Origin of the sequence: Paraburkholderia sp. GAS448 (assembly GCF_050435685.1) — a bacterium.
Taxonomy (GTDB): domain Bacteria; phylum Pseudomonadota; class Gammaproteobacteria; order Burkholderiales; family Burkholderiaceae; genus Paraburkholderia.
In genome coordinates, this window is record NZ_JBNDKT010000007.1 from 114,995 (window position 1) to 227,554 (window position 112,560).

At 60.6% G+C, this 112,560-nt stretch carries 101 protein-coding genes and 12 pseudogenes (2 of these 113 only partly in view); 55 read left to right on the plus strand and 58 right to left on the minus strand.

Annotation, left to right across the window (positions count from 1 at the left end):
• A protein-coding gene (locus P3T23_RS15700; protein ID WP_429317086.1) for a CaiB/BaiF CoA transferase family protein crosses the window boundary here: on the plus strand, positions 1-1,060 show its 3' portion. The gene continues 194 nt to the left of window position 1, outside the view; the window shows 1,060 of its 1,254 coding nt (coding positions 195-1,254); its start codon lies off the left edge, out of view; the stop codon is at positions 1,058-1,060.
• A 197-nt stretch (positions 1,061-1,257) separates the two neighbouring features.
• Here P3T23_RS15700 and P3T23_RS15705 read toward each other — a convergent pair whose 3' ends face one another.
• Positions 1,258-2,016 (minus strand): SDR family NAD(P)-dependent oxidoreductase, encoded by a 759-nt coding sequence (locus tag P3T23_RS15705; RefSeq protein ID WP_429317087.1) that lies wholly within the window; start codon positions 2,014-2,016, stop codon positions 1,258-1,260.
• A 250-nt stretch (positions 2,017-2,266) separates the two neighbouring features.
• Between P3T23_RS15705 and P3T23_RS15710 the strand changes: the two genes are divergently transcribed.
• A complete protein-coding gene (locus P3T23_RS15710) occupies positions 2,267-3,064 on the plus strand; it encodes an IclR family transcriptional regulator (RefSeq protein ID WP_429317088.1) in 798 nt (265 codons plus the stop codon).
• A gap of 74 nt (positions 3,065-3,138) precedes the next feature.
• On the opposite strand, the gene P3T23_RS15715 is transcribed toward P3T23_RS15710, so the two are convergent.
• Positions 3,139-4,617 (minus strand): MFS transporter, encoded by a 1,479-nt coding sequence (locus P3T23_RS15715; RefSeq protein WP_429317089.1) that lies wholly within the window; start codon positions 4,615-4,617, stop codon positions 3,139-3,141.
• A 250-nt stretch (positions 4,618-4,867) separates the two neighbouring features.
• Here P3T23_RS15715 and P3T23_RS15720 point away from each other — a divergent pair, with 250 nt between their 5' ends.
• The 3 genes from P3T23_RS15720 to P3T23_RS15730 all read left to right on the plus strand — a co-directional run bounded on the left by P3T23_RS15720 (position 4,868) and on the right by P3T23_RS15730 (position 7,768).
• Positions 4,868-6,064, plus strand: coding sequence for an amidohydrolase family protein (locus P3T23_RS15720; protein ID WP_429317090.1), 1,197 nt, complete (start codon positions 4,868-4,870; stop codon positions 6,062-6,064).
• 147 nt (positions 6,065-6,211) lie between these two features.
• Positions 6,212-7,006 (plus strand): enoyl-CoA hydratase/isomerase family protein, encoded by a 795-nt coding sequence (locus P3T23_RS15725; protein ID WP_429317091.1) that lies wholly within the window; start codon positions 6,212-6,214, stop codon positions 7,004-7,006.
• Positions 7,007-7,072: 66 nt separating this feature from the next.
• Positions 7,073-7,768, plus strand: coding sequence for an SDR family NAD(P)-dependent oxidoreductase (locus P3T23_RS15730; RefSeq protein ID WP_429317092.1), 696 nt, complete (start codon positions 7,073-7,075; stop codon positions 7,766-7,768).
• Between the two features lie 134 nt (positions 7,769-7,902).
• On the opposite strand, the gene P3T23_RS15735 is transcribed toward P3T23_RS15730, so the two are convergent.
• Positions 7,903-9,072, minus strand: coding sequence for an NADH:flavin oxidoreductase (locus tag P3T23_RS15735; protein WP_429317093.1), 1,170 nt, complete (start codon positions 9,070-9,072; stop codon positions 7,903-7,905).
• 178 nt (positions 9,073-9,250) lie between these two features.
• On the opposite strand from P3T23_RS15735, the gene P3T23_RS15740 reads away from it, so the two are divergent.
• Positions 9,251-9,637 carry a PaaI family thioesterase gene (locus tag P3T23_RS15740; protein ID WP_429317239.1) on the plus strand — a complete coding sequence of 129 codons (387 nt, stop codon included), beginning with the start codon at positions 9,251-9,253 and terminating at the stop codon, positions 9,635-9,637.
• 9 nt (positions 9,638-9,646) lie between these two features.
• Here the strand turns inward: P3T23_RS15740 and P3T23_RS15745 are convergent, their stop codons facing one another.
• From P3T23_RS15745 to P3T23_RS15765, 5 genes are all read right to left on the minus strand, one after another.
• Positions 9,647-10,360, minus strand: a complete 714-nt coding sequence (locus P3T23_RS15745; protein ID WP_429317094.1) for a TetR/AcrR family transcriptional regulator — start codon at positions 10,358-10,360, stop codon at positions 9,647-9,649.
• A gap of 116 nt (positions 10,361-10,476) precedes the next feature.
• Complete coding sequence (locus tag P3T23_RS15750; protein WP_429317095.1) at positions 10,477-11,841, minus strand: hypothetical protein; 1,365 nt, start codon at positions 11,839-11,841, stop codon at positions 10,477-10,479.
• A gap of 38 nt (positions 11,842-11,879) precedes the next feature.
• Positions 11,880-12,734 (minus strand): oxidoreductase, encoded by an 855-nt coding sequence (locus tag P3T23_RS15755; RefSeq protein WP_429317096.1) that lies wholly within the window; start codon positions 12,732-12,734, stop codon positions 11,880-11,882.
• A gap of 34 nt (positions 12,735-12,768) precedes the next feature.
• Entirely contained in the window at positions 12,769-14,214 is a 1,446-nt protein-coding gene (locus P3T23_RS15760) for an acyl-CoA reductase (RefSeq protein ID WP_429317097.1), read from the minus strand.
• Between the two features lie 86 nt (positions 14,215-14,300).
• On the minus strand, positions 14,301-14,945 hold the full coding sequence (locus P3T23_RS15765; RefSeq protein ID WP_429317098.1) for a MarR family winged helix-turn-helix transcriptional regulator: 645 nt from the start codon (positions 14,943-14,945) through the stop codon (positions 14,301-14,303).
• 91 nt (positions 14,946-15,036) lie between these two features.
• On the opposite strand from P3T23_RS15765, the gene P3T23_RS15770 reads away from it, so the two are divergent.
• From P3T23_RS15770 to P3T23_RS15780, 3 genes are all read left to right on the plus strand, one after another.
• Positions 15,037-16,011 carry a phytanoyl-CoA dioxygenase family protein gene (locus P3T23_RS15770; protein WP_429317099.1) on the plus strand — a complete coding sequence of 325 codons (975 nt, stop codon included), beginning with the start codon at positions 15,037-15,039 and terminating at the stop codon, positions 16,009-16,011.
• A 34-nt stretch (positions 16,012-16,045) separates the two neighbouring features.
• A complete protein-coding gene (locus tag P3T23_RS15775; RefSeq protein ID WP_429317100.1) occupies positions 16,046-16,864 on the plus strand; it encodes an SDR family NAD(P)-dependent oxidoreductase in 819 nt (272 codons plus the stop codon).
• A gap of 306 nt (positions 16,865-17,170) precedes the next feature.
• Positions 17,171-18,841: an electron transfer flavoprotein-ubiquinone oxidoreductase gene (locus P3T23_RS15780; RefSeq protein ID WP_429317101.1), complete on the plus strand. Its 1,671-nt coding sequence runs from the start codon at positions 17,171-17,173 to the stop codon at positions 18,839-18,841.
• Positions 18,842-18,854: 13 nt separating this feature from the next.
• Here P3T23_RS15780 and P3T23_RS15785 read toward each other — a convergent pair whose 3' ends face one another.
• From P3T23_RS15785 to P3T23_RS15830, 10 genes are all read right to left on the minus strand, one after another.
• A complete protein-coding gene (locus tag P3T23_RS15785; RefSeq protein ID WP_429317102.1) occupies positions 18,855-20,336 on the minus strand; it encodes an AMP-binding protein in 1,482 nt (493 codons plus the stop codon).
• 98 nt (positions 20,337-20,434) lie between these two features.
• Complete coding sequence (locus P3T23_RS15790; protein ID WP_429317103.1) at positions 20,435-21,283, minus strand: alpha/beta fold hydrolase; 849 nt, start codon at positions 21,281-21,283, stop codon at positions 20,435-20,437.
• 272 nt (positions 21,284-21,555) lie between these two features.
• Entirely contained in the window at positions 21,556-22,083 is a 528-nt protein-coding gene (locus tag P3T23_RS15795; RefSeq protein WP_429317104.1) for a sensor histidine kinase, read from the minus strand.
• Positions 22,067-22,876, minus strand: coding sequence for a PAS domain-containing protein (locus P3T23_RS15800; RefSeq protein WP_429317105.1), 810 nt, complete (start codon positions 22,874-22,876; stop codon positions 22,067-22,069). The genes P3T23_RS15795 and P3T23_RS15800 overlap by 17 nt, the downstream gene beginning before the upstream one ends.
• A gap of 658 nt (positions 22,877-23,534) precedes the next feature.
• Complete coding sequence (locus tag P3T23_RS15805) at positions 23,535-23,783, minus strand: hypothetical protein (RefSeq protein ID WP_429317106.1); 249 nt, start codon at positions 23,781-23,783, stop codon at positions 23,535-23,537.
• A 341-nt stretch (positions 23,784-24,124) separates the two neighbouring features.
• Entirely contained in the window at positions 24,125-24,760 is a 636-nt protein-coding gene (locus P3T23_RS15810; RefSeq protein ID WP_429317107.1) for a malonic semialdehyde reductase, read from the minus strand.
• A gap of 10 nt (positions 24,761-24,770) precedes the next feature.
• On the minus strand, positions 24,771-25,748 hold the full coding sequence (locus tag P3T23_RS15815) for a zinc-binding alcohol dehydrogenase family protein (RefSeq protein ID WP_429317108.1): 978 nt from the start codon (positions 25,746-25,748) through the stop codon (positions 24,771-24,773).
• Between the two features lie 60 nt (positions 25,749-25,808).
• The gene (locus tag P3T23_RS15820) at positions 25,809-26,333 is read right to left on the minus strand and encodes a YybH family protein (protein ID WP_429317109.1); all 525 of its coding nucleotides are present in this window, start codon (positions 26,331-26,333) and stop codon (positions 25,809-25,811) included.
• Positions 26,334-26,352: 19 nt separating this feature from the next.
• The gene (locus P3T23_RS15825) at positions 26,353-26,829 is read right to left on the minus strand and encodes an SgcJ/EcaC family oxidoreductase (RefSeq protein ID WP_429317110.1); all 477 of its coding nucleotides are present in this window, start codon (positions 26,827-26,829) and stop codon (positions 26,353-26,355) included.
• Between the two features lie 70 nt (positions 26,830-26,899).
• A complete protein-coding gene (locus tag P3T23_RS15830) occupies positions 26,900-27,892 on the minus strand; it encodes an amidohydrolase family protein (RefSeq protein ID WP_429317111.1) in 993 nt (330 codons plus the stop codon).
• A 229-nt stretch (positions 27,893-28,121) separates the two neighbouring features.
• On the opposite strand from P3T23_RS15830, the gene P3T23_RS15835 reads away from it, so the two are divergent.
• On the plus strand, positions 28,122-29,033 hold the full coding sequence (locus P3T23_RS15835; protein ID WP_429317112.1) for a LysR family transcriptional regulator: 912 nt from the start codon (positions 28,122-28,124) through the stop codon (positions 29,031-29,033).
• A gap of 20 nt (positions 29,034-29,053) precedes the next feature.
• Here P3T23_RS15835 and P3T23_RS15840 read toward each other — a convergent pair whose 3' ends face one another.
• The 3 genes from P3T23_RS15840 to P3T23_RS15850 all read right to left on the minus strand — a co-directional run bounded on the left by P3T23_RS15840 (position 29,054) and on the right by P3T23_RS15850 (position 31,297).
• Positions 29,054-29,734 carry a queuosine precursor transporter gene (locus tag P3T23_RS15840; protein ID WP_429317113.1) on the minus strand — a complete coding sequence of 227 codons (681 nt, stop codon included), beginning with the start codon at positions 29,732-29,734 and terminating at the stop codon, positions 29,054-29,056.
• A 66-nt stretch (positions 29,735-29,800) separates the two neighbouring features.
• On the minus strand, positions 29,801-30,712 hold the full coding sequence (locus P3T23_RS15845) for a LysR family transcriptional regulator (RefSeq protein WP_429317114.1): 912 nt from the start codon (positions 30,710-30,712) through the stop codon (positions 29,801-29,803).
• Between the two features lie 126 nt (positions 30,713-30,838).
• Positions 30,839-31,297 carry a nuclear transport factor 2 family protein gene (locus tag P3T23_RS15850; RefSeq protein WP_429317115.1) on the minus strand — a complete coding sequence of 153 codons (459 nt, stop codon included), beginning with the start codon at positions 31,295-31,297 and terminating at the stop codon, positions 30,839-30,841.
• 210 nt (positions 31,298-31,507) lie between these two features.
• Between P3T23_RS15850 and P3T23_RS15855 the strand changes: the two genes are divergently transcribed.
• The 3 genes from P3T23_RS15855 to P3T23_RS15865 are packed head-to-tail and all read left to right on the plus strand — an operon-like array spanning position 31,508 to position 34,940.
• The gene (locus P3T23_RS15855; protein ID WP_429317116.1) at positions 31,508-32,965 is read left to right on the plus strand and encodes an aldehyde dehydrogenase family protein; all 1,458 of its coding nucleotides are present in this window, start codon (positions 31,508-31,510) and stop codon (positions 32,963-32,965) included.
• A gap of 34 nt (positions 32,966-32,999) precedes the next feature.
• Positions 33,000-33,638, plus strand: a complete 639-nt coding sequence (locus tag P3T23_RS15860) for an NADPH-dependent F420 reductase (protein WP_429317117.1) — start codon at positions 33,000-33,002, stop codon at positions 33,636-33,638.
• Positions 33,639-33,680: 42 nt separating this feature from the next.
• Positions 33,681-34,940: a hypothetical protein gene (locus P3T23_RS15865; protein WP_429317118.1), complete on the plus strand. Its 1,260-nt coding sequence runs from the start codon at positions 33,681-33,683 to the stop codon at positions 34,938-34,940.
• On the opposite strand, the gene P3T23_RS15870 is transcribed toward P3T23_RS15865, so the two are convergent.
• Both P3T23_RS15870 and P3T23_RS15875 read right to left on the minus strand, forming a co-directional pair.
• A complete protein-coding gene (locus P3T23_RS15870; RefSeq protein WP_429317119.1) occupies positions 34,937-35,149 on the minus strand; it encodes a hypothetical protein in 213 nt (70 codons plus the stop codon). The two genes, P3T23_RS15865 and P3T23_RS15870, sit on opposite strands and share 4 nt — an antisense overlap.
• A complete protein-coding gene (locus tag P3T23_RS15875) occupies positions 35,130-35,390 on the minus strand; it encodes a hypothetical protein (protein WP_429317120.1) in 261 nt (86 codons plus the stop codon). The genes P3T23_RS15870 and P3T23_RS15875 overlap by 20 nt, the downstream gene beginning before the upstream one ends.
• Positions 35,391-35,411: 21 nt before the next feature.
• Here P3T23_RS15875 and P3T23_RS15880 point away from each other — a divergent pair, with 21 nt between their 5' ends.
• The gene (locus P3T23_RS15880; protein ID WP_429317121.1) at positions 35,412-36,293 is read left to right on the plus strand and encodes a hypothetical protein; all 882 of its coding nucleotides are present in this window, start codon (positions 35,412-35,414) and stop codon (positions 36,291-36,293) included.
• A complete protein-coding gene (locus tag P3T23_RS15885; RefSeq protein ID WP_429317122.1) occupies positions 36,238-37,467 on the plus strand; it encodes a hypothetical protein in 1,230 nt (409 codons plus the stop codon). Before P3T23_RS15880 ends, P3T23_RS15885 begins: the two co-directional genes overlap by 56 nt.
• Positions 37,468-37,988: 521 nt before the next feature.
• Here the strand turns inward: P3T23_RS15885 and P3T23_RS15890 are convergent.
• From P3T23_RS15890 to P3T23_RS15900, 3 genes and pseudogenes are all read right to left on the minus strand, one after another.
• Positions 37,989-39,057: pseudogene (locus tag P3T23_RS15890) on the minus strand (alpha/beta fold hydrolase).
• A 17-nt stretch (positions 39,058-39,074) separates the two neighbouring features.
• Positions 39,075-39,818 (minus strand): SDR family oxidoreductase, encoded by a 744-nt coding sequence (locus P3T23_RS15895; protein ID WP_429317123.1) that lies wholly within the window; start codon positions 39,816-39,818, stop codon positions 39,075-39,077.
• 50 nt (positions 39,819-39,868) lie between these two features.
• Positions 39,869-41,176: an epoxide hydrolase family protein gene (locus P3T23_RS15900; protein ID WP_429317124.1), complete on the minus strand. Its 1,308-nt coding sequence runs from the start codon at positions 41,174-41,176 to the stop codon at positions 39,869-39,871.
• A 204-nt stretch (positions 41,177-41,380) separates the two neighbouring features.
• On the opposite strand from P3T23_RS15900, the gene P3T23_RS15905 reads away from it, so the two are divergent.
• Positions 41,381-42,331: a GlxA family transcriptional regulator gene (locus P3T23_RS15905; protein WP_429317125.1), complete on the plus strand. Its 951-nt coding sequence runs from the start codon at positions 41,381-41,383 to the stop codon at positions 42,329-42,331.
• Between the two features lie 261 nt (positions 42,332-42,592).
• Here P3T23_RS15905 and P3T23_RS15910 read toward each other — a convergent pair.
• Positions 42,593-43,824: pseudogene (locus P3T23_RS15910) on the minus strand (epoxide hydrolase family protein).
• Between the two features lie 892 nt (positions 43,825-44,716).
• Here P3T23_RS15910 and P3T23_RS15915 point away from each other — a divergent pair.
• From P3T23_RS15915 to P3T23_RS15925, 3 genes are all read left to right on the plus strand, one after another.
• A complete protein-coding gene (locus P3T23_RS15915) occupies positions 44,717-44,917 on the plus strand; it encodes a DUF6900 domain-containing protein (RefSeq protein WP_429317126.1) in 201 nt (66 codons plus the stop codon).
• Positions 44,918-45,035: 118 nt separating this feature from the next.
• Positions 45,036-45,242, plus strand: a complete 207-nt coding sequence (locus tag P3T23_RS15920) for a DUF6900 domain-containing protein (RefSeq protein ID WP_429317127.1) — start codon at positions 45,036-45,038, stop codon at positions 45,240-45,242.
• 156 nt (positions 45,243-45,398) lie between these two features.
• Entirely contained in the window at positions 45,399-45,797 is a 399-nt protein-coding gene (locus P3T23_RS15925; protein ID WP_429317128.1) for a hypothetical protein, read from the plus strand.
• Positions 45,798-46,604: 807 nt separating this feature from the next.
• Here the strand turns inward: P3T23_RS15925 and P3T23_RS15930 are convergent.
• On the minus strand, positions 46,605-46,874 hold the full coding sequence (locus P3T23_RS15930) for a hypothetical protein (protein ID WP_211701042.1): 270 nt from the start codon (positions 46,872-46,874) through the stop codon (positions 46,605-46,607).
• Positions 46,875-46,974: 100 nt separating this feature from the next.
• Positions 46,975-48,213 carry an MFS transporter gene (locus tag P3T23_RS15935; RefSeq protein WP_429317129.1) on the minus strand — a complete coding sequence of 413 codons (1,239 nt, stop codon included), beginning with the start codon at positions 48,211-48,213 and terminating at the stop codon, positions 46,975-46,977.
• A 194-nt stretch (positions 48,214-48,407) separates the two neighbouring features.
• On the opposite strand from P3T23_RS15935, the gene P3T23_RS15940 reads away from it, so the two are divergent.
• Entirely contained in the window at positions 48,408-51,065 is a 2,658-nt protein-coding gene (locus P3T23_RS15940) for an ATP-binding protein (protein ID WP_429317130.1), read from the plus strand.
• A 20-nt stretch (positions 51,066-51,085) separates the two neighbouring features.
• On the opposite strand, the gene P3T23_RS15945 is transcribed toward P3T23_RS15940, so the two are convergent.
• Positions 51,086-52,024, minus strand: coding sequence for a LysR family transcriptional regulator (locus P3T23_RS15945; RefSeq protein WP_429317131.1), 939 nt, complete (start codon positions 52,022-52,024; stop codon positions 51,086-51,088).
• Positions 52,025-52,190: 166 nt separating this feature from the next.
• Between P3T23_RS15945 and P3T23_RS15950 the strand changes: the two genes are divergently transcribed.
• Positions 52,191-53,399, plus strand: coding sequence for an MFS transporter (locus P3T23_RS15950; RefSeq protein ID WP_429317132.1), 1,209 nt, complete (start codon positions 52,191-52,193; stop codon positions 53,397-53,399).
• A 328-nt stretch (positions 53,400-53,727) separates the two neighbouring features.
• Positions 53,728-55,173 (plus strand): DEAD/DEAH box helicase, encoded by a 1,446-nt coding sequence (locus tag P3T23_RS15955; RefSeq protein ID WP_429317133.1) that lies wholly within the window; start codon positions 53,728-53,730, stop codon positions 55,171-55,173.
• A 211-nt stretch (positions 55,174-55,384) separates the two neighbouring features.
• Here P3T23_RS15955 and P3T23_RS15960 read toward each other — a convergent pair whose 3' ends face one another.
• The 4 genes from P3T23_RS15960 to P3T23_RS15975 all read right to left on the minus strand — a co-directional run bounded on the left by P3T23_RS15960 (position 55,385) and on the right by P3T23_RS15975 (position 58,612).
• Positions 55,385-56,344, minus strand: coding sequence for an alpha/beta fold hydrolase (locus P3T23_RS15960; protein WP_429317134.1), 960 nt, complete (start codon positions 56,342-56,344; stop codon positions 55,385-55,387).
• A 124-nt stretch (positions 56,345-56,468) separates the two neighbouring features.
• Positions 56,469-56,756: a DUF1330 domain-containing protein gene (locus P3T23_RS15965; RefSeq protein WP_429317135.1), complete on the minus strand. Its 288-nt coding sequence runs from the start codon at positions 56,754-56,756 to the stop codon at positions 56,469-56,471.
• Positions 56,757-57,004: 248 nt separating this feature from the next.
• Positions 57,005-57,406 (minus strand): nuclear transport factor 2 family protein, encoded by a 402-nt coding sequence (locus tag P3T23_RS15970; RefSeq protein WP_429317136.1) that lies wholly within the window; start codon positions 57,404-57,406, stop codon positions 57,005-57,007.
• Between the two features lie 318 nt (positions 57,407-57,724).
• Positions 57,725-58,612, minus strand: a complete 888-nt coding sequence (locus P3T23_RS15975; protein WP_429317137.1) for an alpha/beta hydrolase — start codon at positions 58,610-58,612, stop codon at positions 57,725-57,727.
• A 348-nt stretch (positions 58,613-58,960) separates the two neighbouring features.
• Between P3T23_RS15975 and P3T23_RS15980 the strand changes: the two genes are divergently transcribed.
• Together P3T23_RS15980 and P3T23_RS15985 are read left to right on the plus strand one after the other, a co-directional pair.
• On the plus strand, positions 58,961-59,611 hold the full coding sequence (locus tag P3T23_RS15980; protein ID WP_429317138.1) for a TetR/AcrR family transcriptional regulator: 651 nt from the start codon (positions 58,961-58,963) through the stop codon (positions 59,609-59,611).
• Positions 59,612-59,641: 30 nt separating this feature from the next.
• Positions 59,642-60,106: a nuclear transport factor 2 family protein gene (locus P3T23_RS15985; protein WP_429317139.1), complete on the plus strand. Its 465-nt coding sequence runs from the start codon at positions 59,642-59,644 to the stop codon at positions 60,104-60,106.
• Between the two features lie 433 nt (positions 60,107-60,539).
• Here P3T23_RS15985 and P3T23_RS15990 read toward each other — a convergent pair.
• Positions 60,540-61,181, minus strand: a pseudogene (locus P3T23_RS15990) (transposase); the annotation flags it as partial.
• Between the two features lie 29 nt (positions 61,182-61,210).
• Here P3T23_RS15990 and P3T23_RS15995 point away from each other — a divergent pair.
• Entirely contained in the window at positions 61,211-61,834 is a 624-nt protein-coding gene (locus P3T23_RS15995; RefSeq protein ID WP_429317140.1) for a glycine cleavage T C-terminal barrel domain-containing protein, read from the plus strand.
• A gap of 29 nt (positions 61,835-61,863) precedes the next feature.
• The gene (gene purU, locus P3T23_RS16000; RefSeq protein ID WP_429317141.1) at positions 61,864-62,724 is read left to right on the plus strand and encodes a formyltetrahydrofolate deformylase; all 861 of its coding nucleotides are present in this window, start codon (positions 61,864-61,866) and stop codon (positions 62,722-62,724) included.
• Positions 62,725-62,792: 68 nt separating this feature from the next.
• On the opposite strand, the pseudogene P3T23_RS16005 reads toward purU, so the two are convergent.
• Positions 62,793-63,009, minus strand: a pseudogene (locus tag P3T23_RS16005) (transposase); the annotation flags it as partial.
• A gap of 415 nt (positions 63,010-63,424) precedes the next feature.
• On the opposite strand from P3T23_RS16005, the gene P3T23_RS16010 reads away from it, so the two are divergent.
• Positions 63,425-63,925 carry a flavin reductase family protein gene (locus P3T23_RS16010; RefSeq protein WP_429317142.1) on the plus strand — a complete coding sequence of 167 codons (501 nt, stop codon included), beginning with the start codon at positions 63,425-63,427 and terminating at the stop codon, positions 63,923-63,925.
• A 453-nt stretch (positions 63,926-64,378) separates the two neighbouring features.
• Here the strand turns inward: P3T23_RS16010 and P3T23_RS16015 are convergent, their stop codons facing one another.
• Positions 64,379-65,179: a LysR family transcriptional regulator gene (locus P3T23_RS16015; protein WP_429317143.1), complete on the minus strand. Its 801-nt coding sequence runs from the start codon at positions 65,177-65,179 to the stop codon at positions 64,379-64,381.
• A 430-nt stretch (positions 65,180-65,609) separates the two neighbouring features.
• On the opposite strand from P3T23_RS16015, the gene P3T23_RS16020 reads away from it, so the two are divergent.
• The gene (locus P3T23_RS16020) at positions 65,610-65,867 is read left to right on the plus strand and encodes a hypothetical protein (protein WP_429317240.1); all 258 of its coding nucleotides are present in this window, start codon (positions 65,610-65,612) and stop codon (positions 65,865-65,867) included.
• Here P3T23_RS16020 and P3T23_RS16025 read toward each other — a convergent pair.
• Positions 65,781-66,908: a LacI family DNA-binding transcriptional regulator gene (locus tag P3T23_RS16025; protein ID WP_429317144.1), complete on the minus strand. Its 1,128-nt coding sequence runs from the start codon at positions 66,906-66,908 to the stop codon at positions 65,781-65,783. The two genes, P3T23_RS16020 and P3T23_RS16025, sit on opposite strands and share 87 nt — an antisense overlap.
• 75 nt (positions 66,909-66,983) lie before the next feature.
• On the opposite strand from P3T23_RS16025, the gene P3T23_RS16030 reads away from it, so the two are divergent.
• The 14 genes from P3T23_RS16030 (at position 66,984) to P3T23_RS16095 (ending at position 83,520) form a co-directional block, all read left to right on the plus strand.
• Complete coding sequence (locus P3T23_RS16030) at positions 66,984-68,003, plus strand: Gfo/Idh/MocA family protein (protein WP_429317145.1); 1,020 nt, start codon at positions 66,984-66,986, stop codon at positions 68,001-68,003.
• A gap of 45 nt (positions 68,004-68,048) precedes the next feature.
• Positions 68,049-69,620 carry an acyl CoA:acetate/3-ketoacid CoA transferase gene (locus tag P3T23_RS16035; protein WP_429317241.1) on the plus strand — a complete coding sequence of 524 codons (1,572 nt, stop codon included), beginning with the start codon at positions 68,049-68,051 and terminating at the stop codon, positions 69,618-69,620.
• The gene (locus P3T23_RS16040; protein WP_429317146.1) at positions 69,613-70,395 is read left to right on the plus strand and encodes an enoyl-CoA hydratase/isomerase family protein; all 783 of its coding nucleotides are present in this window, start codon (positions 69,613-69,615) and stop codon (positions 70,393-70,395) included. Before P3T23_RS16035 ends, P3T23_RS16040 begins: the two co-directional genes overlap by 8 nt.
• A 1-nt stretch (position 70,396) precedes the next feature.
• Positions 70,397-71,938: an aldehyde dehydrogenase family protein gene (locus tag P3T23_RS16045; protein WP_429317147.1), complete on the plus strand. Its 1,542-nt coding sequence runs from the start codon at positions 70,397-70,399 to the stop codon at positions 71,936-71,938.
• A 92-nt stretch (positions 71,939-72,030) separates the two neighbouring features.
• Positions 72,031-73,287, plus strand: coding sequence for an ABC transporter substrate-binding protein (locus P3T23_RS16050; RefSeq protein ID WP_429317148.1), 1,257 nt, complete (start codon positions 72,031-72,033; stop codon positions 73,285-73,287).
• A gap of 82 nt (positions 73,288-73,369) precedes the next feature.
• The gene (locus tag P3T23_RS16055) at positions 73,370-74,338 is read left to right on the plus strand and encodes a carbohydrate ABC transporter permease (protein WP_429317149.1); all 969 of its coding nucleotides are present in this window, start codon (positions 73,370-73,372) and stop codon (positions 74,336-74,338) included.
• A gap of 18 nt (positions 74,339-74,356) precedes the next feature.
• The gene (locus tag P3T23_RS16060) at positions 74,357-75,250 is read left to right on the plus strand and encodes a carbohydrate ABC transporter permease (protein ID WP_429317150.1); all 894 of its coding nucleotides are present in this window, start codon (positions 74,357-74,359) and stop codon (positions 75,248-75,250) included.
• Between the two features lie 4 nt (positions 75,251-75,254).
• Positions 75,255-76,361 (plus strand): ABC transporter ATP-binding protein, encoded by a 1,107-nt coding sequence (locus P3T23_RS16065; RefSeq protein ID WP_429317151.1) that lies wholly within the window; start codon positions 75,255-75,257, stop codon positions 76,359-76,361.
• Positions 76,361-77,914 (plus strand): FAD-dependent oxidoreductase, encoded by a 1,554-nt coding sequence (locus P3T23_RS16070; RefSeq protein ID WP_429317152.1) that lies wholly within the window; start codon positions 76,361-76,363, stop codon positions 77,912-77,914. The genes P3T23_RS16065 and P3T23_RS16070 overlap by 1 nt, the downstream gene beginning before the upstream one ends.
• Positions 77,907-78,686 (plus strand): 3-ketoacyl-ACP reductase, encoded by a 780-nt coding sequence (locus P3T23_RS16075; RefSeq protein WP_429317153.1) that lies wholly within the window; start codon positions 77,907-77,909, stop codon positions 78,684-78,686. Before P3T23_RS16070 ends, P3T23_RS16075 begins: the two co-directional genes overlap by 8 nt.
• Before the next feature lie 11 nt (positions 78,687-78,697).
• Complete coding sequence (locus P3T23_RS16080) at positions 78,698-80,380, plus strand: GMC family oxidoreductase (RefSeq protein WP_429317154.1); 1,683 nt, start codon at positions 78,698-78,700, stop codon at positions 80,378-80,380.
• Positions 80,381-80,391: 11 nt separating this feature from the next.
• The gene (locus P3T23_RS16085) at positions 80,392-81,564 is read left to right on the plus strand and encodes a dihydrodipicolinate synthase family protein (protein WP_429317155.1); all 1,173 of its coding nucleotides are present in this window, start codon (positions 80,392-80,394) and stop codon (positions 81,562-81,564) included.
• A gap of 47 nt (positions 81,565-81,611) precedes the next feature.
• Positions 81,612-82,160: a heme-degrading domain-containing protein gene (locus P3T23_RS16090; RefSeq protein ID WP_429317156.1), complete on the plus strand. Its 549-nt coding sequence runs from the start codon at positions 81,612-81,614 to the stop codon at positions 82,158-82,160.
• A 28-nt stretch (positions 82,161-82,188) separates the two neighbouring features.
• Positions 82,189-83,520, plus strand: coding sequence for an MFS transporter (locus tag P3T23_RS16095; protein ID WP_429317157.1), 1,332 nt, complete (start codon positions 82,189-82,191; stop codon positions 83,518-83,520).
• Between the two features lie 299 nt (positions 83,521-83,819).
• Here the strand turns inward: P3T23_RS16095 and P3T23_RS16100 are convergent, their stop codons facing one another.
• Positions 83,820-84,266, minus strand: coding sequence for a hypothetical protein (locus P3T23_RS16100; protein WP_429317158.1), 447 nt, complete (start codon positions 84,264-84,266; stop codon positions 83,820-83,822).
• A 157-nt stretch (positions 84,267-84,423) separates the two neighbouring features.
• Positions 84,424-84,906 carry an MFS transporter gene (locus tag P3T23_RS16105; RefSeq protein ID WP_429317242.1) on the minus strand — a complete coding sequence of 161 codons (483 nt, stop codon included), beginning with the start codon at positions 84,904-84,906 and terminating at the stop codon, positions 84,424-84,426.
• A gap of 666 nt (positions 84,907-85,572) precedes the next feature.
• Here P3T23_RS16105 and P3T23_RS16110 point away from each other — a divergent pair.
• The 5 genes and pseudogenes from P3T23_RS16110 (at position 85,573) to P3T23_RS16130 (ending at position 90,030) form a co-directional block, all read left to right on the plus strand.
• The gene (locus P3T23_RS16110; RefSeq protein WP_429317159.1) at positions 85,573-85,821 is read left to right on the plus strand and encodes a helix-turn-helix domain-containing protein; all 249 of its coding nucleotides are present in this window, start codon (positions 85,573-85,575) and stop codon (positions 85,819-85,821) included.
• Positions 85,822-85,823: 2 nt separating this feature from the next.
• Positions 85,824-87,164, plus strand: coding sequence for a type II toxin-antitoxin system HipA family toxin (locus P3T23_RS16115; RefSeq protein WP_429317160.1), 1,341 nt, complete (start codon positions 85,824-85,826; stop codon positions 87,162-87,164).
• Between the two features lie 871 nt (positions 87,165-88,035).
• Positions 88,036-89,016: pseudogene (locus tag P3T23_RS16120) on the plus strand (Na+/H+ antiporter NhaC family protein).
• 35 nt (positions 89,017-89,051) lie between these two features.
• Positions 89,052-89,223 (plus strand): annotated as a pseudogene (locus tag P3T23_RS16125) (haloacid dehalogenase type II); the annotation flags it as partial.
• 18 nt (positions 89,224-89,241) lie between these two features.
• Positions 89,242-90,030 (plus strand): aldolase, encoded by a 789-nt coding sequence (locus P3T23_RS16130; RefSeq protein WP_429317161.1) that lies wholly within the window; start codon positions 89,242-89,244, stop codon positions 90,028-90,030.
• 221 nt (positions 90,031-90,251) lie between these two features.
• On the opposite strand, the gene P3T23_RS16135 is transcribed toward P3T23_RS16130, so the two are convergent.
• The 6 genes from P3T23_RS16135 to P3T23_RS16160 all read right to left on the minus strand — a co-directional run bounded on the left by P3T23_RS16135 (position 90,252) and on the right by P3T23_RS16160 (position 96,620).
• Positions 90,252-90,977 (minus strand): amino acid ABC transporter ATP-binding protein, encoded by a 726-nt coding sequence (locus P3T23_RS16135; protein WP_429317162.1) that lies wholly within the window; start codon positions 90,975-90,977, stop codon positions 90,252-90,254.
• 91 nt (positions 90,978-91,068) lie between these two features.
• Positions 91,069-91,725, minus strand: a complete 657-nt coding sequence (locus P3T23_RS16140; protein WP_429317163.1) for an amino acid ABC transporter permease — start codon at positions 91,723-91,725, stop codon at positions 91,069-91,071.
• Positions 91,722-92,480 carry an amino acid ABC transporter permease gene (locus P3T23_RS16145; RefSeq protein ID WP_429317164.1) on the minus strand — a complete coding sequence of 253 codons (759 nt, stop codon included), beginning with the start codon at positions 92,478-92,480 and terminating at the stop codon, positions 91,722-91,724. The genes P3T23_RS16140 and P3T23_RS16145 overlap by 4 nt, the downstream gene beginning before the upstream one ends.
• Before the next feature lie 46 nt (positions 92,481-92,526).
• Positions 92,527-93,351 (minus strand): transporter substrate-binding domain-containing protein, encoded by an 825-nt coding sequence (locus P3T23_RS16150; RefSeq protein ID WP_429317165.1) that lies wholly within the window; start codon positions 93,349-93,351, stop codon positions 92,527-92,529.
• A gap of 96 nt (positions 93,352-93,447) precedes the next feature.
• On the minus strand, positions 93,448-94,923 hold the full coding sequence (locus tag P3T23_RS16155) for an aldehyde dehydrogenase family protein (protein ID WP_429317166.1): 1,476 nt from the start codon (positions 94,921-94,923) through the stop codon (positions 93,448-93,450).
• Positions 94,920-96,620: a 5-guanidino-2-oxopentanoate decarboxylase gene (locus P3T23_RS16160; protein WP_429317167.1), complete on the minus strand. Its 1,701-nt coding sequence runs from the start codon at positions 96,618-96,620 to the stop codon at positions 94,920-94,922. The genes P3T23_RS16155 and P3T23_RS16160 overlap by 4 nt, the downstream gene beginning before the upstream one ends.
• Before the next feature lie 256 nt (positions 96,621-96,876).
• Here P3T23_RS16160 and P3T23_RS16165 point away from each other — a divergent pair.
• The 4 genes and pseudogenes from P3T23_RS16165 to P3T23_RS16180 form a co-directional block, all read left to right on the plus strand.
• Positions 96,877-97,221: pseudogene (locus P3T23_RS16165) on the plus strand (LysR family transcriptional regulator); the annotation flags it as partial.
• Positions 97,212-97,546: pseudogene (locus tag P3T23_RS16170) on the plus strand (SDR family NAD(P)-dependent oxidoreductase); the annotation flags it as partial. The pseudogenes P3T23_RS16165 and P3T23_RS16170, both read left to right, overlap by 10 nt.
• A gap of 478 nt (positions 97,547-98,024) precedes the next feature.
• Positions 98,025-98,195, plus strand: a pseudogene (locus tag P3T23_RS16175) (replication initiation protein); the annotation flags it as partial.
• A gap of 60 nt (positions 98,196-98,255) precedes the next feature.
• Positions 98,256-98,837: a hypothetical protein gene (locus tag P3T23_RS16180; protein WP_429317168.1), complete on the plus strand. Its 582-nt coding sequence runs from the start codon at positions 98,256-98,258 to the stop codon at positions 98,835-98,837.
• Between the two features lie 204 nt (positions 98,838-99,041).
• Here P3T23_RS16180 and P3T23_RS16185 read toward each other — a convergent pair.
• The 5 genes and pseudogenes from P3T23_RS16185 to P3T23_RS16205 all read right to left on the minus strand — a co-directional run.
• Positions 99,042-99,245 (minus strand): annotated as a pseudogene (locus tag P3T23_RS16185) (phage integrase N-terminal SAM-like domain-containing protein); the annotation flags it as partial.
• A gap of 321 nt (positions 99,246-99,566) precedes the next feature.
• Complete coding sequence (locus tag P3T23_RS16190; protein WP_429317169.1) at positions 99,567-100,508, minus strand: 3-hydroxyacyl-CoA dehydrogenase NAD-binding domain-containing protein; 942 nt, start codon at positions 100,506-100,508, stop codon at positions 99,567-99,569.
• A gap of 3 nt (positions 100,509-100,511) precedes the next feature.
• Positions 100,512-101,432: a 3-keto-5-aminohexanoate cleavage protein gene (locus P3T23_RS16195; RefSeq protein WP_429317170.1), complete on the minus strand. Its 921-nt coding sequence runs from the start codon at positions 101,430-101,432 to the stop codon at positions 100,512-100,514.
• A gap of 75 nt (positions 101,433-101,507) precedes the next feature.
• Positions 101,508-102,851, minus strand: coding sequence for an MFS transporter (locus tag P3T23_RS16200; protein WP_429317171.1), 1,344 nt, complete (start codon positions 102,849-102,851; stop codon positions 101,508-101,510).
• Between the two features lie 199 nt (positions 102,852-103,050).
• Complete coding sequence (locus P3T23_RS16205) at positions 103,051-103,755, minus strand: Crp/Fnr family transcriptional regulator (RefSeq protein ID WP_429317172.1); 705 nt, start codon at positions 103,753-103,755, stop codon at positions 103,051-103,053.
• Positions 103,756-103,868: 113 nt separating this feature from the next.
• Between P3T23_RS16205 and P3T23_RS16210 the strand changes: the two genes are divergently transcribed.
• Positions 103,869-104,282 (plus strand): acyl-CoA thioesterase, encoded by a 414-nt coding sequence (locus P3T23_RS16210; RefSeq protein WP_429317173.1) that lies wholly within the window; start codon positions 103,869-103,871, stop codon positions 104,280-104,282.
• 34 nt (positions 104,283-104,316) lie between these two features.
• Positions 104,317-105,090, plus strand: coding sequence for an SDR family oxidoreductase (locus tag P3T23_RS16215; protein WP_429317174.1), 774 nt, complete (start codon positions 104,317-104,319; stop codon positions 105,088-105,090).
• A 614-nt stretch (positions 105,091-105,704) separates the two neighbouring features.
• On the opposite strand, the gene P3T23_RS16220 is transcribed toward P3T23_RS16215, so the two are convergent.
• The 4 genes from P3T23_RS16220 to P3T23_RS16235 form a co-directional block, all read right to left on the minus strand.
• Positions 105,705-106,013 carry a DUF4148 domain-containing protein gene (locus P3T23_RS16220; protein WP_429317175.1) on the minus strand — a complete coding sequence of 103 codons (309 nt, stop codon included), beginning with the start codon at positions 106,011-106,013 and terminating at the stop codon, positions 105,705-105,707.
• A 423-nt stretch (positions 106,014-106,436) separates the two neighbouring features.
• Positions 106,437-107,177: a DUF2182 domain-containing protein gene (locus tag P3T23_RS16225; RefSeq protein ID WP_429317176.1), complete on the minus strand. Its 741-nt coding sequence runs from the start codon at positions 107,175-107,177 to the stop codon at positions 106,437-106,439.
• Between the two features lie 52 nt (positions 107,178-107,229).
• Positions 107,230-107,892, minus strand: coding sequence for a DUF1326 domain-containing protein (locus P3T23_RS16230; RefSeq protein WP_429317177.1), 663 nt, complete (start codon positions 107,890-107,892; stop codon positions 107,230-107,232).
• 607 nt (positions 107,893-108,499) lie between these two features.
• Complete coding sequence (locus P3T23_RS16235; RefSeq protein ID WP_429317178.1) at positions 108,500-110,092, minus strand: PQQ-binding-like beta-propeller repeat protein; 1,593 nt, start codon at positions 110,090-110,092, stop codon at positions 108,500-108,502.
• 172 nt (positions 110,093-110,264) lie between these two features.
• On the opposite strand from P3T23_RS16235, the gene P3T23_RS16240 reads away from it, so the two are divergent.
• Together P3T23_RS16240 and P3T23_RS16245 are read left to right on the plus strand one after the other, a co-directional pair.
• Positions 110,265-110,504 carry a hypothetical protein gene (locus P3T23_RS16240; RefSeq protein ID WP_429317179.1) on the plus strand — a complete coding sequence of 80 codons (240 nt, stop codon included), beginning with the start codon at positions 110,265-110,267 and terminating at the stop codon, positions 110,502-110,504.
• Positions 110,443-110,574, plus strand: a pseudogene (locus P3T23_RS16245) (SDR family oxidoreductase); the annotation flags it as partial. The gene P3T23_RS16240 and the pseudogene P3T23_RS16245, both read left to right, overlap by 62 nt.
• 461 nt (positions 110,575-111,035) lie before the next feature.
• Here the strand turns inward: P3T23_RS16245 and P3T23_RS16250 are convergent.
• The 3 genes and pseudogenes from P3T23_RS16250 to P3T23_RS16260 form a co-directional block, all read right to left on the minus strand.
• Positions 111,036-111,845 (minus strand): DUF6675 family protein, encoded by an 810-nt coding sequence (locus tag P3T23_RS16250; protein WP_429317180.1) that lies wholly within the window; start codon positions 111,843-111,845, stop codon positions 111,036-111,038.
• Between the two features lie 413 nt (positions 111,846-112,258).
• Complete coding sequence (locus P3T23_RS16255) at positions 112,259-112,459, minus strand: hypothetical protein (RefSeq protein WP_429317243.1); 201 nt, start codon at positions 112,457-112,459, stop codon at positions 112,259-112,261.
• Positions 112,442-112,560: pseudogene (locus tag P3T23_RS16260) on the minus strand (polyhydroxyalkanoate depolymerase); its annotated part runs 43 nt beyond the window's last position; the annotation flags it as partial. The gene P3T23_RS16255 and the pseudogene P3T23_RS16260, both read right to left, overlap by 18 nt.

A 112,560-nucleotide genomic window follows, 5' to 3' on the forward strand; every position in this document is an offset into this window, starting at 1 on the left:
GACATTCTTCATCAGCGCGAATCGGGGCAAGAAGTCGATTACCTGTGATATCGCGACGCCTGACGGGCAGGCGTTGATCCGCTCGCTCGCAGCGAAATGCGACGTGCTGCTGGAAAACTACAAGGTCGGGGACCTGAAGCGATATGGTTTGGATTACGCAAGCCTCAAGCTCGTCAATCCGCGCCTCGTCTACTGCTCGATCACGGGTTTCGGGCAGACCGGACCGTACAGTCCGCGACCCGGCTACGACTCGATTTTCCAGGCCATGGGTGGCCTGATGAGTGTCACGGGAAACGGCGACGACATGCCGGGCGGCGGCCCGATGAAGACCGGCCCGAGCCTCGCGGATATCCTGTGCGGGCAATATGCGGCATCTGCGATTGTGGCGGCGCTCTATCATCGCGATGCCGGCGGCGAGCAGGGCGGCGAGCAGGGCGGCGAAGGGCAGTACATCGATCTCTCGCTGCTGGATTCGATGATCGCCGCCACCTCGCACTATGCCAGCCAGTACCTGGTGTCCGGCGAGGTGCCGGTGCGGCGCGGCACCGAGGGCAACGGCGGCATGCCGTCGCGGATGTTCCGTTGCGCGGATCGCGACATCATGATCGTCGCCGGTAACAATGAACAGTATGCGCGACTGTGCCAGGTGCTAAAGCATCCGGAACTCGCAACGGACCCGCGCTTTAGCGAGATCGCGCTACGGGTCAGGAATCGCCGGGCGCTCGGCGACGTGTTCGAGCCGCTGATCGCGCAGTGGCAGAGCGACGCGTTGCTGGTTGCGCTCGACGCAGCGGGCGTGCCGGCAGGTCCGATCAACAACCTGGAGCAGGTGTTCGCAGATCCACATGTTCAGGCGCGCGGCATGTGCGTGGAGGTTGCGCATCCGCTGTCGAATGATGCCGTGCGCATGGTCGCTAACCCGGTGAAGATGTCCGGTACGCCGATCGAGTCTTATACCCCGCCGCCGATGCTCGGCGAGCATACCGAAGGCGTGCTGCGCGATCTGCTGGACATGTCAGGCGCGGAAATCGACGCGTTGCGTGCGCGCAAGGTCATTTAAACCCAGTGGTGGAACAACGCAGCGCAAAAGAATGACCCTGACTTCGTGTGAAGTAGCCAGGGCCAAACTTCATCGCACCTTCGCGAGGTTCGATGGAGGAGAACGCTATTTCGCTGCGCACGAACGTGGGCTGCCTACAGTTTGAAAGCGAGCTGCCGATCGTTGAAAAACCGGTTTCAGCGGCTCGCGGCGCATCGCTAGAGCATAGACTGTCCACCATCGACATTGATGGTCTGTCCGGTTACGTAACCCGCGCTCTCACTGCATAAGAATGCAACTACGCGTCCAATATCATTCTGCGGATCGCCGAAACGGCCAAGCGGAATCTCGGACAGATAGCGCGTGCGTTCACTGGGATTCGCATCCAGATATGCGTCGGCGGCAGGCGTGAGGGCCGCGGGACACACTACGTTGACGGTGACGCCGTAAGCGCCCCATTCGCGCGCGGCGACTCGCGACAGGCCGCGAATGCCCTCCTTGGCGGCGGCGTATGGACCGAATCCCTGGGTGCCTTCGATGCCAGTGCGCGACGCGAAATTGATGATCCTGCCGCTGCGCTGCTGCTTCATATGGGGCCAGGCGGCCTGCATGAAATACAGCGTGCCGTAGAGGCCCGATTCGAGCGTCTCGCACCAGTTTTCATCGGTGACCGCTTCAAGCGGCACGCCCGGCGTGCTGGATTGTGCGTTGTTCACAAGGGCATCGATGCGCCCGAAATGTTCGATGGCGAGCGCGACGGTCTGGTCGGCATCAGCACGCCTGCGCGTGTTGCCCGGCACCACGAGCACTTGAACGCCATACTCCTTCAGTGCCGTCTCCGCCTTTCGCAGCTTCGCTTCGGTGCGCCCCGTCAGGACAAGGTTCGCGCCCTCGCTGGCCAACGCATTCGCAATACCGAGCCCTAATCCTTGCCCGCCGCCGGTCACGATGGCAACCCGGTCCTTTAGTGCGCTCATGAATGAACTCCTTCGTAAAACAACGATGGGTAACGCGCTCACGACGCACACCAAACTGGCTGACGACACCGAGCGGTATCGTGGTGAACATGTTCGTGAACGTCGTTCAATTATATTGCGGATGAGCCGCGTGATGGACTTGGCGTTATCCCGGATCCGCCAAGAATAAGTGTGCTAAACCGGCGACCAACGTGAGACTATGTGAATGGTTCATTTATAATGAGTCGAATCGAAATGGAAGGGGAGTGATATGTCGAAAGAAATCCTGGCTTCGGCCGACAAGGATGTCACCGGACCGCGTTCGCTGACTCGTCTGCTCGGGCTGTTCGATGTGTTGGCGAAAGCACCGGACGGGATGTCGCTTGCAGAGTTGAACGTCGCGCTGGAGTCGCCCAAGAGCAGCTTGCTGAACCTGTTGCGACCCCTTGTGGCGGAAGGCTTTCTGATGCACGACGCTGGCCGGTACCGGTTGGGACCGGCCATTTTCCGGCTATCGTCAAATGTAATGGCAGTATGGAATTTTTCGAAGATGCTGCGACCGTTTCTGCTCGAATTGTCGGAGCGTACCCACGAGACGGTCTATATCGGTGTGCTCGATGTGGAGCATAAGGTCATTACGTACGTTGACGTCATCGAAAGTGCACAAGCCGTTCGATATTCGATGATTGTCGGGATGCGTCGGCCGCTATATTGCACCGCTGCCGGGCGCGTTCTGCTCGCTTATGCGCCGGAAGCGTTTCTTGCCGAGTACCTGCGGACTGTCAAACTCGAGCGCCATACGGAGCAAACGACGGTCAACAAGAAAACCCTGCGCGAGGAGCTGCAAAACATCGTCGAGACCGGTTTGTCGGTCAGCCGCGGTGAACTGCTGCCCGACTCTGCGGGGCTATCGGCACCCATTTTTGGACCCAATGGCGAGGTGATCGCGGCCATGGCCGTCGGTGCGCCGCTGGAGCGGTTCGATCGCGAACGCAGGCACCTCGAGGAACACATGCTTGCCGTCGCCCAGCGGGCGTCGGCGTTGAGCAAAGTAAGCGAAGAGGAGTAAGCCTCGCGAAGCGCGCCACGGCGCGCAACATTTCGGCCAACCAACGGCGGCGCCGGTCAGCGCCGCTTATATTGTCATGGCGTGCTTGCCGGGCCGCTCAATCCTGCGCCTTCGAGAACGCCAGGCCGGTGACCCGGGCCGCGGTGCTTCGGCAGCGCGTACGCAATAACGAGCCCCGCCAGCGCACTGCCGGCGACATATCCGAACACCGCAACATAGCTTTGCGCCGCAGGAAATGACGCACCGCCCTCGCTCACAGAGGCGCCTTGCAGCACCGTGAACACAGCTTGTGCCCCAACCGCGAAGAAGCACGAAAAAAACACGTAAAGCAGACCCGTCGCCTCGCCTGTCTGTTCCGCGGGGGTCGCTTCGATAATCAGGTTGTAGACAGCAGTGTGCGCGAAGGCCAAGCCGAACGAGCAGAGCATTGCGCCTGGAACGAACAGCAGCATACTGCGATGAAGCGGAATCAGCGACGCCCAGGTGAGCACCAACATGCTCATGCCGATCAGCGCCGCCTGACGGGCCCCGTAGCGCGCTGCGAGCCGTCCGCTCCAGGGGCTGGCAAGCGTTGCACCGATGTTAATCGTGAACATCAGCAACCCTGCCTGGGTTGCAGTCAATCCGAAACCTGCGCGCGTCCATGCCGGCTGTTGCAAAAGGAGCGAGAACACTTGTCCGAGCTGCATTGCGCCGATCGCGATGCACATCATGCAGGCGTTCGCGAGGATCACCTGACGTTTCGCCAGTAAGCGTATATTGATAAGCGGGTCCGCCGCTTTGCGCTGGTGGCTCGACCAGAGCCATAGCGTTACCATACCGGCTGCCAGCAGACCCCCGGTGCGGGGATCACGCAGTCCCCACGCGTGGACCTGCTGCACCGCGAAGAGGATCGCGCACAACGCCGGCGCAAAGGCGAGGCCGCGCACGAAATCGATTCGTGTGCCGGACCTGCGTTGCGATTCCGGCACGCAAAAGCGCACCGCCGCGATTGTCATCACGCAGAGGACCACCTTCAGCCAGAAACCGCCTTGCCATGAGTAGCGATCTATCACGACACCGGCGCAGATGTAGATCAATCCAGCCGAGACCATCCCCGCTGCGGTGATGAGTCCGACTGCCGAAGGGATCTGCCGCGCGGGTAGATTTTCGCGGACAAGTCCCATCGAAAGGGGCGTGATGCCCGATGCGACCGATTGCATCACGCAACCCGCGATCAGGACGGCGAGGTTTGGCGCGCAGGCCGCCACTGCGCCTCCCACCGCAGCGATCACCAGCACGATCAGCAGCACTCTGCGGTAGCCGAGCAGGTCCCCCAGCCGTCCGCAGATGGCCGCAAAGACTGCCGCGCCAAGCCAGTAGGCGGTGACCGTCCAGCCCACCTCGACCGAGCCGGGGAAGACCCTGTAGAGCGTCACGAGCATCGTGTAGATCACGGTGATGCCGGACGACGCCGCCACCGCCGACATCAGTACCGCAAGCAGGAACCAGCGCCGTGGCCCCCCAATAAGCGGTTCACGCGAAGAGGATTGCGGCAGTGCATCAGCCTGCATGGGATGTCTCCTTTTGATCGGGTTTTGCCTATCGTCTCATAGTTGAACGATGTACGTATAGTTGTGACTTGCGTGTGTCGTGTCAGCGGGACGCCGGCGCGGTTGCTTTCGCCGATATCAATCTGGTATCGCGACTTCTGCTTTCGATATGGCGGTTTGAACGTCAACTGTGTGCGCCGATACTTCGATATCGAGAGGCGCCGCCCTTGTCGCTCGCTTCATGGTCGCTTCATAAACAGGAGACGTTTTCATGCAGACCTACCAAGGAAAGATCTACGACGCCGACACGCACTTCTACGAAGTTGAGGATGCGTTCAGCCGCTACCTGCCCGAGAAGTTCAAGAAAGACTGGGGGTTCACCAGCCGGGTCACCGAGGAAGGCAACCGCTGCATGTACGTCGGCGATCGCAAAGTGGAAATCAGCGAAGGCTACACATCGGCAGAGGGACTAGTGCCGCCGCCGGGGAAACTGCACGAATGGCTGCGGGCGATGAAGGACGGCAAAAACAACGTCGAAATGCGGGTTCCGCCCACCCCGGACATGTTCAACCGCGACGCGCGTCTGCAAAAGATGGATGAGTTCGGCGTTGAGGCGTGCACGATGTACATTGGTGAAATGGTCGCCTGCATTTCCTATCTGAACGAACCCGTTGCGGCGAACGCCGTGCTGCACGCGTACAACCGCTGGATGCTCGACGATTGGACCTTCAACTATAAGGATCGCATTTACAGCACGCCGGTGGTCACGCTCGACGATCTCGACTCCGCGGTCGCCGAAGCGAAATGGCTGGTGGCGAATGGCGTGCGCGTGATCCTGATGCCGATGGGTCCGTTCAATGGCCGCGCACCGGCCGACCCTTATTTCGATCCGTACTGGTCGATTCTCAACGAAGCGGGCGTGCGCGTCACCTTCCACGTTTCCGAAGCGATCTACATGAAGGACCACATGGCCGTGTGGGGTGAACCGGTGCAGCAGTCGCGCCAGCGCCAGACCGCTTTTGTCTGGATGCATGGTTACAGCGAACGTCCCGTGATCGAAACGCTGTCGTCGTTTATCTTCTACAATTTCTTCGAGCGTTTTCCGAACGTCAAACTGTGCAGCGCGGAAAATGGCGCGGAGTGGGTGCCGTCCATGCTGGTCAAGATGGACAAGTGCCGGGGTATGTCGAAAAACGGCTACTGGCCGTGCGGTCAGTTGAAGAGCCGGCCGAGTCAGATTTTCAAGGAAAATGTCTTCGTGGTAGCGTATCCGGAAGACGACCTCGCGCAGATCGTCGCGCAGACCGGGTCGGCGGACTTTTTGCTAATGGGCTCTGACTATCCGCACGCAGAGGGTGTACCCGAGCCGCGAGATTTCGCAACGGAAGCGTGTGGGCCGTTGTCTGCCGAAGACACCCAGAAAATCATGTATGACAACGGTCGCCGCTTCATACCTGCCCGGGCGTAACGGGTCGAGCGGGTCGAGCGTGCCAAGATCCGCGGTGCACATGCTGCGCGGCTCGTGCGCTGCCTTGACTGATCGAATGACTATGCAAGCGTGCGCGGGCAAGGGTGCAATGTCCCGCGCGTTTGCGCCACCGTGGACAAGCTAGCCATGAATTTGCTGGACTATCAGGCGTTATTGCTGGAGCGCGACGGCGGCATTCTCACCGTAACGCTCAACCGGCCCGATACGTTGAATGCGTTCGACGAACAGATGGACATCGAGATATCGCGGCTTTTCGCCGATGTAGCGGAGGATCCCGAAACCCGGGTCGTCGTGCTCACTGGAGCAGGCCGAGCATTCAGCGCCGGCGGCGATATCGAGCACATGCAACAGGTGATCGACGATCAGTCGCAGTTCCTCGCCGGCATGCAGCGCGCGAAGAAAATCATCTTCTCGATGCTCGACTGTCCGAAACCCATCATCGCCAAGATCAATGGTCATGCCGTGGGACTCGGGGCGACGATCGCGCTCTTCTGCGATCTGAGTTACGCGGCAAACCACGCGAAGATCGGCGATCCCCATGTGAAGATGGGTTTCGTCGCGGGTGACGGCGGGGCGGTGATCTGGCCGCAACTGATCGGTTATGCCAAGGCCAAGGAATACCTGCTGACCGGCGATCTGCTCGGCGCGCAAGAAGCAGCCCGCCTCGGGCTGATCAACTATGCCGTTTCTGCCGACGAGCTCGATGCGGTCGTTGCCGCGATGGCGAAGCGTCTCGCGATGGGCGCATCACAGGCCATCCAGTGGACCAAGACCTCGATCAACATTGGTTTGAAGCAACTGGCGCATTCGATACTTGATGCGTCCATCGCCTATGAGGCGCTGTCTAATCAGACTGAGGATCATCAGGAAGCGGTGAATGCGTTTCGCGAGAAGCGCGATCCGATTTTCAAGGGCCGCTAAGCCGCCTCCGTCTGGCTGCGACTGAGTATCCTGTCACATGCAGCCTTTGAAACAGGAGTGTTTTACATGCAACGGGTAGTCGCGATTACGGGTGGCTTCGGCACGCTCGGACGGGCGGTCGGCAGCGCATTTGCCGCCGATGGCTGGAAGGTCGCATTGCTGGACCGGGCGCCGGCGCCTGACGCCCGAACCCCGGAACAGCAGGACACGCAATTCCGGCTAGGCGGAGTCGATCTGACCGATCTGGGCAGCGCGCGAAGGGCCATGTCCTCGGTTGTCGGGCGTCTTGGGCCGCTGAATGCGCTGATCAACGTGGCCGGCGGCTTTCGCTGGGAAACCCTGGCGGATAGCGATCTCGAGACGTGGGATCTGATGTATCAGATGAACGTCCGTACGGCGGCGACGGCTTCCAGGGCCGCGCTGGACCAGTTCGGCGATGGGCCGGAGGGGGGGCGCATTGTCAATATCGGTGCAGGCGCGGCGCTGCATGCTGGTGCGGGGATGGGCGCCTATGCGGCGTCGAAGGCGGGCGTGCTGCGTCTCACAGAAGCGCTTGCCGAAGAACTTAAGGATCGCGGCATTACGGTCAATGCGATTCTGCCGGGCATCATCAATACGCCGCAGAATCGCAAGGACATGCCCGATGTGGATTTTTCGCGCTGGGTGCAGCCTGCTGACATCGCGGCGGTTATTCTCTTCCTCGCTTCTCGTGCCGCAACAGCCGTGACAGGCGCATCGATTCCGGTCACGGGCCGACTATAGATTGGCACGCAGACTGGGCGCTGCCCATCTGCCCGGTAACGCGTCCTCAGGCGCCGTTTTGCGGCCCGGTGTTCTGAACACGCATGGCCCTCCTGATCCCCTTGATGCGCCGGGTCGAACGATGGCCACGCGCCTCAGGTCAGGCGCGTAAGAGAATCCGTGCTAAAGCCGAGGAACGGTTCACCCAGACGTGCGCGTCGAGCCCAGTGTGCATCGTGCAACAGCGACCGTCCCACGCCGATCAGATCGAACTCGTTACGCAGGAAACGCTCGAGCAACGGCGTGAGGTCGTGCTGTGCAACGGTCTCCGACCCGGCCATCGAGTCATAGAAGCCCTTATTGATTCCGATGCCGCCGACGGTCATCGACAGCTTGCCTGTCACCTTCTTTGCCCAGCCGGCGAGATTCATGTCCGAACCTTCGAACTCTGCGCGATTGAAGTATCGCGTGCTCGCCTCGAAGATATCGACACCGGCCTCGGCCAGCGGCGCGAGCGTCTGTTCGAGTTCAGCGGGTGTGTTCGCAAGACGCGCCTTGAAATCCTGCTGCTTCCACTGCGAGAAACGGAAGCTGATGGGCATTGCGGCACCAATCTCCGCGCGGATCTCGCGAACCACCTCCGCGGCGAATCGGGTCCTGGCAGTGCGATCCTTACCCCAGATGTCGATGCGTTGATTGGTCTCGCTCCACAGAAACGAATCGATCAGGTAGCCGTGGCCGCCATGAATGGCAATTCCGTCGAATCCGGCTACCTTTGCGTAGGACGCGCTGCGGCGATAGGCTGCGATGACATCGGCGATTTCTTCGTCGGTCATCGCGCGGGTGGGGGCGCTCACGCGCGTCAGGTAGCCGGCGTCCAGCGAGCTCAGGCGGCCCGTCGGGCCCCACAGTCCGGACGGACGCATCGGCGGCGCAGCAGGGACGGGACCGGTATTGGCTTCCTTCATCGGGCCCATGTGCCACAACTGCGGGAAAATCACGCCGCCACTCGCGTGGACCGCATCGGTAACACACCGCCACGCTTCGACCGACTCGGCTCCCGCCAGCATTGGAATCGAGTTCTCTCCCAGACCCGCTTCGCCGAGTGCGGATGGATGATCGATGCCCACACCTTCAGTGATGATCAGTCCGGTCTCGCCTTCGGCGCGCCGCTGATAGTACGACGCGACATCCGGCCCTGGCCTTCCGTCTGGAGAGAAGCCGCGCGTCATCGGTGACATGACGATGCGGTTTGCCAGCGTAATGCCGCGAACCGGCAGAGGCGTAAAAAGCGGCGCTGTGATCACCTTTGTCTCCGTGCGCATAGTTGACTCGTGTGCGAATAATGATACGCTATATTTTTGCCGCGAGAAAGCGCCTCCCTCATGCCTGGGGCGACCGCCGCGCAAGGAGGGCTCCGTTGATGCAAACCCCTATCGCCGCCGTTTCCGTTGCAGAGGTCGTGTCGGATGACGCCGACGTGATCCCCGAGGCTTCGAATTGATGCCGGCGTTCGGGCCGTTCCACGAAATGGTTGGCCCGACCTGGTACAGAAAAAGCGAGCGCGGACAGGTGGTCGGGATGCGGGTGCGCGAGCAACATCGCAATCTGGGGCAGATGATGCATGGCGGGATGGTCTGCATGCTGGCGGACACCGCCATTACGTGTGCAAGCAAGCATTCGCGCAAGCCAGCGCTAAAGGAGTTGACTACCAGTTTGACGGTCAATTTTCTGGGCGATGCCCAGCCGGGCGACTGGGTCGAGGCCCATGTGGATGTGCTTCGATCCGGTAAACGTGTGGTGTTTTCCGATTGTCTGATCTGGGCGAACGGCCAACGTATCGCACAGGCATCGGCTCAGTTCCAGGTAATGGGCCAGATGGACGCATAGAAGGGGCCGCTAGGTTTGCGGTGTGTCCTGGTGGTCGGGCGCCTTATACCGCCACGCCGAGAGCAGCAACTGCTGGATGTGTGCGGCACGCTGCTGGCGTTGCGCAGGCGTGGTCGGAATGCCCATCAGCACTTCCGTGCTGCCGGCCACGAGCGTCAGCAGGTCGCGGGCGGCCTGCGGCGCGTCGGACACGCTGATCGTCCCGCCTTGGGCGGCAGAGGCGATGAAGTTCGCTACCGGCTCCAGCATCGCGTTCACATATTGAAGGAATCCCTTCGCAACATCCGGAAAGCGATGCGATTCCCCGACACTGACACGGGTGATTTCGATCGTATCAGTGGAGGCCATATGGTCAGTCAGTGTGCGCAACAGGACCAGCAGAGCCTTCGAGAAGTCGCGACGCGGCTTCAGTAGTTGTTCAATCTTGCCACGCAGGTCCTCCATGCCGTGCCAGATAGCAGCTCGAAACAGGTCTTCCTTGGTGCCGTACTGCCGGTAGACGGTCGTCTTGCTGATTCCCGCACGTGCAGCGATCTCTTCGACTCTGGCTCCGCCGAACCCTTCTGCCCGAAAAACCTGGGTGGCTGCGTTAAGGAGCCTTTCGCGCAATTCGGCGGCGGCGTCCTGCGTGGGCCGCCCCGCCGCGCGCGGTGCGGCTGCGACTGTCGCAGCGGCGTCAGCGGTAGCGGAGCGCGAAGCTCGAAGTGCCGAGGACTTGACCATGGGCAGAGGGAGAGCAAGGGTAAAGTGGCAGTGTACTCACGTCCCTGTCCATCCGCCAGTAGCGCGGACGTGCGCGGACGTGCGCCAATTCGGGCATGATGCGGCAATCATCGACTTCAGACGTCGATCATGCCGCGCACATAAGAGTCCATCGTGCCCGCGCACGACAGCTTGTCCTCGCCTTCCTCGAGATCCGCATAGCGGCCGACCTGCCTGACGAGCGGCCCCTTTAGACCGTCCGTAGGCGCCTCGGGCGAGAAATCGACCGTCACCTTGTCACCAGTGATGAAGCCGCCCCAGTACCCTTCGGCGAGCAGATCGAAGAATGCGAAGCGACCCTCGACGACGCCTTTCCCGTCCGTGGGGTTCAGCAGTTTTTCGCCTGCCTTGTCGAGCACGAAAGGCACGATCCACGGACAGATCGCGTAGCCTTGCGCCACGTCCGACCACGGGCCGGTACCGATCATTTCCGACATGCCGTAGCTATTCTGGACGTTCGCGGGCTCGATGCCATAGAAGCCCATGATCTGCTCGCGGAAATCGGCGGGTGCCTGGCTGCCTTTCAATCCGCCGCCTGTGGTGATGACCGTCTCAGGGTGACAGATGCGATCCGCGACGCCGCGCCGGCGTGCGTGTTCGACCAGCGTCCAGTGCAGCGACCAGTTACCTTGCACGAGTACCGGTATGTCACGGTGGGCGAGCAGTTTGTCCAGAAAACGGTCGATCATCGCGCCCGTGTGCCGCTGACGCGATACTGCCTGCTCCTGGAAGGCGGCTATTTCACTCGGCTTGGCGCTGCCGTCCGCAAGCGCGCGACGCATGCGGCCCATGGCGATCGTCGCGGAAGCCAGCGCCGGCTCGTCGAACATCAGCGTGCTTTCTCCACCGAGCTGCGTGGCGGCGCTCAGGACTGGCCCGATATGACGATGGGCCCCGCCTGGCGGCATCATCAGAAACACCGGCCGCTTGCCGAAATCCCGTTTGATCAGCTTGTTGCCATACACCCCGAGTTTCACGCACGACGCAGTCACGTGGTCAAGGTCGGCGCGCGTCTGGTTGATGAAGCTGCATTTGCCGGAGGTGCCGCTCGAACTGAACACGTGGTGCCCAGCGCCGCGCAGGCGATCCATCCACGCGTCGACGGTGTCGACGCCGTCGACGTCGACCTCGGTCACCGGTCGGCTCGTCAGCGTTTGCAGCCACATATTCAGGTGCTTCCAGCGGCCGTTTTCCACGAACTGCTCGGGATAGCTCTTGTAAATCTGGTGCGCGAAAAGTAGCGGCGCCACGTCGGCTTCGTTGCGGATTTCATCGATGCCCATGTCGGCGGCACGACGGCCCAGCAGCTTGATCTGTTCGCGGCGTTGAGCGAAACGTTCCTGCAGCGCCGCCAGTTGGAGCTCGCGCAAATTGTCGGGATGACGGCGAAACGGATCGCCGTCCTGTTCAAGCAGGTCGTAAAAGTGGTCGAGCGTCGACATGGTGTCTCCGGCGTGACGTGGCGGTATGCGCTATGGCGCTATTGATCGAAATCCGTGGCGGTCGAGACGTCGACCCACGCGTCGAGGTTCTCCTGCAAGGAGGCAAGTTTGTTGCGCAGGATGCCGACGGCATCGGGCCCGAGAGGCAACCTCGACGGCGGCGCTTCGGCACGGACCGCCTGGATGATCGCCGCTGCGGCCTTGGCCGGATCCCCGGACTGCGTGCCGTGATAGTGGGTCATCTGCTCGCGGATCCTGCCGACGCTTTCCGCATAGGCGGGTTCAACGGCTTCGCTCCATCGCAGCGAGCGGCCAGCGAAATTCGTGCGAAATCCACCGGGTTCGACCAGCGTGACGTGTACGCCGAACGGCTTGAGTTCTTGCGCAAGGGATTCCGACAGGCCTTCGACCGCGTGCTTGGACGCGCAATAAAAACCGCACCCCGCGATGCCGATCAACCCCGCGACTGACGACAGGTTGACGATATGCCCGCAGCCTCGTTGGCGGAAGTGCGGCAGCACAGCCCGAATGGTGTTCACGGTGCCGAAAAAATTCGTGTCGAACACCTCTCTGGCCTCGGCGTCGGACACTTCTTCTAGCGCGCCGAACAGACCGTAGCCCGCGTTGTTCACTAGCACGTCAATCTTGCCCGCGTGGGAGAGCGCCTGCTCGATTGCATGAGGTACGGCCGCGGCGTCGTTGACGTCGAGCAATACTCCGTGTGCGAAGCCACCAGGCGAAAGCTGCTCGAAGGCCGAAATCTGCGCGGCGTTGCGCACGGTGCCGACCACCCGGTCGCCCCGTGCGAGTGCTGCTTCGGCGAGGCAACGGCCGAAGCCGGACGACACACCCGTAATTAGCCAGACCGCGGCGGATGTCGATATAGCAGTCATCAAAGGTCTCTCTCGAGTGAAAGCAAAGGGAATCTCAGGCTGGCTGGCCCGCTTCTTCGGATATCCACTTCATGAAGCGATGAATGGGAAACATGCCGTCGTGCGGGTAGCCCCCGACGCCGTCCGAAATCGATTCGCCGAGCGTCACGATGCGCTGGACGCCGGCACATGCCAGCGCATCGCGCACTTCTGCGACGCGGTGCGGCGGGTAGATGCCGACGGTCTGCGTCGCCACGGTTGCAAAGCGGGTCGCATCACGCAGGCTCTGCACGGGGACGACATTCACGGTCTTGCAGATGGGATGGAAGTCGACCCGCTCGTCTGAGCGGACCACGAGCCCCTTGCCGTCATAGCCCCCGAACACGCGATAGAGGGGCTCCATTTCGCGCAATACGTCGACTGCCTCGCGGATGTCGTTCGGCACCACGGGGCCCTGGCCGTCGCCGTAGCGGAAGTCTTCGCCGAGCGCGGTAGCCAGGTATTCGCAATAGCGGTCGGCGTCGTCGTCGTTGCCTTCGATAAACTGATAGCGGCTCGCATTGCACGCGTCCTGATTGAACGATTGCACGTCGGCCGCGCCGGCACGTGCGACCTGTTGCAGCAGTTCGTCGGAGGCGAACGCCTCCCGACCGATCAGCGAGATCGATACCTTGGGGTCGAAAGCGACCAGTTCGAGGCCGGGGCCGGCATAACGCATGGCATGGCGCACGGCGCTTTCGCCACCCCACACGACGAGCTTGTCGAAGTATTGGGGGCGATACAGGATCGACTCGACGTTTTCGTCCCCGCCGCGCCAGTAGGCTGCCGAAAACGACTGTGTCAGCGGGTGCGCCGGGTCGATTTCGGCCATCGTGCGCAGGATGGCGGTCGCGGTAAACAGGTCGTTGGATGGCAGCTTCAGCAGATGTACTCCTTTGGTCAGTGCTGCGCGCATCACCGTCATCGCAGCCACCATGGGCGAATTGCCCGCAAGGATGTGGACGAGGCGGGGCGGAAACGCGCGCAGGCGGCTGGGGCGGCCGCGCAATGTGCGCGGCATCCAGCCATCGATCACGCTGGCATCGCCAAGGCTGATGCGCAATTCATCTTCGATTACGCCGCGCGCGAACAGGTTCGGAATATCTCGGTAGCAGTTTTCCAGAATCCGGCGGCCGAGCGGGCTCACTTCGACCATCGATCCGAGCGCCCGTTGCATCAGCGGATTGACGTCCAGATGCAGCCGCGGACCGAGTTCGACAAGGAAATCGATGACCTGCGCAATCGGCAGATTGAACGCCGGCCCCGGCTGCGTGCGCGGCCAGATGAGATCGTCGAGTTCTACCGCTGGCGTGCAGAAACCTTTGCCAAGATCGCGCGACACGTGCGTCACGGCATCGCCTGAAACGGTTCGCCCGCGATAGACGTGCGGTACGGGCAGCGGCGCGGTGCCGCCGCCTTGACGTGATGACCCGGTTTCCGTGGGCATTTCGACGTGATCCATGTGGCACTCCTGTTCGATTCGGTAAGGTGCGATTCCAGCGCCGCGACGACTGCGCGAAATGCAGGGTTGGGTCGGTCGTCGTCAGCTCAGGTTGACGACATGCGATCGATGAACTGCTTGAGCGTGTTCACTTCGTCAGCCGTGAAGTCACTCAGTTGCCGGTCACGCGTTTCGACAATCAAAGGAAGGGTTTCGCAAGTCACGGCGTGACCCGCGACGGTCAACATCAGATAGACGCTGCGTCTGTCCGACTCATTGCGAACGCGGCGGATATACCCGCGCTTCTCAAGGAAATCGAGCTGGCGAGTCATTGCGCCGCTATCGGACAACAGGATGCGGCACAGCGCGGTGGGTGTTCTGGCCCGGCCGTCAAAGAGCGCTTTTAGCAGCCCCCATCGCAAGGCAGAAAGACCGCTCGCGGCGAGTTTTTCATCGATGACGCTGCATAGCAGCAGGCGAACCTGGTTCATCCGGTACGCGACGCTTTCTTCTGATCTGCCAGTATCCGGTGCTTCCACGCAGGCGGTTTCGGCCTCCACGGCGCGATCCTCAAGTTGAAGTTCTGACGGATGATCCACTGGATTCCTGCCAAAAAAGTATCTTCGAGTGAGGACAACTATATGCACGTCATTCATAAAACACAACGCCTTTCGTCGTCTGGTTTTCCCCACGTCGTGACGACTGATTTCGTGCGAGCCGCGCTTTCCATTTAATGCAACTGTTCGTTGCATTATACCGTACTGGAGACTAAACTGGTGTGAAGGCCCGTCAGGCAGGGGCGTCGACCGTGTGAACAAACACGGCGCACAACAAGGAGACGAAATGAGTACCGTGCTGGAAGCTGGCGTGCTGCCGGCCATGCAGGAATTGCACGTATCTAACGATATTCTTGACGATCGCGCTGCGCTCCAGGCAGCCTGGGAGCGCGATGGCTATTGGTTCTTCCGCAATGTGCTGGATACGGACGCGGTCGGGCGGTTACGCGGCGTATTTCTTGATGAGCTTTCGCAACTTGGCATGATTGCCCCGGGCGATCCAGTTGCCCGCTACAGCGGCAAGAGTCTCGATGACTTTCCGTTCCGTATGGAACCCCTCGCGGCACGCAAGACGTGGAAGTCGTTCGTTGCCGAGCCGGCCGTCGATCGTTTCTTCGCCCGGCTGCTTGCGGACGAGCCGTTCTGGATTCCGACAGTCGAGTACCGCGCGACGCCGCCGGTTCAAGACCGCTCCCGCTCCCGCTCCCGCTTCGATTACGTCCATCAGGACGGTTTCTATAACGCAGGAATACCGTTCGCCATCTGCTGGATTCCGCTCGTGGAAATAGACGCAGACGTGGGCGGGTTGGTTCTTGCCGAAGGGCTGCATAAGGGTCCTTATCTGCACGATCTCTCGCAGCCGCCGCTGTTTCCGGTTCCCGATAGCGCGGTGCCTGCGCACGCGTGGCGTCGCACGACGTATCGCCCTGGGGATGTGGTCATCATGCATCTGAACACCCCGCATACTGGGGTGGCGAATTACTCGGACCGCTTCCGGCTGTCGATGGACATCCGTGTGATGGGCGCCTCCGGCGACACGCCGATCATTGGCGAGATCACCGCGATCACGCAGCACGAGGTAGCGGTGCGGGGCGAGGATGGCCGCAGCGGAACGTTCACGTTCGATGAAAGCACCTATTGCCGTGGGATCGATGGCAGGAAGGTCCCGCTCGACGAAATCCCGACGCACTTTCACTTGGACGACGAGGTGATTCTGGCGTCGCGTGACGGCCGCGTAACGGTCTTGCGGCCTCCCCACTAATTGTTCGTCGGGCACTTTTACATCGGGCAAGTCCATGCCGTATCCAAAGACATTCCACCAGCGTCTTGCAGGCAAGGTCGCGATCGTGACCGGTGCGGGTTCACAAGGCGATGGCGTTGGCACAGGCAAAGCCATCGCCTGCGTTTTTGCACGTGAAGGCGCGTCAGTTTGCCTCGTCGACCAGAACGAGGAACGAGCAGCGGGGACGCTCGCGATGATCCTCGAGGCGGGCGGCAAGGCGTTTGTATGTGCTGCCGATGTGACCGACAGCGATGCATGCGCGCGCGTCGTTGCCGCCACGGTCGAGCGTTACGGCGCGCTACATGTGCTGGTCAATAACGTCGGTGTGGCAGGCGCGGGTGGCCGCTTCGAGACGCTTGACGAAGCCTCGTGGGATCGCACAATCGACGCGAATCTGAAGAGCGCGTTTCTGATGTGCCGCAGCGCGGCACCGCAGCTGGTTGCGGGTGGGGGTGGCGCGGTGGTCAACGTTAGCTCGACCGCCGGTATCAGGAGTCACGGGACGGCGGCTTACGGGCCGTCAAAGGCGGGCATGATCGCACTCACGCGTGAACTGGCTGTGGTGTACGGCCGCGACGGAATGCGCGCCAACGCCATCGCGCCAGGGCATATTTTCACACCGATGGTCGAGAGCATGCTGGACGAGCAGGCTAAAGAGCGGCGCCGAAAGGTCGCACCGCTCGCCATCGAAGGCGACGCATGGGACGTTGCGTCAGCTGCCTTGTTTCTCGCGAGCGACGAAGCGCGTTTCATTACCGGTGTGTGCCTGCCGGTCGATGGCGGCGTGACGGAGATTGCGGCACTCTACGCGTACGAACTGATGCAGCCGTGATGCTTGCCTTCGAGAGTCGGTACGCTCGTTCCTCGCGTACCGCTCACGTGAACAACGTGCGTTCCCGCTTCGTAACGTTCACTGCGCATCACGCGAGTCTCCTTGCAACGGCGCCTCTTCCCGTGGTGACCGGGTCACGATTGGTTCATTTTGTTATACATCGTTCGTAAATATATACTCTCACCCTGATATTCAGCACGCTCAGAAAGCGCGATTCTGATGCCTGGGTTCGCGCCTTGTTGGGCGGATCGGCAACTTTTGATTGCGGCAAGATCCGTGCGCAAATCAGTCAGGGAGACACTTTGCATGACCGGAGTATCGCTAGAGCAGTACGGTCCGCGCGAGTCGATGGAATACGACGTGGTGATCGTCGGCGGCGGCCCGGCTGGCCTGTCCGCGGCGATCCGTCTGAAGCAGCGCGCGCAGGAGAAAGGCGTCGAGATCGGCGTCTGCGTACTGGAAAAAGGCTCGGAGATCGGGGCTCACATCCTCTCCGGCGCGGTGATGGACCCGCGCGCACTCAACGAACTGATCCCGGACTGGAAGGAAAAAGGCGCGCCGCTGGATGTGCCGGTGACCGAAGACCGCTTCCTGTTCCTGTCCGAAACGGGTGCAAAGAGCGTGCCGCACTGGCTGCTGCCGGATAACTTCAAGAACGAAGGCAACTACGTCATCAGCCTCGCGAACGTCACGCGCTGGCTGGGCCAGCAGGCCGAGGCGCTCGGCGTCGAGATCTTTCCGGGTTTTCCCGCAGCCGAGGTGCTGTACAACGATGACGGCTCGGTCAAAGGCGTTGCGACCGGCAATCTCGGCATCGGCAAGGACGGCGAGCCGACTGAAAACTTCCAGCTCGGCATGGAACTGCACGCGAAATACACGCTCTTCTGCGAAGGCGCACGCGGGCATCTCGGGCGGCAGCTACACGACAGGTTCAAGCTGCGCGATGGCGTCGATCCGCAGGTCTACGGCATCGGCATCAAGGAGCTGTGGGAAATCGATCCGGCGAAGCACAAGCCGGGGCTGGTGATCCACACCGCCGGCTGGCCGCTGGAAAGCGACACGTACGGCGGCTCGTTCCTCTACCACATCGACAACAACCAGGTGATGGTGGGCTTTGTCGTCGGGCTCGGCTATTCGAATCCGTACCTGTCGCCATTCGAGGAATTCCAGCGCTACAAGACGCATCCGTCGATCCGCGCGTTCCTCGAAGGCGGCAAGCGGGTGTCGTACGGCGCACGGGCCATTACCGCAGGTGGCCTGATGTCGCTGCCGAAGCTTGTGTTCCGGGGCGGAGCGCTCGTGGGTGACGATGCGGGGTTCCTGAACGCCTCGCGCATCAAGGGCAGTCACGCCGCGATCAAGACCGGCATGCTGGCCGCCGATGCGGCCTTCGACGCGGTCCAGGCGGGCCGTCAGAACGATGAGCTGGCTGCCTACCCGGAAAGCTTCAAGACCTCGTGGCTGCACACCGAGCTGTACCGCGCACGCAACTTCAAGCAGTGGATGAGCAAGGACCTGTATCTGGGCACGGTGATGGTGGGACTGGAGCAGAAGCTGCTGGGCGGCAACGTGCCGTGGACGCTGCACCACCAGCACTGGGATCACGAGATGCTCAAGCCCGCATCACAGTGCAAGCCGATCGACTATCCGAAGCCGGACGGCAAGCTGACGTTCGATCGCCTCTCGTCGGTGTTCATCTCGAACACGAATCACGAAGAGAACCAGCCGGCGCACCTGACGTTGAAAGACGCCTCCGTGCCGGTGAACGTGAACCTGCAGACGTACGCAGGACCGGAAAGCCGCTACTGCCCGGCTGCGGTGTATGAGTTCGTGAAGAACGAGGACAACAGCGAGCGTCTCGTGATCAACGCGCAGAACTGCGTGCACTGCAAGACCTGCGACATCAAGGACCCGACGCAGAACATCGTGTGGGTCCCGCCTGAGGGTGGCGGTGGGCCGAACTATCCGAACATGTAGCCAACTCGCGCAGCTATCCGGATTGTCCATTGACTTGCGCGCGCAGATCGCCTTTGCGCACCTTCCCCGATGCGGTGCGGGGCAAGTCTGCGACGACGCACAGGCTTTCAGGGGTCTTTTGCCGTGCCACACCCGCTTTGGCGAAATGCATTTGCACGGCGGGCAGATCGAGTTCGGCGCCGACATGCAGCACAACGACCGCGCACACCGTTTCGCCGTAGCGCGCGTCGCGTCGCGCGACCACCGCGACGTCCCTCACTGCCGGATGGGTTGCCAGAACGCGTTCGACCTCTTGCGACGAAATGTTTTCGCCGCCACGGATGACGATGTCCTTCTTGCGATCGGTGATCGTCAGGCAGTTCGCGGCGTCGAGCCTGCCGATGTCACCTGTGCGAAACCACCCATCGGATGTGAAGGCCTGTGCGTTGAGCAGGGGGTCGGTGTAGCCGATGAACAGCTCGGGGCCGCATACCAGGACCTCCCCCTCGCTGCCGACCGGCAATACCCGATCCATGTCGTCGACAATGCGTACCTGGCTGCCTGGTTGAACCCGGCCGTCCGTCCAGGCGCGCTCGACAAACGGGCTGTCGCGCCAGCCGATGCTGACCGTGGAATGTTCCGTCAGACCGTACGCGCGGGTGCCCGCGAAGCCTGAGCGATCGGCCAGTTCGACGTGCTCCGGCGTCACCCCTGTTCCGCCCAGTCCATAGCTGGCAAGCGATGAAAGATCGCGTTTGTCGCGCGTCGCCGCCTCGAGCAGCCCTTGCAGATGAAAAGGCGTGCCGCCCGACAGACGGACGCGGTAGCGCTCCACCAGTTCGGCCGCCAGTGATGCGTCCCAGCGGTCCATGAACACCATGTCGGTACCCGTCACGAAAGGGCGCAGGAGGAAGTTGAAGCCAGCAATGTGGCCAGCGGGGAAGGGTGTCAGGTAAGGTCCTGGTCCGTCGATGAACGGGATCTGCCATTCCGCACCCACAGTCTGGTGCGTGTGCTGCACACCTTTCGGCGTAGCTGTGGTGCCGGATGTGTATAGCAGCAGGCAGACATCTTGCGGTTCTGGGGCGGGCGCATTGCCGGCGTGCGCCTGGCCAAGCGTCGCGACGGTCTTCAACGTGATGCCGTTTGCCGGCGTTCGCTCGCCGACCACGATGACGCGTTCCAGATCGGGCAGGCTGCCAAGTGCTTCGACTCGCGCGAGAAAATCGATGCCGCGCCAGCAGTCCGGCACGCACAGGAAACGCGTTCGGGACTGGCGCAAGATGAAGCCTACTTCCGTAGGGCCATAGATGTGCACAATGGGGACCAGGACGGCGCCGATCTGTAGCGCTGCCAGGTAAAGTACTGCGGTTTCGCGCGAAGTCGGCAGTTGCATGGCAATCGGGTCGCCGCGCTGCAGGCCGATAGCGCGCAGTCCGCGAGCCAGCTTGTCCGCTGAGTCGATGAGTTCCGCCGTCGTCGCGAGCGTCGCGCCTTCCTCGGTATGAAAATGCATGCGCGTATGCGGGCGCGCGAGCGCTGCCATGGATAGCAGGACATGGAGTGGGACGTCCGGTAACCAGCTTGTGCCTTTCGTGCGAGAGTTCGACATGGCTACACCAGTAACGCTCGCAATACGCCGGCGAGTGCCAGAGGTTGATCGAGCATCATATGGTGCCGTGCCTGAGGCATGGTGATAGGGCCACGTGCGTGAGGGATCGCGGCGACGATGCGTTGAGCCCGATCCTTGCTAACCACCGCACTCAGTTCCGCGTGGATGTACGTGACGGGCACCGTGATGCCGTTCAGCACGCTTTCGTCGCCTTCAGCAGGTTGCAGTTCGCGTAACGCCGGGTCAAACCGCCACGTCCACCCGGACTCGGTTTGGCGCAACGAGGATCGAGCCAGGTGGTCGAGTAACCAAGGCGCGCACTCTTGCTCCGGAATCAGGCGGAAGCGGCTGATTCCAGTGGCCGCGTCGGGATACGGTCGCGGCACGGGGCGCCGTTCGCCAAGTGGCAGAGTGTCGCCGGATAGCTTGAAGTAGGAGTCCAGCACAATCGCATGGCTGATCAGTTCGGGGAACGCCGCGCACGCCTGCATGAGCCGCGACCCGCCAAAGCTGTGACCGACCACGATCCCCGGCGCGATGCCGGCGTTCTCGAGTACCTCGGCGAGGTCGCGAACGAAACAGTCGGGGTGGTACTCGACGCGATGGTCGCTGTCACCCATGCCGCCGAAATCGAGCGCGAAAACGCGAAAGCGTTCGGTGAAGAATGGCGCGATAAAGTCCCACCAATGACTGTGGCCGAGAAATCCATGGGCGAAGAGCAAGCCGGGTTTGTGCGTGTCGCCGGCATTCCACGATACGTAATGAAGACGTGCTCCGTCAGCGTGGGTGACGTGCGAGCGGCGAGGCTGCTGTAACGCCCATTTGAACCACGAAGGTGCGTCTTCGATCATCAATTGAACTCCCTCGTAGAATGGGGCACAGTCCCCCAATCAGCGTTAAAGGCGCTGCCACTGCTGACAGGGCTTTCGTTCGCATTATAATACGATGTTCAATTATTCTTATGAAAATCGTCGCCGATTCTAAACTCTGCGGGGCGTTGTTCCAGGCGGCTCGCCGCGGCAACGTCCGTTTCGTAGGCGAGCCGGTCCAATTGACGTTCGGCCATGCGACTAATTGTGGCAGTGAAACGGGGAAGCGGGGCCAAAGGATTTCTTGCGGATCGTCATTGGATCAAATCCGCGGCCGTCATCACGCACTTCCAGCAGGCAATCGTCCTCCGTCTGCTCCAGCGTATGAACACCTGCTGCGCATCGGCATGTCGCGTGACATTCGTGAGCGCCTCCTGGACGATCCGGAACAGCGCAATGGCCCGCTCCTCGGCAAGCTTCGGACTTTCTTCCGGCACGCACAGACGACAGGTCGTCTTGCCATTCTGCGAAAATTCGGCAGCCAGCCACTCGAGCGCCGCGGCGATACCCGCGTCGAGCACCGCAGGACGCAGCGAGGTCACGACGTCGCGTAGCACCTGCATCGTCTTGTCGGACAAGAGCAGTATTTTCTGCACGTGCTCGCCGAGGTCAGGATTGTCATGGCCGAACCGCAAGAGCAGGGTCGAGTCACCCATGCGAAGCGCGGTCAGGTGCTGGCCGAGTTCGTCGTGCATCTCGCGGGCGATACGCTTGCGCTCTTCCTCGCGTGCCGTTTCGCGCCGTGAAGTGAGTTCGCGCAACAACTCATAAGACTCGCGCAAGCGCAGCTCGGCTTTCCTTGCGCTCGGAGATATCGCGCCAGACAGTCAACACACTCTGGACTACCCCATCCGCGTTGTACTCGGGCGCAGCATGGACATACCAGCACCGCGACTTGCCCTCTTTGGTCCAGGCCAGTTCGAATTTGGCCGCCACGCCACTTTCCATGATCCCCTTCAGTTTCGCCCGGGTTCGCCGCGCCACCGCGGCCGTCGCGCCTGGTATCTGCACTGCGCTCTTGCCAAGCAACCTCGCGGCCTCGATGCCGCTGATGCGCTCGAACTCCGGATTCACATACGTACGCCGGCACTCCCGGTTGTAGCGAATGATGGGATGCGGTGTGTTTTCTGCAAGCGTGCGAAAGGCCAGTTCGCTGTCGCGCACCGCCAGTTCGGTCGTTCTTAGTCTCGTGATGTCGCGCCCAATGCCCAGCACGCTGACGACCTTGCCTTCGGAGTCCTTCTCCGGAACGTGCCGCGCCTCGAGTATGCGGACGTCCTCAACGGTTTGCCATCGCGTTTCATCTTCGTTCGGTTGCCCCTCCAGAAACGCACGCTGGATACCCTGCTCGATACGCTCGGTCTGGTCGGCGTCGCTGGTAGAAAGCTCGCTCGGCCGCTTGCCGATCAAGGCTTCCTGCGGCAGGCCGTACGCCTTGGTTACGGCGGGATTGACGTAGAGATACCTGCCGTCGCGGTCGAACCGGGCAATGAAGTCCGGAAAATTCTCGGTCAGGGTGCGAAAGAGTTGCTCGCTTCTCTTCAGTTCGTCGATGTCGCGACCGCTGGCGAGCACACTGGCGACCTTGCCGTCGGCGCAATCTCAGGAATGATCCGAATATGCCGCGAGCGAATCCGGAGGCGGCGACCGTTTTTCTCGAGGCGCTGAATGAACGGACGCGAGAGAAAATGCCGCTCGACTGGGCAACGACGCAGGCCAGGACGGGCGAACGGCTGAAGCGAAACGGAATGGAACGGACAGATGTCGCCGAGTTGAATGTGCCGCCCCCTTCAGCTTTGTCCGGCCGGGCGCTATTCGGGCACGCTGCGGCGTGGGGTCATGGCATTTCCGCAAATCGATACGCGTCCCTGAATTGCAAGGCTTTCCGGGGCGTGAAACCAGCCTGATTGCGGAAAAGAAAATGCCGTAGTGCCTTGATTTTATTGATTTTTCGCGAGGACTCATAATCCGCCTCTGAAAGGACACCGTGGGTTCGACTCCCACCCGGCCCACCAAGCCTGGCTTGGGTTTGCGGGTTTTTGCGTTAAGTGGAGATGCTTCCCGAGCAGCGCAGACGACGGCAGAAAAATCCCATACCGAGTTCTGAAAGTGCCGCTTCACCGCATGGACTCGACTTCTCGCAGCAACGGAGGCGGATTTTACATCCCCCTCGTCGCGATGACTCAGCGGCAAAGTTGCTGGCATATCCGGTGAACATTGCCACCTGTACTGGTTACATCTGTGCCAGATTCCGATGTCGTCGGCGACAGAATGGGTTGCTGGGCGTCATGTTCGACGGTGGCCGCACACCCACCACAGGATGCGATTTGTTGCGCGCGCTGTAGCAATCGGGCAGGTAGTCCGGACGGTTGCGCATGCGCGGCGAGATCTCGTAAAACCCTTCGCTGTACAGACGCTCGATCCCGAACAACTTGAGCGTTGCGACCGTGGGGCAGAAGTCGGGCCAACCAGGGCAGTTCATTCGCGCCGTTGCGCAGACATCTGGACGTCGGCTTGACCTCTGACAGCGACCATTCTTGAGCCATGTCATCGGGCGGGTCGTCGGCCTTTGCCGACATTGGGGCAGGTCGGGTTCTACGTCAGCAATGTGGCGGATTGCTGGCAGTGGCAGCATCGAGCAGTCGAACGGCAGCTTCCTGCAGCAGCGAACTCATACTCCCGACCCAACCCGGCCGTTCAGCCCCGCGCGGACTGAACGGCTGGTTTGTGTGTGCACCGGACGTCGCGCGAAACCCGGCGATCTCAACTCATCGCGGTTACCGCCTGCATAACGATAGCAGGACGCCCCGGAAACCACCCGGCTCACTTGAGTGTGCAAGCCTGCTCAAACTCGAGCCGCAGTCCACGCGGAAAGAGTGACGAGTCATCTCCGTATCCAAGGTTGCAAAGGAAGTTTGACTTGATATGTCCTTCCGGAAAAAACTCCTGGTCGCTGCCCTCATCGCTCTTTCCCGCTCCAAAGAAGGCCTCGTCGACCTTGGCGTTGTCGAATCCCGACATCGGGCCGCAATCGAGTCCCAGCGCCCGAGCAGCCAGAATCAGGTAAGCGCCCTGCAAACTCGAATTGCGCTTTGCTGTCGTCTCGACGAGTTCAGGCGAATGTGCGAAGTGGTCGCGCATAGCGGGGTTGTGCGGAAACAGCAGAGGCAGCTTCTCGTAGAAATTGAGGTCATACGCAACGATGGCGGTGACCGGGGCGCTCATAACCTTGTCGACGTTGCCGGGGGCGAGCGCAGGCAGCAGCCGGGCCTTTCCTTCCTTCGTCCGCAGGAACACCACGCGCATCGGATTGCAGTTGGCGCTCGTTGGAGCCCACCTCAGCAGGTCGTAGAGCTGACGCAGCGTATCGTCCGAGACGGGTCTTTCCAGCCATCCGTTGTACGCGCGCGCATCGCGAAACAGAAGATCGAGGCCCCCATCGTTCAATGGAATTTTCATAAACCCTCCTTCATGGCAGCACGACGATCTTCCCGCCGGCCTGGTTTTCGTCCATGCACCGGTGTGCTTCCACGATATCCGCGAGTCGAAATACCTTTCCAACGGGGATGCTAAGCGTCCCGGCGCTTACCTGGTCCAGCAGCTCATCGTACGGGGTCGCCATGAATTCATCGACCCCGCCGTCGTAGACCGTCAATCTCACGGTGCTAGGTATCACGTCCATCGGGCTGAAGTTTTCGAACGACCATTGATTGCCAACGATGCCGGTCATGCACACAACGCCGCCCTGCTTCGCGCAGTGCAACGAATCCGTCAAAGTAGTGGTTCCTATGAGTTCCAGCACTTTGTCCACGCCGCCGGGCGACACCTCGCCGATCTCCTGCGCGATCGTGCCCGAGTCTATGACGACACGGTCGGCTCCGTTGGCGCGCAACGCGTCGCCTTTCTGTGGGTTGCGGGTCGTCGATATCACGAACGCACCGTGCGATCTGGCGATCGTCGCGGCGGCGAGTCCTACCGAAGTCGTCCCGCCCCTTATCAATAGACGGTCGCGTTTTTGAAGCGCGAGAGCCTTGAACAACGAGCCCCACGCTGTTTGAAGCATTTCCGGCATCGCGCCGAGCGTCTCCCAAGGTAAGCTAGCGGTGAGCTTCTGCACCTGTCGTGCAGGCACGCATGTGTATTCTGCATAGCTGCCGTCGAACTGCCGTCCCATTCCCCCCATCGCGGTGGCAACGGTATCGCCCTTCGTGAATTCCATGCCTGGCGCGTCTTCCACGATGCCGACCGCCTCTATTCCCAGCACGCGTGGAAATTTCACGTCCGGAGAAAATCCCTGACGCGTAAACATCTCGGACCGGTTGAGTCCGAATGCTTTGACTCGAATGAGCACCTCACCACGCTGCGGCGACGGTATCGGGCGCTGCTCAAGCCTGAGCACTTCAGGCCCGCCCGGCTCGTGGATCACTACCGCATTCATGCTCGTCATCAACGTTCCCCTTTCGGCTCGGAAGTACGCGCCTACATACGCGCACAGGCTGGTTGGACTTCAACCTTCTCCCTGCTTCGGATCCGTATTGAACGTGTAGAGGACGATCTTCCACGTCCCGTCGATCTTCCGAAGCACGAATACCTCCCGGTTATAGTCAGTCACCTTCTTCCCGTTTTCGATGACGGCGGCGCCCACATGATGGTGCGTGCGGACGACAGCCGTGTCGCCGTAGACGTTGATCGCGTCATAGGCGAAAACCGTGGAGAATTTCGCAATCTTGAAGAGCGCGTTGTAGCCCGCAATCTTCTGGTCATGCGTCGCGTACGTGCGCTTGTTGTTCCATTCGGCGACGCTGTCCTCGGAAAACAGGGCGACGATTGCGTCCGTGTCCTTGGCGTTCAGGGCGCTTCCGTAGCGATGCACGACGTCATAGACTTCGTGTTGCTCGCCGCTCACGGTCGGATCCGACGAGTACGGAATTCCATCCTCCGCCGCAACCGCCATCTGGGTCAACGACGCGAGCGCCCAGAATGCGGCCACCATTAACGCCTTCTTGCAGGCAATGTGATCGCGGTTCTTCATGATTCAGGCCTCCTGTGGTTTAGCTGGTGATCGTGTTCTGTGCGACCCTGATTGCCCAGATGCCGCCGTTCTTGACGAGCACCCACGTAAAGATGCCGTGGTAGGTCCGCGCCGGACTGCCATCCCCATTGCTTACGCCGCTGATCGACCATCGCCAGTGAACGACCGCGACGTCTGGGCGGATAAAGCTTTCGTCGGTCGTGCCGTCGTTCCGAAACACGCTGTTCCGATATCGGCCGGCAAACTGTTGAGCATCGAGGCGCGCGAAGTCCTGGCGTCCGTGTACCAGAGTTCCGTTTACCAAAACGAAGTCGACATCCTCAGTCAGCAGTTCGCCAAGAGCGCGCGCGTCGTGTGCATTCCATCCTTCTATCCATCGCGACGTCTCGAAGGTTGCGAGCGCGCCAGCGGCCGCCCCCGCGTGCCGTGGTACGGCGTTTGCGAAGAGGAAGAGCATCAACAAACATGTAAGAGCGAGTCGTCGAAGGTGGGTCATTCACGTCTCACAATATCCGGGCTCCAGCTCAATCGGTCGACGGCCGGCGGCGGACGGCAACGATGGCAGCTTATAGCTTGAACAGGCGTAAGGCATTCCCGCGACCGATCCTTTCCCGGTCGTTCTCGGCAATCGTCGCGTTGTCGAACCACTCGCTTGCCATCGCCATGCTCTCGTACGGGTAGTCGACAGAGAACATCACCCGGTCCGTGCTGAATTCCGCGATAGCAGAGTGCAGCCCTGCAGTATGGAAATGACCGCTGGTAGTGATGTAGAAGTTGTGGCTCAGATATTCGCCAACCGTCCGTTTGGCCGCACCCAGCCCGACGCCTTCGTGCTGCATCCTCAATCGGTGCTCGAGGCGAGGCAGCATGAGAGGCAATCCTTCGCCGAGATGCACGAGTATGATCGAGAGGTTTGGATAGCGGTCGAATAGTCCGCTCAGCATCAGCCTGATTGCGTGCGTCGCCGTTTCGTGGGCAAATCCCCATGCGGATCCGACCAGTGATGCATAGCCTTCGTATATGCGCTGCTGGCTCGGCAGCGCTTCGCGCGGATGCAGATAGACCGGGACTTCGAGCTGCGCGACGCGGTCCCAGAATTCCCATACTGGCGCTTCATCCAGGTATTGCGCCGAATCCGCGCTGCCGACGTTCGTATAGCCGTTGATCAGTGCGCCAAGCATGCCGAGCTCTATTACCGCCCGTTCGAGCTCGTCGGCCGCATCTCCCGGCGAGTGTAGCGCGACAGTGGCAAACGCGCGAAGGCGTCTCGGGTCGCGTGCCGTGAAATTTTCGTTGATTTCATCGTTGGTCTTGCGCGCGAACTCGACAGCCTCGCGAGGGTCGATGATCGATTGCGCTCCCGGAGACGTGAGGGAGATGATCGCAATTTCGATCGCATTGCGGTCCATTTCCTCCAGACGCCGGTCGACGTCGAGCAATCGCGACTCGACGTCGTCCATATAGGCTTTACCGTTTCGGGCAGCTTCCGAGCCCGCGTCCCAAAGGCTGTTGTTCAGCGTAGTGCTCAGGTGTTCCTCCAGAACGATCTTCCCCTTCATGACACGCTCCTTCAAAACCGGGTTGGACCCGAACTCGTTCACCACATGTCAAAACGGTAGAACAGCCACGATTTTCCGGTAGCGGGCAAACCGAAAAATCGTTTTCCATTTCCGGGAAGTTCGGCGCGCCATGGCGCAGCGCCAGCGCCTTCAGGTCGCCGGTTGACACGCCTCCTTGCGACGTCGCCGGGAAGCAGCGCACAATGGTCTTTCCACTGATGGAAAAGCGATGGCGGACCTTAACGCGCTGGTGATATTCGCAAAGGTAGTCGAATCGGGCAGTCTTTCCGGGGCTGCACGCCGGCTCGGCATGCCGGTCTCCACGGTCAGCCGACGCATCGCGGAGTTCGAACAGGCGCTGGGCGTTCGCCTCCTCGAACGTTCCACGCGTAATCTCGCCCTCACCAACCTCGGCAAGGAGGTGTACGAGCCCGCCGTGCGAAGCGTCGAACTGGGTGAGGCCGTCGAATGCGTCGTCTCCAACCACCTCTCCGACATGTCTGGAGTCTTGCGCCTCTCGGCACCGCCGAGCATCTCCGATAGCCTGCTGACGCCGCTAGCCATCGAATTCCAGAAGACTTATCCGAATGTACGTTTCCAGATTCTCGTCACCGAACGCTACGTCGAGCACATCGCGGACGGCGTCGACCTGGTGTTCCGCGTGGGCACATTGCGCGACTCGTCGCTGGTTGCGAGGCGCCTGCTGGCTTACCGGCACCGGCTCGTGGCCACCCCTGCCTACCTCAAGCGCTGCGGGGCGCTCCGAAAGCCACAGGATCTGCTCGAGCACCGGCTTCTTGCGTTTTCGCACTGGAAGCCGGATTCCACCTGGTGCTTCGTTCACGAGAACGGCCGGGAAAAGCAGACGCTCACGTTTCAGCCGTTTTTCGCGATGAGCGATTTCGCCGGCCTTGCGTCCATGCTGTTGGCCGGCTCCGGCATTGGCGAACTGCCCCCCGTGGTTCGCCCCGATCTCATCCGCGAAGGCATGCTTGTCGAGGCGATGCCCCATTGGCACCTCCAGACATACGATCTCTCGCTCGTCTATCTCGGCAACCGCCACATCTCCAAGCCGTGCAGGCTGTTCAAGGAATTCGCCATCCAAATGGCGCCGGCGTTGTTTCCAGACCTTCCGGAGTGAAGCGCAGGAACTTCGACGAGCTAACGTAGGATGAATGGGTTGAAGTTGGTGCCGTAGTCATAATGATCGAGGTTTTCCGCCTGTTTCAGCACGTGAACGACTCTGTACGAGACAGGCAGCATGGCGATTTCAACAAGCACCTTGATTGCCCACCCTATGCCAATACCCCGAAGCAAAAGATCGCCGGGTAAAACACCGTGCAACGCGATTCCGTAGAACAGCACTGTATTGACACCTTCGCCAACAATGGTCGAGAAAACGAATCGCGCCCAAAGGCGCTTGCCTTGATCCCAGATTTTCATTTTCGCCAGCACGTACGAGTTGCATATGTCGCCGGCGAAGAAGGCCGCCAATCCGGCGATCGATACTTTTACGCCGGGTGAAAAGATATGCTGGAACGCTGAATCGTAGGTAAAGAAGCTCGCCGCCGGCACAAGCAGTTGCGCTTTGGCAAGTCCGGATCCGGCGACCGAGCAGAACATCGAAATCCAGATGACGGACCGTGCTCGTGCGTAGCCGTAGACTTCAGTAAGGACGTCGCCGATCAGGTACGTGAACGGGAAGTAAAAGACCGTGACGGAAACGCCCACGCCGAAGATTGCAATGATTCTCGAACCCGTGAAATCCGACACGAGCAGGAAGGTCACGTTGAGAGCCAGGAGAACACCCAGGTATCGGGGCAGTGCATCGGTATGGCGCATCAGGATACCCCGTTCGATTGGTCAGACGAGACGACGATTCGGATTGCAGAACTTTGCTTTCGCCTTTCAAGCTGGTAATGATCCGAAAAGACCGGGCACCATCTGCGAAGCGAAGTCCCTGAAGATGCGGACCTGCCGGGGCAGATAGCGGTTGCGCAGGTTCGCAATGGTCAGGTCGAACACCGGCAGATGCCAATCCGGCATGACCTCGACGAGCAGCCCGCTGCGCACGAGTTCCGGTTGAACGATAGGGGGCAGCTCCCCGATGCCGCAACCGTCGAGCAGCGCCACGATCAGGCCCGTGTAATCGTTCATCGCGATCACCGGCTGGAAGCAAACCGTTTCGGTATCCCGGCCGTTGACGTGAACAAAACTCCAGCTATAGTCCGGCTTCCAGAAGGAGAACGCGAAAAGCCGGTGCCCCGGGAGGTCCCTCGGCGATTCGGGAGGGGCGCATCTGGCGAGGTACTTCGGACTGGCGACCACCTGATGCCGGTTAGTCAGCAGCGTGCGCGCGGCGAGCGTTGCATCTTTGAAGGTTCCGACCTTGAACGCGATATCGACGTCTTCGGCTATCTGGTCGACTATGCGTTCAGTAATGAATGCCTTGACCTGTACGTTCGGGTAAGCCTGCTGAAAGGCGCCGACGACAGGCACGATCAGCGAGTCGGAAATGCTCGGCGGCGCACAGAGCCGCACGGTGCCACACACGTCCGGGAGGCGGTTTGAGATGACATTGTCGACGGCTTCGCTCAGCTCCGTGGCATGCCTTGCGAGTTCGAAGACTTCGGCGCCAAAGTCCGTGAGCCTCAGGTGGTGTGTCGATCGCTCGAGCAGGCGGACGTCAAGTTGATTTTCGAGCTCGGCGATACGGCGGCTCACCGAGGAAATCGGCATCTTGAGCCGCTTTGCTGCCTCCGAAAAACTGCTCGCCTCGACAACTTTCGCGAATATCAGCAAGGAATTCAGGTCCTTCATCACCGTTTCGCTCCGTTCGACCGTCGCCTGGCGGCGATATGCGGCAACGCCTGGCTCAGGTTACCGCCGCAACGAGCCGGCAGCAAGGCGGCACACCGCCCGCGGTGATGGGGTGGAGCCGGCCGCTCAGATCACGACCCGCTCGCCGTTCGGATTGCTTTGAAACGTCCAGCTTCCTCCGCTTCGGAACGACGCGCCCGTCGCGAATGTGTCTTCCATGAACTGGAGGTACGTGCAACGGCCCTGCTCAACCTTTGCGAACACCGCGAACGGCGTCGTCACGACCTTGGACAGGACCGTCGATCTGTACGTGAATCGGCCGAACATGGCCGCGTATTCGTCGGAGCCGAACAGCGCTTCGGGCTCGAAGGATTGAATCTCCCAGTATCGGCCGACATCCACAAAGGTCCTGACAATGCTCTCGGGGCCGCTAGACGTACCGGCCCACGGCATGATCCTCTTCAGGTCGGGATTGTCGTAGTTGAGCGAAACATAGGTCACGTCGGGTATGACAAGCGAACGGACGTGGTCGATATCGGTTGGCTTTTCGAGTATCGAGGACAGCACTTCGGTCGGAGTAAGCATTGGGTGACTCCCGGAGAGGAAATGGATCGCAGGCACCTCCTCAAGCATACAAACGCGACCGCTCGCGCGATCTTTCCATATCTGGAAATCCGATTTCCGGATTGTCTGTTAACGGTCAGGCGTGCCGTTGTCTACCATCGAGAAAAATGTGGCGTATGAAAGGTTTAGTGGTTGCTACGGACCAGAAAGGAAACCGGTCGGGAGTGTGATATGGCTTCTCAGTTGCGAGGTCGGCATTGGATCGGAGGCGAGTGGGCGGATGCCCCGGCGGTCGCCGAGAGCGTCGATCCGGCAAGTGGTGAGACGATCGGCACCTATACCGAAGCGACCGATACGATGGCAACACGGGCGATCGCCGTAGCGCTCAAATCCTTTCAGGACTCCGGCTGGCGCGAGAACCGGCGCCTGCGGGCAAAGGCCCTCAACGAAATGGCAAACCGCTTCGAGACTCGGACCGGCGATCTGGTCGAGATACTGATGCTCGAAAACGGAAAGGTTAAGGCCGAAGCCGAGTTCGAAGTCACGATGGTCCCTTCCAAGTTGCGGTTTTACGCTGCCCTGGCCCTCGCGGATTACGGGCGCGCCATGGAAACCGCGCCGGGACGCTATACGACGACGCTGCGCGAGGCAGCAGGCGTTGCCGGCATCATCGCGCCGTGGAATTCGCCGGTCGTGCTCTTCATCCGCTCGCTGGCGCCGGCGCTTGCCGCGGGCTGCACCGCCGTCGGCAAGCTTCCCGGCTTCACCGCGCAGACGAACACGCGGATGTGCGAGGTTTTCAGCGAAGTCGCGAGCCTCCCTGCGGGCGTCGTGAATGTCTTTACCGAAACGCATAGCGCCGGCGCGCGGGTGCTGGTCGATTCCCCGGATGTGTCCGTCATCAGTCTGACCGGCAGCTCGAAGACCGGACGGGCGATGATGGCAGCCTGCGCGACGAACATGAAACGCTTCGGCGGCGAGCTCGGCGGCAAGACGCCCATGCTTGTGTTCGACGACGCCGACCTCGACGCCGCACTGCCCAAAATCGAGAAGGCGCTGACCGTGTTCGCCGGGCAGTTCTGCATGACTGGCAGCCGGCTTCTCGTTCACCGCCCCATTCTGGACACCGTTCGCGAGCGTCTCGCCGCGCGTCTTGAAGCGGTCAAGGCCGGCCCGGCTGCGGACCCGTCTAGCGACATGGGGCCGATGATCAATATGGCCAAGGTCCGCCGCGTGGACGGCATGGTCGAGGCCGCGATCGCGGCTGGCGCCGCGGTCGTCGTACGAGGCGGTCCGTTCAAGGACGGGCCGCTCGCGAGGGGCGCCTTCTACCGTCCGACACTTCTCGAGATCAACCATCATTCGATACCCATCGCGCAGGAGGAGGTGTTCGGCCCGGTCCTGGTTATGCAGGCCTTCGACAGCGAAGACGAGGCGGCGAACGAATCCGAGTACGGGCTCGCTGCGTCGATCTGGTCTACGAATGTGGACCGTCCGCTGCGCATCGCCCGTCAGTTGCAAGCGGGCACCGTCTGGATCAACAACTGGGCGGTCGTCTACGACGAGACGGAAGAAGGCGGCTACAAGCAGAGCGGTCTCGGCCGGCTGAACGGCGTATCCGCAATCGACGACCTCGTCGAGTATCGCACGGTCATTCACGAGATCGATCTGCGTGCAGCGCGTCGCTGATTGCATCTTCCGCTCAGAAAGGAGATCAACTGTCATGAACACCGCGATCATCGGCCTTGGAAACATAGGCTCCCGGCTTGCGAAGAATCTGGTAACCGGCGGCGAGAGGATCATCGTCGCGGCAAAGACGCCGGATGAGGCAGAGGAAGTGGCCCGCGAGTTCGGCGGCCATGCCAAAGCCATGACGGTCGAGGATGCGATTGCGAAGGCGGATGTCATCATCCTTGCGATCTATTTCGACGCGATCAAGCAATTTCTGGCCACGCATCGCGATGCGCTGGCCGGAAAGATCATCGTCGACCCCTCGAACCCGATCGCCCCCGACGGAAAAGGCGGTTTCAGGAAGACGATCCAGGCGAAGCAATCATCTGGACAACTCATTTCGGAGCTCATCCCGAATCGCGCGCGACTCGTCAAGGCGTTCGGTACGCTGGGTGCTGAATCTCTCGCGGCCGCCGCGAACCGGTCCCCGGAGCGTGCCGTACTGTTCTTTGCGGCGGATGACAAGCAGGCCGGCGAGGTTGTCGCAAGACTTATATCCGCAAGCGGATTCTCGCCCGTGAGCGTGGGCGGCATCGATCAGTCCATCCGGATCGAGGTCGGCGGCGATCTGCATGAGTTCGGCAAACTCGGCAAGCCGGTCTCCGCGAAAGAGGCCGAGTCGCTCGTCTGAGCGGAGTGCGCACTGCACCAGATGACGGAGGGACAATCCATCGTGAACATCGAAACGCGTAACGTCGCCACGGTCGCCGAATTGCAGGCGGCAGTCGAGGGCGGCCATGCTTTGCAACTAGTCGTTTCCGCCCCGATTGCCAACGTTCCGAGCCTGCGCCTGGCACCCGGTCAGGCATTGACCGGCATCGACACAGAAGCCGCCCTGCGCTTCGCGCCTGGTAGCGATGGGCTGGAACTGTCGGTCGACAACCGGGTTCAGGGCTTGCGGCTTTTCGCCGACCCCGACCGGCGCGCCATTTTCAACGATACCGGTGTCGACGCGCTCGGTCGACTCGAGTTGCACGACCTGACCGTTCAAGGCGTTGTACAACTGTTGGTGCGCGATCGCGTGCGTAGCGGCCATGTGGAAGCGCACGATATCGACATCCAGGCTGCGGATGCGCGCGGCCTCGAAGAGCGGCCGAAGGGATATGGCGTCGAAGTCATCCCCGGCGCCTTCACGCTCTGGAATCAGCATGAAGACCGCGCCGTGACCATCACAGCCGACCTTACCGGGCTGTCGGCTGGCCGAGCCGGCGCGCCGGTTCGCGGAAGCGGCATTTTCGTCAGCGGTGCGGGAGAGAAGGGGGGGCGTGTCATTGCCCACCGTCTGGAAACCGGTGCCGTCTACAGCGACGGCGGAATCGCACCAGGTACGCCGAATCGCATCACCGGCGGCGTGTTTGTCGTGTCGGGCGCTTTCGTTGCCACTGTGCACAATGAAGGACCGGTCACAACATACGGTCCGAACGACATGGTGCTCGATAACTGGGGAGCCGTCGACCGGTGGATTGCCGAAGGGAAGGTTACGTCCTACGGACCTAGCGGCATCGGCTTCGTCAACTTCGGCACTCTGGACAGGCTCGAGGTCAATGCGTTGATCGAGACTTTCGGCCAGGGATCGCGTGGCTTCAATGTCTACACAGGCACCGTGCGGTCGGCAGACTTCCAGCGTGTCGTCACGCATGCCGACGGTGCAGTAGGTATCCAGATCAGCCAGCCCGTTGGCGATATCACGGTCCGCCGAGGCATCGAAACTTGGGGCGGCGTGGGCGATTCGCTCGTCAAAGGCGTGGTTCTCCGGCTTGCGGCGATTGCGCTCAGCATCAAGCCAGGTGGCTCGGCACGAAAAATCACGATTGCCGGCGGCCTGATCACCCATGGCGAAGGCGTCAATCCACTGGAATTGCACGGTGCGATCGACTCGCTCGAGATTAGCGGCGGATTTGCGGCTACCGGGGGTGGATTCGAAGGGATTTAGAACCGGACGTTAGCGCCATAGTGAGGGATCGCAATGGACCATTCGACGAAAGCTGCGTTGGCAACCGATGGCCACTCGAGGCGGGAGTTCCTTCGGGCTGGCTCGACCTCGGCACTCATGCTGGCCTTGTCCGGCCCGGCGCTGGCCGGGTACGAGAAGCCGGCGGCCGAAGCGGGCGCATCCGCTTCGTCACGGCCAGCCGGTCCCATGCAATCTGCTGGAGTCCTTGAGTTCGGACCAGGCAACGTGCTCTTTGTCGGGGATATCAAGGGTGCCGCGGTCCATGCGTTCGTGCTCAAGGCATCCGATCTGACCTCGCAAGCCGACGTGGAGGTGGGCAATTTTCAGAATTTCGAAGGCCGCGATCTGGTGGTTGGGGTCGATCAGAAACTGGCCGCGCTCTTCGGCACGACGGTGAGCAATATTGTCATCAACGACATGGCGATCCATCAGCCGTCCCGTCAGATCTTCATGTCGGTCGAGCGCGGCCGTGGACCCGATGCCATTCCTGCAATCGTGAAAGTCAATCACGGCAATCTAGAGCTGCTTGAACTCGATGGTGTTGCGCACTCGAAAATCGCGATTCCGAACGAGCCTGACCAGACAGCGATGCTGGAGTTCGAGTCCCAGCAGATCTATGCGATCACGGACGTCAAGTACTACAACGGCGAGATTTTCGTGACCGGGATCTCGAATCAACGATTCGCATCGACGCTGTATCGCATACCGTACCCGTTCAAATCCCGCGTGGCGACGAGCACCGTTGAGATCTGGCACCCGACGCACGGGGAGTTCGAAACGCGCGCTCCGATCATTAGGCAACTGATCCGGGAGATGAAGGGAAAGCCCTATCTTTTTGCCGTGTACGGTTGTACGCCGCTCGTTCGCTTTCATCTGGACGATTTGAAAGATGGTGCACACGTGCGTGGAGACACGATCGGCGAGCTGGGCTATGGGGCCAACCCGCTGGATATGCTCATCTATACCGACCCATTCGATCACAAGGACTACTTGCTGGTCACCATCGACGTACGCAGCGCATCACGTATTGAAGCTGCGGAGCTGGCAACCGCGAAGCCGGAGCCGACCGGCGGGCCAATCGATTTTGGGCCAGGCGGCCTTGGGCGTACTCAGCGCGATCTACCGATCCGGGCGGAACATATTGCAATTCTCGATCCGCGATGGGCGGTCGTAATCTCGCGGCATCCGAAAACATCGTATCGATTGGACATCGGCACGCTGATGGTCCCGTACTTCTTCGATCGCAGATTGGGCATGGCGGAAATGAACTGGCCGAATGGCCCGGATCCGTTCCACTACCGGGACCATCGAAACGAGATCGACCACGCATAGCCGCTTGTCCGTCGGCCGTGCAGGGGGCATTGCGAAGGGACTCTCCGTGAGGATTCAGGTGGCGCTCGAACCAACGTTGCGGGTCGATGACGATACGCAGCAGATCGGGACAACGTGCGTCGGCGTGCACAACCTGGACCCCGATCTTGTCGAGTTCCTCGGCGAGCGCCAGCGGACGGGACACCTGCTACAGTCCGTGCTCCGGGTGGGCGTCATCGAATCAGACATGCCGGGCTGCGACGAACTTCCGGATGTGCTTGGCCGCTATCAAATACTGGAAGCCGGGGTTCGATTCATTCCGCGTTTTGCGTTCGAACCGGGCGTTCGCTATCGCGCGAGCTTTGATCCCCGGCCGCTTGGCTGGGCCGGGCACCCGGACGTGCTGACGCTCGAATTCTCACTTCCGAACCCGACCGGTGCCGAGCCAACTTCCGTGACGGATGTTTTTCCGTCCGCCGATGTGCTGCCGGAAAACCTGCTTCGATTTTACGTGTGCTTTTCCAAGGCGATGCAGCGCGGCCGGGGCGAGGAACAGATCAGCCTGATCGGCCCCGATGGACGGCCTGCACCCGACGTGCTCTATCGGTCTCCGCTCGAACTCTGGGACAGGAGCATGCGGTACTTGACGGTCCTCCTGGATCCCGGCAGATTGAAGCGCTGGGCAGGTCCTAATCGCGAACTGGGCCCACCGCTGAAGCTGGGGCAACGATACGTGCTGGCCATCGGTTCGGAGATGGTCGACTCCTCCGGTCGTCCGTTACGCCAGAACTTCCACAAGCCGTTTGTTGTCGGGAAGGTTGTCCGCCAGCCCATTGCGGTCCTGCACTGGAAGGTCCTGCCCCCCGCGACGAAGAGTCGACAACCTCTGTCGATCCTGTTTCCCAGACCGCTGGATTGGGCGTTGCTCTGGCATGCGATCACGGTTGTAGGGGACGGCGAACTGCCGATACCGGGGCGAATCTCGATCGATCGGGGCGAAAGGCGATGGAGCTTTACGCCAGCGGCTCCCTGGGCGGCAGGGCGGTATTCCATCCGCGTTTCGTCGGACCTTGAAGATGTCTGCGGCAACAGCGTACTTGCAGCGTTTGACAGGCCGCTCCGACCGGGCCGCGATTTGATCGTCGAGACCGCGAACTGCTCGGTTCCATTCGAATTGACAGACTGGGTGAATTGAGCGTCCCGGAAACGAACGCGTCGGCTGCGCATGTCGTCGGTTGTGACGGAGCTTCGGCATGGCGTTTCTGGAAGAGGTGCTGCAATCAGGATGCGACGCGCATTTTCGGCATGCGGGCGGCCGGTAGCGATGACGGAACAGCCGTTTGAATGTCCCAATAACTGCCCCGCCCAATGGCGCTTCATGGCCGACTGTACGCGTTCGGCGCGCTTGTCCGTAAGCCGCCGGTGGAAACCTTTCGTCCGGCACCAGCGGCAGCTTTGCGGCGTCATGGCTCAGCGGGTGCAACCGGCCATCTCCGGTCATTCGCCAACCGGCCCAGTTGGACACTCAGACGTCCGTTCTGCACAGAGCCTGGACCGTCACCGATCGTGCCGCTCGATCGGGCAAAGCTTCAACGTACCTGTTTGCAGCGCGCATGCACCGCAAACGGTCCCGCGTTCAAAGCCAGTGCCGGACGCTAGTGCTGTCGGTCGCGAAGCCGCAAAGGTTCTTGTCTTGAAGGTATGAGACGTGAGCGCTTAGTAACTGGCAACCTCGATCACTGCGTCCGCAAAGGCTTTGGGGGCTTCCTGCGGCAGGTTGTGCCCGAGTCCACCTGCAATGGTGCGGTGCGCGTATTTGCCGTCGAACTTCTTTGCATACGCCGCCGGATCCGGATGGGGTGCGCCGTTCGCGTCGCCTTCGAGGGTGATCGTCGGCACGGTGATGACCGGTGCGGCCGCAAGACGCTTTTCCAGGGCGTCGAATTGCGGCTCCCCGCGTGAGAGACTCAATCGCCAGCGGTAGTTATCGATCACGATCGCAACATGATCCGGATTTTCGAAGGCACTTGCGGATCGCTCGAAAGTGCCATCGTCGAAGTTCCATTTCGGTGAAGCGAGTCTCCAGATGAGCTTCGCGAAGTCATGCCGATTGGCTTCATAGCCTTGCCTGCCCCGCTCCGTCGCAAAGTAGAACTGATACCACCATGCGAGCTCCGCCTTCGGCGGCAAGGGGCGCCTTGTTGCCCGCCTGGCTGCCGATCAGATAGCCGCTCACCGAGACCAATGCCTTGCAACGCTCAGGCCATAGCGCGGCGACGACATTGGCAGTGCGCCCGCCCCAGTCGAAGCCGCCGAGGACGGCCTGCTGGATTTTCAGCGCGTCCATCAGCGTAATGACGTCGACGGCGAGCACCGACTGCTGCCCATTGCGGACCGTATCGCCGGAAAGAAAACGCGTCGTGCCATAGCCGCGCAGTTACGGAGCGATCACCCGATAGCCCGCTGACGCGAGCCGAGGCGCGACGTTGGCGAAGCTTTGGATGTCATAAGGCCAGCCATGGAGCAAGATTACGACTGGCCCGTTGCCTAGGCCGACTTCCGCATATCCGACGTTCAGGACGCCGGCATCGATCTGCTTGACCTCGGCAAACGATGCGTTCGACGTTGCGGCGTTTGCATGTGGGTTTGCGTCTGCACCCGCGGACTGCGCGTGCGCCAACCCGCTCAAGGACAGTTCCATCGCGCCGACGCTGACGGCGGCCGTCCTGAGAAAGCGTCGGCGACGGATATTCATCTCATTCGACACCTGTACTCTCCTCTTCATGATCAAGGTTCTCGAATTCAGTTTTTGAACTTGTCGTTGAACTGCGTTACGAACGCCGATTCATTCGGACCGACGTTGTTGCGCATCGGTCGAGCGATCTCCACCAGCGCCTCGATTGCGTCAGTGCTGAGTTCGCGCATTGTCTGCTCGACATAGGGGGCAAGCGGCATGGCTCGCGGTTCATCCTTGCTGTTCAGCAAGTCGGTCCGAACCCAGGGTGGCGCGATTTCGACCACGCGTACCGATGTATCTTTCAGCCTATAACGCAGCGATTGCGTGTAGGAATGAATGGCCGCCTTGGTCGACGAATAGACACTGGCCATTGCCATCGGCACGAAAGCTAGCACCGACGAGACATTGATGATCGTCGCATCGTCCTGCTGCTTCAGGTGTTCGACAAGCGCGCCCGTCATCCGTATTGGGCCCATCAGATTGGTGCTCAGCGTCGACGTCAGCAGCGTTTCGTCAACCGGTGCGTCAAGATTGTCGATATGCATCACACCTGCATTGTTGATCAGCACGTTCAGCGATGGCCATCCGGCGACGAGTTCCTCCGCAACCGAAATGATGTTCTCCGGGTCGGTGATGTCGAGCTCGATCGCCTGCATGCCGGGGTTGGCAGCGATCGTCTCGTCGAGATTCGCGCGGCGCCGTCCGGAAATGATGACCTGATTGCCGAGTCGATGGAATGCTTCGGCGAGACCGCGACCAATGCCAGAGCCGCCGCCGGTAATGAAAATGGTGTTGCCAGTCGTCTTCATCGATTGCTCTTGAGATAAATGGTTTTCATGCGTGAATTGATTCGCGTCATTCAACGCAAGGACTTGAAAGACGCCCTGAGTTCTTCCGAGAAAAGCTGAGGCTGTTCCCAGGCCGCGAAGTGGCCACCCTTGTTCACTTCGTTGAAGTAGATGAGCTTGTGGTAGCTGCGTTCGGTCCAGCTACGAGGCGCCTGATAGATCTCGCCGGGGAAGACCGTCACCGCCGCAGGGATTGAGATATCGACGGCGTTGAAGTTGTTCGCATTGTTTTCCCAGTAGAGCTGCGCCGCGGACGTAGACGTGTTGGTCAGCCAGTACAGCGTGATGTCGTCGAGCATCTCGTCCTTGGTCAGCGAGCGTTCGGGATCGCCGCCGCTGTAGGTCCAGTCCGCAAATTTGTCGTACATCCACGCTGCCTGGCCGACCGGGGAATCCGCGAGCGCGTAACCCACCGTCTGCGGACGCGTGACCATCATCGCTGCGTAACCGCCGCCGCGCGTATAGAGGTTGTCAAGTGACTTGTATGCGGCTTTCTCCTTATCGGAGAGGCCGGCTGGCGGTGGGGCGCCCGCTTTCAGCGATTTCGCAACCTCCGGCGGTACCGTCGCCGGCATGTTGACGTGAATGCCGAGCAGTCCGGGTGGTTTCTGGGCGGCCATTTTGTCGGCGATCACGGAACCCCAGTCGCCGCCCTGCGCGACATAGTGCTGGTAGCCGAGGCGGCGCATCAGTTCCTCCCAGGCGCGGGCGATATGGTCAGGGGTCCACCCAGTGCCCTTGGGTTTGCCTGAGAACCCGTATCCGGGCATCGAAGGCAGGACCAGGTCGAAGGAATCGTCCGCACGCCCGCCATAGGCGACTGGATCGGTGAGAGGCCCGATGACTTTCAGTTCCTCGAATACCGAGCCGGGCCAGCCATGGGTCATGATCATCGGCAGCGCGTTCGGATTGCGTGAGCGTACCCAGATGAAGTGAATATCGACTCCATCGATTGTGGTGACATATTGCGGTAGTGCATTGAGCCTCGCCTCGGCCTTGCGCCAGTCGTAGCCCGTGTCCCAGTAGTTCACGAGGTCCTTCAGCCTGGCGAGTTGCGCGCCTTGAGATCGGTCGTCAACCGTCTCCTTGTCCGGCCAGCGGGTCGCCGCGATGCGTTTGCGCAGATCGGCGAGCTGGGCATCGGAAAATTGGGCGTGGAACGGGCGAATCGCCGTATCGCCAGTCGATGCGGGTGTGGGCAAATCTTCAGCAGCAAGGACGGGTGGCGCAAAAGCGGCCGCAGTGAGAAAGCTCAGGCTAAACACGCGCGCCGTCAACGAGCCGAACGCGAGTCGACGCAGGGATGAAATGGAAAACATATTTACGTATGCCTAATTAAATGGAAGATATAAGTCTGATCAAATGGAAGGCCAGCGAGATCGTGTCGCTACGGACGCGGTGTGCGCACAGCGCGTCCGCGTAACGCAATCCGTGCTCCTTACCGATATTTATACGGTCAATTGTTGATGGCTCAAAGGACGTATAAACTACGTTTTCAGGACGTGCTCGTTTAGGAGGCCGCCATGCCGACAGTTGCGTTTGTGGTGTTCGACGGCTTCTATTCCATGGCGCTCGTTGCGCAATCCGTGTTCGAGTTCGCAAACGTGGCGGTCGGTGAGCCGTTCTATCAAACGCTCAACGTTTCCGAAGCAGGCGGCCTGGTGCGCGCTTCGAGCGGCTTGACGGTCTTGACCGAGGCGATCGACGATCGCGTATTCGACACGGTGATCTTCGCCGGAAGCAACCCTGTCACCGTCGTACCGCCGCCAGGTGTGCTCGCGTACGTGCGTCGCAGCGCCGAGACCGCGCGGCGCACCGCCTCGATGTGCACGGGCGCGTTTGTGCTCGCGGAGGCTGGGTTGCTCGATGGCCGCCGCGCCACCACGCACTGGTACTACGCGCACGATCTACGCACCCGCTTTCCATCTGTCACGGTGGACGAGGATCGGATTTTCATTGCGGACGGGCCGATCTGGACCTCGGCTGGCATGACCGCGGGCATCGATCTCGCACTCGCGCTGGTGGAGAGGGACCTTGGCGCCAAGGTCGCGCGGTCGGTCGCGCGAAACCTTGTTGTCTATCATTGGCGTACAGGCGGACAGTCGCAGCACTCAGCGCTGCTAGAACTAGAGCCGAAGTCCGATCGCATTCAATCCGCGTTGACGTATGCGAAAAAGAATCTCAACGAACCACTTTCGGTTGAGAATTTGGCGGAGGTCGCGCGTTTGAGTCCGCGTCAATTTAGCCGTGCCTTTCGTGCGGAGACAGGACAGACTCCTGCAAAGGCCGTCGAGCGACTGCGTATTGAAACTGCGCGCTTGATGCTGGAGGAAAGCCGACACACGATCGATCAGATCGCCAGTGCGACCGGGTTCTCCGATCCAAGGAGAATGCGGGAGGTATTTCTGCGTGTATTCGGGCAACCGCCGCAAGCATTTCGTCGCAACGCACGCACGGTGACGGGCGCGCCCTGAGGCCGTCACTTCCGTCGGCTGTTCTTCGCAGGTGGAGTGCTGATCCGTGCTTTGGTTTGCTCGTATCGTGTCTGTCCAATGTTACGTAGCCAGCCGCTCTTTGCGATGACCGCAGCCGCCCGCTCGGGGGCCCCCCGTCAAGCCGGAAGACTCAAGGGACGCACCGTCCGAGCAGCGTTGCAACAAACGCAAAAGAGACATAATTGGCCCGACTGTCAGGCCGAAGACGCCACCCAGCCGCGAGACTTGGCGACAATCTCCTCAAAGTGGCTGTCGTACGGACTTGAATGCCGCACGGAGTTCCTCGGCAAAGCGTTGCGGCTGTTCCCAGGCCGCGAAATGCCCGCCTTTGCCGACCTCATGGTAGTAGTACAGCGACGGATACGCCTGCTTGCTCCAGCTTTCCGGCGCACGGTAAATCTCATGTGGAAATACGCTGATCGCCACCGGTACCTTGATTTCGCGCGTCTTCTGCGCGTCGGCGCTGAAGTTGTTGTTGTTTTCCCAATAGAAGCGCGAAGACGATGCGCCCGTGTTCGTGAGCCAGTAGAGCGTGATGTCGTTCAGGATGTCGTCCCTGGACACTACCCGCTCGGGCACGCCTTCACTGTCGCTCCACTGCGCAATCTTTTCGTAGGTCCAGGCGGCCAGGCCCGCAGGAGAATCCGACAGCGAATAGCCAATGGTCTGCGGACGCGTGACCATCATTGCGCCGTAGGCGGCATTGCGGCCGAAGAAGGAACTCAGCGACTGGTAGGCATTGCGCTCGGGAGCCGACAGATCGGAGGGCGCCGGGTCACCACCGAGGATCGATTTCATGAGATCGCCTGGTACGGTGGCAGGCATATTGAGATGGATGGCCAGCAGGCCATTTGGTGCCTGACGCGCGAGCGCGTCGGAAATGACCGAGCCGTGGTCGCCGCCTTGGGACACGTAGTGGGTGTAGCCGAGCCGCTTCATCAGGACATCCCATGCGCGCGCCGTCCTGTCCGGACCCCAGCCGAGGTCCTTTGGCTTGCCGGAGAAGCCATAACCGGGAATCGACGGAATGACGACATCGAACGCGTCCTCCGCGCGGCCGCCATAGGCAGTTGGGTCGGTCAGCGGGCCAATTGTCTTGATGAACTCGAAGATCGAACCTGGCCAGCCGTGAGTCAGAATGACGGGCAAGGCATTGGGATTGTGCAGCGAACATGGATGAACTGGATATCCACTCCATCGATCGTCGTAACAAACTGCGGTAGCGCATTGAGCTGCGCCTCGGCTTTGCGCCAGTCGTATTGGGTATCCCAATACCGGACGAGTTCCTGCACGCGCGACACCTGGATACCTTGCCAATCATCGTTGACGGTTTCCTTGTCGGGCCAACGCGTGGCTGCGATGCGTCGGCGCAGGTCGTCAAGCTGCGCCTGTGGCACGTGAACCCTGAACGGACGAATGCTCTCATCGACGCCGACGCGCTGCGCGATAGCAACCTTCGCAGGGCCGATCAATGGTTCAGTCGTTGTGGAGACGGCCGGGTTATCGGCAGCGAAAGTGGATGGCGCAAACCCGGGCGCGGTAAGCAGGACCAAACAGAATGCACATGCGCTTAGCGCGCCGAACAACTGTCGCCGCGTTGATGATGAGAAAAAGATGAATATGTACTCCTGATGAAATGAAATGTTGAATTGGATCGAAACGAAGGTCGCGAAGTCGTGTCGCGCTGGACGCATTCTGCACCCGCGTGACATCGCCCGTGTTTCTTCCTCACCGTATTTATACGTCATGTGCCGATGGCTCAAAGGACGTATGAAATACGTTTTCAGGACATAAATTATTAGGGGAGAATCGTGCCGACAGTTGCCTTCGTCGTCTTCGATGGTTTCTATGGAATGGCGCTCACTGCCAGTGAACATGGTATTCGCGGATGACGAGGTGAAAATGTCGGAAAAGCAACCAGTTTCCGACACTCGCCGGAGCACGCGCGCGGACGCTCGAACGGCTGCTTCGGCTTGCCAACGGACCTTCGCGGCCGAAGCGGGTCCGATTACGGAATCCGCCCCGGTACGGCCGTATCGGCGGGACGAGAGATATCCGGCGGTTCGCGCCCGCGCCCGACTCGGCAATGATGATGCGCTTGAACAAGGGTCTCCGTTCGTCTTGCTTTTCCCGACAGACCCGCAACGGGCTCCGCGCATTACGAAGAGAAATCACGACGAGCTTCTACATCTCGACTGATTTCCGACGAAATTAATAAGGTTGCTGTGTCACCCAATGTAGTTGAGTTATCCACCGTATTAAGCGAATGCTGGCTCCAGGTGTGACGGACGGTCGCGCTTGTCTGCCCGTTGAATCAATAAAATTACAAACGGTAAGGTATCAGGCTAGAGGCCGGAGGCAAAGATGATTGAAACACTGCGGAAGGAAGGCGACTGGGATTCGCTGGTCACCATCGCCAGCGAGGAACTCGCAATCCGCTCCTTCGCGGAGTCGGGAAAAGCCACAACCGACATCCGGCTCGTCCGGATTTCCAGTGTCGCGAAGGCTCTTGAGCGGGCTTACGATCTTGGCCTTTTGATGGGTCACACCGTCACTCAGGCTTAACACCCGAACACGAAGCGGTCCAAGCTGACGTGTCGCGCGGATCATGATTGGGTGCGTGCTGTGGCGAAGGACATTCTCCGCACGTATTTGCGTTAATGCCAAAAGCAGGAGAGCCATCATGGTCGAGAAAATGAGGAAAGAGGCTTACTGGGCAGCGTTGGTCGCGATAGCCGGCGAACACCTCGAAATCAATTCATTCGAGCAGACCGGACAGAAGCTGGTGGATATCAGGTTGTTGCGGGTCGCGGATATTGCTAACGCGCTTGAGCAGGCCTACAAAATGGGGATTGGAGTGGGTTATAACGTCAACGAGCATCAGGTATGAAACGCCGTCCCAGGGCGCTACGCCGCAGGGTTGCATAGGGTTTGCGCAGCGGTGGGGCGGCCCCTCGAGAAATCCGGCGCCGATTGTAAATCTTGAATTTCTTCCCAGCCACGCCGCGCCACAGCCAGCGACATAGCGCGATCCGGAGAACCGAATATGTTTAGCCAACTGTGTGACATCAAATCGACCCAACGGACTTCCGAGGGGATGCACGTTGATCGTGACCGCGCCGCCAGCGTGGCCTTGATTCGTCGCGCGAGCGACCGCGCCGGAATTTGGGTGATCGACATGCAAGGAGACATGTACATCCGTGAGTCCGGCGGCACCTTTTCGTGGTTCAACCCACTTTTGGTGAACAAGCACGCGCGGACCCTGTTTGATGCCATGCACTTTACTGTGAGCGGCCGCCTGCTCACGCGCAGGCTCGTGTCACCGACGGGCGCAAACGTCAGCGTGGCTCTGGCGTATGGAAAACGGTGGCGCAGGAAGGTCGTCGAATTTGCCGCGTCTCTCCCGGGTTCGCACGATCCCGCTGCGGGCGGCCAGCACGGCTAATCAGCCTAGCCTGGGAATTCCAGTGGCACCCGCGCTCAGACTGTGAAGCCAACCTAGCCGTAGAACAGCTGATACGCCGAGTCCGGGCCGCCGTGGGCGCCGCTCTTTCTGAGCGGATTCCAGCAGGAAAGATTTGTAATCCACGGTTGCGCCGCCCATTCCCCGCGACCGTCCGATGCTGGAATCGCTGGCGACGCTGAATCGGTTTGCTTAGAAGGAAATCGCCGGTCGACCCCGTTCCTCCACCACAAAGCGAGCGGAGAGACCGCCAACGTCTGCGAACGTTCGTCATTTCTTTTACACTCGACGGGACGAGATCGGCGAGGCGGAGTCCACAGGTACAACTTTTACCGACCGACAAAACCAGACCCGTTGACGCTCTAACGCGTCGAACGCAGACTGGCAGAACGTCACGCTCGACGTTTGGAGGTCCTAGTCGTTTCGGCGACTGCTTCGCCTCACCGTGCCGTCGCAGCCGCGCGCATGGCCGTTGGACCTCCGAAGCGGCCATTAGCCTGGTGTCGGTCTAAATGGCGGCAGAGGGTCGACTTCTGCCGATCGCAGCCTTGCGAGGTTCAAGCTGCGTATGCCAATTGCGTGAGACAGCAACCGGCCAGGAGCCGCCGCTGACCAATCTGCTCCCAACGACCCATTGAAAGCCGCAAGCGGTCGTTCGGAACGTCGTCGCAGCCAACTCGATCTGTCGCGCACTGCTCTCGCAGCAGTTCTTCGAGCGAAATCCGGTAGTACGTGGCGATTCGCCCTCGACAATGGTCCACGCCCATTGACTTGATGGATCGTGCCTGCCTATCGCACCTGAATCTCGAAATCGACAAGATATCCCGATACTTCTGTACCGTGCGCGTGAATCAGTGCGATAAGCTCTTCCGGCGTAATTTCGACACGCCATTCCCGCTGGCTGCCAGGCTTGCGAATATCTAGTGCGACCAGGAGCACGCTGCGACCATCCGGTGAAGCTTCGAGGCGCATCGTACGGTTAATCGTCTCTGTCTGCGGATCAATCTCCGTCAGTAACGACAACGTGCCATGAGCGCCAGAAAAGTGCGGGGAGTTCATGAATGAAAGTTTCCTGATTCCTTCGAACTGCTACGTTCGTCGGCTGTTATGGGGGAGGCATCCGCTCTATTTCCGGTTGCTTTCGGCCACTGTCGACGTTTCAACTCCTGGTGGTGGCGTAAGTAGCCAGTCTCCCTGAGAAATGAAGAACAAACCCGAGCAATGCCAATGCGCCGCCGAATACGCACGCTGCGTGCCATCCACCTAGCCGCCAACTGAGACTTGCTCCCCAGGAACCCGCGGCGCCGCCTACGAACATGCCGCTCATAAATAGCGTGTTGAGTCGGCTTCTTGCCTCGGGGCGAAGTGCGTACACCACATGTTGGTTGGAGATGAGGGCCGACTGTTCACCGAAGTCCAGCAGGATGATGCCGACGACCAGGCCAACGAGGCTGCCCCACAGGCCGAGAACCGCGTATGACAGCAGCATGATCAGACAACCAAGCCCGATAACGGCATGGGGTCCACGACGATCGGCGACACGGCCGGCAAGTGGCGCAATCAGAATACCGGCCGCACCAACGATCCCCATGAGGCCTGCCACATCAGCCCCCAAGCCGAAGGCCTCATGCAGACGCAATGCCAGAATCGTCCATAGCCCAATAAAGGAACCGAACATTGCGGCTTGAATACACGTTGCACGGCGCAGTGACGGTTCTTCTCGCCACAACTCGATGAGTGACTTCATCAGACCAAAGTAGCTGTGGTTCGTCTTGGGTTCACTGTGTGGGAGTTTGACTAGCAACATGACCCAGATAATGGCGGTCATCGCGGCCCCTAGCCAGAACGTGGCACGCCAGCCCCAATGATCGGCAGTAAACCCGCCGACGGCCCGTCCCAGCAGAATGCCGCAAAGCAGGCCGCTCATCACAGTACCGACGACCTGGCCACGGCGATTGGATCCGGCTAGTTCTGCCGCGAACGGTACGACTTGTTGGGCAACAGATCCTGAAATACCGACTACTGCTGAAGCGGCTGCCAGCAACCAGGCATTCGGGGCTGCAGCAAGGCATACCAATGCCACGACTAACACTGCCGTTTGCCCGAGAATCAATTTTCTCCGATCAATCCGGTCTCCCAGAGGAACCAGAAAAAACAGACCACAGGCGAAACCCAGTTGTGTCGCCGTCGGAACCAGATTGACGAGGCCAAGCGATCGTGGGAAAGCCTGCTGCAACAGTTCCAGGATCGGCTGGTTGTAGTAAATATTAGCGACGAAGACACCGCAGGCAACCGCCATCACCATCAGCAATGAACTGTCCAGGTGATGTGTTAACCTGGGCTCTTCAGGGGCGGCGGACTGCGCCGGAGATTCGCTACCAACTGTATTGGGTGACATGTCCAGACTCACGACGTAGTACAGGGACCTTCATCGTGATGCAGCGCACACAAGAAGTCTTTGGCCTACAATTTCAGACGTCTGAAATTCCTGTTGATCCCTACAATCTTGCTGTGTGACATTGACAAATGCCTACAGGTACAAAGACTCGCCATGAAAGGCCGTCGAAGGGCCCTGGTGCCCGCGACGACGATATGGTTGCTTTCGGCCGCTACCAGTTGTTCCCAGGTTTGCGGCTGCTGTTGAGAGATGGTGTACGACTGGACGTAGGTGAGCGTGCGCTGGACGTGCTAGTCCAGCTTGTCAGTACGGCAGGCCAGGTCGTATCCAAAGATTCGCTTCTCTCCCGGATATGGTCGAAGGAGGTCATCGAGGAAAACAGCTTGCAGGCGCAGATTTCGTCGTTGCGAAAAATACTGGGGGATGATCGGGACCTTATCGCGACGGAATTCGGTCGGGGCTATCGTTTTACAGGTTCAGTGCAGGCGCATCGGGCTGTCACGTCATCCCTAGGCGCACCTCAAGCACGAGTTGGCCTGCCGAGCCCACGGTCTCCTTTGATCGGCCGCGTTGAGGAGCTATTGGAATTAAACCGGCTGCTGGCTACCCAAACGTTATGCACGCTCACAGGCCCTGCCGGCATAGGTAAGACCCGCCTGGCGATAGAGGCCGCGTCAGAATCCAGCCCCTGTTTTCCCGACGGGGTTTACTTCGCCGACTTGTCGCAACTAAGCGCAGCCTCAGTATCGCCAGCTATTTCGAGTGCGTTGGCGGGCCTTGCTGGAACAGGCGCACAGCTAGCGTCTCACCCGGGAAGGGCACTACTGGTCGTTGATAACTGTGAACACGTTACGTCGGCCTGTGCAGCGGCCCTTGAGCGGCTTCTGGAATCTGATCCGCAACTGAGCGTGCTGCTCACCAGCCAGACCCCATTGGGGCTGGACGGTGAGCAGGTCTACCGGCTCCGTCCTCTCACGTTACCTCCGCGCACCATCAACGCAGCAAACGCAAGAAGCTATAGTGCGGTTGAACTGTTTGTCCGCCGTGTAACTTCCGCGGACTATCACTTCGAGCTTACGGAGACGAACGTAGAGCAGGTGACGGCGTTATGCAGGGCGCTCGACGGGGTTCCGCTGGCATTGGAAATCGCTGCAGCTCGCGTGCCATCGCTGGGTCTCGCAGCGGTCACCGAGGATTTAGCCCTTTCGTCCGGATTGCTTGCCGCTCAGAAACGCCAGACCTCGGCTCGCCATCGGACGCTTGGTGACGCGATGCAGTGGAGTTACCAATTACTCGACTCCATGGAACAAGCGGTGTTCCAGGAGCTGGCCATTTTCCCTGCCGATTTCACCGTCGCTGCCGCAGAACGTATCGTATCCACCAAGCTGGAAAGGCCCACCCGACTGGTTGATGTGCTTTGCAGCCTCGTTGAAAAGTCGCTGATCACGTTGCAGGCCGGAACCCAGCCGATTCGCTATCGCTATCTAAGCATGCTGCGGGCATACGCCCTGGAGCAGCTTGCGAACCGCACGGCGGCCGTGACTGAAAAGCATGCTCGATTCGTTGAGCAATTGACTTCTCAAGCCCAACAGGATTGGACGTCGCTACCCACGACGCAATGGAAGCGACAATACGAACACCACATTGACGATATCAGGGCCGCTCTTGACTGGTCATTGTCAGATAGTAAGCGCCGTGCCTCGGGTCTGCTCATTCTCGCGAACTCCGCCCCATTCTGGATACAACTATCACTCTACGACGAGTGTCGCCAGCGGATTACGAACGTACTGGAAGAAACGAAAATTCCTCCCGTTGAAGAGCGCCAGGAGATGATGATCCAGACCGCACTGGCCACTTCGCTGACCTGGTCACGTGGACCCGTTCCGGCTAATGGGCGGGCCTGGAGCAGGGCCAGCGATCTCGCGCTCCGGCTGGACGACGCGGAAACGCAACTGCAGGCTGAATACGGTCTATGGCTTTATCATCTCCGCAGCGGCTACTACGCACAGGCCCTACAGCACGGGAAAAACATGGCAGATCTAGCCGTGAGACATCGCGATCAAGCGGCACTTCTGACCGCACGTCGTTTGATTGGGACATCTCGTCATTTTCTGGGGAATCACACTGAAGCTTTGTCTGAAATTGAGTGCATGCTCGACAGTTATACGCGCGACGAACGTCATGGTTCCCATTTCAGGTTTGGAATGGACCAGCGCGTGGCAGGTTGGGCCTTTCTTTCGCGCATTCTGTGGTTAATGGGGAACACGGCAAAAGCGCGACGGGCTGCCCAGATAGCGATTGACGAGGCGACGGCGCTGGATCACGCCTGCACCCTATGCTGCGCCCTTGCGGAGGGAAGTTGCAACGTGGGAGCTCTTTCAGGAGACGTAGAAAGCGTCAAGCGTGCGTCCCAGCAGCTTATCCAGGTGGCAGGAACTCACGGTCTGGACTTTTGGGCACTCTATGGTTCGGCTTTTTCACTTTGGGCGAAAGTATTCCAGGACCCGAACGCTGTCTCTTTCGTCGAGCTTCGATCGACACTGGAGACGCTGCAAGCCCGCGGAATTGATCCGGCTTATTCCGTATTCTTAACCGACTTTGCGAGCGCAATGCTGGAACAGGGCCGTGTGCGAGAAGCAGTCGGCCTCATTAATGCCCGGCTGGCCGGCGACGCTACTGGACAGTTTTGGAACGCCCCTGAACTGATGAGAGTCAAGGCTCGGACGCTATCGGAGAAGACGTCATCCCGGCGAGCGACACGGGCGTTGGTTTTGCAGCAAGCGTTGACGCTGGCGCGCGCTCAGGGCGCCAAGGCGTGGGAGCTAAGACTCACAAACGGACATGTCGCATAGGCGCCCGGCGTAATGCGGTATCACCCGTTTGCCGCGCCGAGCGCTTCGCCGAAGCGGGACATGCCCGCGAGCGGGCCCGTTTCCGTCGATTCGACCAGGTAGTCGAGGAAAGCCCGCACAGAGGGCGACGTGCGCCGCGCGCGTTCGAAGAGCACATTCACGGGCGCAGGCATTGTCTCGTAATCCTGAAGGATACGCCGCAGCCGGCCGCACTCGATGTCGGCCGCTACTTGCCACGACGGTGCGCGCACGATGCCCGCACCGTCGATCGCCGCGGCCGCGAGCACGTCGAGCGCGTTGGCCCAGAGGCGGCCTGTAATGCGGGCGGAATGACGGGTGCCTGCGGACTTGAAGCGCCAATCAACGGGGCCAGGCTGGTCGGAGAAAACGAGGCAGTCGTGCCGGCGCAGCTCGTCAGGCGAGCAAGGCGCGCCGCGGCGCTCGATATAAGACGGTGCGGCGCAAACGATCATGCGCACGTCACCTAGCTTGCGTGCTACGAGCGCCGAATCGGGCAGGCGGCCCACGCGAATCGCGAGGTGGATGTCCTCCTCGACGAGATTCACGGCGCGGTCGATTAGCAGCAGCTCAACCGAAACAGCGGTGTGGCGCGCAAGAAAGCACGGTAGGAGCGGCGCGATGACGGTTCGGCCGAGCAGCGTGGGCGCGGCGATGCGTAAACGGCCCGCCGGCTCGTTGCGGCCCGCGCTGAGCAACGTGCCCACTTCGTCCAGCTCCGCGAGGATCGACTTCGCGCGCTCAAAAAATAGGCGCCCCTCGTTCGTCAGCGCAATGTGCCGTGTCGTGCGGCGCAGCAGCTGCATGCCGAATTGCGTCTCCAGCGCCGACAAGTGGCGACTCACCGAAGTCAGCGACATCGGAATCGCACGGGCCGCGGCAGACAGACTGCCGGCTTCCACCACCCGGACAAACACATTCATCGCGTCGAATCGGTCCATCGGTCACCTTTCCTTAAATCGCAAGAATCATTACCGTTGTACGACCGTACTCCCGAGATGAGGAATAGTCTACATTCCCCTTTGAGCAAACCGCAAAAGCCCGCACGCCACGTCTCGGATCGAGCGCGTGAGCGCTTCGAACATTTCCGGCAAAGGATGGACGCAGATGAAACAGTCGATTTATTGGGTCATGGCACTCGCAGCCGGACTCGTCGTCGCCAACAACTATTACAACCAGCCGCTGCTGGTCGATTTCGCGCATACGTTCAGCGCTACCGAAGGTCAGGCCGGCGCGGTTTCCATCGCTGCGCAGGCTGGTTATGCGCTGGGCTTGCTCCTGTTCATTCCGCTCGGGGACAAGGTCGAGCTTCGCAAGCTCTTCGCGCTCACGTTGGCGGCGGCGGTCGTCGCGCTCGTCGCGATGGCGGCGGCGCCCACGCTGCCTTGGGCCGTCGCGGCGAGCTTTGCCGCGGGCATGGCGAGTGTTGCACCGCAACTGCTTACGCCTTACGCGGCGCAGATTGCGGGCCCCAAAAACCGCGGCAAGGCCGTCGGAATCGTGATGTTCGGTCTGCTTTGCGGCATCCTCGTCTCTCGCACGGTATCGGGCACGATCGCTGCGCATTTCGGATGGCGCTCTGTCTACGCGTTCGCGGCAGTCGCGATGGTGGGCGTTGCCGTCATGCTTGCGCGCGTGCTCCCGCGTATCGAGCCGCCCTTCTCGGGCAGCTATGGTGCGTTGATGCGTTCGCTGTTTGCGTTGCTGCGCGAGGAACCCGTTGTACGGCAGACCGCTTTGATCGCGGCGTTGCAATTCGCTGTATTCAGCGCCTTCTGGACGACGCTCGCGTTTCATCTGCACGCCCTCGACCCCCGTTACGGCAGCGAGACGGCGGGGTTGTTCGGGCTTGTCGGCGTCGCCGGCGCGAGCGCGTCCTATGCTGCGGGAAAGCTGACCGATACGCGCGATCCGCGTCGTATCATCTTAGCCGCCAGCATTGTCCTCATTGCCTCGTACGTGGTGCTTGCGTGGAAAGGCTCGAGCATCGGCGGGCTAATCGTCGGGGTGATCCTGCTCGACCTCGGCATGCAAAGCTCCCATGTCTCGAACATGGCGCGCAGCCTGGCGGTTAAGAGCACTGCGATGAGCCGTGCCAACACGCTTTACATGACATGCCGCTTCGCAGGCGGGGCGATCGGCGCGGCGCTTGGCAACTATGCGTGGAGCGTGTGGCATTGGGCTGGCGTGTGCGGCGTTGGGCTCGTCTTTGCCAGCGCTTCGATGCTGCCGCAGATCATTCCCGCGTCCGGTTGGCGACGGCTTGCGGAGGAACGCGAGAAAAGCGCCGACCATGAGGTGCGTGAAGCGCGATAGGCGATCGGGCGGTCGCATCAAACGGATCGCACTTCCTTAAGGCGTATGGATGGATCGACCGCTTTTGATCGCTGTTGGGACATCCGAAGAAACGAACTGAAGGACCGCTCCGGGTCGATATGACCCATTCACTTTCGCACCGAGCCGCCCTTCTTTCGTCTCGGCGGTACGTGGCTGGTTGCGCGGCCAGTGGCGCGTTTGCTGTTGATACAATTTGGGCTGGCGCTGGCGGCAGTGCTGCTCATCGGTGTCTCGTAGTACAGCTTGCCGGCGCGGCGCAATCAGGCGGTAACCGCTAGAATTTGCGGTTTTAGCCCGGAATACGCCAATGTCTTTTGCCTCGCTTGGCCTGATCGATCCCTTGCTGCGTAATGTGCGGGACCTCAATTACCAGACACCTACGCCGGTGCAGGCCAAGGCGATTCCTGCTGTGCTCAGCGGCAAGGACGTCATGGCTGCGGCACAAACCGGTACTGGAAAAACGGCGGGTTTTGCGCTGCCGCTGTTGCAACGGCTGGTGCAACACGGCCCGGCGGTGTCCAGCAACCGCGCGCGTGTTCTGGTGCTGGTGCCCACGCGTGAACTGGCTGAACAAGTGCTGCAAAGCTTTATCGATTACGGTAAAGGCCTCGATTTACGATTTCTGGCCGCCTACGGCGGTGTGAGTATCAACCCGCAGATGATGAAGTTGCGCAAAGGCGTGGATGTGCTCGTTGCCACGCCGGGCCGTTTGCTAGATCTCAATCGCCAGAACGCAGTTCAGTTTGATCAAGTACAAACGCTGGTGCTGGACGAAGCCGACCGCATGCTGGATCTGGGCTTTGCGCGCGAACTCAACGCCGTCTTTGCTGCGTTGCCTGCGCAGCGCCAGACCCTGCTGTTCTCTGCCACGTTTACCGATGATATCCGCGCCATGGCGGCGGGCATTCTGCGCGGCCCGGTCAATATCAGCGTCAGCCCGCCCAATGCCACGGCCAGCAAGATCAGGCAGTGGGTGGTGCCGGTGGATAAAAGGAACAAGCCAGACCTCTTCATGCACCTTGTGGCTGAGAACAACTGGGAGCACGCGCTGGTGTTCGTCAAAACCCGCAATGGCGTGGATTACCTGGCGGCCATGCTGGATGAAGCGGGCTACGCGGTCGACACCATCCACGGCGACAAACCGCAACCCGCGCGCCTGCGTGCGCTGGAGCGCTTCAAGACGGGCGAGGTAAATATGCTGGTAGCCACCGATGTGGCTGCGCGCGGGCTGGATATCGACGACCTGCCGCTGGTGATCAACGTTGATCTGCCGATCGTGGCGCAAGACTATGTGCACCGTATTGGCCGTACCGGCCGCGCGGGCGCCAGCGGCGTGGCGGTGTCCCTTGTGTGTGCTGACGAAGCGCCGCAACTGGCCGCGATTGAAGCGCTGATCCGGCAAACGCTGCCCCGTGAAGAGGAGCCGGGTTTTGAAGCCGAACACCGCGTGCCGCAAACCAGCGCGACGGGCCAGATCATCAAGAAACCCAAAAAGCCCAAGAAGCCCAAAGCGCCGCAGGCTGCGTCGGGCGCCATGCAGGTGCTCAGCAAAAAGCCGCGCCCGCACAGTGGCGAAAACAAACGCAAGCCTGCGGCGCAGCGCGCAATGGCCGCGGGTAAAGGCACAAGCTTGTCCAGCGGTAACCCATTCAGCGTGCAAAAGCCACGCAGCAAACCCGCCAGCAAACCCGCTGCGGGTTCAGGTAAGCCGGCTGGCAAACCCGCTGGTGGCCGCGGCAAACGCCAACCCTGATCCGTGGGGATGAGTAACGCCAGCCCTGGAACAGGGTGGCGGTTTGCGGCCAGCTGGCAGGCAGCGGGAAAGTCCGGCTCTGGGTCGACTTAGGTCTTTGCATGCCGTGCCGAGGCCATCGCCGTGGCCGGGGTGTGGGACCCTGTGCGGCCAGGAACGGCCGGTCGACGTCAGCATGCAAATCGTTTCAATCTGCGCGTTAAGGAAGTTGTCAAAGCCCGCGAAGCCAGGTCAACAAGTGATCATTTACCGCCTGAGGCCGCTCCTGCTGAGTCCAGTGGCCGCAGCCTGGAAGCAGGTAAAGCCCCCGCAGGTCCGGCAATACGCTTCGCATGACGGGCAGGCGGTCTCCGAACATCTGGAGAACCCTGTCGCGCTCGCCGCCGATGTAGAGCGCCGGCTGTTCGATGCGGCGTCCCTCGTAACCCCGTAGGAAGGCGAAGTCCCGATCGCTATTGCGGTAGCGGTTGAGCGGCCCCCGAAAGCCGGACTGCTCAAGCTCGCTGACGTAGTAGTCGATGTCAGCGTCGGTGAGCCATGTCGGGAAGGGGTCCGGATCGGGGACGCGCAGCAGGACTGGGTCGCCGGCCCGCTTGTCCGAGGGCCAGGCCTCGGCCGGCGCGTCGCCGCTCCAGGCGTAAAAGAAGCGTCGAAGCCCCCCGCGCACATCGGCATCGAATTCGGCCTCCGCGACACCTTCTGCCTCGAAAGAGTGCATGTGGAAGAACCGATCCTGGCTCGTGTAGACGGCCTCAACGATCTCCCGCACCGACCGCTGAGGGGTGCCGGTGTAGGGCACCGACAGGCCAGCGACTGCCCGCACCTGGTCGGGATGAACGAGGGCCGTGGTCCAGGCAATGGGCGCGCCCCAGTCGTGGCCGATGACCACCGCCGGCTTGTCCGGGCTCAGGGCGGCGATCAGGCCAGCCAGATCTCCGGACAGATATTCGAGACTATAGGCCTTGATCTCGTGGGGCTTGTCGGAGCCGCCGTAGCCGCGAACGTCGATCGCGCAAGCCGTAAAGCCGGCGGCCGCGATCGGACCCATCTGATGGCGCCAGGAATACCACGACTCCGGAAAGCCGTGGACCATGACAACCAACGGGCCCTCACCCTGGAGGGCGACCCGCAATGTGACCTCGCCCACTTGAACCTGACGAAAACTGGACATGATGCTTCCTCTCTGGACCGCCGCGACCCAAGGGCGGCTCGTTCATATTGCAGCGGTGACGCCGCCGTCGACTGCGAGGATCCGGCCTGCGCCGCGCACGACGGGCCGGATTATGCGAGCGCCCTTAGAGGCCCTCCGTCAGAATGATGCGGAAGTCAGCGCCCTTTAACCGATGCTGCTTCGCATCCTGGTACGCGGGGCTGTCGTACCAGGCCTTGGCGGCCGCCATGTCCGGGAACTGGGCGATGGCGACGCTCTCGGCGGGAGCTCCCTCAAGGACCTCGTATTTTCCGCTGACGGCGAGGAGCGTCACCGGGTGGCCGGCGCGCGCCGCGACCGCCTTCGGCCGGTAGCAGCCGAGCTCCGTGGCGTCGGTCGTCTTGTTGTTGATGAGGATCACATAGGCTGGCATCGGGGACTCCTGTTTGGAAAAGGCAGTGAGGTGTGCAGGGTGGACGCAAGAGGATGCTTCCTCGATTCACTCGAACTTGCCAGGGAGAAACTGATTCCTCACTGAATTCCCTTCCTTAATTCGCTTCGCCGACTACCTGTCAGGTCCGGCGCAGGCTAATACAGTTCATGGCGTCCACAAAACGGGTACTGAAGGGCACCCCTGATCCTGTGAAAGGGGTAGCAGATTCCTTTACCAACGATAAGTCGTCACGCCGGAAACGCGTCACCGAACATCGGAAGTCCACTCAAAGACGCTTCCTTCGTCGCCTCGTCCTGAATGACATCCCAGTGCTCAGCTAACACCCCGTTCTCCATGCGCACGATGTCCACCACGATCCAGTTCGCCGGCATGCCCATCCCGGTAAAGCGACCATGCAGGAACACATAGTCACCGTCGGCTACAGTGAGTCCATTCTCGTAATGGAAGTCGGCCGGCACTCCTTTCACCAGTGAGAAGAGACCCTCCCGCCCTGGTGGAATGTGCGCACCATGCTGGATGTAATTCGAAGACCAGAAACGCTCGGCCGCAGCGTAGTCCCGCTTGTTGAAAAGCGTCTCGAATGCCTTCAGCACGATTGCCTTGTTTCGTTCCTCAGTCGGATGCGTCATTTTCAGCTCCTTGCGATAAACCCCGAACGCCAATTCGCAGCAAGAGCCGCGAGATAGGCACCTAAACACAATTTCGAAACCGAACGGCGGCACCTTCTGCCAGAGCCGGTGGCGAAAGGAGGGTCGGCGGATGGGACGTCTCGCTGCCCCCTGTCCAGCGGTCTCGAGCCGACGCCCCACACCTTTGGACAGATTCGGAAATCAGCAAAGACGTGTCTTATGCCCCGACTCGGTTTTGGCGCGCAGATGATTGCCCCAAAGAGGGTGATCATCCAGGATGCCGTACCACTCAACCCAGCCGGAGCATCGATTTCGTCACTACGCCAGGTGCGCCTTGATAAACGCCGCACTCTCCTCAATTGAAGCCGTGGCCTCATCAAGCATCGGAGCGTAGAGCTGCCAGGTGTGGCACATGTCATCGAAAATCTTCAGACCGGCAGCAACACCCGCGACCCTCATCCGTTCAACGACGGTGATCGAATCATCACGCAATCGCTCCCTGCTTCCCACATGCACCATCGTCGGAGGCAGACCTTTAAAGTCCGAATAGAACGGCGTTACAGTGGGCGACTTACGGTCACCATCACCCAGATAGCAAGACATAAACATGCCAAGCAATTCTGTAGTAACGATTGGATCATCGGTCACCGCCTGGTGGGATGCCCCTTCCAATGTGTAATCTAACCACGGCGACGCCAACGTCACCGCCCCCGGCAGCGGAAGGCCGGCCTCCCTGGCGCGCACCGCTGTAGCAAGCGCCAGATTGCCGCCCGCCGAGTCCCCGCTCAAGGCCACACTGCCTGGGGTATAGCCTTGGCCCAGCGCCCATTGATACACGCCGAAAGAGTCATCATGGGCAGCAGGCGCTGGATTTTCGGGGGCAAGACGGTAGTCCGGCACCAGTACAGCGCAGCCCGCTGCCCGCGCGAGGTTGGAAGCGATGCCGCGGTGCGTCCGGCTCGAACAGAAGAAGAAACCACCGCCGTGATAGTGAATAACGAGACGTGAATCATCCCCACTTTCCGGCAGGATCAGATCACCCTCACAAGGTCCGCACTTCACGCGCTTGATCCTGATGTTATCAGCCACAGGCAGCTGACTTGTAGCCTCCTCGATCCATGCGCGCATCATGTCAGGAGTCGCGTTCTCCGGAGGGGGATTCTTCGCGTTAGCCTCAAGAATCTGGGCCAGCTGTTGAGTAGACATATTCGTACTCCTATTGATTGAGGGGCGACTCGCCCGCGATTGATCCCCGATTTTTCCTCGAACCTTGTGTTTTACCTCGAGCCACTTGCGAACGGTAATCCAGCGCGGCGACCAGTGTCACAACACTGTCCAACCTGCGAAATCATAATTTCGGTCGTAATCGTCGTTTTACGCCATCACGACACCATCGTCAAGCAGACGCCAGTTTTCTGCCGTTTTTTCTGGTCTTCTGCGATAGAACTCCGATTTTTTGCGGGGCGGCAATTTTTATGTACCATCAATTAACAATTGCGGATGAAATTGTCATGATCTACACTGCAAGCGGAATGAATTCAATGGAGGCGTGTCTTGGGAGTATCGAAAGAAGAGGCTGCCGAAAATCGCCTCGCAATCATTGCTGCTGCGACGCAACTCTTCAGGGAACGCGGAGTAGACGGCGTAGGACTGAGCGAATTGATGAGGCACGCCGGCTTTACGGTGGGAGGCTTTTACAATCACTTCAAGTCAAAGTCCGCGTTGGTCGCTGAAGTAGTCGCATCAGCAATGGCCGAAGGTGCGACGGAATTTGCACAGGCCGCCAGGGAACCGGTTGATGATTCGACTACTGCGCTTCGACGCTATGTAGCCTATTACCTTTCCCCGGCTCACCGTGACAACATCGATCGGGGCTGTCCAGTAGCAGGCTTCGCTGGCGACGCGCCTCGTGTTGGCGCCCAGGCTCAGTCGAACTTCGCCGCCGGCCTTGATGACCTGATAACGATATTGGCGGGGCTAATCGCGGAGCACGGGTCGATTGCGACGGCGGGGGAACATAGAACATTACGTGAACGGGCAATGAGCATGCATTGCGAAATGGTGGGTGCGCTGGTCCTGGCACGATCGGTCGCGCAGACCGCTCCAGAGTTTTCAAACGAGATTTTGGCGAACGCTCAACGAGACATCACCGCGTCTCTCGATGAGCGTTCGACCCAAGCCCCCAAATCACGAAAGAAACACTAGGCAAACCTCCAGTTCCGAAAGGCCTTCACAATGAAAGACGCCAAGACCCTGCTGCTCGAATTCCTCGCCGCCGTCACGCGCGGCCAAAACGCCGCCGCCTTGTTCGCCGAAGATGGGGCGGTCGAACTGCCGTTCCTGCATTCGCTGGGCGTCCCCTGGCGCCACCGGGGTCGCCAGGCGATCAGCGAGCTCCAAGACTCTCTCGCCGGGCTCTATCTGAATTTCGCCTTCGAGCCCGAGGACACCCACGTCCTGATCGACACACCGGAGCAGGTGTTCGCCGAATACATGGCCCACCCGACGGCGAGGGCGACTGGGCGCACCGTCCATCACCTGTTTACTGGCCGTCTCGTGGCCGAGAACGGTCAAATCAAGCTGCTGCGGGAGTCTCTGAACCCGGTCGCCGTGGCCCAGGCGCTCCTGGCCGGCGGCGTCAAGGACCTGCCCGATCCGGAGAAAGTGATCTTCTCGGTCCCCCCAGACTACCGGAACTGAGGCCGTCGAGAGTTCGCTTCCAGCATCGTCAATCAGTCTTAGTCGCTTCATGGCGGTCCAAGCGGGTGTCGGTTTATGGTTTGGCACGGATATTCATCGCGCGGATTCCCAAGCCATTAATCCTATTGCTCGGTAGTGTTGAACGGCCGGTGTTGGGCAATCTGAAGGACCGTTTCACGCCCTGAGGTAGTCCGTCAAGGTTTTTCAGCGGGAAGTTGGTTTCCGGTACCCCCCGGTTCGTAAGGAACGGGCAGGCCAGCCCATGTTGAAGTAGACGTCATGCGCCCCCGCCTGGCGAGTTGCCCATCCGCCGGCCAGCGTCATGGTCGTAACAGGCGACCCGCCGGCCGGCCGTGGACAACTCGCGACAAGACGTCAAATGGAGGAAAGCCACCGACCCGGAACCAGCTACGTAACCGCCGACCGGAACGGGTTACCCCGGAAATTCGAGGTTCCTGAGGAGTGGGGAACCACGCTTCCTGAGGGCGTTGAGGTAGATGCTCTCGTCGTACCGCGTGCCTGTCTGCCAGCAGCGGTAAAGGATCCGTATCCACTTGAACGCCAGTGCCCTGACGGCGGCCTGATACGAGCTGCCCTTCGCCCGCTGTTGCCGGTAGTAGGCGCCCGCCCAGAACGATTTGTTGATGGTCTGGCCCGCCCATTCGACGAAGGTCTGGCGCAGGAATTTCGGGCATTGCCAGCGCCAGTGCACCCAGCACTTCTTGCCGCTGCGCTCGGTGACCGGCGCGATGCCGGAGTACTTCTGCAGTTCATCAGCGCCCTTGAAGCGCTCACGTTGCTCGCCGAATGCAGCCAGCAGGCGCGGCGTCAGATGCGGACCTGCTCCGGGCAGGCTGTCAAACAGGTCGAAATCGGGCAGCGTCCGTGCGACTGCCGCGATCTCCCTGTCGAACATGTCGATCGCAGCGAGCGCTGTGCGCAGTTGCGCCACCAGCATCAGCACGAGCAACCGGTGAGGTGCAACGATACCTGGATCGTCAGTAAGCGGCATAGCGCGGCGGATCGACTCCAGACGTCCCTCAACCAATTTGGCCCGGCGACAGTTGTGCACATGGCATGCGGCGTTTGGGGCGCCGCACGGCGATGATCAATCACCTGGAAGCTGCGTTCCCGACGATCACTTGGCACTACCTGAATGACGTCTTCGGGACGGATGCCGTCGGGTTCCAGGAGTTCCTCCGAAAGAACTTTGATATGAAAGGTCTGGTGCCAGTCATTCGCGGTAGCTATGTCGGAGCGGATGTCACCGACTATTGCCGCAGTCCATTCGAGCTTGGTTGGGGAAAGAGTGTCAAGTTCGACCACGAATTCACGGGACGTGCTGCACTCGAGGCGGAGTTAGCGGCCGGACCAAAGCTCGCGCGCGTCACGCTGGAATTCAATGCAGATGATGTGATTGATATCTACGCATCGCTGTTCCGCGGTGGCGAGCCATATGACTATATGGACATCCCACATCCGCAGCGGTGGATGGTCTGGGCGGACTCCATTCAAATGCAGGGAAGTAACGTCGGTATCTCGACCTCACCTGGATACAGCTACTACTTCCGCAAAGTGCTGTCGCTTGGGTATGTCGATCCGACGCTTGCCACTCCAGGTACGGCCGTGCAGGTCTTGTGGGGTGCACCCGGCAAGCGTCAGAAGATCATTCGCGCGAGGATAGCTCCGGCTCCCTATAAAGCGGACCACCGCCGCGACGCGATTTAACGATTTGAATTTCTCAGCCAATCGCCCCTATGAAGCTCCCAGACTATGTGATGCTGCTTTCCTGCAGGAATCAGCCAGGTATCGTGGCGGCAGTCACGACGCGGCTGTTCGAAGCGGGATTCGATATCCTCGACTCACAGCAATTCGACGATATCGATAGTGACTCGTTCTTCATTCGAATGCACTTCAAAGCCACGGATGCAAAGGTAAGTACGGACATTGAGATGCTAATGGCACCGACTGTGAAGAGATTCGAAATGAACATCACTGTTCAGCGGTGCGACCAGCGGCGGCGCGTCGTGATCATGGCCTCTAAGGCGGATCATTGCCTGGCCGATTTGCTTTATCGATGGCGAACGGCCGAACTGCAAATGGATGTGGTCGCCATCGTGTCCAATCACCCGGGCGATGCGTTCAGCCATCTCGACTTGAGTGATACAGCGTTTCACTGGTTACCTCTGGATGAACGTGGCAAGGGCCACCAAGAGGCGGAGGTACTTAGGATCGTGCGGGAGTCTGAGGCCGATCTCGTCATTTTAGCCAGATATATGCAGATTCTCTCGGACAGCTTGGTCACGGCGCTCAAGGGGAAATGCATAAACATCCATCACTCTTTCCTACCGGGATTCAAAGGCGCAAGACCGTATCATCAGGCCTTCGAGCGAGGCGTGAAGCTTATAGGAGCGACGGCCCACTATGTCACGGAAGCGCTCGACGAAGGAGCGATTATCGAGCAGGATGTCGAACGCATTAGCCATCGGGATAGGCCGGAGCAGTTGATTCGGAAAGGCAGGGATATCGAACGCCGGGTTCTCGCCCGAGCCGTCCGGTACCATCTGGAAGACCGCGTACTTCTAAACGGCAACAAGACAATTGTCTTTCCTGGGTGAGTTTCTTGCCGCAGACCGGGCAAGCACCATTGCTTCCCGGTTTGTGTTCAGGGACTGGGCGGACGGAACCGGCGCATCATTTTGCGGAGCCGCCAGTAAACGGTTTGCCATGGCGGGAAGTCCTTCGGCAGCATCCGCCAGCCGCAGTCCGCGCGCACCTGACAGCAACGCGTTGACCACTTCGCGAAAATTGCACTGGCGAGGTCGCCCGCAGCGACAATCCGTTGAGGGCGGCACACACGAAATCGGCCATGTCACGCGGGTGCGTTTTGTCCTGCGTGTCAGCTTTGCCTTGCACTCCTGATGTTCTTCTTACGACATTCCATCTTTCGACCACATCTCGGCTCGATTTTCAAGCGCGCTCTTGGATGATGATGCGTCATCTTCCTTTGGAATAACCTTCGGCGCTCGCGTCCAACATTGCACATAGACTTGGATGCCGGTGCGGCGCATGGTGACTGCCGATTCGACGGCGTGTCATCTTGTGTTGCGTGCAATTGGGGCTGTCTGGCGACAATTACCCGGGAGTAACATCATCCCGTGAGGCAACACGACGGTAGTTCTAGTTGACGCCAGACATGGGGCGGCGTCCAGTGCAAAGGATCGCGAAAACAGACGTTGCTCTCGCCATTTCGGCATAGCGCGAGCGAACGAGCCTTCATATCATCTGCATCTCATCAAAGGGCTCGGAGTCATTCAGATGTCAAATTTTTCCACAACGGACCTGCGTCGCGCATTCGGCTGCTTTCCCACGGGCGTGACTGTAGTCACGACACGCACCGCGGACGGGAGAAACGTTGGGTTCACAGCCAATTCGTTTACCTCAGTATCCATGTCGCCTCCGCTCGTCCTCGCCTGTCTCGACAAACGTGCTACGGTGCATCAAGCTTTTGTGAGCGCGACTGGCTTCGTCGTTAACATTCTTGCACATGACCAGAAAGAGACTGCTGTACGGTTCGCATCGAGGGTCACCGATCGCTTCGAAGGCGTCGCATGGGGAGAAAGCAGGACTGGTCTCCCCATACTTCGTGGCCATGCCGCTTTCTTCGAGTGTCTGCTCGATCAAGCAATCCCGGCAGGTGATCACACCATTTTCATCGGACAAGTCGTTGAGATGGGAGACACGGATGTATCGCCGCTCGGCTTTCACGGCGGATCGTTCAACCAGCTTGCTCGGGCTGAACGCGCGGACAGGGCGTAATAGCTGGAGTAATGGAATAGACGCCATGTCTGCGCAATGGGCCGACGTGTAGTCAATGTACTCCGGTCAGAATCACGCGGGCGATGCGTTGTGATTCCGGGATGACGCTATCCCGTAGCAGCTCGTAGTTTTCATTCCGGTGACAGTGGTCTAACTGATTTGACAAGGCAAAGGAGTACTTGGGAAGGTGGTGACCGAAACTGGTCTGCGGCGATGCAAGGGGAGGCCGTCCGGTTTCGGCAAAGCCTTGAAACGACGCGAGCAGGATATTCACGCGCGGCGGACGTCGGTTCGCAAAGAGCGGGCGCTGGCACCGCGCGTCGAGACGATGAAGCCCGCGCCATCGCACCCAACTGCCATTTCTCCAGGCGATTGGGTCGTGGCAGTTCGGCCTAATTTCCAGATGATTCGGGGCATCTGTCACTGAAAGACGTTCATGGCGGCGGTCTGCCGCTAAAAGACGGAGTTCAAAGTCTGCTTGCTTTCTGTCGCGTTCAGGACCGCGTTTACGAAATGTTCAGCTGGACGTGTCAGCTCACTCTCCGGAGGGGATATCAGATATAGCGTCAAAGGTGGCGGCCGTTCTGCTAAGGCGAGCTCAACATACGTGCAGCCCATTTCCGCCTCTTTCATGGAATGGCGAGTCAACGTGAATACAGCGCTTTTATCCTGCACCAAGCGGTAGAACAGTGCGAACGACGTACACCGAGTGATACGTTGAGGAGCCGATAGGCCCTTGCGCGAGTACGTGTTGCGAAGAAAATCCGGGAATCGGTTGGTGACGTCAGTGTGAATCCATTCAGCTTCCCCCAATTCTTCGAGGGATGTCGCTTGCGCAAACGTTCCCGCCTCGCGTGTAACAAAGACGGTTTCAAACGAGAATACGGTCTGCACTTGCCCGAGATCGTCTGTCGGAGCGAGCGGAAGGGCGGCGAACGCAAAATTCAGCGTTCGGTTTCGTAATTGCTCGCATAGCTGACTAACCCCCAACTCAAGGAACTCGACCGACACTCCGGGCCAAGTCTTCCTAAATTCGGCGAACGCTTCTACAAGTCCTGCCGTGCCGGTGATGGAATTGACGCCGATTGTCAGTTTGCCACTTCGCTGACCTTTTAAGTGCCGGACGTCTTCCTCGACCCGCTCGATCTCCCGTAGCACCGCGCGGGCACGTTGTAACACTGCTGTGCCTTCCAGCGTCAGAGCGACTCCCCACGGTTTGCGCTCAAGAAGAGGCGAACCCAGTTCGTCCTCCAAGTCGCGGATTTCCACTTCAGCGGCGGACAGCCAGGCAGTCCGAATGGATCGGGTGACCGTGGCTCACGCCACTCGTCTGGTATCTGCTTGGCTAGGATACGTCCAGCAGGAAGTGCCGGCTGCACTACGCCAGCCGGCAGAATCGCAAGAAAGACGAGGCAACCATGAAACAGATTCGACGCGATGTCCGAACACTTGGGTAACCGGCGGCCGCCGCGGCATTGGGCCGTTCGATCTCAATCGAACTGGCTCACCACGGTTGCGACATCGTGTTCACCGACCTTGTTGACGACGATGAAACGGCTAAGGCCCGCAAGATGATCAAGGAGTCAGGTCGGGAGGTTCGCAAAAAGGCGAACTGAGCGAAGTTGGATCTCACGCCCGAGTGATTGGAGATGCCATCTGTTTCAAAGGCAGCAACCAATGCCTGATGAACTGCGCCGGAAGTGGCTCACCGAGTCGCGGCCACCTTCTTGGCATTTCGCCTGAAGCTTTCGACACGGTAGTCGACGTCAATATACGAGGTACCTTTTCCATGTCGCAGGCGGTTGCGCGTCATATGGCCACAACGCATTCAGACCACCCACTGGGGAAGGGAAGCCTATTGCCGCGGACCCGCAGCGCGACGTTCCGTGCGAGTGGGTTCAATCGAGAGATGCGGCTGGCGCGCCGTAGCCCCCACACTTGACTCCCTGACGACCAGCTGCGGAATCGCAAAGTACTGCACGGGTGGCTGGTTCCCGTCCGCCGCTGGATCGAGCCGGGCCAGAAGCGCCTCACTCGCCATGGTGCCCAGTTTGTCCGCGCCGGCGGAAAGGGTAGTGAGCGGTGGGTTGGTGTGTTCCGCCGCCACCACATTGTCGCAGCCTACGACCGCGAGTGCCTTGCCCGCACGTTTGCCCATTCTGTCGAGCTCGTGGAGTACGCCAAACGCAACCTGATCGTTGTAGCAAACCACCGCCGTCGGACGAGGCCGCATCTCGAAGATTGAACGGACTGCCTTGCGGCCACCTTCCGGCGTCAGTTCGACGTCGATGATCCACTCGTCGGCGACAGGCAGCGCATGATTTGCCATCGCCGCGAGGTAGCCCTGTCTGCGCTGGCTCGCAACGGCGTACCCGACTCGATGGCCCGCGAATGCGATACGCGTATGGCACTGCGCGATCAGATGTTCCGTCGCGAGAGTGAACCCAACTCTGTTGTCGATACCGACTGTGTCGACATCCGCGCCCATCGGCCGCATGACCAGGACAAGCGGAATGCCCCAGGACCTGATCTCGGCCGGCAACTGCTCGGGGGTTCCCAGCGCAGGAGACATGATCAACCCGGCCACATTCTGTTCGCGCATCGATTGCAGAACCCGCGTTTGAGTCGCGACGCTTTCCGCCGTGTGTGCCATCAGGGTTGTATAGCCAGACTGCGCGAGTACCCGTTCAATGGCGACCAGTAGTTCGACAAAGAACGGGTTAGTGAGGTCGTTAATGACCATGCCCACGGTGGTACTGCGCCTGCCACGCAGGTTTGCTGCACCGCGGTTGTACACATAGCCGAGGCGTTGCGCTGCTTCCCGCACCTTGTCCGCGGTCTCCGCCTTGATTTTCGGGCTCTGCTGAAGGACGAGCGACACCGTCGACTTGGACACGCCAGCGGCGGCGGCGATATCCTGGATGGTCGGGCCTGCTTTTATGTTGCTTTGCACAATTGGAACGTTCCAAAAAGTCTTTGACATCGTGAAATCAGTCTACTACAGTTTGTTGGAACGATCCAACGAACGCAAGTTGGAACGTTCCAATGGAGTGAGACGATGCCTACTAAAATTCGCTGGGCGCTGGTTGGCGCCAGCACCATAGCCGACGAGTGGATGGTCAACGCGATCCGGACGCAGCCCGACGGCACGATCGAAGCGGTCGTCAGCGGCAGCGCAGAGCGTGCCCGCGAGTTTGCGGACAAACACGGGATCGCAAGGCTCAGCACAAATCTCGATGAGATCCTCGCAGATCGCGATATCGTCGCCGTCTACATCAGCAGCACAAACGAAAAACACCTGCCTCAGGTATTGGCCGCTGCCGCCGCCGGCAAACACGTGCTCTGTGAAAAGCCGCTCGCTCTCTCAGAGACTGACGCCAGCCAGATGATCGAGGCGTGCGCCGCACATCAGGTCGTCCTCGCCACCAACCATCACCTGCGCTGTGCGGCGACACACCGCCGTATGCGCGACCTCATCCGTTCAGGGGCAGTCGGCACGCCGCTTTATGTGCGCGTCTTTCACGCGGTCTCGCTACCTCCCCATCTCCGTGGCTGGCGAATCGAGCGCCCGGATGCGGGCGGCGGGGTCATCTTCGACATCTCCGTGCACGATGCGGACACCCTTCGTTTCCTTCTGGACGCAGAACCCGTTGAGGTGAGTGCGATGACCTCGTCCGGAAGCATGGGGTCAGCGGGGCTTGCCGACGGTGTCATGGGAATCATCCGCTTCAGTAACGGTGTGCTTGCGCAGATTCACGATGCGTTCAATGTGCCGTACGCGTCGACCGGCCTCGAGATCCATGGGACCGAAGGCTCGCTGATCGCGCGTGACGTAATGACCCAGCGCCCCGTCGGAGCAATCGAGCTGCGTTCGGCAAAAGGTCTCGAAATCGTCGAGGTCGTCCATCAGGACCTCTATATCACGGCGGTCGCCCAGTTCCATCGCGCGGTTGTCCTCGGTGAGGATCCCGCCGCGACCGGTCCCGATGGCTACCGGTCACTCGCCACCGCGCTGGCGCTTCAGGAGTCAGCTTCCACCGGTGCGCACGTCACGGTGTCGCCGCAATTCACGCGCTGAGTCAGTTTCAGGAGATCCATTGTGGGTTCTAGCAAAGTAGTTTCGATGGCGACCGCCGCAAGCCTCATCAACGACGGTGATGTCGTCACCGTCAGTTCGTCGAGCGGCCTGGGTTGTCCTGACGCCATGCTGGCGGCGATCGGGGCGCGCTTTGAGACGGAAGGCCATCCTCGGCAGCTTACGCTGCTGCATCCGATTGCGGCTGGCGACATGTACGGGGTCAAGGGCGTTGATCATCTGGCGAAACACGGTCTGATCAAGTCGATCATCGCGGGCTCGTTTCCGAGCGGTCCGTCGAGTCTTCCGATGCCCGACATCTGGCGGATGGTGGTCGACAACAAAATCCGTGCTTACAACCTGCCAAGCGGTGTGATGTTCGACATGCATCGCGACGCGGCAGCGAAGCGTCCGGGTGTCCTCACCAAGGTGGGGCTCGACACCTTCGTCGACCCGGACCGGCAGGGCGGGGCAATGAATCGTCTCTCCGAATCCGAACCGGTCGTGGAAAAGGTCACGTTCGCGGGCGAGGAGTGGCTCTTCTTTCCGAATATCGTGCCGCGCGTCGCCATCGTGCGTGCAACAACGGCTGACGAAAAGGGCAACCTGTCGTACGAGCACGAAGGTGCGCTTCTGGGCGGCCGGGACCAGGCGCTTGCCGTGCGCAACAACGGCGGCATTGTCATCGCGCAGGTCAAACGGGTCGTGAAGGCCGGCTCGCTCGGTACGCAGCAGGTCCATATTCCGTGCAATCTTGTTGACTACGTGGTCGTGGATCCCGAGCAGAAACAGACGACGCAGATTGAATACGACCCGGAGATCAGCGGCGAAATCAAGGTCCCGGACAGCGAATTTGAGTTCGCCGGGTGGAACGCGGAAAAGGTGATTGCCCGCCGCGCGTCCATGGAACTCGCGGACGGAGACGCGGTGAATCTCGGCTTTGGCATCTCCGCCAACGTTCCGCGCATTCTCCTTGAAGAAGGACTGAACGGCAGGGTGACCTGGGTCATCGAGCAGGGCGCGGTCGGCGGGATGCCGTTGCTTGGCTTTGCGTTTGGTTGTTCCGCAAACGCCGACGCGATCATGCCATCGCCGTCGCAGTTCATCTACTTCCAGGGTGGCGGCTTCGATGTCTCGTTGCTGTCGTTCCTGCAGATCGATCGTTTTGGCAATGTGAATGTATCCAGGCTGCCGAGCAAGCCGTACCTGACTGCCGGATGCGGCGGCTTCATCGACATCACGACCCATGCGAAAAAACTGGTGTTCTCGGGTTTCTTCACAGCGGGCGCAAAACTTCAGGTCGGCGACGGACGGCTGACGATTCTCCAGGAAGGCAAATCGAAGAAGTTCATCACTGACGTCGACCACGTTACTTTCAGCGGGCGCATGGCGCAGCAGCGTGGTCAGCAGGTGCTGTATGTGACTGAACGCTGCGTCCTGCGGCTCACGAGTGAAGGTCTCGAGGTCATCGAGATCGCACCCGGTATCGACCTGACGAAGGACGTGCTTGAGCAGGCCGATTTCCCCTTGATCGTGTCACCGGATCTGAAAACCATGGATGCCGCGATTTTTAGCGAAACGCCGTTCGGACTGCAACTCAAGGAGGCTCATCGTGGCTGATATCGATGGAATCCAGGTTGAGCGCAGAGGCGCAGTCGCGGTGGTCACGTTGAACCGTCCGGACAAGCTCAATGCCTTGACGCCAGCCATGCTTGAGCGCCTGGATGCGGTCGCTGCGGAGCTCGACGCGTTGACCGATGTGCGCGCGGTGGTCCTGACAGGTGCGGGACCGAAGGCCTTCTGCGTTGGGGCAGACATCAATGAATGGTCCGCGCTTGCGCCGCTCGATATGTGGCGTCAGTGGGTGCCGCGTGGACACAGGATCTTCGACCGTTGGGCCGCGCTTCGTGCACCGGTCATCGCAGCAATCAATGGACACGCACTCGGCGGTGGCCTGGAACTGGCCGCAGTCGCGGACATCCGGATCGCTGACCCTGCCGCGACCTTCGCGCTCCCGGAAGCGGGGATTGCCACGTGTCCGGGCTGGTCCGGCACCCAACGGCTCGTCTCGATCATCGGCGCAAGCAAGGTGAAGTTGCTGGCGCTCACCGGCCGGCGAATTGACGCAATGCGTGCGCGTGAAATCGGTCTTGTCGAAGAAATTGCGGAACCGGGCGGTGCGTTGAAGGCGGCAATCGAGATGGCTGAGCAGGTCGTCCGTCTCGCGCCTGTATCGGTTCAGCTTACGAAGCAACTGGTGAACGCTGCCAGCGGAGAAGGCGTTGCCGTCACCCTTGAAGCGATGGCGGGGGCACTGGCGGCAACCACCGCGGATGCGCGTGAGGGAATGCTGAGTTTCCGCGAGAAGCGCACTGCGAATTTTGAGGGTAACTGAGATGACGACTGCAAATACGAATCCGGAACTGGCGCCCCTGCTTGTGGCGTCGCAGAAGCCTGACTTTGACGTGTATCACGGTCGCCTGTACATCGATGGGCAGTGGCGCGATGCGGCTGACGGCGAACGCAGCGAGCGGCGCAGTCCGGCGCACGGCGACGTTGTCAGCACCTATGCCGTTGCGACGCCCGAAGACGTCCAGGCGGCGATCGACGCAGCTCATAACGCATTTCACAAAGGCCCGTGGTCCAAAATGAAGGGAGCGGAGCGTGCCCGCGTCCTGCTGGCGATCGCGGATGGCATTCAGGCTCAAGTTGAGCGTCTCGCGCTGATCGAGTCGCTGGAGAACGGCAAGCCGCTCACCCAGGCGCGAGCCGAAGTCGCCGGCTGCGTCGATCTGTGGCAATACGCAGCAAGCCTTGCCCGTACCACAAGCGGGGATGCCTACAACACCCTCGGTGAGGACATGCTCGGTCTGGTGTTGCGCCAGCCGATCGGGGTGGTCGGCATCATCACGCCGTGGAACTTTCCGCTGTGGATCCTGTGCCAGAAACTGCCGTTCGCAATGGCGGCGGGATGCACATGCGTGATCAAGCCCAGCGAACTGACGTCCGGCACGACCGTCATGCTGATGGAGATCCTCGCAAAGGCGGGCGTGCCAGCCGGCGTCGCCAACGTCGTGACAGGCACGGGCCCGAGCGTCGGCCAGCCGCTTGCTGAAAGCCCGCTAGTCGACATGCTGTCCTTCACGGGTTCGACCCGCGTGGGATCAATGCTCGCCGGGGTTGCTTCAAAGAAGCTCAAGAAAGTCGCCCTGGAACTGGGCGGCAAGAATCCCCAGATCATTTTCCCGGACTGCGACTGGGACGCCATGGTCGATGCGGTCGTGTTCGGCGTGTACTTCAACGCTGGCGAATGCTGCAACAGCGGCAGCCGGGTGCTCGTGCATGAATCCATTGTCGAGCGGTTCGCCGCTGCGGTCATCGAGCGTGCCCGTCAAGTGCCTGTCGGCGACCCGCTTCATCCCGATGCGAAGGTCGGCGCGATCGTCAGCGAGCAGCAGATGAAAGACATCCTGGGTCATATCGAGAGCGGTGTCGCGGCGGGGGCGAAGGTGCGTCTCGGCGGCGCACGTTACGCCGGTGCCGACGGCCTTTATCTGCAGCCGACGGTCCTCACTGAAGTCACGGCTGACATGAGCGCCGCAAGAGAAGAAATCTTCGGACCGGTGTTGAGCGTCATCGCTTTCCGCGACCTGGATCACGCCATCGAAATCGCCAACGACACCGCATACGGCTTGTCGGCGGCGGTGTGGAGCAGCGACATCGATACCTGTCTGAAGGTCGCACGCGGTGTCGACGCAGGGACGATCTGGGTGAACACCTTCCTTGATGGCTACCCGGAGCTCCCGTTTGGCGGCTTCAAGGCGAGCGGCGTCGGCCGCGAACTCGGCAGGCAGGCGGTGGAGGACTACACGGAGACGAAGACGATTCAACTGCACATCGGCGAACGCAAGAACCTGTGGATGCCGGCGAAGAAGTAGCTGTCACGCAACAAGCCTCAGGCGGAATGATCCGCCGGGGGAAACCTGGAAAATCCTCTCCGTAAGAGAGAGCAACCCATCTGGAGTGAGACATGTTGAGGAAGACACTTTTTGCGCTCGTTGCAGCGCTCGCCGTCAGTAGTAGCGGGACGGTATCGGCGGCCGACACAAAAACCGTCGAAGTGATGCATTGGTGGACCTCGGGCGGCGAAGCCAAGGCCCTGGAGGTGTTAAAGGACGGCTTGAAGCAGCGCGGCTATGCGTGGAAGGACGCGCCGATTGCCGGGGGCGGGGGCGAAGCAGCGCGCACGGTACTAAAAGCGCGGGTTGCATCCGGTAACCCCCCTGACGCCATCCAGATGCTCGGCTTTACGATTCCCGAGTACGCATCGCAGGATTTTCTGGCCAACCTCGATCCTGTTGCGACGAAAGAGGGTTGGGACAAGCTCGTGCCGGGTCCGATCCAGCGTTTCTCGAAGGTCGACGGTCATTGGGTCGCGGTGCCCGTCAACATCCATCGGACCAACTGGATCTGGGCGAACAAGAAGATCTTCGATGAGTTGCATCTCACGCCGCCGCAGACGTTCGACCAGCTGGTGGCCGATGCCGCTGTGATTCGCAAGGCTGGCTACATTCCGCTTGCCCATGGTGGGCAGCCCTGGCAGGAAGCAACGATCTTCGACAGCGCGGTCATGTCTGCCGGCGGCCCGAAATTCTATACCCAGGCCCTCGTCAATCTCGATGCGAATGCGCTTGGATCGAAGACGATGGAAAAGGCGTTTGACCAGATGCGCACGCTTCGTGGCATGGTCGATCCGAACTTCCCGGGTCGTGACTGGAATCTCGCGACGTCGATGGTCATCAATGGCAAGGCTGCCATGCAGATCATGGGCGACTGGGCGAAGGGCGAGTTCGCGAGCGCAGGCAAGAAGGGCAATGTCGACTACCTGTGCTTCCAGTACCCCGGCACCCAGGGCGACTTCATCTTCAACACGGACCAGTTCGCGACGTTCAAGAAGGGTGATGCCAGCCTGCCGGGCGAACGCTCGTTTGCCTCGACGGTGATGGACAAGTCGGTCCAGGCGAAATTCAACCAGATCAAGGGAGCGATACCGGCGCGTCTTGATGTGCCGCCCGACGGCTTCGACGAGTGCGGCCAGAAATCGATGGCTGACCTTCGGACAGCGCTGAAGAACGGCACGATGGTGGGCAGCTTCGCACATGGGCACGCGATGCCCGATGGTCCGAAGAACGCCGTCTATGACGTCGTCACGCATTTCTTCAATTCTAACCAGTCATCTGCCGATGCGGTGAAGCAACTGGTCGACGCTGTCAACAACGCAAAGTAGGCACTGAACCGTCTCAGAGCTCACAGCGGTGCGATGGTGCGCCGCTGTGAGGACCGATGCTCCTGAAGTAAAGGTGGTTGCCATGCACACTACACACCGGACCGCTCACGCCTCGACACAAGGCACTGTGGACGAATCCCATCTTGACGACAAACGCCGGTCGAGTCTACGAAACCGGTTTGAGCAGGCTTTGCCGAAGCTTGTGTTGTCGCCCACGTTGATCACGACGCTGATTTTCGTCTACGGCTTTATCGTCTGGACAACCTTCCTGTCGTTCACGCGCTCACGCGCCTTTGCCAATCTGCACTGGGCCGGTCTGTTGCAGTACGGACGAGTCTGGGAACATCCACGCTGGCACGTCGCCGTCACCAACCTGGGTATCTATGCGTCGTTGTACGTTGTCCTGTGCATGGCAATCGGGCTGACCCTCGCCATCCTGCTCGACCAGCGCATCAGGGCGGAAGGCGGTCTTCGGGCGATCTTCCTGTATCCGATGGCGATTTCCTTCATCGTCACCGGGACGGCCTGGAAATGGATACTGAATCCGGGTCTCGGGCTGGCGAAGCTCTTCCACGACTGGGGTTGGACCAGTTTCAGGTTCGACTGGATCATCGATAGCAGGATGGCGATTTACACCGTCGTCATCGCCGCGGTGTGGCAGGCGTCTGGCTTTGTCATGGCAATGTTCCTCGCCGGTCTGCGGGGTATCGATCAGGATATGGTCAAGGCCGCTTCGATCGACGGGGCGAGAATGCCTGCTATCTATCGACGCATCATCATTCCGCAACTCCGACCGGCTTTCGTTTCTGCATTCGTCATCCTGGTTCACCTCGCGGTCAAGAGCTATGAACTGGTCGTGGCATTGACAGGCGCAGGTCCCGGTTATTCCACCGAGTTGCCATCGACCTTCATGTACTCGTTCACCTTCACGCGAAACGAACTGGGAATGGGGGCGGCGAGTGCGGTCATGATGCTCTGCACGGTCGCGGCGATCATGGTTCCGTACCTGTATTCAGAGCTCCGTCCGCGTAGCGGCAGCGACTCGCACTAATCCGGTCAGGAGATCGTCATGTTGAAGAAAGGCTGGGACTCACCTCAAATGGTGATGGGTAAGCACAACTACGTATCGAGGATCGTGATATACGGCCTGCTGGCAATCTTTGCAGTGGTCTATCTGGTCCCGCTCGCGGTGATGATGCTGACTTCGTTCAAACCTCTTTCGGAGGTGTACAGCGGAAACATTCTCGCGCTGCCGCGAGCCTGGACGCTGGAGCCGTGGCTTAAGGCATGGGGGGAAGCCTGTGTCGGGCTCGACTGTTCGGGCGTAAAGGGCTTTTTCTGGAACTCGACGAGGATGGTGGTTTCGGCGGTTGCGATTTCCACATTCCTGGGTGCACTGAACGGATATGTGCTGACCAAATGGAGGTTCAAGGGCGACAACATCCTGTTCGGTCTCGTGCTCTTCGGGTGTTTCATACCCTTCCAGATCGTGCTTATTCCGATGGCCACGTTCCTCGGGAAGATCGGACTGGCACAGTCAATCACCGGGCTGGTTTTCGTACACGTTGTCTATGGTCTGTGTTTCACGACCCTGTATTTCCGCAACTTTTACAGTGCATTTCCCGATGAACTGGTGAAGGCCGCGATGATCGACGGCGCGCGATTCTTCAGGATCTTCCTGCGAATCCTGTTGCCGTGCTCCGGCGCCATCATCACCGTGACTGTCATCTGGCAGTTCACCAACATCTGGAATGACTTCCTCTTCGGGGCTTCCTTCACGACCGGTGGCACAGCGCCTATTACGGTAGCGCTGAACAACATCGTGAATACGTCGACGGGAGTCCGTGAGTACAACGTTCAGATGGCAGCGGCCGTGATTACTGCGCTGCCCACTCTTCTGGTCTATGTGATCGGCGGCCGCTACTTCGTGCGCGGCATGATGGCCGGTTCTGTCAAGGGGTAAGGAAATGGCTGCTCTGCATATTTCAAATGTCCGCAAGGCCTATGGCGCAACGGAAATCCTGAAGGACATCAACATCGACGTAACCGATGGCGATTTTCTTGTACTCGTGGGACCGTCTGGTTGCGGAAAATCAACGTTGCTGTCGCTTATCGCTGGACTTGACACGATCTCCGGTGGGGAAATCCGGATCGACAACGACCGTGTGAACGACCTGCATCCCAGTGAGCGGGATATCGCGATGGTGTTTCAGAGCTACGCGCTGTATCCCAACATGACGGTGGGGCAGAACATCAGCTTCGGCCTCGAGATGCGCAAGGTGCCGAAAGCGGATCGTGACAGGTCAGTCGCAGACGCTGCAAAGCTCCTGCAGATCGAGCATCTGATGAAGCGGCGCCCCGGCCAGCTGTCGGGCGGTCAGCGTCAGCGCGTCGCGATGGGCCGGGCGCTGGTGCGCGACCCAAAAATCTTCCTGTTCGACGAACCCCTGTCCAATCTGGATGCAAAGCTGCGCGTCGACATGCGCACGGAAATCAAGAAGCTGCATCAACGGCTCGGCGCCACGATTGTGTACGTGACTCACGACCAGATCGAAGCAATGACTCTCGCGACACGTATCGCGGTCATGAAAGGCGGGGTGATCCAGCAGTTCGGCACGCCAGCGGAAATTTACGGCACGCCAGCCAATACCTTTGTTGCGACGTTCATGGGCTCTCCGTCGATGAACCTGATTCCGGCCGCGCTCTCGGCCCGGAACGACACACTCGTTGTGACGATGGGGGAAGGCGGTGCCGCGATCAGTCTCGATCTTCCGCCCCAGCCAGCCGCGGTTGCCCGATACGTGGGGAAGAAGGTCATCGCCGGCCTTCGGCCCGAAGCAATCGGTGTGGAAAGCTCGCGGATCCCCGCTGCGGTGCGCGAGGTAGCCGTGAAGGTGCTGGTCATGGAGCCGACCGGACCGGACACGCTGGCTGCCCTCGAAATGGGCGGCTTCGAGGTTGCAGCCAGACTTGGCGCGGACATACCGCACAGTCCTGGCGAGCATTGCAACCTGCAGGTCGACCTGTCGAAGCTGGTCCTGTTCGACGCGCAAACGGAAGAGAGGATAGCGTGATGCACGCAGATGTCGTCGTCATCGGCTCGGGCGTAGGCGGGAGCGCCATAGCGCTCCAGCTCGCCGGAACCGGCGCCCGTGTCCTGGTGATCGAGCGGGGAGACAATCTTCCCCGCGAACTGCAGAACTGGGACGCGGAAGCCGTGTTCGGCCAGCTTCGGTATCGCACGCGCGACACGTGGCTCAATGGCGAGGGCAAGCGCTATCGTCCCGGGCAGTACTACTTTGTGGGCGGGCATACGAAGTTCTTCGGCACCGCGATGTTCCGGCTGCGTGAAAAGGACTTCGAAGAACTGGCGCATGAGGAAGGCGTGTCACCTGCATGGCCCATCACTTACCAGGACCTCGAAAAATACTACGACCTGGCCGAGAAACTCTTCGGCGTCAGAGGCGCCGCTGGTCAGGATCCCACCGAGCCTCCGAGGTCAGGTAACTATCGTCACGGGCCGGTACCTGACGAGCCTGTGATTGCCCGGCTTCGGGAGAGACTTCGCGAGCAGGGTCTGCATCCGTTCTTTATGCCGGCTTCAGTCGACTTCGGCGACGACGGCAAGTGCGTGCGCTGTGGCACGTGTGACGCGTTCCCTTGCCGCGTTGACGCAAAAGGAGACGCCGAAATCTGCCTTCTATGCCCCGCCCTGAATAAAGGAGGCGTATCCCTGCTGACTGGCGCACGGGCGACGCGACTGGTGACCGACCCGACGGGACGAAAGATTTGCAGCGTCGAGGTTGAAACACGGGATGGCCCGCTGACCGTGACTGGCGACACATTTGTCGTGGCGGCAGGGGCGATCAATAGTGCCGCGCTGTTGCTTGCATCAGCCAACGACAAGTTTCCGAACGGGCTCGCGAACACGTCGGGAGCGGTAGGCCGGTACTACATGAACCATAACTGCACCGCGATTCTGGCGATCGACCCGAGGACCGTCAACGACACGCGATTTCCGAAAACGCTGTCGGTCAACGACTTTTACTTTGGCGGCGCGCATGACCGGTGGCCGCTGGGCAATCTGCAGATGCTGGGGAAAATCCGCGAACCGATGCTTCGTGGCGCGCTCCCCTATGTTCCGCGGACGGTTCTGGAATACATCAGCCGTCACAGTGTCGATCTTTACGCGATGTCGGAAGACTTGCCGAGCGCGGACAGTCGCGTCGAACTGACGTCGTCCGGCGACATCCAACTGACGTGGCGACGCACCAATCTCAAACCGCATGAGCGCCTCGTGCGAAAGACGAAGCGTCTGCTCAAGGATGCGGGGTATCCGCTGGTCGTCAGCAGACGGTTTGGCGACGACACGCCTTCCCATCAGTGTGGGACGGTCCGGTTCGGCCATGACGACGGGTCTGCGCCGCTCGATCCGTTCTGCAAGGCTTATGACCACCAGAACCTGTACGTCGTCGATGCGAGCTTTTTTCCTTCCTCTGCCGCGGTCAATCCCGCGCTGACGGTCGGAGCACAGGCTCTGCGGGTCGGCGAACACCTTCGCTCCAGGCTCACCGGCAACGGGGCAGCCAGTGGAACCCACGCTTTTGAAGGAGGCAGTCATGCCTGACGATGCAATGCAGTCTCCCACAGCGCTCGTTACAGGCGGGCGCCGAGGAATAGGGCGAGCGATCTCAGTAGAACTGGCGTCACGTGGCTACGACGTAGCCATCACGGACGTGATCGACGACGACGATACGGCTCTGACGCTTCGCGCGATTGAGGACCAGGGACAGCGGTCCCTGTTTGTCCAGTCGAACCTGCAGGAAGTCGAATCACACGTGGAAGTGCTTGAACGTGTGCTGGCGTGGTGCGGCAATCTGGATTGTCTGGTGAACAACGCGGGAATCGGCTCGCCTGCGCGCGGGGATCTGCTGGATGTCGCCTCGGAGGCGTTCGACACCGTGCTGGGAGTGAATCTGCGCGGCACCTTCTTCATGACGCAGGCGGTGGCGCGGCATATGTTGAGCGCCGAAACGGATCGCCCCCGCTCTATTGTCACGGTCTCTTCGGTATCAGCCACGATGGCGTCGCCCGAGCGGGCTGAGTATTGCCTCTCGAAGTCCGCGTTGCCAATGATGACAAAGCTGTTCGCGCTACGTCTTGCCAAAGCAGGCATCCCTGTTTTTGAAGTGAGGCCCGGCATTATCAGAACCCCGATGACCGGTCCCGTGGCGCAGAAGTACGAAGCGCGCTTCAAGGATGGGCTCGTTCCAATGAACCGCTGGGGGGAAGCTGAGGATGTCGCGAAGGCGGTCGGCCAGCTTGCGGGCGGGGCGTTGCAGTTTGCCACAGGCAGCGTACTGCACGTTGACGGTGGTCTCTCGATTTCTGCCTTTTGAAGGTGAGCAGCATGAAAACGGACAGCTACGACTACATCATTACGGGCGGTGGCTCGGCCGGTTGCGTACTGGCGAATCGCCTGAGCGCCGATCCTTCCGTGACGGTTCTGCTGCTTGAGGCAGGCGGCGGCGACCGGAACCCCCTGTTTCACATGCCCGCAGGTTTCGCGAAGATGACTAAAGGCATTGGTTCGTGGGGCTGGTATACCGTGCCGCAAAAGCATCTGAAAGACCGTGTCTTGCGCTTCACGCAGGCGAAGGTGATCGGTGGCGGCTCATCGATCAACGCGCAGATCTATACGCGCGGCGTTCCAGCAGATTACGACGAGTGGGAAAGCCTCGGCAGCGCGACGGGTTGGAGCTACCGCGACGTGCTGCCTTATTTCAAACGATCGGAGAACAATCAGCGCTTTGCGAATGAGTACCACGCCTATGGTGGCCCACTTGGGGTGTCGAACCCGATCAGCCCTCTGCCGATTTGCGAAGCGTTCTTCCAGTCCGGTCAGGAGATGGGCATACCATTCAACGCCGACTTCAACGGCGCGCAACAGGAAGGACTCGGCTACTACCAGTTGACACAGCTCGACGCCCGGCGTGCATCGGCATCCGTCGGCTTCCTGGATCCGATCCGCGGGCGGCCTAACCTCACGGTCAGGCTACAGTCCAAGGCACTGCGTGTGATCGTCGAAGGGAGGCGCGCCGTCGGGGTCGAACTGGTGAGTGGAACCGATCGCACGCCAGTGGTCGCGCGAGCCAAACGCGAAGTGATCGTGTCGTCTGGGGCCATCGGGTCCCCCAAGCTGCTCATGCAATCGGGCATCGGCCCGGCCGATCATCTGACTTCGGCCGGTGTTCGTGTCGTGCACGAAATGCCTGGAGTCGGCTCCAATCTGCAGGATCATCTCGACCTGTTCGTCATCGCCGAGTGTACGGGCGATCACACTTACGACAGGTACAACAAGCCGCACCATGCGGCGTGGGCGGGGCTGCAGTACCTGCTTCTCAAGAAGGGTCCGGTCGCGTCCAGCCTGTTCGAGACTGGCGGCTTCTGGTACGCCGACGGAATCGCTTCAACACATGCCCGGTCGCCCGACATCCAGTTCCATCTGGGCCTCGGCTCGGGAATTGAAGCAGGCATGGCGAAGCTTCCCCATGGCGGAGTTACTTTGAATACCGCATACCTTCGTCCTAAATCGCGTGGAAGCGTACGTCTGGCCAGTGCCGATCCGGCGGCAGCGCCGCTGATCGATCCGAACTACTGGTCTGAGCCCGAAGACCGCGATGCAGCCATCAAGGGCTTGCGCCTCGCGCGTGAGTTGATGAATCAGCCGGCGCTGAAGCGCTTTGTGAAGAAGGAAATCCTGCCGGGTGTGAAGGTCAACACGGACGAAGAGCTGTTTGACTACGCCTGTGCCAATGCAAAGACCGATCACCATCCCGTCGGCACGTGCCGGATAGGACCGCCGGACGACGAGCACAGCGTCGTGACACCTGACCTGCGCGTGATTGGCATTGACGGACTCCGGGTGGTGGACGCCTCGGTGATGCCATTCATTCCGTCGTGTAACACCAATGCACCGACCATCATGATCGCGGAGAAGGCCGCCGATCATATCCTCGGGCGCATCCCGACGCCCAACGCCGTGCGTACCGAACGAGGCGTGAACACGGCTCCGACTTCGACCGCTTTTTGAGAGATACCCCTATGAAACTCCTTCTTCCAGCCCGTAACGGCGAATTGACCTCCTACACATTGAAAAACGTGGAGGAGTATGTCGCGCCGCAGTCGCACTACGAGTTCAGCCGTGTGGCATACGCGGCCGCCCATGTGGTGGTCGACCCCGCTCGCGACTATGAGCCGTGGTCGGATGCCCCAGCGATCGATTGGGACAGGACGCTTGCGTTCCGGAGCTATCTGTACGGCCTTGGATTCAAGGTGGCAGAAGCCATGGACACCGCGCAGAGAGGCATGGGCGTGGGCTGGAAGACGGCCTCCGAGCTCATCCGCCGCAGCATTGCCCACGCACGCACGATCCCTGGCGCGGACCTCGCCTGTGGCGCGGGTACCGATCATCTGGACGATCGACACCGGCATAGCCTGTCAGACGTGGTTCAGGCGTACAGGGAGCAATTCGAAGTCGTGCAGTCGGCGGGCGGCCGGGCCATCATGATGGCGAGTCGCGCGCTGTGCGCCGCAGCCCGTTCGCCCGACGACTATAAGAATGTGTACGACGCTGTACTGGCCGAGAGTCGCAACAAGGTCGTTCTTCACTGGCTGGGCGAAGCATTCGACGCTTCCCTCGCGGGATACTGGGGCAGTAGCGACGTTCGCGCGGCGATGGCAACCGTACTCGACATCATCCGCCTTCACGCGGGCAAGATCGAGGGCATCAAGATTTCGTTGCTGAATGCCGAATACGAGTGCGAGCTTCGTGCGCAATTGCCGGATGGCGTGCGGATGTACACCGGTGACGACTTCAACTACGGCGACCTGATTGCAGGTGACAGCACCGGTGTCTCGCACGCCTTGCTGGGCATTTTTGACCCGATTGCACCAGTCGCTGCGAAAGCGCTGGACCAGTTGGCCAGAAACGATATCGCGGCCTACCACAACACGATGCGCCCCACAGTGGCGCTATCGCGCGAGCTTTTTTGTTCGCCGACACAGTACTACAAGGCGGGGGTTGTCTTCCTCGCATGGCTCAACGGACATCAGGACCATTTCTCGATGGCTGGCGGCATGGAGTCGGCACGGTCGGCGCTGCATTTCGCCGACGTATTCCGGAAGGCGGACGGCTGTGGGGTGTTGATCAAGCCCGAACTCGCCATGCAGCGAATGAAAGCCTTCCTGCGCGTGCGTGCAGGGATTGACCAATGATCTGTGGGGCAGTGGCTGCGGACTGGATCGTACCGTGAGAGGGTGAGATGCCGAATAGAGCCTTGGGTTTGAAAGATGAGACGTTCGAGGAACAGGCAATACGAACGATGTTGCCCACTTTCAACGCGGAAATCGCGCGCAAGCTCGGAGAGATCGTCGTGAATATCGCCTCCCGGCGCGGTCTTTCCATCGCCGTGAGCGTGGTTCATCCGCGCAGCGCGCTCTTCTATTGCGCGCTGGAAGGCAGTTGCGCCGACAACGCTCAATGGATTCGCCGCAAGGAGAACACTGTCTTTCACTTTGGCAGGAGTTCTCTGGAGGTCGGCGTCATGTTCGCCCAAGAGGGGTGGTCACTGTCCTCACATGGGTTGTCCGGGCAGGAGTACACGCTGTTCGGCGGAGGCGTGCCTCTTCGGATAGCCAACGCGGGCATCGTCGGCGCGATGTCGGTGTCCGGGCTGGACCACGTTAAGGACCATGAACTGGTGATCGAGGCGTTGTGCTGGCACCTCGGGATTCCACATATCGAGTCAGTGTTGTCATATTCGCAAGCCGTCCGTATGCAGGAAAGGGAGCAGGTACATGTTGAACATTGAAGAGGTTGGCAGCAGAGGAGACGACCGGATGAAAGCTGACACGATAGAACTGGCGGCTGGCAAGTCGCACGTAGTGCAGACCGCGGGAATGGCGGATCTTCGCCGCGTGATTGCCGCGAGCACGGCGGGCAGCGCAATGGAGTGGTACGACTTCAGTATCTACGGCACGGCGTCGGCCCTGATTTTTGCCGACCTGTTTTTCCCCGGGTTGAGTAAGGCTGCCGGCCTGCTGGCCATTTTCGGCGCGTACGCTGCTGGCTTCTTCGCCCGTCCCTTTGGAGGCCTTTTCTTCGGATGGCTGGGCGATAGACTCGGTCGGAAACTCGTACTGGTTGCCACCGTGCTGCTGATGGGCGGATCGACGTTCTTAATCGGGCTGTTGCCGACGTATGCTACAGCGGGTGTATGGTCGACCGTGCTGCTGGTGGCCCTACGGCTTCTTCAGGGGTTCGGCGCGGGCGCGGAGCAGGCGGGCGCTTCGCTTATTGTGTCGGAGTTTGCGCCACCGTCGCGTCGAGGCTTCTACGCGGCGCTGCCATTCGCGGGCTGCATTCTTGGGATCCTGCTTGCCGGCGCGATGTTCACGCTTGTGCAGCGACTGCCGAAGGATGAGTTCATGTCCTACGGCTGGCGGATACCCTTCCTCTTCAGTGCGCTTGTGGTCGTCACCGGCATCATCATTCGCATGCGCGTGAAAGAGAGCCCGGTCTTCGAGGAAATCAGGCGATCAGGCCATACAAGCGACCGCCCGGTCAGGGACCTGCTTTCCGAGTCGCCTCGAAGGCTGCTCGTCGCATTCGGGCTGCGTGTGGGAGAAAACGGCTCGTCGTACCTGTATCAGGTGTTCGCGCTCAGTTATCTGACGAAGATATTGCTTGTCGACAAGTCGATCGGAACGCTTGGCATCACGATTGCAGCGGGCCTGGCGGTTGTGACGATTCCGCTCATGGGCTGGCTGTCTGATCGATTTGGCCGTCGCCTGATGTATCGGCTTGCGGCGCTGTTCACCTGCGTCTGGGCGTTTCCGGCCTTCTGGCTCTTCAATACGAGGGACCCGTTCTGGATCATCGTGAGCATGGCCGTTGCGATTGGCGTTGGTGTCTTTGGAATGTATGGGGTGCAGGGAGCGTATTTCCCGGAGCTGTTCAGTGCGCGATACAGATATACAGGCGTTGCTGTGAGCAAGGAGTTCGCAGCTGTCGCATCGGGCGGCGTGGCGCCGTTCATTGCTGCCGCACTGATTGGTTGGTCACACGGCGCCTACTGGCCGATAGCGCTGTATATCGTGTTTCTGGCTGGTATCACGTTTGTCGCGACATTCTTCGCGCCTGAAACTCGCGGTATCGATCTGAACATCTGATGCCTTGCGCTCTGCTTGCCGGTGCAGAGACGTTGTGCGCCGCAGGAAGGAAGTCGATGAGCAACGCTTTGGAGTCGGCTCCCCGGCGCGCGTCCTGTCGCGCTGGGATGGTTCTGCGGTGAAGTCGCCGCTGGGTCCAGTGAGTCTCGTCACGTGTACGGGCCATGCGTATGCCGCATTTCGCAATTCGCTGCTTCGCAAGTGGCTGTCAGTGCACCACGCTCGAAAAAGAAGCGATGAATGGGTTCGGGGGTTTCAGGCCGCCGAATAGAAACCCGCTGTCGCAGATTTAGCCACCTTCACGAGCACACCTCGCTCGCCACGCGGCACGGGGCCTCGCGCGCTGCAACCGAAAAAGCGAGCAGGGACGCCAGGCTTGCGAAGAGCAAGACGCAGATCATTGCCATCGCCGAGTTGTTGCCACCGAGAGCAACCAGTGCCGTGCACACTGCGCCGAAAGCCATTTGAATAAACCTATAAAGACCTGATGCGGACCCAGCGAACGCAGCGTTCGCATTGATCGCTCCGGTCAGGGAAAAAAGGCTGGCGAGGCCCGTACTGAAGATGAACACGAGCATTGCGGAAGTGATCACGGTGGGCGTGAAAGCGTGTTCCAGATAGGCGATCAACAACGCCAACGACGCAACGACCATGATCATGCCGGCCGATACGAGCACCCGCGAGGCAGGCACTCGCCCGGCGACGAATCTCGCAATCAGGCTGCCGCACCCCAGACCGAAAATCACGCACAGATACACAAGCCCGAAGGCGCGGGTGGAAACCCGAGTTGCTGGATGAATATGAAAGGCGACGCGGCGACAAAGGCGTAAAAGCTTGTTGTCGCGAACGCTCCGCCCAACGCGTGAGAAGAAAACGTGCGGGAGCGCAGTAATGCAAGGTAACTCAGCGCGTACGCACGTCGCGCGCCGCGGGGCACGCGCGACGTGCGTTTCCGGCAATGACAGCGTCGTCACGCACAGCACGGCGGCGTTCGCGATGCTCAACGCACCCAGAACCCAGCGCCATCCGAATGTCGCCGTCGTGCGCGATTGTCCTCCCAAGGACCAGTCCGACGCAGCCGCCGAGTGCCTGCGCCACTCGCGCCGCGACCAGCGCGCCGAGGGAAGGGCTCAACGAAGCTGCGACGCTAGCAACCGTGTAGAGCACGAGGCCGAGCAGGAGCACGGGCCTGCGTCCGAACCGGTCGGAGATGGGACCGTAGATCAGTTGACCAATCGACAGGCCGACGATATAGAGCGTAGTAGTAAGTTGCGCCGACGCTGCAGTTGCATGAAATTCGCGTGCCACTCCGGGAAGCGGGGGTGCGGCGGAAATCCTGGACTCGTTTCTGGATTTGCCAGGCTGGTCAGCCCTACGATGGCATATGGTTCAAGCTGGCATCGGCGGGAACACTCGCCGACAGCTATCTCGTGTTTGCATCGCTTGCCTGCGCATTTGGGCCGGTCGTAAATGTGAACATGACCTAGCATCAGCAGCCCCCTGGCTAGCCGTTTTCAGCCGTCCCACTATGGGAGAGGTGGCTGTCAGTGCGCAGCAGGCATCGTTCGCGTGCGTGACGGTCGATAGCGCATGTCGCCGATGCAGCCACCACACATTGGGAACAGAATTGTTTGTCTGAGCGCGCAACGCAATCAGATTTATTTGTTCTGCTATGCCTGTGAAGCCGTAGAGACCGTGGTTGACGCAGGCCATCGTTTCGGCCGCTCGGGCGAGGTAAATTTTTCAACTCTCAGCGCTCGTTTTCATCGATGCGGCACGTCCCAGAAAGATCTTTCAGAACAACGACTTGCGCTTGGGTCAGATCTATTTGTAGCTGTCCGCGTGCACAAAGCTAGGCTCTAGATCAGTTTGCTTTGTCTAAATCCGCCACGTCAAGTTTGTTTGTTGCGGATCAGGTTTTGTTTGTACGTCACCACCAGAAAGGGAGATGACCTGTTAGACGGGTAAATTCCTATTACCTGCAAAACGAATAATTTGCATTTACTCGTAAAACAGCTAAAATGCTGATAGCCGTCAGACAGGTAATCCCGGATGAAACAAACTCTGTTCAACGCTTCCCAGCTTGGTCGAATTTTGCGCTCTGCGCGCCGCGCGAGGAACCTTTCGCAGGCCGAAGCCGCGTCGCGTATAGGTCTCAGTCAGAGTCGACTGTCCGCCATGGAGATCGACTCAAAGTCGGTGACGGTAGAACAGCTTCTCACGCTTGGCGCGCTCTATGGGCTGGAACTGGTGGTCCAAAGTAAAGGCGAAGGAGTTTCAACGGCACAAACGGACTGGTAAGCATGGGCCGGAAATCACATTCGCGTGCACTTTCAATATGGGCGAACGGAGAGCGCGTTGGATCGTGGCGTATCCCGACCCGGGGCGACACTGAACTACGATACGATCGCGCCTGGATGGACTCGCCATCGGGCCGACCGCTCTCGCAGTCGTTGCCTTTCGGGGTAGACGACTCGCCGCTCACGGGCGCGATAGTCCGCAACTTCTTCGACAATCTCCTGCCGGATAGCCAGGCTATCCGGCGCCGACTGGCCACACGTTTCAAGACCGAATCTCTTGACGCCTTTGACCTGCTGGAGGCCATAGGACGCGACTGTGTCGGCGCGGTGCAAATCCTCGCGGAGGAGGCGATCCCGGAAGGATTCGACCGCGTCGAGGGCACTGCCATGTCGGAAGAGGACATCGAGCGGCTGCTCGAGCGGACTGTTTCGGTCCAGGGTCCCGGTGCTGCCGCGAGTGACGATGACTTCCGCATTTCTCTAGCCGGTGCGCAGGAGAAAACCGCTCTTCTAAGGCATCACGGCAGGTGGATGCTACCGCACGGAGCGACGCCAACTACTCACATCCTGAAATTGCCCTTGGGGCTTGTCGGGAACAAGAAGGCTGACTGGTCCACGTCCATCGAAAACGAATGGCTTTGCCTCAATTTACTGAAGGGATACGGGCTGCCCGTTCCCGAATGCGAGATCCTGACTTTCGGCAAACAGAAGGTGCTCAGCGTTCAGCGATTCGATCGTCGCATGCATCCCAGAGGCCAATGGATTATGCGGCTGCCGCAGGAGGATTTCTGTCAGGCACTTGGCAGACCGCCGCACTTAAAATATGAGTCAGACGGCGGACCTGGGATGGCCGACATTGCCGCCATTCTTCGACATTCTGACCGCGCGGAGCAGGACCTTGAGACGTTCCTTTCAGCGCAGATTCTATTCTGGTTGCTGGCCGCGCCAGATGGTCACGCAAAAAACTTCAGCATCCATCTGCATGCAGGCGGCCGCTACAATCTGACGCCTCTTTATGACGTGATGTCCATCTGGCCGGTCGAGGGCGACGGTGGCAATCAATGGTCGTGGCACAAGGCGAAACTTGCCATGGGTGTTGCCGGCAAGAAGAGGCACTACCTGCTGAAGGATATTCAGCGCCGCCATTTCAACGCGATGGCTCCACGATGCTTCTATGGCCCCGATGCTGAGGCGATCATCGGCAGACTCATCGAGCAAACACCCGCTGTCGTCGACAAGGTTGCTGCGATCCTTCCGGCGGGGTTTCCGGCCAGGGTCGCGGACAACATCCTCGCGGGCCTCAGGGCATCCGTGGACAAACTCGCAGCGATGCCGGCCAAATAGGACGCTCGTGAGGACCCGTGGCACGGCGGTCCCGAGCACCTCCTTTCAGCAGAACTGCCGCGGAAACTATCAATGAACCGCCACGTTGGTAAAGATATGCCCGATCGACGGCGCCTTGTCATTCAGCGAATCCCCTCACTCTGTCCATGAGGACCTCTATGGACATGGTCACAGCCGGACGGTTACTTTGTGTATTCGGCAATATCTACTATCCTGCAGCAATGGTGTGAGAAATGAACGCGACACGCGAATCGTCGCCAGGGTGGAGGCATGGCCATTACATCAAGGTGACATTGTTCACGAAGGGTGAACTGGCTTGAAGCTGGTAGCGTCAGCCCCATGATCGGGATCTGCTTTCACCGTCGGATCTATTCCGGACGTGGTTTCCTGACAGCACACCCAAGGGACATCGCATATGAAAAGGCCTGAGTCACCGCAGCCGGTCACGATGATCGAAGCGCTCATCCCGGTCGCCGGCCTGATCGTACTGGTCGGGTTGTCCTACTACCTGTTCGGCGACGCAGGCGCCGGCGGCCCAAACCAGGTGGCGCTGGTGGTGGCCACGATGATCGCAGTGTTCATCGGCTGGGGCCGCGGGCACTCGCTGGCTTCTCTGGGTGAAGCCGCGAGCGCGAGTGTCACTACGGGTATTGGCGCCATCTTCATCCTGTTTGCGGTCGGCGCACTCGTCGGTACCTGGGCGCTCAGCGGCACCATCGTGGCCATGGTGTATTACGGGCTTCAACTGCTCAGCCCGAATTACTTCTACGTCACTGCTGCCGCCATCTGCGGCATCGTCTCGTTCAGCATCGGAAGCTCATGGACCGTCGCTGGCACGATCGGAATCGGCCTCATAGGCATAGCGCAGAACATGGGACTGAACCCCGCCATCGCGGCCGGCGCGGTGATCTCCGGCGCGTATTTCGGTGACAAGTCTTCGCCGCTCTCGGACTCAGCCAATCTTGCCGCCGCCGGCGTCGATCTGTACGAACATGTGCGCGAGACGCTGCTGACTTCAGTGGTTGCGATGGTGATCACGCTGGCCGTGTTCTTCATGCTTGGCTGACCGGGCGATTTCGACGCCAGCGCCAAGATCTCGGCCATGCAGGGTGCGTTCCATATCTCGCCAGTACTGTTCCTGCCTCTCATCCTTGTCACTGTCCTGGCGCTTTTCAGGTGTCCGCCGTTCACCGCCATCTTTCTCGGCGCGCTCGCCGGGGGCGTGCTCGCCGTGATTGTGGCCCCCGAACGGGTAATCGCGTTCGCTGCGGCGCGAGAGGGCGTGCCAGCATGGATCGCGGCCATCAAGGGCGTCTGGCTCGCTCTTGCGAGCGGCTACAAGGCGTCGACCGGTTCCCCGACGCTCGACGTGCTGGTGACGCGCGGCGGCATGGAGAGCATGCTAAACACGATCTGGCTGATCATCACAGCACTCGCCTTCGGCGGTGTGGCCGAAAAGTGCGGCGTGATCGAACGCCTGATTTCCCCGATCATCGAGAAGGCGAAGACCGCCGGTGCGCTGGTCGCCTCGCTGGTTGCCGCCGCAATCGCGACGAACATCGTGACCGCCGACCAGTTCATCGCAGTCGTCCTTCCAGCGCGGATGTTCAAGGATGCTTTTGCCATGCGCGGTTTTGCGCCTGTGGTGCTTTCACGCGCCGTCGGCGACACGGCTACAACCACCGGCTCGTTGATCCCATGGAACAGCTGCGGTGCCTATATGGCGGCAACGCTCGGGGTGGGCACGCTCAGTTATGCGCCGTATGCTGTGTTTTGCTTCGTGAGCCCGCTTCTGACGGTGGCCATCGCGTGCGCTGGCATCAGGATGCCGCGCCTTCCGGTAACGAGTTAGGCGCGTGTCGGACAAAAGCGGCGCCGATCTCGCCGCATATTTGTGCGAGCCCGCATCTCGACCACGCGGCAGCGCGCGATATCGGTTTTCGCTGCGTCTGGATCGATCGTGGGACGGTCCCGCGCGTTGTTGCCCGACTACACGCCCAATGCAACGCTCGCCACACTTGATCAGGTGCCGACGCTCTTTACTTCGCTCGGCTGGTAACTTTCAGGGGCAACCATCATGGCGCATACACTTTCATCCATCGGCTCGATGGCGCCGTCGCGCAACGTGCGACTTGATTCCGACGTTATCGTGCAGGCACGTATCGAACTGGCGGCATGTTTTCAGCTCGCGGCGCAGCGAGGTTTCGAAGAGGGAATCTGCAATCACTTTTCGGCTGTTGTCCCGGGACATAGCGACCTGTTTTTTGTGAATCCGTATGGATATGCTTTCGCCGAGATCACTGCGTCACGGCTTCTGGTTTGCGATTTCGACGGGCACGTCGTTGCTGGCGAAGGTAAGCCCGAAGCGACTGCGTTTTATATCCATGCGCGGTTGCATCGGCTGATGCCACGCGTGAAGGCCGCTTTTCATACACATATGCCGAACGCCACAGCGCTCTGCCTGCTGGAGGGGCCGCCGCTGTTGTGGCTCGGGCAGACGGCGTTGAAGTTCTACGGCCGCACGGCCGTCGATGAGCATTACAACGGCCTGGCGCTGGACGAGTCGGAAGGTGACCGTATCGCTGCGGCGATCGGCGATGCGGACATCCTGTTCCTGAAGAATCACGGTGTGATGGTGCTTGGCTCCAGTATCGCCGAAGCGTGGGACGACCTGTATTACCTGGAGCGTGCGGCGGAGGTCCAGCTCAAAGCGATGAGTAGCAATCGGGCACTCAAGCCTGTGCCGCCCGATGTGGCGCAGCGCGCTTACGACCAGATGCGTCTCGGAGATAAAGAAAGCGCTCGCGCGCACCTCGACAGCGCGATGAGGGAACTACACAGGCACGGGATTGCGTTCGACAGGTAAGCCCCAGGAGGCGAAATAGACGTCGGTTTCATAGACCGCCGTGTCCCGCGCCCGGGATGCACCCGTGCAACGCGTGATGACGTGTCTCGCAACCCGACCTCTGCGGCAATAAGCAGTCGCTCGTCAAGCCCACGTCAGCATCTCCTGTGTACGGATCGCCGACAGTCCAACGTTTGATTTCCGTTGGCGCGCGATGGCGGTCACACCGTGACGGAACCTGCCTAGTGCAGGATTTTTGCCAGGAAGTCCTTAGCCCGATCTGACTTCGGATTCGCGAAGAACGCTTCCTTGCGGTCGTCCTCAACGATCAGACCTTTGTCCATGAAGATCACGCGATGCGCGACCTTCTTCGCAAAGCCCATTTCGTGCGTGACGCACATCATCGTCATGCCTTCCTGCGCGAGTTCGACCATCACGTCGAGTACCTCGTTGATCATCTCGGGATCGAGCGCGGAAGTGGGTTCGTCGAACAGCATCGCGATCGGGTCCATCGACAGCGCGCGCGCAATCGCCACCCGCTGCTGCTGGCCGCCCGACAGCTGCCCCGGATACTTGTCCGCATGCGCACGCAGGCCCACGCGATCCAGCAGCTTCAAACCCTTCGCATTGGCTTCGTCTTTCGAGCGGCCGAGCACCTTGATCTGTGCGAGCGTCAGGTTTTCCGTAATCGACAGATGCGGGAACAGTTCGAAGTGCTGGAACACCATGCCGACTTTCGAGCGCAGCTTCGACAGGTTGGTCTTCCTGTCGCCGACCGACTGGCCATCGATCGTGATTTCGCCCTGCTGGAACGGCTCGAGACCGTTCACCGCCTTGATGAGGGTTGACTTGCCCGAACCCGACGGACCGCACACCACCACCACTTCACCCTTTTTGACTTCCGTCGTGCAACCGGTCAGCACCTGAAACTGTCCGTACCACTTCGAAACATTGTTGATTGAGATCATTGTGAAATCCATTCCTGGTTGAGTTCCGTGGAACAAGCCACGAAGGGAAAAGCTCGTAGAACCGCAAGAACCAGTCGCATCCGGGCCATTGTCACCGGCGCTCCTTCGCGTGTTGCATCTGCTCCAACCTGCGCGCGTACAACGTCAGCGGAAAGCACATGGCGAAGTAGATCAATGCGACCATCCCGTAAATTGGAAACGGGCGGAACGCCGTGTTGGTGATCATCGAGCCGGTCTTGGTCAACTCAATGAAGCCGATGATCGATGTCAACGCCGTGCTCTTGACCACCTGCACCAGAAAGCCAACGGTCGGCGCCACCGCGATCTTCTTCGCCTGGGGCCACACGATGTAGCGCAACTGCTGGCTGAACGTCATGCCGAGACTCGCGCCTGCGGCCCACTGCCCGCGCGGCACCGCCTCGACGCAGCCGCGCCAGATATCGGCAAGATAGGCGCTGGTGTAGAGCGTCAGCGTTACCGTCGCAGCGGCCCACGGCGACACGTCCACGCCGAGCAACGGCAAGCCGAAAAACGCGAGGAACAGTTGCATCAGCAACGGTGTGCCCTGGAAAAGCTCCACATAGACCGTGACGATACGGCGCAGCCACGGCAACGGCGATACGCGCATCGCCAGCAACAGAAGTCCGACTGCACCGCCGCACACGAAGGCGATCAGCGACAGCAGCACGGTCCAGCGCGCGGCAAGCAGCAGATTGCGCGCGATATCCCACAACGTGAATTCGTTCATGACAGGCGCTCCGTTGTCAGCGTCTGTGCGCGACGCCAGACGAACCGTGTGATCCAGTTTCGACGCACATCGGTCGTGCGTGGCGTGCGTGGCGTGCGTCCCGCAAAAAGGCCCCGGCCCAACCGGTTCAGCAATTGCCGCAAGACGATCGACAGGAACAGGTACGTCGCCGTGACGATCAGATAGCTCTCGAACGAGCGGAAGTTGCGCGACTGGATGAAATTCGCCGCGTAAGTCAGATCGGGCACTGAGATCTGCGATACGACCGCCGAACCGAGCATGACGATCAGCACCTGGCTCAACAACGCGGGAAACACATTGGCGATCGCTTGCGGCAGGACTATATGGCGGAACACCTGACGCCCCTGCAAGCCCAGTGCGTGGGCGGCCTGCACCTCGCCGCGGGGAATCGAGTCGATGCCGGCGCGCACGATTTCGATGGCGTACGCGCCAAGATTGACCGTCATCGCGAGGATCGCCGCTTGTACTTCGTCGATATGGATGCCCAGACCCGGCAACCCAAAGAACACAAAGAACAGTTGCACGACGAACGGCGTGTTGCGTATCAGTTCAACGTAGGCGGCAACCAGCGTGCGGGCCCAGCGCGGCCCGGCGACGCCGATGCAGGCACCCGCGATACCGACCAGCCCGCCCAGCACGGTCGATACCGCAGTGAGCCCCAGGGTGACGGCGACGCCACGCGCGAGCATGTCCGCGTAAAAACCGAATCCGCTGAAATCGAATGCATAGCTCATGGTGTGTCGCTCATGGTCAGGTTGGGTCGGTCCGGAAAGCGCGTCATCAAAGATCGGCCGGCAACGGCGCGCGCAGCCACTTCTCGGAAATCGTGTTCATCGTGCCATCCTTGCGGGCGCGGGCAATCGTCTCGTTGACCTTCTGCTGCAGGCGCTGCTCGTTCTTGTTCAGGCCGACGTGATCGGGCGAACTGAACAGCTTGAATTTCTGCTCCGGATCATTCGCCGGGTGACGCGCGAGGATCGTCGCCCCCACGTCGTTGCCGACCACCATCAACTGGGCCTGCCCGGAGAGGAAGGCGGAAATCGCACCGTTCGGATCGTCGAAACGCTTGATCGCGGCCGTCGGCGGGGCGATTTTGCTGATGCTCAGATCTTCCAGGGTGCCGCGGGCGACCGAAACGCTCTTGCCCGCGAGGTCGCTGGCATTCCTGACCGTCAGTGTCTTCGGCCCGAATACCGCGAGGTAATACGGCGCGTATGGTTGCGAGAAGTCGATGACTTTCTCGCGCTCCGGCGTCTGGCCGACGGAGAGCAGCATGTCGGTCTTGTGGTCCGCGAGGTAGGCCATGCGGTTGTCGCCCGTTACCGGAACCAGTTCGACCTTCGCGTTAAGCGCTTTGCCGATGAGGTCGGCAACGTCGATGTCATAGCCTTGCGGCTTCATGTCCGGACCGATCGAGCCGAATGGCGGATAGTCCTCGAATACGCCGATTCGCACAACGCCAGACTTCGCAATCGAATCCAGCGCATCGGCATGGGCGGCCGGCGCGAATGCCGACAGCGCGGCGACGCCCGTGAATGCCAGCGACGCGGCGGCCATGGCGAACACGCGCCGGGTGCGCCGTGAGAGGGAGTGAAGAGTGGTCATGGTCGTTCCTCTTTCGAAAATAGGGGTGTCGGAAGAATTCAGTGAGCAGCGCGCGTTGCGATCGATTTGCATCACCAGGCCCTTTGGGCCGGCAGGTTAATCGGCATGACGAAGCGTCAGCACCTGCTTGATTTCCTGGAAGGCGGCCAGTCCGAACGGGCCCAGTTCGCGCCCGATGCTGCTGCGCTTGAAGCCGCCCCACGAGGTCTGCGGATAGATCACCTGCGGCGTGTTGACCCACACCACGCCGGCCTCCAGCGCGCGCGCGACGCGTTCGCCGCGAGCCTCGTCGGCAGTGACTACGGTCGCCACCAGCCCATAGTTGCTGTCGTTGGCGACGTCTACGGCTTCCTGTTCCGTGTCGAATACGCGCACGCACAGGACCGGGCCGAATATCTCATCGCGCCACAAAGCGCTTGTCGGGGGCACATCGGCAAAAATCGTCGGCGCGATGAAAAAGCCGTGTTTCGGTGCGCCGGCTGGTCGGCCGCCGCCGGTTACGAGCCGGGCACCGTCGGCAATGCCCTGTTCGATATGGCCGAGCACCCGTTCGAACTGTGCACGGTTCACGAGCGGCCCCATCTGCACGCCCGGCGCAAACGGGTCGCCGACGACGATCCGCTCCGCACGCTCGACCAGCCTCGCCAGCAACCTGGGCGCGAGTTCGCGCGCCACCAGTACCCGGCTCGTCGCGGAACACATCTGCCCGCTGTTGAAGAAGCCGCCCACCTCGACCAGGTCGACCGCGAGGTCAAGGTCGGCGTCGTCGAACACCATGATCGACGACTTGCCCCCGAGTTCCAGGCTCACGCCCTTGAGCGTATCGGCGGCCGTCTTCATCACCGTCTGACCGACCCCTGTGCTGCCGGTAAACGATACCTTCGCGACGTCCGGATGCGCGACGAGCGGCGCACCCACATCGGTACCTGTGCCCGTCACGGCGTTAAAGACACCCGCCGGCAAACCGACTGATGCGATTGCCGAGGCCAGCTCGAGCTCCGGCAACGGTGTGATTTCGGACGGCTTGAGCACGACGGTGCAGCCGGCCGCAAGCGCCGGGGCGAGCTTCCAGGCCGTCGTCACCATCGGGAAATTCCACGGGACGATCAGCGCCGCCACGCCGCACGGTTCGCGGCAAATCCGTGCACGTTGTTCGGTGCTGGGGATGCTGACTTCTTCGCCGGTTGAGTCGTGCAGCCGCTCGGCCAGCTGGGCGTAATAGCGGAACGTCGCGATCACGTCGTCGACATCCATGTGCGCCTCACTCTGCGGCTTGCCATTGTTCAGGGATTGCAGCATGGCGAGACGCTCGCGCCGCACCTCGACTTCCGCCGCGATGGCATGCAGGTAGCGTGCGCGCGCAGCGCCGGTCGTGTGCCGCCACGCACGGAACGCGCGGGCCGCACCGGCCACCGCCCGTTCAACGTCATGTGCGGTGCCTGCCGCCACATCGGCGAGCCATTCCCCAGTTGCCGGGTTGAGCACTGGAATTCGCCGGCCCTCGGCGCCGTCAACCCAGCCGCCGTCGATATAGAGCTGCGTGAGGAACGACATGTCGTTTGGCGCATTCATGCCGGACCTCCCGACACATGGTCGAACCACTTCTGTTCATCGATCTCGATCAAAGTGGGCACGCGGCGCCCTGCGGCCTGCCTGAGTTCGTTCGCCAGCACGGCCGGCGTATCGGCCGACGCGGCACAGCAGCCGAAGCCGCGCGCGAGCGCAAGGAAGTTCGGCGTGCCGATGTCGACGCCAATCGGCTCGATATCGCGTTCGATCATGTATTTCCTGATTTCGGCATAGCCGCGGTTGTTCCACAGCAGCACGATCACCGGCACGGCGGCTTCGACGGCGCTCGCCAGTTCCGGCAGCGTGAACTGCAGGCCACCGTCGCCGATCAGGCAGATCACGGCGCGGTTGCCGGACGCGAGCCGCGCGCCGATCGCGGCCGGCAACCCGTAGCCCAGCGTGCCGTAGCCTGTTGATGAGTTGAACCACGACCTGGGGGCGGCCGCCTCGTAGACGAAATTGCCAGCGTAGACCGGGCGTGTCGAATCGCCCACGATGACCACCTCGGGCAGGGTGTCCGATATCGTGTCCAGCAGCACCGCCTGCGAGCGAATCGGCGCGTCGTAGCCGGCGTTGACCGCGGCGCGCACGGTACGCACACGCGGCGCGCCCCAGCCCGCGTCGCGCGGCGGCAACGGGCGCGTGGCGAGCCTGCTGTCCAGTGCGGTGAGCGCGAGCTTCGCGTCAGCCACGATGGCCACATCGGGCCGGAAATTGCGCATGACCTGTTGGGGGTCGATGTCGATCCTGACCAGCTTGCCGTCGATGGCGAACCCATCGTCGAATACCACGTCGTAGTCGGTCTCGCCTAGTTCGGTGCCCACCGCAAGCACCACGTCGGCCTCGCGCACCAGGGCGCGCGTCGCGGCGAGCGACTGGGTCGAACCGATCGACAGCGCATGGCCGCGCGGCAGCAGACCCTTCGCGTTGATCGTCAGCGCCACCGGCGCCTGCAAACGTTCAGCGAGCGAGCACAACTCAGCGGCGGCCTCGATCGCTCCGCCGCCTGCCAGAATCAGCGGCCGTCGCGCGGAGGCGAGCAAGGCGGCAGTCGCATCGAGTGCGGCCGGTGCCCCGGCCGGCTTCGCCGGAAGCACTACGCTGCTGGACGTCATTGCGGTCGCGGGCGCCACGATCACGTCGAGCGGAATCTCGATGTGGACCGGCCGCGGCCGCTCGGACGCAAACACCGCGAACGCGCGGGCCAGCACTTGCGGCAGTTCGTCCGCATTTAGCAGCGTGTGGGAGAACGCTGTGAGCCCCGCGAATACGCCGCGCTGCGACGGCAGTTCGTGCAGCCGGCCGGCGCCGCTGCCGAGCTGGCGCGTGGCGTTGACGCTGGAAATGACGAGCATCGGGATCGAGTCGGCATAGGCCTGCGCCATCGCGGTCGCGATATTCGTCATGCCCGGCCCGGTGATAACAAAGCACACGCCGGGCTTGCCCGTCACGCGTGCATAGCCGTCGGCCATGAACCCCGCGCCCTGCTCATGACGGGGTGTGACGTGGCGCAGCGACGACCCCGCCAGCCCACGATACAGCTCGACCGTATGGACGCCGGGAATGCCGAACACCAGGTCGACCCCGTACTGTTCGAGCAGCCTCACGAGCGCTTCACCGCAAGTCTGCATACTGACCGGCCGGGGCTGGCTGCGCCCGCGCGCATGGCCGAAGAGCGAAGTGGTATCAGGAGAGTTCATGAGATCCCTGCGTATTGACCGGTTGCCGCTGCATGCCTGTCTCCGGAGTTGGTGTGTGCGTCCATTCTTGCTTCGTGACTCACGCACTGCAAACGATGCATTTGCATGCTCGCCATGTTCCAGGCTCATGGCTCCAGTCAAGAGCGTGATACCTTCAGACGAAACGGGGATCGATATTCGGTGTATATATGGAGCCGTCCGGACGCGAAGCTCACCCAGCCGCCATGACTTTCGCCAATGCGGGAGAGGATCGACGATGCGCCGCCAGCCGCCGCTGAATGCACTGCAGACTTTCGAAATGGTCGCGCGCCACCGCAGCTTCGCGCGCGCCGCCGATCATCTCTGTCTGACACAGGGGGCCGTGAGCCGACAGATCCAGGCCCTTGAGGATTACTACGGTTTTCCGTTGCTCACGCGCCAGCCGAATGGACTCGTCCTGACGATTGAAGGCGAACAGCTCTTGCCGTCAGTACAGGAGAGTTTTGCGCGGATCGAAGAGGTTTCGCTGCGGCTAACCCGGCAGCGCACCGACCTCGCGCTGAAGGTACTCACCTGCCTGATGCGCTGGATTCCGCCGAAAATCATGCGCTTTCAGGCGGAGATGGTTTCGTCGTCAACGTGTCGTCCATCTCGGCCACCACCGGCGTCGGGAGCAATGTCGCCTACTGCGCCGCGAAAGCGGGACTCGACACGATGACGGCATCGCTGGCCCGCGCTCTCGCGCCGCGCATCCGGGTGCTGAACGTGTCGCCGGGCGTCGTCGACACGAGTTTCGTGTCTGGGCGGGGCGCTGACTTCAACGACAAAGTGGCGGCAACGACGCCTCCTGGCCGGATCGGTACACCCGACGACATCGCCGCGGCATCGAGGCGTGCGCAACTCACCTCACGTTCAGTACGGGCGTGACGATCATCGAGAAGAACGGACCATTTCATGAACGTGCAACTGAGCGCGCCAGGAAGTCCGCTTGTGCCGGTCGCGAGTACCACGAGGGCTCGGACACGAGCAAGATTGGTGTTACCTGTTTGCGGCATGTTGACGGCTAACCTATCTTGAAGCACGGGACGGCATTTACCCCGTGGGTTATCCAAAAGGTCAGGGGCGTGGCTCTGCGCCGGCCGGTTCCAACGCGCGTAGTCAGAGGTTCACGATGAACAGCGACGCAGCTTCGCCACCGGGCGGGCCGGACAACCAGACAGAAGTCGGCACGAACGGCGCCGAGCATTCTGCCGTGGCGGATGCGCAGACCCCAGATAGCACCCCGCGCTGGCATCAGATATTTCCGGTACTGACTGACGCCGAGATTGATCGGATCAATCGCTTTGGTGCGATACACCGCTACGCCGCCGGCGAATTCTTATATCGCGCGGGTGGCATGAGTCCAGGCTCACGGATTGGTTTGAAATCGAAGTCGTTCGAAACTGGCCAGGTAAAGCGGGGTCCAGTGCAACAGTCTTCAAGTATTTCAAGCGGGACAGCCTCGAACCCGCGGTCAAGCAAATCAATGAGGTCTCCGACATCGGGCTGAGCTACGAGACGCGGACAGAGAGCCCTAAATCCAAAAAGATTGACCGGATACGCTTCAGACTATCCAGAAAGGAAGGAGCCGACACCGTCCGCGCGAGCTTGATTGGGTTGAAGGAAACCTACACCACGCTGAAAAACGAATTCGGGTTCACCGAAAAGCAGTTCAACGTCATCTCGCAGAACCGCGCCATCTGGTCCGACGAACGCATCCTTGACGCAATCGAATACACCCGAGTAAAGATTGACGACGCCAAGGTGAAGAAGAGTCCAGCGGGCTACCTGATGAAGGCCATTACAGAGGGTTACAGGCTTTCAGAAGCCGAGCGCCGAATGAAAACGGTACTGGCCCAGAAAGCAACAGAAGAGCTTGCTGAGGTAACTGCCCGGACGACTGTGAGAAACGCGGTTGAAGCGAACAGCGCTGCTCGCGAGGAAGAGGTCAAGGTGCGATTGGCAGACGAGGTCCGACTTGGTCGTGAAGCTTTTGACCAAGCTGATGCGCGGGCAAGGAAAGACTTCATGCGCGCATATATTGCGTCTCCCTCTGGAAAGCTGGCCATCAAGCGTCTCAAGTTTAGCGTCGCCACAATTGGCGAATCTGACGTGCTCAACCATGCCGATCTTTCCTTCGGCTTCTACCACTTCGTGCATCTGCGCAGCAAACCGAAGGCGACGCGAACGCGCATATGACAGCCGGATAACCGCCATCCGGATAATCTCAGCCTGCATTCAAGGCCGGATCGGGAAGAACGCGGAAATACCGACCGGCCTTCCAGCAATGAATCGGCTGATACCTTCTCGTTGACGTTCACGGTTTCACATCTTGCCATTATTTGTTCAATCCCAATCATCCAGACGTCGCGCTCGTGTTGGTTGGAGCGCGCGATGAGTGGTTGACGTGCCGTGATCCACCAGATGCAACTGGTAGCCTCGCAGGTCCTCGACGGTGGCGGTATCGGGCGAGCGACCGGGAAACCGGGAAAACTCGCGCACGATGCGCAGATAGTTGGCTTGCGTCCTGGGGGAAAGCTGGCGCATGCGCATGTCGTCGATCATGCGCTGGCGCAGCGGGCTGATGCCCTGTCTGGTATGGGTCATGACTCTGCTCCCGTTGACTGACGAGGCGGATTGCCTCGCCCTTCAACATGAAAACAGAGTCGGTTTCCCCTCCATTACCGCTATCGCGGGCCGGAGCCCTTTACCGCGCGAGCGGTTTCGTTCCTCGACCCAAACCGGACGGTGAACTCCGTTCTACCTTAATGACGGCTTCCGGAGTGCAACGGTCATTCCGCGGGGTGAACATTGAAGTCTCTAGCACCGCGGCCAGTGAATGCAGTGCGTCGATATTTTGGAACGTCACTCAGTTCGTCGGCACGGCGCTCGCTTCGGTGCTGGCATATCGCTTCATGTCACGATCCCCTATGGGATCTGCGAAAGGTCTCGCTTTGCCGCCAGAAGCTCAACCAGCAATTGATCGCGCTGACGAAGCATTTCGGGAAAGTCGTGCGCCTGTAGTTCCGCATCGACGCCTTTCGCAATCAACTCGATGTAGTCGTCCGTCTCCGGATACGTGCCCAGGTCGCGAGCCCAGTCGCGCTGGGCCGGACCCAGATGCTGCAGCAAATGGGTAATGCCACCGGGGCCTCCGGATGCGTGAAGGTTGAGAAACGGCCCGAACAGAGCCCAGCGCAGGCCGGGCCCGTGCGAAATGGCCGCATCGACGTCTTCGACCGAGGCGATCCCTCTTTGAACCAGGCAAATGGCTTCTTGCCAAAGAGCCACCTGCAGACGGTTTGCAATATGACCTTTCACTTCTTTACTGATACGGATGGCCTTCTTGCCCGTTGATGCATAAAACGCGATAGCCCTCGTCACGTTCTCAGGTGATGTAAGCCTGCCGCCGCCGACTTCTACCAACGGAATAATGTGGGACGGATTGAAGGGGTGACCAAGGACGATCCGCTCCGGACGTTTCGCGCCCGCTTGAATCTCGCTGACCGAAAGACCGGACGACGACGAAGCGATGATGGCGTCCGCCTCCGCCGCCGCTTCGATATCGGCTATCAACGAGCGTTTGACGTCCAGACGCTCGGGCCCGCTCTCCTGAATGAAGCCAGCATGCCGTACGGCCGCGGTTAGGTCTGTCGTGAAAGTCAGCTTTTCCCGCGAGGCACCGTCGGCGAGGCCGAGGGCTTCAACGGTGGGCCAGTTGTTGTCGACCCACTCGCGCAACCGCGCTTCTGCGCCCGCGCCCGGATCCGTCGCCGTGACCTCGAAACCTTTGGCGAGGAAATGCGTGGCCCAGCCCGCGCCAATGACACCGGTGCCGACGATGGCAACCTTGAAGGGTTTTGCGGTCATGATCTAAGCCTCTGCGCAGTCGGCGCCGAGTCTTTCTTGCAGCGGACGCAGTCCAATCATTTCGCGCGCCTCGGTGGGGGTGGCTGGTTCGTAGCCCATCTCGCGCACCAGGCGAACAAGGCGCTCGACCAGTTGCACGTTGGTCGCCAGCTCGCCGTGCCTGTAGTACAGGTTATCTTCGAGCCCGACGCGCACGTGGCCGCCCAGCAACAGCGAATTCATCGCAGCCGGCAACTGCGCCGCGCCGATGGCGCTGACGTTGAACACGGTGTTGCGTGGCAGATGGTCTACCATCGTCTGCAACAGGCGAGGCGTGTAGGGCAGGGCCCCCTGGAAGGCGTTGGCGCCTATGACGATATTGATGAAGTGCGGCGCTTCGTCGAGACCTTCGTTGATTGCACGCTGGACGTCCTGAACGATATCGGCAAGGCCGAACACTTCCCACTCGGGCTTGATGCCGCGCGCCTTCATCATCTCTGCGATCTGCCGGATGCGCGAGGGCGGCGTTGCCACCAGGATCTCCTTGCCATTGAAGCTCGCGATGACTGTCTGGGCATCGAGCGTGCACATCTCGACGCCGTCGCCTTGCATGCCCTTCAGGCGCTCTTCCCACTGGATCTCCCACAGGCCGTTGTCCAGTTCGCGCACCATGTCGCCATTGATGCCGCCGCCGGTGGAGTTGTTCAGGATGATGTCGCACCTGTCGCGAATCAGCCGGTTGATGTGGCTGTAGATCGCAGGATCGCAGGTGGCCTCGTCGTCGGGGCGCCGTGCGTGTACCGCCACGACACTCGCTCCGGCGTTGTAGCAGCGGAAGGTGTCTTCAGCGATCTCATGCGGCTGCGTCGGCAGGTTCGGGTTCATCTTCTTGGTGGCCATACCGCCGGTCGGGGCGACCGTCACAATGACTTTGGGCTTGCTCATGATGCATTTCTCCACGTCAGGAAAGAGGTCGAAAGGTAATGAAGGCCGTTGGCGCGGCTAGTGCGCGCCGGCGTCCTAGCCCACCCGGACCGCACTCTTCGGCAGGCCGAGCAGGCTGGTCAGGCCGCCGGCGATGACCAATGCAGTCAAGGCCAGCAGACCCATCTGGATGCTGCCGGTGGCGCTCTTGATCCAGCCGATCAGTGTCGGGCTGACAAAGCCGCCGAGAATGCCCAGTGAACTGATGACCGCGATGCCGGCCGCGGCGGCGTCCCGGCCAAGGTAGGTCGGGGGGATCGACCAGAACAGCGAGCCGCCGCCAAAGATGAAGAAGGCCGCGATGCACAGGAGAACCATCACCGGCACGATGGCGGTGCCAAGGAACGAGGTCGAAAAGAGCGCGATGGCGCCCACTGCCAGCGTTCCTCCTACATGCCAGCGACGTTCCCTGAAATGGTCTGAACTCCGGCTGATGACGAGGACGCCGAGCGCACCGAAGATATACGGCACTGCCGTGTACCAGCCGACCGTCGAGATGGGGCCGACGCCAAGGCCCTTGATCATGGTCGGCAGCCAGAATGTGACCGTGTAGACGGCACAAGCGCAGCAGAAATAGACGAAGGCGAGCACGTAGGTTTTGCTGTCCGCCAACGCTGCGGCGAGCTTGCCATGGTGTCGGGCTTTTGTTTCATACTGGTGGTCCGCATCGAGTACCGACTGCACCAACGCCTTCTCGGCGTCATTCAGCCACCGCGCCTGACCCGGCTTGTCCGGAAGCATGCGATAGAGCAGAAACCCCAGCAGAATGGTCGGCAGTCCTTCGACGAGGAACAGCCACTGCCACCCATGCAAGCCGCCAAGGCCCTCCATGCCACTCATGATCGTTCCCGACAGGGGGCCGCCCAGAACTCCCGTGATGGGCATGCCGAACAGGAACAGTCCCGTCACGCGGCCGCGACGCTGGCTCGGATACCAGTACGTGAGATACAGAATGATGCCGGGGAAGAAGCCTGCTTCGAAGATGCCGAGCAGCAGCCGGATCCCGTAGAACTGCCAGGCCTCGCTGACGAAGGCAGTCGCTGTGGAAGCGAGACCCCACAGCACCATGATGCGCAGGAAGGTCAGGCGTGCGCCGATCTTTTCGAGCAGCAGGTTGCTCGGCACCTCGAACAGCAGATAGGTGACAAAGAAAATGCCGGCGCCGAGTCCATAGACGGCATCGGAGAAGCCCAAGTCATGCTTCATCTGAAGCTGCGCGTATCCGATGTTGATGCGGTCGAGGAACGCGCAGATGTAGGCGATCAGGATGACCGGCATCACATGCCAACTGATCTTGCGGTAAACCTGGTCTTCTGCCGACCGGGCCGGCGCATGGCTGACGCCCGTGGTGACTGCGGGCGCCGAACGAGTGCGGTTCATTGCGTGTCTCCTTGTCTCATATGACACGCATTATTTCTGGCGCTTGCGGAAACCACTGTCGATAGACCGACAGTTGGTGTCAGGGTAAACGCCCAGTCGACCGAGCCAGCTGCCCGAGTGCGGCGTCGCCCCTTGACCTGGTCTGCTGGACAGGCTTGTGGGGCTGGAAGCTCGCCGGCAGGAAGCCTCTTCTGAGGCCCTACCGGGCAAGCGCCTGAAGCCCGGCCAGATCGAGAATGACGATGCCGCCGTATTCGCTGCGTACGAGACCGGCATCCCTGAAATGCATCAGGGCCTTGTTGCAAGTCTGGCGAGATACGGCAGCCAGGTTGGCGAGTTCTTCCTGCGACAGCTGGAGACGACACTCGCCCCGAGGGTTGGCGATGGGATGCACCATGCCCACCAGCGCTCTCGCGACCAGGCTGTCGGTGTCGAGCAGCCCGTGGGCGGCGAAGTTGCCCATGAACCAATGCAGGCGTTCATTCACCTGGGTCAGCAGGAATTCATTGAAGGACGGCTGATGGTGGCGCAACCAGTCGAAGGTGCCGAGCGGGATCTGTGCGATCCGGCTGTCGCGCAACGCAATGAGGTCGGACTCTCGCGGCGCCTTGCGGATTAGCGTGCCTTCGCCGAACCAGCTGCCCACCGACTGGCCGCCCAGTGTGACGGAGCGCCCGTCGCGTGCGGTTATCGACCACTTTATCAGGCCTTCGAGCACCCCGAACCATACCTGCTGCCGCTCGCCGTGGTGGCCCAGCAACTGGCCCATGGCAATGGCGCGCTCCGAGACATCGGCGCGCACCCGGCGGCGGGCCGACTCGTCGAGCTGCGAGAACCAGGTCGACTGGGCCAGCAGTTCGTCAATCGTCAGCGATGGGGACTCAATACGTCGTTGTCGACTCATCCCGGTCTCCTGGTGATGCCCGTACAAATATCGACGTCGAGTGTCCGCGAATTGACAGTGCCACCGAAACGACACCCGCATAATGACCGCAATGGAAACTGGAGCATAAGCCCATGAGCAAGGAAATTGTCTTTCAAGTTGACGTGCAGTTCGGGGACTGCGATCCGGCCGGCATCGTCTTCTTCCCGAATTTTTCGCGTTGGATGGACGCCGCCTCGCACCACTATTTTACGCAGTGCGGGCTTCCCCCCTGGCACGCGTTGACGGAGTTGCCTCAGTGTATTGGTGCGCCGCTGCTGGAGATCCATACCCGTTTCCACACCCCGGCTACCTATGGCGAGCGCATCGATGTGCACACCGTAATCGAAGAGTGGCGCGGCAAAGTCTTCATCCAGCGTCATCGCATCGTGCGCGGCGATACCCTGATCTGCGAGGGGCGGGAAACACGCGCGCTATGCATTCGAGAGGCAGATGGACGGCTGAAAGCCGTCCCTGTGCCCGAATTCATCCGTGCCGCCTGCTCCTGAACAGCAACCGCGATTCTGATCCAAAGGAGATTCCATGATGTCCATGAAAGGCAAGCGCGTACTCGTCACCGCCGGCGCGAGCGGCATAGGTCGTGCTATCGCGGAAGCCTTCGCATCCGCTGGGGCGAGGGTTTTTGTCTGCGATATCGACGAGGGTGCCCTGAGGCAATTGCAGACGCAATTGCCGGACGTCATGACGTCGGTGTGCGACGTCGCCGACCGCGGCTCGGTAGCTCGTATGGTGGCCGAGGGCGCAGCCGCACTCGGTGGCCTGGACGTACTCGTCAACAACGCGGGCATCGCGGGACCTGTGGCCAGCGTTGCAGACATGGATCCAGACGCCTGGGAGAACGTGCTGCGCGTCAATCTCACGGGCACATTCACTGTGACACAGCACGCCATCCCCCATCTGAAACAGTCTACCGCGGGCTCGATCGTCATCATGTCGTCACTGGCCGGCCGCTTCGGCTACCCGAATCGCAGCCCCTATGCCACAACGAAGTGGGGACTCGTCGGCTTTACCAAGACCCTGTCCCGCGAACTGGGTGAGTTCGGCATTCGGGTCAATGCAATCCTGCCCGGCGCCGTGGAAGGCCCGCGGTTGCAGCAGGTTTTTCAGGGGCGGGCATCCGCCAGTGGACGCAGCGTGGCACAGGAAGAAGCCGCGGCGCTGGCCAACCAGTCGATCAAGCGCTTCGTCGATCCTGCGGACATCGGCGCACTCGCCGTCTTTCTCGGCTCCGAGGCCGGCCGCTCGATATCCGGGCAGATAGTCCCCATCGACGGGGATTCCCAAAGTGCGTCCTGAATACTTCGCCCGCCCTGGGGATCGCATTGGACGACATTACCCGACCGCGCCTGTTGGCCACTGCGAAACAGCGCCGCCTTGCGAATCTCCTACGCTCCCGGAGGCAGCACATTTCAGGAGACCGAGCTGACTCGCATTCCGATTCGAACGTCTCTGCTTTCATGTCCGTCCGTTGTCCCCTGTTTCTGAAACAGTACGTCACGGGGCACGTCTTCTCGCTTGCGGTCCTCAGCAACGCTAGAGACTGACATGATCGGTGTACCAAGGTCCATTGTGTGGGCGAAGCCGACATTCGAACGTCTGTGTGAAAGCTTGGGCCAACGGCAGCAGCTGGCCGAACCCGGTCCGATGCGGACCTCGAACGATCGCTGATCGCAGCAGGGATGCGAAAGGCGAAGCGAACTTTCGCGAGACTGGACTTGATGAGACCGTCTCAACTCGGCGACATTGACAGGGCGGACCAGTGGACAATCAAAACTTTGCCGCATCGGATGGACTCGTTGAGCACGGACCATTGGATGATTTCCACCGCACGCGCCAAGGGAACACGGCCGCGATGCGACGTGCAGTTAGTACGCGCTGAGCCTGGAGTGGTTCGCATTCACCTTGGCTTCTCAGCTGGGTTGAGGCTGCTGGCACTCCGTTTGGAACCAGTAGTCGACCAGACGCTGTGCCGCTTGTATGTCTTCCGGGTAATATGGGTCATACCACGGTGACGGGTCGTAGCCCGCTTTCCTCAGGGCAGCCAGTTCGCTATGGTGTTGCGCCATCGTAGGGGGCGCGTTGGTCCTGAGCGCCGCCAGGTCGCGGCACTCTGTTGGACTGAGGTGCGGCCCGGCATACGGCCTGCCGCCGACGGCACAGCCGGCGAGCAAAAGCACCAGAGCGGGAAGTATTGACCGTGTTCCAGGCGCCCTTCTCATAGTAAGTGTCCTTCCCTACGATGGCGGCAGCCCGCCCGGTGGCATGCCGCCGCGCCCGGCGTCTCGTCGTCAAGTCATTTCGTCCTTCGAGTGACGATGCCGTCGTGCTGCCGGCTGATACCTAGGAGCGTGACATGGCCGAACAGCACAAACCCGGCGAGAAGGATCAGACGTCTGGGACCCTTCTGTTGATCTGACTTGCGCCACGCAAGCATTGTTCCCGCCCCGCTATTAGCAGTGTAGATCAGCGAAGCGCGCCGCGAATGCTCACGCGAGGTCCGCATCAGTGCCTCGGCATCGCTCCCCGAAAGTCTCTGTTCGACCCTCAGCGGCCATTCGAAGCGCGGTCGCTTCAACGACCGGTTATGAAGCGTAGCGGACATCTTCGGATGGGGTAGTTATTCGGCTGTCCGTGTCGTGACCTCACCCCGTTGTTGCAACTACGACACCCCAGCCAACCAGCAGCAACCCCTCCGCAAAAGGAAGCCATCGCGCTTGCGGTAGCATTTTTTCGAGCATCACGTAGATCGACAGGGCGGCAACCCAAAGCACGTTCATGACGCCAAACACGAAGAGCAACGCCATGAGTGCCCCGCAACAGCCGACGCAATAGGCCCCATGGCGGAACCCCATGATCCAGGCACCGAGGGTGCCGTCGCGCCATTCGGTCAGAAGAAAACCGAGTGGGGAAGCACACTTGCCAAGGCACGCGTGCTTTAAAGGTGTCAGCTGGAAGACTCCAGCAATGACGAGGAGAGCGCCCCCAAGCAGCGGGGTTGCGCTCACCATCATTGGTGTAACCAGACGGGCCTCGAGCAGGCCCCATTGCGCAAACGTCGCCAACAGGCTGAAGCCGGACCACACGGCCAGGTAGCCGAGAACAAATACGCTCGTATGCACATACGGCAGTCGTTGCGCACGCCGCTGGCGGCTCAGGAACGCGAAACTCAGAATCATCGGCACGATCGACGGGAGCATCATGGCGGCCATCATGATGGCCCACATCGCCAGTACCAGTAGCAGATCGATGGCGCCCCAATCCGTCATGCGCGGCATGATGGCCATGCCAGCTCCCGCGTCCATGTGCTCCATGCCCCAGCTCATATACAGCAGGTAGGCCCACGCGAGCGTCGCGGCGGCCGTGAGTCCCGACAGTACAATCACTCGGTCCCGCACCGGCAGCCGTCGCGACACGAACCCCCTTCGAAAACCTCGCTCAGCCATGGTAGGCGAACGGAGAATAGAACCCGTTTCGGTCTGAGATTTCTCTGGAAAAGCCGTAGTCGGTGAAGCTAAAGCGCTTCGATTTCCCGATCACCGCCGCGAATCCTGGGACAGGGGTAAACGGTTGATTGTTGATGGTGACGTCGCCTCCATCCTGACCAGACAACGCTTCGATTTCGATGTCCGCGACATTGGGTATGCGAAGGCTGCGACGCTTCCCGTCGAGTTGGTAGTCGATCGCGGCTGGTTTGACGCCCATGACTTCGCCAATCATCGGGCCCAGCGCGGAAAGCGGCCCCCCGGCTTGACCGGAGAAGATCTTACCCAACGCCTCTTGCTGCTGCGGTGTCCCGCGTTCGTCGAGATAAAGCGCCACCTTCCACTTGTTTTGCAGCATGTGACCCGGCGAATACGCAAAGAGAGCGATGTTGAGTCCGTCCAGTGTCACGTCGGCGAACTCGCCTTGATCGACGTGCCAACCGATGAGCACTGCGCAGTCTCCATCCGACGGCGGACTGAGGCAAACGCAACTGCACGGGGCGTAGCAGTTGCAGCTCTCGAAATACGTACCGGCAACCTTCCAGTTCTCGGCCATGGCATTGACCTCCATCGTTCGGACGCGCGCAGGGTGCGCGCGCTTATTGCATTCGGGCATGGCGCGTTTGCGCGCGTCAGTTGCGATTCCGGACGCCGAACCGGGCGAGCGAATCAATTCAAGTCTAGGTCGAAATGCCCGGAGGGCGCGGGGACCGCCTACCGCGAGCGCCCTGTCCTACGGGACGCCGGGCACCGGAGGTTCGCAAACTGCTCACTCTGTCCCCAATGGCACGCTCCACTTGCTCATCGGCTGCCCTGCAAGAAATCTCCTTCCCATGCCGCTCGGCATACCACGTGGGCCGCACGGGCTGACGATTCACACGTAGCGTTCAGCGAATAGTGAATTCGATTCCCGGCTTTCGGCGTCTCGCCGATCACGATCAGTCGCGCTTCCTGGCTGGTGTTGTTAAGTCCTCGCCGTACGACTCGCGACATTCCCTCACGGGTAACCGGTAACTGGTTGCGGAGCAGTCGCTCGGATGACCTTTTGACGGGACAACGAGCGGCCGTAGTTGGCCGACTATTGACCCATGCAATCGGCATGCGCGGCCTGAACCTCGGAAGGTAGCGATCGGCAGTACCCGACCCGAAGCCGCCACCAGACTCCGCGTCAAGCGTATGGCGGGTTTCGCCTGTAGAGCGGCCCCCTCCGACTGCGCGGCGCTCTACAGGCCAAAGGCGTGAACCTTGTGATCGTAGCCCGCCACGAAAAGCTGTCCGTTGACGACGGACGGCGACGTGAAGATTCCGCCCGTCACGCGTTCGGCCGCCGGAAGTTGATCGGTGCTCCACAGTATCTGTCCGCTCTTTGCGTCGATGGCGAACACCTGGCTGGCGACGCCATCGGCGTAATACACCACGCCGTTCGCGACAACGGGAGGAATAGCCGGATTGTTCGAGGCTGAATTTTTGCCCACCAGCTGTTGCCAGGCCACGCTCGCGGCGGAACAGGTGCTGTTGAACGCCAGCGCGATGAGACCGTGCTTGTTGAAGCCCGTGGGCGAATCGGAAGGCGCCGCAATGTACAGCTGCCTCAGCGCTGGGTCATAGGCAGGCAAACCAATGTCGCTCCCCGTCGCATTGCCCTGGCTGATTGGCAGCGTTTGCAACGGCCCGGACGCGATGGTCGCCTGGTTATAGATGAACAGTTTGCCGGTCTTCTGGAACGCCGCAAGCATGGGCTGACAGCCACGCGGCTGGAAAAGCGGCGCCGTAGCGCCGAAATCGGCGTCTCGGGTAGAGGGAGGCATCGGCGAGTTTGACGCAACTACGGTCAGGCTATTGGTAAGCTCGACGACGTGTTCTGCAAAGAGGGTGTTCTCCGGCCGCGTAAACCCGTTGCCTGTCAGTGCAAAGACAGCACTTCCGCCCCGCACGACCGATACGCCTCCATATCCCCAGATGCCGCCGCCGTTCGGTCCGCTTGCCCCGGTTGGATACCAGCGCTGCAGAATCGCCCCGCCGGGGACACCTATCCGGACTACCTGACCATGGTACGGAGTGAAGTCGCAAACACTGGCCGTCGTCGCATACAGTGACGTACCGCTGAGGGTCGGGCTGCCCCAGACGAACGTGTGCGTTGCATTCGCGGGATCGGGGACGAGCACGTGCAAGGCGGGCAGCTCTGCGCCGGTCGCCAGATTGTACGCATGCAGAAAACCGTCCCCGCTCACGATGTACAACTGGTTCCTGGCATGGTCGATGGTAGGCGTTCCGATGAACCCAATGTTGCCGCCCGATGCCGCGAAGTCACTGCACGTGGTATGCACAGGGTTGACGTGCTTCTTCCAGATTTGTGCCCCTGTAGCCGCATTCAGCGCGAACATGTCCCCGTTGAGCGTCGCGGCGTAAACGATATCGGTCGGTACGCCGTTGATGGACACACCGGCGGCGAGCGTTGGCTGGGTCGTCATGGGGCCACCGAGATCCGTCGCCCAGTGCATTCTCAAACTGGGCACGTTGGATGGCGTGAGCACGGTCTCCACGGAATTGCTTCCGGTGCGCTGGGCGTTCATACCGAACGTCGGCCAATCGGTTGCGATAAACGAGGGCGCGACGGCCGCGCTGGGTGTCCGCGCACGTGTCGCGGCGCTCACATCCGCGGGGGCCAGGAAGGGCGGATCTTCAGTCGCCTCAAATGTGCTGGACGCGGGTGATGTCTGCGCCCGTGCGCCGGCGCCGGCCAGAACCGCGAACACCACCGCGGCGATCCATCCGGCACGTTTGACAGGAGGGTGTGCATGCAGTGCATTGGTCATCGGGACACCTCTTGCACTTCAGGTCATTGCACTCACACTGATGCACAGGAAGTGAGGCTTCCGAGGGCCTGACATCATGGCGCAGCCTGCAGTGGCGGCCATTGGCGTCCTGTTGTTTCAACCCTGCATTCTTCCCGCTGCTGGTCCAGTGCAATAGAAGAGCCAGCATCTTATGGATATCGTGGAATTCATCTTTGCGTGGCTATCGCCGATCTTTTCGCGTCGGTCGCCGGATGCAAGTGCAAGGTACCAATCAAAAATTGAAAAAAAAGTCATTAAATATTCGACGGCTCCTTCATATGTATTGCGCCGCTTTCGGGGTTTCGACAGACAAAAGCTTTTGAGCAGCCAGCTCCGAATCGCAGGTGTTCGTGACAGGCCTGCACGCGCTCAAGCGCGTCGCGAAGCCTGAAGAGATTGCGCGGTCGGCACGCTATCTTGCATCCGACGATTCTTCCTTCGTGGAGGGTACGGCTTCATTGGCACATGAGTCGTGTGACGATAGCGTATGCCGAGGTGCAGATGCTCGACGACGGCGCACGGACGTCATAGTTGGTCCACGCACTGACGGGGTCGACCGATGTCCCGATGACTGTCATCTGGTGCACAGCCGACATTGGAGGGTCCGAGCACGCGCACCGATCAACGTCAGCAGATGGCCGGGTGCTGCCGTAGGTAGAGAACAGCGGCCGATACGCCCAGTTTGCGCGAACCGCTCGTAGTCGGACGTGGGAATTCCGTAGCCCCCGGTCAGAGAATGGGTCGCAGAAAATGCGTTCGCACAAGCGGGGATTATTGAGCTACTGACAGTTTTCGACCCAGACGAACAACACCGGGAAGTGTGAGACCGTACACCGCGGCCGCGTACTGCAGGAAAGCGCGCGAGGGCGCCGCAGCAGGCGATTGACGCATCGACGAGGGGCCTGTTGCGTCACGACCCAAGTCATCGCACGGCCGGTGGTTCCGCGTCGGTCGGGATGCCGGCCAGGTACCGGAACAGTGCCAGCGCCCGGTTCGCCGTAGAGGCCTCGTGCCCGCTCGCAATGAAACTGCTGGCTTGCCGGTCGATGCGCGCGAGAATATACAGGCCCCATACGTCGTTCGTCTGGCGCTGTGCGAACACCACCGTCTGCAGCGCAGCCGGCTGAAACACTGTCAGTCCGAAGGCACGGACCGGCGACACATTTTCCTCGGCCAGCGCCATCCGCTGCGGGCTGTGCTCCAGCACCCGCATCCGGTACACCAGGGGGCCGGATCGGCTGTCGCGCACCCAGAAGTAAAAGGTTCGACCGGCTTGCAGTTCAGACGGACGGAAATCACCCCGCCGGCCCCCGCCCTCTGCGGGTCCGGCCAGCGCTGCGGCATCCAGGAACAAGGGACGCCACGTCTTGTCGGTCGTGGACCAGTAGCGCATGCTGCGCAGGGTGGAGACCGCCCCGGCACGTGCCAACAGCGTCTCGGGACCGCCAGCGACGTGAACCAGCCCTGCGACCGCGACGACAACCCGGGAGCGGGACGCCGCAGGCCATCCGGTGCACGAGGACGGCCGCCACACACTCGTATCGAGCTCCTCGGCGCCCAGGATCGCCATTGCAGGTTGCACGCCCAGCGACGCGTAGGCCGGCACCGGCGGTGTCCCGCACGGCGGCGTTGGCAACGGGGTTGCCACGGCGAAGCCGGCGGCAGCCACCAGCGTCGCGCAGCGGACGGCTGCCTTCAGGCAATAGGAACCGCGAGGACGCGCAACGTTCATTTGGGCTTGCCTCCCGGCAGCGACTCGGCCAGGAACTTGACGACGTATATCGATGCGGCTCCGATGTTGAAATATACCGCTGCGCGACGTAGCGGCGCATCAAGGGGCGAAAGATCCCGCCTACATCCAAGATCGACCGGGCAAGTCGTTCGTTCGCCGGCATCCCTTTGACATTCAGGTCCTCGATAACCACCGCTGGGTTCTCGCGGCAGAGCCGAGCGTGAGCTTGTGCATAAAATCCGCTCTGACGTGCGCGGTGCGTGGACAGCCTTGCCAACGATACAGCTGTCTTCATCTATTGACGACGGCGAAAACGATTCCTCGCTCGCCTGTTGGCAGTGGTCGAACGTGACGCATCGTTGCGGGTCGACAGGCCTTGTAAAGCGGACGGGAAGCCGCTTCGGCCCGCTCCGTCACAGCTTTCCATTGCTGTGCTCGAGGATGAAGTCCCGCAACTGCGGATAGATGATGGCGCGCCAGCGGCGGCCCGAGAAAATACCGTAGTGGCCGCACTTTTCCGCCACGAAATGCCGCTTGGGCTCGGGGGGAATGCCGCTGCACAGATCCTGGGCGGCGCGCGTCTGGCCGTCGCCGGAGCCCAGCCGGTAGAGCAATTCGTAACCGGCGGAAAGACGGGTGGCGCTTGGGAAATAGGCAAGAGCGCTGGCCGGATTCGCGAAGGATTTCGACGCGGCCTGGGCCCAGGCGGTCAGCG

Excerpts from the sequence above, each read along its gene's own strand:
- P3T23_RS15705 (WP_429317087.1), bottom strand. The coding sequence starts at position 2,016 with ATGAGCGCACTAAAGGACCGGGTTGCCATCGTGACCGGCGGCGGGCAA.
- P3T23_RS15710 (WP_429317088.1), top strand. The coding sequence starts at position 2,267 with ATGTCGAAAGAAATCCTGGCTTCGGCCGACAAGGATGTCACCGGACCG.
- P3T23_RS15715 (WP_429317089.1), bottom strand. The coding sequence starts at position 4,617 with ATGCAGGCTGATGCACTGCCGCAATCCTCTTCGCGTGAACCGCTTATT.
- P3T23_RS15720 (WP_429317090.1), top strand. The coding sequence starts at position 4,868 with ATGCAGACCTACCAAGGAAAGATCTACGACGCCGACACGCACTTCTAC.
- P3T23_RS15725 (WP_429317091.1), top strand. The coding sequence starts at position 6,212 with ATGAATTTGCTGGACTATCAGGCGTTATTGCTGGAGCGCGACGGCGGC.
- P3T23_RS15730 (WP_429317092.1), top strand. The coding sequence starts at position 7,073 with ATGCAACGGGTAGTCGCGATTACGGGTGGCTTCGGCACGCTCGGACGG.
- P3T23_RS15735 (WP_429317093.1), bottom strand. The coding sequence starts at position 9,072 with ATGCGCACGGAGACAAAGGTGATCACAGCGCCGCTTTTTACGCCTCTG.
- P3T23_RS15740 (WP_429317239.1), top strand. The coding sequence starts at position 9,251 with ATGCCGGCGTTCGGGCCGTTCCACGAAATGGTTGGCCCGACCTGGTAC.
- P3T23_RS15745 (WP_429317094.1), bottom strand. The coding sequence starts at position 10,360 with ATGGTCAAGTCCTCGGCACTTCGAGCTTCGCGCTCCGCTACCGCTGAC.
- P3T23_RS15750 (WP_429317095.1), bottom strand. The coding sequence starts at position 11,841 with ATGTCGACGCTCGACCACTTTTACGACCTGCTTGAACAGGACGGCGAT.
- P3T23_RS15755 (WP_429317096.1), bottom strand. The coding sequence starts at position 12,734 with ATGACTGCTATATCGACATCCGCCGCGGTCTGGCTAATTACGGGTGTG.
- P3T23_RS15760 (WP_429317097.1), bottom strand. The coding sequence starts at position 14,214 with ATGGATCACGTCGAAATGCCCACGGAAACCGGGTCATCACGTCAAGGC.
- P3T23_RS15765 (WP_429317098.1), bottom strand. The coding sequence starts at position 14,945 with ATGCAACGAACAGTTGCATTAAATGGAAAGCGCGGCTCGCACGAAATC.
- P3T23_RS15770 (WP_429317099.1), top strand. The coding sequence starts at position 15,037 with ATGAGTACCGTGCTGGAAGCTGGCGTGCTGCCGGCCATGCAGGAATTG.
- P3T23_RS15775 (WP_429317100.1), top strand. The coding sequence starts at position 16,046 with ATGCCGTATCCAAAGACATTCCACCAGCGTCTTGCAGGCAAGGTCGCG.
- P3T23_RS15780 (WP_429317101.1), top strand. The coding sequence starts at position 17,171 with ATGACCGGAGTATCGCTAGAGCAGTACGGTCCGCGCGAGTCGATGGAA.
- P3T23_RS15785 (WP_429317102.1), bottom strand. The coding sequence starts at position 20,336 with ATGCATTTTCATACCGAGGAAGGCGCGACGCTCGCGACGACGGCGGAA.
- P3T23_RS15790 (WP_429317103.1), bottom strand. The coding sequence starts at position 21,283 with ATGATCGAAGACGCACCTTCGTGGTTCAAATGGGCGTTACAGCAGCCT.
- P3T23_RS15805 (WP_429317106.1), bottom strand. The coding sequence starts at position 23,783 with ATGAACTGCCCTGGTTGGCCCGACTTCTGCCCCACGGTCGCAACGCTC.
- P3T23_RS15810 (WP_429317107.1), bottom strand. The coding sequence starts at position 24,760 with ATGAAAATTCCATTGAACGATGGGGGCCTCGATCTTCTGTTTCGCGAT.
- P3T23_RS15815 (WP_429317108.1), bottom strand. The coding sequence starts at position 25,748 with ATGACGAGCATGAATGCGGTAGTGATCCACGAGCCGGGCGGGCCTGAA.
- P3T23_RS15820 (WP_429317109.1), bottom strand. The coding sequence starts at position 26,333 with ATGAAGAACCGCGATCACATTGCCTGCAAGAAGGCGTTAATGGTGGCC.
- P3T23_RS15825 (WP_429317110.1), bottom strand. The coding sequence starts at position 26,829 with ATGACCCACCTTCGACGACTCGCTCTTACATGTTTGTTGATGCTCTTC.
- P3T23_RS15830 (WP_429317111.1), bottom strand. The coding sequence starts at position 27,892 with ATGAAGGGGAAGATCGTTCTGGAGGAACACCTGAGCACTACGCTGAAC.
- P3T23_RS15835 (WP_429317112.1), top strand. The coding sequence starts at position 28,122 with ATGGCGGACCTTAACGCGCTGGTGATATTCGCAAAGGTAGTCGAATCG.
- P3T23_RS15840 (WP_429317113.1), bottom strand. The coding sequence starts at position 29,734 with ATGCGCCATACCGATGCACTGCCCCGATACCTGGGTGTTCTCCTGGCT.
- P3T23_RS15845 (WP_429317114.1), bottom strand. The coding sequence starts at position 30,712 with ATGAAGGACCTGAATTCCTTGCTGATATTCGCGAAAGTTGTCGAGGCG.
- P3T23_RS15850 (WP_429317115.1), bottom strand. The coding sequence starts at position 31,297 with ATGCTTACTCCGACCGAAGTGCTGTCCTCGATACTCGAAAAGCCAACC.
- P3T23_RS15855 (WP_429317116.1), top strand. The coding sequence starts at position 31,508 with ATGGCTTCTCAGTTGCGAGGTCGGCATTGGATCGGAGGCGAGTGGGCG.
- P3T23_RS15860 (WP_429317117.1), top strand. The coding sequence starts at position 33,000 with ATGAACACCGCGATCATCGGCCTTGGAAACATAGGCTCCCGGCTTGCG.
- P3T23_RS15870 (WP_429317119.1), bottom strand. The coding sequence starts at position 35,149 with ATGGGACCGGCTGGCCGTGACGAAGCGGATGCGCCCGCTTCGGCCGCC.
- P3T23_RS15875 (WP_429317120.1), bottom strand. The coding sequence starts at position 35,390 with ATGGATCGCCATGTCGTTGATGACAATATTGCTCACCGTCGTGCCGAA.
- P3T23_RS15880 (WP_429317121.1), top strand. The coding sequence starts at position 35,412 with ATGTCGGTCGAGCGCGGCCGTGGACCCGATGCCATTCCTGCAATCGTG.
- P3T23_RS15885 (WP_429317122.1), top strand. The coding sequence starts at position 36,238 with ATGGCCCGGATCCGTTCCACTACCGGGACCATCGAAACGAGATCGACC.
- P3T23_RS15895 (WP_429317123.1), bottom strand. The coding sequence starts at position 39,818 with ATGAAGACGACTGGCAACACCATTTTCATTACCGGCGGCGGCTCTGGC.
- P3T23_RS15900 (WP_429317124.1), bottom strand. The coding sequence starts at position 41,176 with ATGTTTTCCATTTCATCCCTGCGTCGACTCGCGTTCGGCTCGTTGACG.
- P3T23_RS15905 (WP_429317125.1), top strand. The coding sequence starts at position 41,381 with ATGCCGACAGTTGCGTTTGTGGTGTTCGACGGCTTCTATTCCATGGCG.
- P3T23_RS15915 (WP_429317126.1), top strand. The coding sequence starts at position 44,717 with ATGATTGAAACACTGCGGAAGGAAGGCGACTGGGATTCGCTGGTCACC.
- P3T23_RS15920 (WP_429317127.1), top strand. The coding sequence starts at position 45,036 with ATGGTCGAGAAAATGAGGAAAGAGGCTTACTGGGCAGCGTTGGTCGCG.
- P3T23_RS15925 (WP_429317128.1), top strand. The coding sequence starts at position 45,399 with ATGTTTAGCCAACTGTGTGACATCAAATCGACCCAACGGACTTCCGAG.
- P3T23_RS15930 (WP_211701042.1), bottom strand. The coding sequence starts at position 46,874 with ATGAACTCCCCGCACTTTTCTGGCGCTCATGGCACGTTGTCGTTACTG.
- P3T23_RS15935 (WP_429317129.1), bottom strand. The coding sequence starts at position 48,213 with ATGTCACCCAATACAGTTGGTAGCGAATCTCCGGCGCAGTCCGCCGCC.
- P3T23_RS15940 (WP_429317130.1), top strand. The coding sequence starts at position 48,408 with ATGGTTGCTTTCGGCCGCTACCAGTTGTTCCCAGGTTTGCGGCTGCTG.
- P3T23_RS15945 (WP_429317131.1), bottom strand. The coding sequence starts at position 52,024 with ATGGACCGATTCGACGCGATGAATGTGTTTGTCCGGGTGGTGGAAGCC.
- P3T23_RS15950 (WP_429317132.1), top strand. The coding sequence starts at position 52,191 with ATGAAACAGTCGATTTATTGGGTCATGGCACTCGCAGCCGGACTCGTC.
- P3T23_RS15955 (WP_429317133.1), top strand. The coding sequence starts at position 53,728 with ATGTCTTTTGCCTCGCTTGGCCTGATCGATCCCTTGCTGCGTAATGTG.
- P3T23_RS15960 (WP_429317134.1), bottom strand. The coding sequence starts at position 56,344 with ATGTCCAGTTTTCGTCAGGTTCAAGTGGGCGAGGTCACATTGCGGGTC.
- P3T23_RS15965 (WP_429317135.1), bottom strand. The coding sequence starts at position 56,756 with ATGCCAGCCTATGTGATCCTCATCAACAACAAGACGACCGACGCCACG.
- P3T23_RS15970 (WP_429317136.1), bottom strand. The coding sequence starts at position 57,406 with ATGACGCATCCGACTGAGGAACGAAACAAGGCAATCGTGCTGAAGGCA.
- P3T23_RS15975 (WP_429317137.1), bottom strand. The coding sequence starts at position 58,612 with ATGTCTACTCAACAGCTGGCCCAGATTCTTGAGGCTAACGCGAAGAAT.
- P3T23_RS15985 (WP_429317139.1), top strand. The coding sequence starts at position 59,642 with ATGAAAGACGCCAAGACCCTGCTGCTCGAATTCCTCGCCGCCGTCACG.
- P3T23_RS15995 (WP_429317140.1), top strand. The coding sequence starts at position 61,211 with ATGATCAATCACCTGGAAGCTGCGTTCCCGACGATCACTTGGCACTAC.
- purU (WP_429317141.1), top strand. The coding sequence starts at position 61,864 with ATGAAGCTCCCAGACTATGTGATGCTGCTTTCCTGCAGGAATCAGCCA.
- P3T23_RS16010 (WP_429317142.1), top strand. The coding sequence starts at position 63,425 with ATGTCAAATTTTTCCACAACGGACCTGCGTCGCGCATTCGGCTGCTTT.
- P3T23_RS16020 (WP_429317240.1), top strand. The coding sequence starts at position 65,610 with ATGAACTGCGCCGGAAGTGGCTCACCGAGTCGCGGCCACCTTCTTGGC.
- P3T23_RS16025 (WP_429317144.1), bottom strand. The coding sequence starts at position 66,908 with ATGTCAAAGACTTTTTGGAACGTTCCAATTGTGCAAAGCAACATAAAA.
- P3T23_RS16030 (WP_429317145.1), top strand. The coding sequence starts at position 66,984 with ATGCCTACTAAAATTCGCTGGGCGCTGGTTGGCGCCAGCACCATAGCC.
- P3T23_RS16035 (WP_429317241.1), top strand. The coding sequence starts at position 68,049 with ATGGCGACCGCCGCAAGCCTCATCAACGACGGTGATGTCGTCACCGTC.
- P3T23_RS16045 (WP_429317147.1), top strand. The coding sequence starts at position 70,397 with ATGACGACTGCAAATACGAATCCGGAACTGGCGCCCCTGCTTGTGGCG.
- P3T23_RS16050 (WP_429317148.1), top strand. The coding sequence starts at position 72,031 with ATGTTGAGGAAGACACTTTTTGCGCTCGTTGCAGCGCTCGCCGTCAGT.
- P3T23_RS16055 (WP_429317149.1), top strand. The coding sequence starts at position 73,370 with ATGCACACTACACACCGGACCGCTCACGCCTCGACACAAGGCACTGTG.
- P3T23_RS16060 (WP_429317150.1), top strand. The coding sequence starts at position 74,357 with ATGTTGAAGAAAGGCTGGGACTCACCTCAAATGGTGATGGGTAAGCAC.
- P3T23_RS16065 (WP_429317151.1), top strand. The coding sequence starts at position 75,255 with ATGGCTGCTCTGCATATTTCAAATGTCCGCAAGGCCTATGGCGCAACG.
- P3T23_RS16070 (WP_429317152.1), top strand. The coding sequence starts at position 76,361 with ATGCACGCAGATGTCGTCGTCATCGGCTCGGGCGTAGGCGGGAGCGCC.
- P3T23_RS16075 (WP_429317153.1), top strand. The coding sequence starts at position 77,907 with ATGCCTGACGATGCAATGCAGTCTCCCACAGCGCTCGTTACAGGCGGG.
- P3T23_RS16080 (WP_429317154.1), top strand. The coding sequence starts at position 78,698 with ATGAAAACGGACAGCTACGACTACATCATTACGGGCGGTGGCTCGGCC.
- P3T23_RS16085 (WP_429317155.1), top strand. The coding sequence starts at position 80,392 with ATGAAACTCCTTCTTCCAGCCCGTAACGGCGAATTGACCTCCTACACA.
- P3T23_RS16090 (WP_429317156.1), top strand. The coding sequence starts at position 81,612 with ATGCCGAATAGAGCCTTGGGTTTGAAAGATGAGACGTTCGAGGAACAG.
- P3T23_RS16095 (WP_429317157.1), top strand. The coding sequence starts at position 82,189 with ATGAAAGCTGACACGATAGAACTGGCGGCTGGCAAGTCGCACGTAGTG.
- P3T23_RS16110 (WP_429317159.1), top strand. The coding sequence starts at position 85,573 with ATGAAACAAACTCTGTTCAACGCTTCCCAGCTTGGTCGAATTTTGCGC.
- P3T23_RS16115 (WP_429317160.1), top strand. The coding sequence starts at position 85,824 with ATGGGCCGGAAATCACATTCGCGTGCACTTTCAATATGGGCGAACGGA.
- P3T23_RS16130 (WP_429317161.1), top strand. The coding sequence starts at position 89,242 with ATGGCGCATACACTTTCATCCATCGGCTCGATGGCGCCGTCGCGCAAC.
- P3T23_RS16135 (WP_429317162.1), bottom strand. The coding sequence starts at position 90,977 with ATGATCTCAATCAACAATGTTTCGAAGTGGTACGGACAGTTTCAGGTG.
- P3T23_RS16140 (WP_429317163.1), bottom strand. The coding sequence starts at position 91,725 with ATGAACGAATTCACGTTGTGGGATATCGCGCGCAATCTGCTGCTTGCC.
- P3T23_RS16145 (WP_429317164.1), bottom strand. The coding sequence starts at position 92,480 with ATGAGCTATGCATTCGATTTCAGCGGATTCGGTTTTTACGCGGACATG.
- P3T23_RS16150 (WP_429317165.1), bottom strand. The coding sequence starts at position 93,351 with ATGACCACTCTTCACTCCCTCTCACGGCGCACCCGGCGCGTGTTCGCC.
- P3T23_RS16155 (WP_429317166.1), bottom strand. The coding sequence starts at position 94,923 with ATGAATGCGCCAAACGACATGTCGTTCCTCACGCAGCTCTATATCGAC.
- P3T23_RS16160 (WP_429317167.1), bottom strand. The coding sequence starts at position 96,620 with ATGAACTCTCCTGATACCACTTCGCTCTTCGGCCATGCGCGCGGGCGC.
- P3T23_RS16190 (WP_429317169.1), bottom strand. The coding sequence starts at position 100,508 with ATGACCGCAAAACCCTTCAAGGTTGCCATCGTCGGCACCGGTGTCATT.
- P3T23_RS16195 (WP_429317170.1), bottom strand. The coding sequence starts at position 101,432 with ATGAGCAAGCCCAAAGTCATTGTGACGGTCGCCCCGACCGGCGGTATG.
- P3T23_RS16200 (WP_429317171.1), bottom strand. The coding sequence starts at position 102,851 with ATGAACCGCACTCGTTCGGCGCCCGCAGTCACCACGGGCGTCAGCCAT.
- P3T23_RS16205 (WP_429317172.1), bottom strand. The coding sequence starts at position 103,755 with ATGAGTCGACAACGACGTATTGAGTCCCCATCGCTGACGATTGACGAA.
- P3T23_RS16210 (WP_429317173.1), top strand. The coding sequence starts at position 103,869 with ATGAGCAAGGAAATTGTCTTTCAAGTTGACGTGCAGTTCGGGGACTGC.
- P3T23_RS16215 (WP_429317174.1), top strand. The coding sequence starts at position 104,317 with ATGATGTCCATGAAAGGCAAGCGCGTACTCGTCACCGCCGGCGCGAGC.
- P3T23_RS16220 (WP_429317175.1), bottom strand. The coding sequence starts at position 106,013 with ATGAGAAGGGCGCCTGGAACACGGTCAATACTTCCCGCTCTGGTGCTT.
- P3T23_RS16230 (WP_429317177.1), bottom strand. The coding sequence starts at position 107,892 with ATGCCCGAATGCAATAAGCGCGCGCACCCTGCGCGCGTCCGAACGATG.
- P3T23_RS16235 (WP_429317178.1), bottom strand. The coding sequence starts at position 110,092 with ATGACCAATGCACTGCATGCACACCCTCCTGTCAAACGTGCCGGATGG.
- P3T23_RS16240 (WP_429317179.1), top strand. The coding sequence starts at position 110,265 with ATGGATATCGTGGAATTCATCTTTGCGTGGCTATCGCCGATCTTTTCG.
- P3T23_RS16250 (WP_429317180.1), bottom strand. The coding sequence starts at position 111,845 with ATGAACGTTGCGCGTCCTCGCGGTTCCTATTGCCTGAAGGCAGCCGTC.